The sequence below is a fragment of the Jilunia laotingensis genome, from assembly GCF_014385165.1.
GTDB classification, from domain to species: Bacteria; Bacteroidota; Bacteroidia; order Bacteroidales; family Bacteroidaceae; genus Bacteroides; species Bacteroides laotingensis.
In genome coordinates this window covers 3,114,257-3,229,599 of record NZ_JACRTF010000001.1, presented here as the reverse complement: position 1 = coordinate 3,229,599, position 115,343 = coordinate 3,114,257, and the positions used below count along the sequence as shown (strand labels likewise).

Sequence of the window (115,343 nt, the reverse complement as noted above, 5' to 3'; positions counted from 1 at the left end):
TGCATGATTCCAAAGGCTTTGAAGGACTGCTGGATGAAAAAGACGAAGGCAAGGACTTGTATTTGGACGCCGGTTATGTCGGACAAGAGGAGATTGTAAAACAGCATAAGATGAATCCGATAATTTGCGAAAAGGGCTACCGTAACCGTCCGCTTACCAAGGAGCAGAAATCAGACAATAGGAAAAAATCCAAGACACGTTGCCTTGTCGAGCATGTATTCGGGTTTGAGGAACAAACCATGCGTGGACTTGTGGTGCGTACAGTAGGGCTTATTCGTGCTAAAGCCAATGTAGCATTCACCAGTCTTGTGTATAACATCAGTCGTTACACGCAAATAATCAGGCTGAAACCTGAGTTGTTGGGGTGAATTATGCCTGCACATCCAATTTTTACAACAAACACAAGTTAATTATTGTAAAAATCGGGGGGGGGGGGTAGAAAATATTCGCTAAATTTGCAAGACTAAAGCTCACAAATTGGGCAGTTAAAGAGTTCTGCTGTCTGATACAAGAGGATAAATTGAATTGATAGAACTCACCTTATTAATTACGGTATATTACCAGAAAAGGAAATTGTCCCGGTCTTACCAAAATTTATTCCAAATCAATAATGAAATCGTAAGCTCTGAGAAATACAACAAAAACCTGCGGATTCAATATGAAGAGAAACTCCGTATGAAGGAATTTACCATTGAGCAATTGCTGAAAGAGAAAACTACATTCACTCCATCTTCCCACGAAACTGATCCAGACAAAAAAGGAGAAGTCGATACAGACCTCCTACTGTCTTTTCAAAACAAAAAAGGATATTCAAATGTGACAGAATCTCCGGACAAGAATCAGAAATACACCACCAGCAATCTGAATGAAGATCAGAAAGGAACTTTGCTGGAAGCCATTAACTCCATTATGGAAAATACACAGGAATATTGCGAATCAGACTTCTCATTAGAGAAACTGGCTATGCTGGTCAATTCGAATAAGAGCTATATATCCCAAATCATCAACGAAACCTACCATGTAAATTTCAACGGATTCGTCAATGAATACCGCATACGAGAAGCCCGCATACGCCTTACGGACATCGAACAATATGGCAATTATACCATCCAGACCATCTCGGAAAGCGTAGGCTATAAATCGTCCACCACTTTCATCAATGTATTCAAAAAAATCACCGGAATAACCCCTTCCATGTACCAGAAGATGGTGAAAGCGCAGAAGGATTTGTAAATTGATAAATTTGCAAATTTGCAATTAGCATTATATCCCAAACATTCTTAGTTTTGTGAAAACAAACCTCATTGTAATCATCAAACTAATAACTGTATTTATGAAGAAGAGACATTACTTTTTTTGTATCGTTGTAATGCTACAAAGCCTGTTCAACGGCATGTATGCTAAAGATGCGTATGGATATCTCATTGGAAGTTCTTCTGGACTCAGCACAGGTCTATACAAATTCGACACGGAAGATAAAGAGAAAATGGAATTGATTTCCAGGTTATATTACACACCTTTCGGAGGTGCATTTGCCAATGGGAAATATTATTGTTACGTATCAGACGACCCACAAGGTCTGATGCCGATAGGTTTATCCATAATAGATTTTACATCAGGAAATTTGTCAGATGCAATCAGTTCCCGGGCGTACGGATGCACAGACATGACCTATGACTATTCCACCTCTACTATGTACGGAGTAATGACCTCCAATTATGGAATGCCCACTTCTCCCACTCTGATTAAAATAAATCTGTCTGATGGAAATATAGAAGAAGTAGCGGTTTTGTCGGATAAAATAGCTGCTATTGCTTGTACATACGGTGGTGAAATGTATGGAATCGGTTCGCAAGCCAATCTTTATAAAATAAACAAAACAGACGGAACCTTACAGCTTATAGGCAATACGGGAGTTTCAATCAAAAACCAACAATCCCTGGAATTCGACCATACCGACGGGCAATTGTATTGGAGCGGCTTTGATAATAATGCCACCTCTTTCTTCATAAAATTAGATAAACAAACCGCCAAGGTAGAATCACGCCGTACTACCCAGGGGAATGCTCTGTTGTGCGCTCTGTATATTCCATTTAAACTGGCAGAAGACAATGCTCCGGCACAAGTAAACGATTTAAAGGCCGAAAACAAAAACTCTTCCGTTACATTGACCTGGAACAATCCCGATAAAACTTTTAGCGGAGCCAACCTGACTGAACTGACTGCAATAGATATTTACCGGAACGGAGAAAAGGTTCATACGATCGAAACTCCCGGAATCGGGAAAAGAGCCGAATGGACAGATGGAAACAATTCTTTAAACGGGATGATGAAGTACACCCTTGTTGCCTGCAATTCTGTAGGAAAAAGTATAGAAGCATCCGTCTCCATCTATGTTGGAAAAGACAGCCCGTCTACAATCGGAAATTTACAAATTACGAAAGAAAACAATAAAGCCATTCTTTCCTGGATCGCACCGACCACAGGGAAACACGGAGGCAATCTGGATGAAACGACACTTGAATATACAATCATCCGGATGCCGGGACAAAAAAAGTATACTGGTATCACTGACACCCATTTTACTGACGACCAGATAGAGAAAGCAAATAATTACTATTACCAGGTATCTTGTTATAATGAAATCGGTGAAAGCGAAGTGATAACTTCCGATACACTCTTGATAGGAGAAGCATTAAATTTACCTTATTATCCGAATTTCAATACCGAATTTGATGCCGCACAATGGAGCATATTCAACGTAAACGGTGATAACAAAACCTGGTTATTCAATGGTTCCGAATTTTCTTATACTTATTCAATGAGAATGGATGCTGACGAATGGATAATTTCAGTTCCCCTGAAATTTGATAAAAGCACGGAGTATCGCCTAAAATATGATATACTGGCACCTTCCGTTTTTAACTCGGTAGAAAACTTTGCTGTTACCATGGGAAAAGAATGCGATCCTTCAGGACAAAACATTGCGTTGGAAACTTTAGAATCTTTCAGTAATACCGAGTATGAAACACGTGCCATCTTGGTAAAGGTCGATGAATCGGGTGATTACTGCATAGGAATGCATGTATATTCACTGAAAGACCAGTTCGGACTAAAGATTAAGAACATACTTATTGAGCCTTACGGAGAAACTGATCTTGCCATCCGATCAGTCAACGGTGAGAACAATCTGACAGTGGGCAAAGAATATACCTACCAGATAGATGTATTCAATAATGGCAAAGCTGCACAAAAAGACTTTGAGATACAGTTGATCGATCAAAAACAAAATGTTTTAACCACGCAAACCATATCTGAAGAACTGCCGGTGGAAGTTACCAAGACCATTGAGTTAAAATGGACTCCGGAGACAATTACAGCAACCCATATTTCAGCCAGAGTAATTTGCAAGAATGATATTAACGTGCAAAACAACCTTTCTCTCCCTATGGAAATTTCCATTAAACTAACCGGAGAAGATTGGATAGAAATCGGTAATAAAGAAAACAAAAACAGTATACTGCCTTACGGATTCGATGGAAAGGCTTATAGTTATTCGGAAGTGATTTATCGTAGAGATGAAATCAATTTCTCCAGCGGACTAATAAAAGAAATCGCCTATATTTACCAAAATAATTCCAACCGCGTATTGACCGGCAAGCATGTACGGATATTCATGCTGAACACCAACCGGGAGGAAATCAGTGAAGGGTGGATACCAGAAGAAGAAATGGTTCTAGTCTACGAAGGTGATCTCACTTTTGAAAAAGGGGAAAATAAACTTAACATCGTACTGGATACTCCCTATTATTATACAGGCGAAAATTTATGTGTGCTTAATCAGAAAGTTCGAGACCCCTCTATAGAAAAAGTGACTTTCTATGCGCAAAACTTCCCGGACATTCCCCGGACAGCTGTAATCAATAATGATAACGGTATAATAAATGTCAATGAAATTCAGGTTTCATCCATGATCAATTATATGCAACTGCTAATCAAAACGAACGAAGGAGGTATATTGACCGGGAAAGTAACCTATGACGGAAAACCTGTGGAACAAGCCAAAGTAGAAATAAAAGATAGCCATGTCAGCACTTTTACAGATCAAAACGGAATATATGAATTCAGTTATCTACTGAAAGGAGATTATAAAATAGATGTCCGGCCAACAGTTATCGGCCTCGATAATGCTAGTGTGAATATAACAATAACCGAAGGAGAAAGTACCCGCCAAGACATCACACTATCAGCCATTCCGACCTATAAATTATCAGGAAAAGTGACAGGTATCAGCAACACGCCTGTCGGAAATGCTTTACTTTCGATCGATGGTTACACCCGGTATAAAACAGAAACGGATGAAAATGGGAACTTCGAAATTCCTTCGGTATACCGGTCGGAAAACTACCGATTAAGAATATTGGCAGCCGGGTATGAATTGTATACCGGAAATGTGTCCATCAACAATCAGGATGTTGCCCTATCTGATATTACCATGAATCCGATTATATGTCCTCCATCCGCCCTCACTTCAAAAGAAGAAGATAATGTGATGAATATAAGTTGGAACAAACCCCTGTATACTACAGAATTTAAATACGATAACGGCATACAAACTTCCGGACTTGAAATCCCCAATATCACTGGGAATACATTACTCGGAAGTGCATATCATATGCCTGCCGTTATCTATAGTGTAAGTTGGTATACTATTCCTTCTCTGGCATCTACCAATGATAATATAAATATTTATATTCTAGCTTTAAATGAAGAAGGAAAACCGACCAACGAAATATTAGTCTCTGAAGAAAACATTCAAAATATCGATAATCAATGGAATACATACCAGTTACCTACTCCGGTAAAAGCACCTTACGGCTATATTGTCGGTACTCGGTTCTCCGATCATGCCTATTTGGCAACAGATGACGGTAGCAATTTCTCTTCCGGTTGCCAGTATATTTTCGATTACGTTACTAAAGAATACTATACAGTGGAATCCCGAGGGTTCAAACAGAACTTTATGTTACGGGCAAATGCGATGATTTATAATCCGGAACAAGATATACCGGAACTACCTGCTGTGACCTATCTACTTTACCGGATGAAAACAGCTGACAAAGAAATACCGACTAAATGGATACTGCTTACAGAGCAACCCACAGAAGTACTTTCATATGCTGATAAGGATTGGACAAATCTTGAAAACAGCGAATATACTTATGCCGTAAAAGCCGTATTCATTGATGGAAAGGTATCACAACCTTTATACTCTGAAAATTTACGAAAAGCGACCATCGGTATTTCAGATGCTGAAAAAGATTTGATCCTAATCTATCCAAATCCCGCTTCCGAAACCATTTATATCAAAGGCCAGGTAACGGAAGTCTCATTATTTGATCTATCGGGTAAAGAATTGTATCATGCAAAAGAAACACATAAGATTAATATCGCTCATCTAAACGATGGACTTTATATCTTACGAATAAATACGGGAACAAATCTTATTATCCGGAAAATAGAAATCAGAAAATAATTGATTCAATTATCACATTTAACTTCAGCCTCAGAAAAGTTTTCGTTTTTCTGAGGCTGAAGTTTATCGATTTAAAATTTTATATTCACCCAACATTAAAGTAAACTTCAACCTAGTATTGCATCACGGCATTATCATCCCATTTCTTAAGTATAACTGATTAGCATTTTCATTTTCTAAATCATGATCTAGAGTAAATAAGAAAGATTTAAAAGCAAAGGAACTGATACTGATTCATATATTTGCAAAAATCATTATTTATCAATCCAATATGAAAAATCACATGATGTTCCGGTTTGCAACGTTGCTTTTGTTGGTTGTTCCTTTTGTCATCTCTTTATATGCCACTGAAGAATTTTCCGATTTTATCAGGTTAGGACATTCGGATGATATATTGGAAGGATATGACAGTTCACCCAACCCTGACCAAAGTAATAACTTAAAACGTGCCGTAGCCATTCATATTCCAGCATCACAAATGATTCCATGCAAAGGGAACTATATCTCCATTATTAAATTCGCCATTGCCCAAAATGTCTATTTCTCAGATAACGGACTGAAAGTCTTTATAACAAAAGACTTAAACAAGCCCTATGATTATGAACAAACCGTAACAAACATTGTCTCTATGTGGAATCACATCCCACTCACAACCCCATTCCATATGGATGGAGAGGATGTTTATATCGGTTATGAATATTATGCCTCGAATAAAAGCGGTATAAGCAGATTAACTCCTAATAATGATACCTCCATGGATTGGTGTTATCAAAATGGCAAATGGATACAAGCACAAAACAATTCGGCATTAGCCATTCAGGGTATTGTAAAAGGCGAACAATTACCCAAATATAATATCACATTAAATCAAACGGAACTCCTGACTTATGCAGAACTTGGCAAGAACATGACCCTTTCAGGGGAATTTACCAATATGGGAACAGCAACAATTAACAGTTTCAACGTAAATTATCGGCTAGACAACGGAAATTGGATGGCAGAGACTATTCATGATGTTAATATCCCCTATGAAAGCTCGTACCAATTTCAGACACAACATCTTTCATTTCCGAATGTGGGGGAATTTATTGTAGAAATATCCGTTGATGAGCTCAACGGTCAAAAAGATATATATCCGTCCGACAATGTTTCATCCGTTTATACAGTAGGATGCGTGGATTCATTTACTCCACGAAATGTATTACTGGAAATATTTTCAACCGAACGATGTCCCAATTGTCCGGAAGGCCATAACCATTTGGAATCCGTCATTAATGATAATCCGCAAATTGTAACCGTAGAGCATCATGCCGGATTCGGATCGGACAAATACAGCATCCAGGAAAGCCTCGACTATGAATGGTTCTACAACGGTACGACTTCTGCCCCTTCCATTATGCTCGACCGTCATAACCAATCTTCCTACAATAGCAGTTTATCAAGCAACTCTCCAGTCTTCAGTGCCACAAAGCTTACTACAGAATTAGTGGAGAATGCATTGGACATACCGGCTTTCGCAACAATTACCTTGTCCGTAGAATATGATGCGGTAAACCGAAACGCCACATTTCATGTACAAGGCAAACGACTTCTGCCATTAACCGGAAATAACAGTAAGCTATTCGTTTTCCTCACTGAAAATAACATTTATACCAATACCCAATCCGGCTCAGCAGGTAAAGCCTATTATCACCAGCACGTCCTTCGTGAAGTGCTGACCGATACATGGGGAGAGTCTGTCAATCTCAATAAAGGTTTTACAGCCGATTATCACACCACTATCAATGAATCCATGAATTGTGACGAAATGTATGCAATTGCTTTTGTGTCCAATTATAACCCTAATGATGTAAACAATTGCTCCATTTACAATACTGCACAAGCCAAATTAACGGGTAATTCATCAGCCATCCAGCAACATACAACTATACCGTTTTCAGTAATTAACTCCGGAAAAGCAATCAGCATCCAAGGAGACTATGATAGTTTCAAATTATTCAATTTATCCGGAACCTGCCTGAAGCAAAGTTCAAAACCAATACAACATATATCAACTGAAACTTTGCCCAAAGGAGTTTACCTCCTCCAAATACAAAAACAAAGAGAAAATAAAACTTATAAGATCATCTTAAACAACTAAAAAAGGTACAACTTACCGTTTCCTGGTTAGGAATATATCAATTTATGCTTCCGGTTGATTCTTACGTTTTTTGGCTATGGACTGATACATAGACGGTGTAATACCTGTCATCTTTTTGAATGTCACATTAAAATTGGCATTCGATTTAAAGCCCACACTTTCAGCTATATGAGCAATCGTATAACTACCATAATTATCTACGTCAATCAATTTCCGGCAAGCCTCTTTTATACGATACTCATTAATAAATATATTAAAATTTTTTCCATAACATTCATTAATCACTTGAGAAACATATTTGGTACGAGAGTTTACCAATGATGCCATTTTATCCAAATTGAAATCTACAGAACAATATTCCAATGTATTATCCATCACATTTTGTATAGCTTCTTGCAACTGTCTCTTTTCTTCGTCACTAATCACGCTGCCTTGATATTTCACTTTCTGAATGATTTCAGGAGAATCCTCCTCCCCTTCATTCTCATTACATGCCTGCCAACGCTTCTTTTTTTCTTCATCATCAAATTTCAGCATCTCTATATTTCTATTAAACAATTCGTTATTCGCCTTTTTTAGTTTTTTATTCTGTATGCTGAGTATCACAGAAAGCAATAAAATAATGACGAAAGCACATGCAACCGTCATTAAAACAAATTGTTGGAACTTGATCTGTTCATCTTTTAAAGATTGCATTTCATTCAAATAATAAACTCGCTTTTCAACCTTATCCATTTCATGAAAGAACTGCATATCCTTAATCCGACTGAATTTCTGCATATTCAATATCGAATCGGCTACATTGAGAAAACGTTTTTTATACTCCAAATACAGAGAAGCATTATTGGTATTCTTATAAATCTCCGCAAAATCATCATAACATTCAACTAACAGATTCAAATACTGATCATTAGAAGAGGCTATTTCCTCCGCTTTTTTTAAATAATAAATAGCTGAATCTGAACGTTGCATATATAAAAAAGTCTTTGATAAATTGGATAAAGACGCATATTTCATTCTTTTGGGTGTAGCGCAACTATCAGCGTAAAAAGAGGATGTATGAAAATCAACCAATGCTTCACTAAATTTTTGTTGTTTCAGGTTAATTGCACCATTACTTATACATTGATAATAATGAAAGGTATATATATCATTTGTTTGTAAGCGATTAAATAATTTCAAATGCTCCTGTACCTTTTCGTAATCTCCCAAAAAACAGTCAAGTCCGATTTGATTCTTCAATGCAATATTTTGCATCTCCTTATCGTGATTCTTCACTCCAAGTTCGTAAGCTTTTTCACAAAACTTACTGGATGTCTCATAATCCTTAAACAAATAGTATACATTAGCAATGTTATTATATATTTTAGAAGTATATTCCTGATCGTCTGTTTCCTCACAAATATCCAAAGAATTAAGAAACATTCTAAGACCTTTTGTATAGTTGTTATAACGCAAATATATTGAACCACATCGATTAAAACTATGGGCATATAAACGTTTCATTTCATCAGGCAACCCAGAGTTATACTTACTGCAAACAATAGAATAAAGAATCATCGCACTGTCTAAAGAATTTCGTTTATAATACGAATTTCCCATTTCAACCAATGCAACATCATGCAAATTCTCGAAATACTTATATAATCGACTATAACCAGTTCTGTAATTCACAAATACATACAAAATGATAATTCCCAATAATGCAACCAAACATAAGAGCAAATATTTACGCATAACAGAATGAATATTAAGTTTTCGATATTTCAGATTAGATACAAAAATATAACTTTTGATTTAAAACTACGATATTAAAATTATATTATTATCTCAAATATTGCTATTAGTTATAGTCAACAAGATATAATAAGATTATAACGAAACATCTTCTATATTTTACTTTCTATATCATGATTTAGTGCAAATTCAAGGCAACAAAAGTGTCTCTATTTTATGCCGATCCCTAACTTTGCGATTACCATTTCTAATAAAAAATAAATATAACGAGTATGAAAAAACAATTATTATTACTTTTCTCTTTGGCACTTCCGCTTGGTTTACTAGCACAACCGAAAGTGATTTATGATGAAATTTATGCTGGCTCTTGGTATAAAACAGTATCCAACAACGGCAGATTTGTCGTAGGTACTAATCCGGCATATACAAAAGCATATTTAGTCGACACAAAAACAGGAGAGACTAAAGTCATATCCGATTCACCATACAATGATGTAAAAGACGTGAGTGATAATGGAAAAATAATAGTGGGAAAATTCTATGATCCGGACGTTGAATGTATTGTACCCGGAGTCTATAAAGAAGGAAAATGGATGGCAGTAGAACGTCCTCTGGCTCTGAATGGAGATGGATGGGATGGTGGTATTAACGTTATATCCGGAGACGGAAAACTTATGGGTGGGACTATTCCCTTTTATGATGCACAAACCGGGACTGTTTCCATGACAAAGTATGAACCTGTTATCTGGGGAGAAGATGGGAAAATTATAAAAAAATTACCTATATATGATGCTAAACAGGGTGCCGGTTTAACATACATGTCCGATGATGGCAATGTAGCATGCGGTTGGTATGATGGTTCAATGTATGGAAAAAACATAATCTGGATGAATGAAGAAAAGATAGATACTTTGAATTTTAACGGTTCAGGAATGGTTGTATCCGCAAATGGAAAATTCATTGGGGGCAGTTGTGGGAAAGGCATGGTAAGTCCGGCATCTAAGCCCTACCTTTGGTCTGAAGAAGATGGTCTCATAATGGTAGATTGTCCGAAAGAGACTAAAATGGGCTATGTAACAGGTATCACTAATGATGGTAAAATAGCTGTCGGTTTTGTAGAACTTTCCGATCAAATGACAATAGATCGGCATCCTTTCATTATTTTTGACGGAGTCTATCATGACTTTGATACATGGATGAAAGAAACTTATAATATAGAAGCTCCTAATGACTCTTTCTGGAGTATCAGCTCGATCTCAGCAGATGGTAATGTCATTTGTGGAATAGGTTATTATGATGAAGCTCGCGAACCTTGGATTATCGTTTTGGATGAATCAAAACTTCCTGAGATTACATCAATTGCTACAGCTAAAGCAGACTTGGACATAAATGTAACATATGATGCCACTTCTCATCTCTTACATATTCAGGGTGAATATACTTCCGCAAGTCTGTATAACAACACCGGCAGTTGCATACTTACCGACAAACACGCGAAAGATTATATGGACACTTCTAATTTGTCAAACGGCATCTACTTTATTAAAATAATGAAAGGAAAAAATGTCCGTACTTTCAAAATAGCTATTACAAACTAAATATTTTATCAATCTAAAAAATACGCACATGAAAAAACATTATTTCATCCTTTTGAGCATTTTATTGAGTATTTTATTTTGTTCAAACGCATATGCCGAGAGATTAGCATATGGATTTGTTATTGATGACTCATACGGATCAGGCGACAAATTTCTTTGTTCTTTCAATATCAATCTAGCCGAAGACGGAGTTACGAAAATCCAAGATTTTCAAGGATTTAAACCTATGGCTGCGGCTTATGCCGAAGACACCTACTATTTGATAGCTCAAGATGCAGCACGTAAGACTTATCTTCAAAAAGTCAGCCTGCTTGGAGATAAAGAATATGAAAAGATAGGCGATCCACTCACCGTCACCAGTTTCGTTGATATGACTTATGATATCAAGACCCATACAATGTATGCAATATCACCGTCATTTTCTACAAGTGACCTTTATACAGTAGATTTGACAAGTGGAATTCTTACGAAAAAAGCAACCTTAAATAATAAATATCATTCAATGGCATGCTCACCTGACGGGCAATTGTATGGAATAACCTGGTTAGGAAAATTCATTAAAATCAATTTGGAAGGAGAAAATGCAACTGAAACTCCCATTAAAGATTCACTAACTTCATTAGAAGACGGGAGTTTAAATCAATCATTGGATTTCGACACAGAAACAAATACTCTATATTGGATATATACTGATGGGGGTTCATACGAGTCATTTCTTTATAAGCTCGATCCTGCAACAGGAGAAATAAGCGATAAGAAAACACTCCCTAATGGAGAAGAAATTATTGGTCTTTGTTTTGCAGAAGTAAACAGCGGAAAGCCTGATCCGAAACCAGATCCAGATCTCAATACAAGAGAAGCATTCGGATTTTCACTTACAGAAGAAGCTGATAAGCCGACTCCATTTTCCGCCAATAAGGCAGAATTCCGTTCATTCAACGCCAATGCCGTTCAAGACGGAACTAAATCAGTCCAGCAATATGCTTTACTGAATATCCCCCAAGCAGCCTCATATGTAAACGATAAAGACAGCATTTATTTTATTGGTCAGGATGCAGAAGGATTCTTCCTCTACAGAATGGATAAAAACGGAGGAAACTATTCTCGCGTAGGAACCGGTAACACGAAAATTTCAGATCTTACTTTTAAAGATATGGCTTATGACCCCATGAACAAGACCCTTTACGGAATAGCCGATTCTTCAAAAGAAGAAAATATAAATAAGGGAAGTTACTTATATTCTTTCAATCTCGAGACCGGGGTTGCTATCAATAAAATTAATTTCGATGATAAATATCTTGCAATGGCAATCCTTCCAAGCGGTCAAGCAATGGGTATAACAGAAGGCGGAGAATTCTGTATCATATATGTCAAAGGAGGTATGAAAGAAAAAATTTCATCAATTGATTCCAGCCTTTATAATGCCACCTCACCAATGGACATGGAATTCGACCTATCAACACTGACACTTTATTGGAGTTATACGGATAAAGACGGAAAAGGGCATATGGCAACTATCGATCCCGCTACCGGAAAAATATCAAACAACAATACTTTCAAAAACGGTGAACAGGTCATAGGTCTTTATTTTCCGACAATAGATGCCAAGCCCACCGCAACATGGTATGCATTCAGTATGTTCAGCAATACACATGATGAAGATAACGGATTCGTTACTTTTGATCCCGCCAATCTAGTATCAGTGACCCCAATCGGCAAATTCAATACAGAAAGCATCGCTGCTGCAACGGGAGCCAATGGTATCTATTATGCAGTCAAGACCACTCCTTATGGCTATGGAGCTAAAACTACCGATCTGGCTACAGTAAATTTGGAAAATGGCACAATGGCCAATATTAAAAGCATGGAGAATGAGCCACTATTATGGGACATTACTTATGATTATTCCACAGCCACCATGTATGCCATATCAATGGAAGGTGAGCCAGATCCACAATTTGTCGGTTCATTACTCAACACCTATTGCAAACTTTACTCCATGGATATGGAGTCGTATGAGTTGAAAGCCATAGCCAAATTAGATACGGAATATCGTGGTATTGCTTGCACGATGGACGGACAACTTTATGCCCTCACTCAACAAGGCGAATTACGGAAACTAAACAAATTGACAGGCGCATACGAAACCGTCATGGAAACCGGAATCATCGTCGAACCGACTTTCCCGGCATCCATGGAATTCGATCATGCAACAGAAGCTTTATATTGTACTTACTTCACGCAAGCAAACAAAGAAACACGAGAAGCTTCCAAAGCAGCCATGTCGCAATTTGATTATGCTTCAAAGAAAGTGACAGATACCAGAATCTTCCCAGGAAGAGATAAACTTTGCGGCTTATACATTCCATTTGAACATTCAGCTTCAATTCCGGCCAAAGTAACCGACTTCACTGTAACACCTGGTGATAATGGTGCATTAACAGCCCTGTTATCATGGACAAATCCGACAAAAAACAACGGCAATGAGGATTTGACTGCAATAACAAAAATTGAAATTTCACGTGACGGAGCTGTTATAGCCACATTAACGGAAGAACAAACTCCCGGTAAACAAAATACATATACGGATGAACCGACTATCGGCTTCCATAATTATGTTGTAAGGATTTACAACGGTGAAGAAGCAAGCGAACCTTCAGCCATTTTCAAATACATCGGTGAAGACGTTCCTGCTGCTCCAACCAATGTGACACTTACCGTTGACGGTGCCCATGCAGCCATCACTTGGGAAGCACCTACCATCGGTTTAAATACCGGTTGGTTCAATCCGGAAAACTTAAAATACAAGATAATAAGACAGCCGGATAACAAAACTATAAAGATCGATTATAAGGGAAACAGCATTACAGATGAAGTACCTATGATGAATTATTACACCTATGAAGTAACTGCATATTCCACAAAAGGTGAAGGTGGCGTAGGTATATCCAATTCAGCAACAGCAGGTAATCCTTTCACTCCCCCTTATTCTTGTGACTTTATGAATGATGCCGAAGCCGGACTTTGGACTTTAAACGGCTCATGGATTGTCGGTTATTTTGGAATGGGAGAAAATTATTGTGGATTAATTCACCAGTGGGAAAAAGAATGTAATAGTTGGGCTTATTCGCCATTGATCCAATTCAAAAACGATAAGTCTTATGTACTATCTTTCAAAGCACGCTCAGGACTCCTCGGTCCCAAAATTTTAGAACGTTTACAAATCACTGTCGGACAAGACAGAACTCCCGAATCACAAACTGTTCCGGTAGCAGTAATCGATAGTATCGGTGGAGGTAACAAGGAACTTGTCACTTATAGCGTGATATTCAATGTTCCCGCAAAAGACAATTATTATCTTGGATTCTATTGTAATTCTTTTGAAGAAATAAATGATGAAGGAGATATTGAACGAACCTATGGCGAATTACAGATAAGTAACATCACCCTACTTGAAATTCCTTTTGCGTCCGTTAAGTCTAATGAAATCATGAATGATGTTTTTGTATATGCCAACGAAAGTAAGATTTACATAAACGGTGAATACTCTTCCGTTACAATTTACAATCAGTTAGGAACAGTCTGCCCGCTAAATACAAATCTAACAACTGGTATATATTTTGTAAAAGTGATAAAAGAAAATGTAGCCAAAACATATAAGGTACTGGTTAAATAATAACACTAATCAAGAGTATTTGGAAACTCTTTCTAATCTAAAACTAGTGAAGAGTAAAATTGATTTCATCGTCAATTTTACTCTTCATTTGTTTATTAGCCCACTTATTTTATTTGAGAATTCTTAAGGTCAATAGAGTGATTACAAAAAATCCATACCACTCTCACCATTCAACGAACATCAATTTATAGGCACTGCTTGCCATTTCCCTTCATGTAATTCCATCACTGAATCAAAACCTGCACGTTTTAACGCAGCTAATGCTTCGGGACGCCCAGCATTAATCTTCTCTGGCATATGGGCATCACTATTTACCATAACCGGAATCCCAAGTTCCTTTAATAAGGGAAAATAACGTTCATTTGGAAAAAACGTTCCATACAGATGATAAGCCTTGGAGTTAATTTCCACCATATAACCACTTCGGGCTATCTTTGAAAAATAATCTATCATAAGATTTTCATACCAAGGTTCATCTAACAAACCGGGACGATAACACATCGAATTATAATGCATCTTGTCCGCATGTCCCAAGATATCAAAACCTCCTAATTCCAACATCCGGAACTGTTGGCTATAATAAAGACGAATGACCCGATCAAGATCTCTGCTAAACTGCTCATCGACAATTTTACGAAATACTTCCGGAGACACATCCACATCGACTATATTTCCCCATTCATTGCGCAACATATGCACCGAACCGATACGATAATCCAATGGCAATTCACGGAAACGGGAAATGGAAGGATTGCTGTTATCATCGAGATAATCAATCTCCAAACCGACATAGAATTCTATTTGATCGACATATTTTTCTTTAATACGGTGAAACTCGGAAAGATAGTCATCCATCCGATCCCACTCCATCGTCCATGGAGTAGGAAAAGGCAACGGAGCATGCGAAGATACGCCATAAGAAGTAAATCCGTTGCTGATTGCAAAACGAACGAAGGTTTCCATATCGGCACGTCCGTCACAGTACAAACAATGGCTATGATAATTTGTCAAATTCATGATTCTATTTCGCTTAATTCCAACCAACGCATAGTTTTGTCATCAATCAGGTCGTTCACTTCCGGCAAACGTTTGGATTTCTCTGTCAATTCCTCCACAGATAGCGTACCGCTGCAAAGTTGCTCCTCAATAAGTGCTTTCTCCGTTTCCAGTTCAGCTATTTCTTTTTCAAGCTGTTCGAATTCCCGTTTTTCTTTGAAACTCATTTTACGCTTCTCATTCAAACGAACACGAGCCGTCTTCTCCTCTTGTGGTTTGTCCGCCTCTTTTTCCTTTTGCTCTTTTGCTTCTTTCCAATCACGGTAATCACTGTAATTTCCGGGAAAATCACGAATATCCCCCTGACCATTGAACACCAGCAAATGATCGACAACCTTATCCATAAAGTAACGGTCATGAGACACGACAATGACGCAACCCTTAAAATTCTGGAGGTATTCCTCAAGCACATTCAGTGTGATAATATCGAGGTCATTGGTAGGTTCATCCAATACGAGGAAGTTCGGATTGCGCATCAATACCGTACAAAGATATAAACGGCGCCGTTCTCCCCCGCTCAACTTATACACATAGCTATGTTGCGTTTCCGGAGTAAACAGGAAATGTTGCAGGAATTGAGAAGCTGTCAACTTCTTACCATTACCGAGTTCTATCACTTCGGCAATCTCCTGCACCACATCGATCACCTTCATTTGCTCGTCAAACTGAAGACCATCCTGAGAATAGTAACCAAAACGAACCGTCTCACCGATCTCCAACGTACCGCTATCCGGCTGTACTTCTCCCATCAATATTTTGATAAAGGTAGACTTCCCCGTTCCATTATTACCCACTATTCCCATCTTTTCATAACGGGCAAAAATATAAGAGAAGTCATCTAGAATTTTTAAATCTCCGAAACTCTTTTGCAAATGATCCGCTTCAAAAATCTTACTACCGATATAGGAAGCTTTCATTTCCAACTTTACATTATCATTCCGTTGATGTTGTTTCGCAACCTTTTCCAGTTCATAAAAAGCCTCTTCACGATAACGTGCTTTGTGCCCACGTGCCTGAGGCATCCGGCGCATCCAGTCAAGCTCCGTACGATACAGGTTATTGGCACGTTCTATTTCTACTGTTTTAGCTTCGATACGTTCCTGACGTTTTTCCAGATAATAACTGTAATTTCCTTTGTACTGATAAACTTGCCGGTTATCGATTTCTATTATTTCCGAACAGACACGATCCAGAAAATAACGGTCGTGCGTCACCATCAGCAAACTCAGATTTGTACGACGGAGATAATCCTCCAGCCACTCCGTCATATCAAGATCCAAATGGTTGGTAGGTTCGTCCAAGATCAATAAATCGGGTTCGGTGATCAATGCATTTGCTAAAGCCACCCGCTTAAGTTGCCCTCCGGAAAGATGCTTGATTTGCTGGTCAAAATTACGTATTTTCAGTTGTGAAAGGATCTGCTTTGCTTTCTGTTCATATTCCCAGGCTTTTTCATGATCCATACGTACCAGCAAGTCTTCCAATCCGGGATGTCCTTCCGTCTCCATGCATCGTTCGTATTCTTTAATCAATTCCACAACACTGTTGCCATGATGAAAACAAGCTTCCAGCACAGTCAACTCTTCGGGGTATTTCGGATCTTGTTCCAGATAGGCCACTCGAAGATCACGCCTGAAAACAATGTTTCCAGTATCATACCCCTCTTTTCCCGAAATAATATTCAAAAGTGTAGTTTTCCCGGTTCCATTCTTTGCAATCAGACCGATACGTTGACCTTCAGCAATGCCAAAAGATATATTCTCGAATAAGACTAAATCTCCAAATGATTTAGTCAGATTATCAATTTGTAAATAGGAAGTAGACATTTATTCATTAATTTTATACGCTGCTTCTACATCGCAGTTCTCACCTGCTTTTATTTTGCTCCAAGTCAACTTCATTGGATCGATGATCATGCCGTCTTTATAATGCAATACGGGAGCTTCACGATTGCCGTCAACCAATGTTTTCCATTCGAAACCCTCTACTTCATTGTTCAAGATGGAACAAATAACAATACCTATAGCAATCCATTCTTCTTTCTTTTTTTTGTTGATCACACTGCTGTCAATCAACTGTTGGAGTTTAGGCAAGTCTTCTTCCGATCCTTGAAAATCCTGTTTCAAATGCTGCTTTACGGCATTTACCACCCATTCGTAGGCTTCATTAATAACATAAATTTCAGATAGACGTACCGGTATTATCTCCGCAGGATATTTTTGATCTTCTTTCCGAATTTCTAAAGAGGCGATAACCTCTTCCGCCTCCTTTACTTCTCCCCCTTTCGGCACGGTGAACGAGCATTCAAAAGCGACATTAGCTATTCCGGTAATCCATAAATGGGTCGTATAATATTCTCCTTCTTCCTGAAACATCTCCTTACTATAGGCACATTCCAAGTTACCTATTTTAACTCGCTTGGAAGATGGATTTTCCTTAAGCTCAATTTGTACCGCTTCTTTGCCATACTCCTTACCGTTTCTGGTTGTAGGATCATCTTTATAGGCGGATATACGGAAATTACCTGTCCATGTATTGGGATTATAAAAAAGGAAAGAGCCTTCGCCATCCTCAAACTCATTCCAATCGGACGGGTAAATAAGGGAAAACCAAGCTCCCGGAGAAATAAACTTTTTACCTTGTACCATATCTATTTTCGTTTTTATCTTTTATACCTAGCAGAATTCCGACAAAAATAGCATTCCCGAAGCGGATATGCAAAAAACAGGAAATAAATCTATCGTCCTATTGGTTGAATCTGTCTCCGGACATCTTTTGAAATCTCCAAAAACATATAATTTACTCGACCGGAATGAATTCCTTTCTCATTTTCTTTATATTTCTTATTCGCATACTGCTTCGATTTCTCAAAGGTAAGTAGTGACATCTGATTCTGTGATTTACCTACCATGGTAGAATCCAGCTGTTCATCGGGAAAAAAGTCATCCAAATCTACATCCCCGATCATCGTTGTCTCTAGAAAATTCATTTCTTTATGCGAATTATCTGTATAATAACCAACAAACATATGTCCCGGTGTCCGTACAAGAATCGGCTCTATATTGATGGCACGAAGCAAAGAAGCGAACAGAACACTGCCATCTACACAATTTATTTGAGACGATTCCAAGGCATCATCGAATGTACGTACTCTTTGGGAATACACAACGTTGCTCGACAAACTGGTATTCGACACAGAACTATATTTAAAATTACGTTTTTGCAACACATTCCACAAAGCATACACTTGTTTATCCACTGCTCCGGGTGTTTTACTCTGATATCCGAGAAAACGATTGACTATCCGGGTGTTCAGTGCCTCACGGAGTAATTTATCGATCATAGGGTTTTCTTCATTTACATATGCTGCAAAAAAGATACCGGTATCATGAAACTTGGTACCATTGGAGACGTATCCCAGCAAACATTCGTTAATACTACGTACCGAAAACGTACGGACCCGCTGTCCTAAATCATCCCCATTCATTTCCACACTCACTGCCACACTGATAGGCTCCGCCTGCGGATTGTTTTTTAATGCCTCATAGTTCCAAATAATTTCAGGATAAATGGTATATTCCTTCCGCGGTTTCTCCAATACAAATTCCGATACGGAACGAGAGAAAAAAGGAGTTTCGGCAACTTCTATACGTACTCGGCTGTATGCCGAACGAGATTTCACCTTTATAGCGATGCATGACTTAGGATTGCCAATATAATTGGAATCAATAGGTTGAATGACCTGAGCATCCGTAGTTGCCACAGACAATATTGCGGAGGGAAAAACATTTCCCCCAAGTTCATCTACTATTTCAAAACCGGACCGGAAAGTGGTATATTTATAAATAGACATACCGATTACAACGACAAGCAATATAGTGATAACACCAAGTAATTCCCTTTTACGTTGTTTCAAATCTATTTTTATCATTTTATAGTCATCAACTTGTTAAGACATAACAAAGATAAATCTTTTTTGTTGAAATATATAAAGTCGTAATAAAATTGTAACACGTGTTTCACTTTGTCGTAACAAAAAGTCCCCATCTTTGCAGCGAATAAAGAATAAAGATTATATTTGTGACACTATAATTAAAAAAGAGAATACAATGAACGATTACCGTATTTTAGTTGTCGATGATGAAGAGGACCTTTGCGAAATTCTGAAGTTCAATCTCGAAAACGAAGGTTACGAAGTAGATACAGCAAATTCAGCCGAAGAAGCCTTAAAAATGGATATCAGCAGTTACAACCTACTGTTATTAGATGTAATGATGGGCGAGATTTCCGGTTTTAAGATGGCCAACATGCTGAAAAAAGATAAGAAGACAGCTCAGGTTCCGATCATTTTTATCACGGCTAAAGACACTGAGAACGATACGGTAACCGGTTTCAACTTAGGAGCCGACGACTATATATCCAAACCATTCTCCCTGCGCGAAGTAATAGCCCGCGTAAAAGCAGTCTTACGACGTACGTCTACTATCGAAACAGAAAAAGTACCCGAGCAAATCACCTATGAGACGTTAGTGATTGACATCACAAAAAAGAAAGTTTGCATCGACGGAGAAGAAATCCCTCTGACTAAAAAAGAGTTTGAAATACTTTTCCTCTTATTGCAAAACAAAGGCCGTGTTTTCTCTCGTGAAGACATCCTTGCCCGTGTATGGAGTGACGAAGTATATGTACTCGATCGTACCATCGATGTAAACATCACCCGTTTGCGTAAAAAAATAGGTATTTATGGAAAAAGAATTGTAACCCGACTTGGCTATGGATATTGTTTTGAAACGGAATAAATAAAATGAATATACCTGTCAGTCATAAACACTTTCTTTCTTTCAGCCGGAAGTTATTTCTCTCGGTCATATCGCTGTTTCTCGTATTTGCCTGTTGTTTTATAGCTTACCAATATCAACGCGAGAAGGAATATAAAATAGATCTTCTGGATTCACAATTGCAAGATTACAATGCACGTCTGCATGAAGCCATCGATACTTTGCCGGTTACACAAAAAAAACTAATCGAATACATTACCGCCCATACCTTGAAAGACTTACGTGTCACTGTGATCGACTTGAAAGGAAATGTTATCTATGATAGTTGTCAAACTGACACTCATCATCTTGAAAATCACATCGACCGGCCTGAAATCGTGAAAGCGATACAGACAGGCAAAGGCTTTGATGTACGTCGGACATCGGAGACAACAGGAATACCCTATTTTTACTCGGCAACCTTATTCGACGAATATGTTGTCCGTTCTGCATTACCTTATAATGTCAGCCTGATAAATAATCTGAAAGCCGATTCACACTATATCTGGTTTACTGCTATCGTCACTTTATTATTGGTGATTATCTTTTATAAATTCACCAAAAGGCTAGGAACTTCCATCATCCAGTTAAGAGAATTCGCCATGCGTGCCGACCGGAACGAACCAATCGAGATGGCCATGCAATCGGCATTTCCTCATAACGAACTCGGAGAAATATCACAACATATCATACAGATTTACAAACGCCTGCATGAAACAAAAGAGGCACTTTATATCGAACGTGAGAAACTGATAACACACTTACAAATCTCCCACGAAGGACTGGGTGTATTCAATAAGGACAAGAAGGAAATCCTGGTAAACAACCTGTTCACCCAATACAGCAATCTCATTTCAGATTCTAATCTTGAGACAGCCGAGGAAGTCTTTACAATCAATGAATTGAAGCAAATCACCGATTTTATCAACAAAGCACCCAAACGCCCTGTCAGTAAAGAGGAGAAAAGAATGTCCATCACGATCAATAAAAACGGAAAAACATTTATTGTGGAATGTATCATTTTCCAGGACATGAGCTTCGAAATCAGTATCAATGACGTTACAATGGAAGAAGAACAAATTCAACTGAAACGCCAACTAACCCAGAATATAGCCCATGAGCTGAAAACTCCGGTAAGTAGCATTCAAGGGTATCTTGAAACCATCGTCAGCAACGATAATATTCCCCGGGAAAAGATAAACGTCTTTTTAGAACGTTGTTATGCCCAAAGCAATCGCCTCAGCCGTTTATTGCGGGACATATCCGTACTGACCCGCATGGACGAAGCTGCCAATATGATTGATATGGAAAAAGTAGACATTAGTGTACTCGTCAACAATATTGTCAACGAAGTTTCCCTTGAATTGGATGAAAAGCAGGTCACCGTTGTTAACTCTCTGAAAAAGGAGATCCAGATACGCGGTAACTATTCACTGCTATATTCCATTTTCCGCAATCTGATGGATAATGCCATTGCCTATGCGGGAAATAACTTCCAGATTAACATCAATTGTTTCCGCGAAGATGAAAGTTTTTACTATTTCAGCTTTGCCGATACCGGTGTAGGCGTTTCTCCCGAACATCTGAACCGGTTGTTCGAACGTTTTTATCGGGTAGATAAAGGACGTTCCCGTAAATTAGGTGGAACAGGACTGGGACTTGCCATTGTAAAAAATGCCGTAATCATTCATGGTGGAAATATCTCAGCCAAGAATAATCAAGGCGGAGGATTGGAATTTGTATTTACATTGGCAAAAGAAAGGTGATAGATGTATATTGTACTGACCTAACTGATAAACAGCAGCCAGTTATAGATCTTTTAGATGTCGAAGAGGGCAAACATAAATATTCTCTCCGTTCTATTTTTAAAGACACAACATCTCGCCATCATAATGAAGCGTGCGATTATATCAAAGTCCAGTACATAAGCCGACATGAAGCGTTGGATTCTACGCATGCAAGATAGGGCTTCGGAACCACTCTCAAAAGCAGTTGAGAGCTTATAGAAACTCACTGTTTGAACCTTGCATAACGCTAAAATCATAAGCGAGATAAACTTTATTCGAGCCAAATTCATACTTTCACCGAAAAATACATTCAACTTGTCTAATAAATCACTATGTTTGTAGGAAGCCTTAGGATTAGTCATCATAGAAAAAGCGGTCAAACTTTTCTTTAAAGATACTAATTTCTAAGGCTTTATACAAGCATATTGGATGATAATTATATGACTATCAGCTGATTATTTATTTTTGTCATGTACTGAAATCCTCGAAATACAATTCAATCGCAATAATACACTGTATATGTATATTATCGCGGTTGATATTTCAATTGTATTTATGTTTAAGAACATAAATACCAAACAAAAGTCGAATTATCCGCGATAATGCACAAAAAATGTATATCTTCGCAACCGAAATGTAATTTTCATGGAATGGAAAGAGAGCAAAAAATAAGAAACTGGATTTTAGATTTACCCAAGAAAGGAAAAATAACCTTTTCTTTGGATGAAGTCAATACTCAATTTCCTCGAACGACAGCCAATAATAAGCGGGTTTCTCTTTGGAGATTGGTGGAAGCCGGAAAAATACAATCTGTGTGGAAAGGTTTTTATGTGATTGTCCCTGTAGAGTATGAATTAAAAGGTTCTGTTCCCCCTACTGTCTATATAGACCAATTAATGACCTATCTTAATAGAGAATATTATATCGGGTTATTAAATGCAGCTGCCTTTTATGGAGCTTCTCACCAACAACCCCAAGAATTGACGATAATCACCGATAAAGGAAATTACAGGGATAAACATAAGAATGAAGTAAAAATAAACTTTGTCGGTAAAAAGTCGATTCCGTCGGATTACATACAGCAAAAAACAACTAAAACAGGTTATATAAAAATATCCGGCCCGGAATTGACGGCTATGGATTTAATTTTTTACCAATATGAAATTGGTGGGTTAAGTAGGGCTGGTACGGTTTTAAATGAGCTAGCCGAAGAATTGGATTTTAACAGGGTAGATAATGATTTTTTTACTTATTTCCCTTCCACTACAGTACAGCGTTTAGGATATATTTTAGATGAAGTGCTTGAATATAAGGAAATTGCGCAAGTACTGTGTGATAAAGCCATACAAGCTGGTGTATCCTTTAGAAAATCTTTGCTTAAACCTGAAAATGATACAGAGCAAGCTCCCTATAATAAACGATGGAGATTAGTAATTAACGAAGAAATAGAAATTGACGAATGATACCGGAAATAGCAATCACGCAATGGAGAAATATTGTACCTTGGACTGACGCCAAGCAAGTAGAGCAAGATTTAATTATATGCAGGGCTTTAGTCGCAATTTTCAGCGATGATTATCTGGCTGGACGTCTCGCTTTTCGTGGTGGAACAGCGCTCCATAAGTTGTACCTTTCCCCTCAACCCAGATACAGCGAAGATATCGACCTTGTCCAGATTAAAGCCGAACCTATAAAACCGACAATAGACAGGCTACGGGATGTGTTATCCTTTTTAGGGGAACCAAAAGTGAAGCAAAAAAAGAATAACAATACACTGATTTTTCGGACAGAATCTTCTATTCCTCCTGTTCTTCCGATTAAACTCAAGGTAGAAATAAATTGTCGTGAGCATTTTAATATGTTGGGGTTGGAAGAAGTAGATTTCGAAATGAACAACTTATGGTTCTCGGGAAGTTGCAGAATTAAGACCTATAAGCTGGACGAACTTGTCGGAACCAAAGTTAGGGCTTTGTATGAAAGGCGCAAAGGCAGAGACTTATACGATTTATATAAAGCTCTGCAAAATCCGGAACTTAACCCTGATAATGTAATATGCTGTTTCAAAGGATACATGGAAAAGGAAGAAAAGAAGCCTTCTTATAAATTATATATTTCAAACATGGAAGACAAAATGAAAAATGAAGAATTTTTAGGAGACACCAAAACTCTTTTGCGTCCGGATGAAATTTATGATGTGCAGCAGGCATATAAGATTGTGAAGGAGTTCATTATTGATAAGTTAGCTACGGAGAATGATATAGAATAACCTGAGATTTATGGAGCGAATTTTAAATTTTTTAGATAAATCGACGAACGGAAAGTGTTATAAATCATTCAAATATAGTTTGGATGACTTAGAAGTGCCATCGTTAATATACGATGATAAGCCGAAAATTGTGTTGTAGCCTAAAGCAGAGACTGATAAAAGAAAACAAAAATATATATCAGTCAAGGAGGAAGCTGAAAAATATAAAGGGAATTCTATATTCAAGTACTTCCTTGATGGGTCAAGAAAAACCTATTACAAATATCTGTGTCAGAGGGAAAGCTGACAGTTACGTGGCCATCCACTTTCACTGTTATAACACGGTCAAGGGTGGAGGGAAGAAAACCTGCTTCTTCAAAGATAATGTCTTCAAAAGGTACTTCCTGGTATTGTTGACGTTTATACCCTGTCGGTCTCGAGTATCCGGGCAAACCGACAACCTTTAGTTTATGGGATTTGAGATAGGCGTATGTTTGCTTACGGGTTACTCCTTGTTTGTCACAAAAACTTTGGAATGTTCCCGGTTGCTTTCCTTCAGCACACAGTTCTTTAAAATCCTCGTAAATTTTAGAGTAAAGGAGGCCTTTTCCGGTTATTCTTCTATATCCTGTAATAGTTTGTACCGGTTGGTATTCATCCTTGAGAACTATTGCCATTTGCCATTGAGACACCCCATGTTCTAGACAATATTCACTAAATGAACCTGGCTGCTTTCCTGAAGCACATAGTTCTTTAAAAGCAGAAAAAAACTGCCTGTAGAGTTCAACTTTATCCATAATTTTATTTTTATGGCAAGGTTAATAATTCTACAGGCAAGCTACAATACGCTATCGCGGATGGTTATACCATTCTTTGAAACTCCCGGGAGATTTTTTGTTCACCCTTAATCTTTGCTACATATTGGCTAAGCCATTATCGCTTGTCCTCCGAATACTCCGGCAAGAGCGCTTGCAATAGCTATCACAACTTTCAAAATCGTATTCCAAAGCGTTTTTTTCATCTTCATTTTCTATTTTTAATTATTCACTTTTTTAAACTGTCGGGTCTTCACCATGATCTCCCTCTTCAGCCCCTCCTTTCATTTTCAGCAAATCAGCATGAGCAAACTGCACCCCCTGTATCAATGCACGAGTCGTGCCAATGGCAGCGGGACGGGTATATTCAGGAGTAAATTGACATTTCAAGGCAGTAATCTGATTCGGATTCACCTTATCGGCGCTTTCAGCCCCCATCCCCCTCGTACGGGCTTTCATCGTGAATGTCCCCAAACCATCCAGGCGTACTGTGCGACTGTTCAATAATTGTTCACGCATTACTGTCATCAAGTTGCATACCACGTTTTGTACATCACCCGGGGTCAGTGATGATTTTTCCGCTATCGATTCCGCCAGTTGCCTGGTAGTAACTGTTGTTCCCACTTTCACCAGATTCAGGTGATATAATTTCTCTCCCGCTTTGTTTGCAATCGGTGCTTGCACCGCTCTGTAAAATAAAGGCATAATAACCTCCTCTTTTAATGTTACTAATCGTTTTTTTCGTTCACGTTTCGTTGATCAACACTGCAAAGGTGGAGATTTGCCCGTAGATGGCAAAAGAAAACGGGACTCAGAAGACAGTTTTTACCAGAAAAGTTGTAAGGTGTTATTAATCAAAAAGATTACAAACATAAACAATTCACCTATGCAAATATCAAGTACACTTTAAAAACTCTCTTTTAAAAAAAAGCCATTACCAAGCAACTAAATACTTTAGGTAACGGCTTTTTTTATTTGAACTAAATTCATTACTTTTTCCAGATATAGTATGGGATAAGTATAAACTTCATAATGCATATCAAACGTTTCATCAACGTACAATACTCCATATAGTTAAATATATGATCTTAAAATACTCCTTCACCGACCGATGCTCTATATACTTCATATTATAGCGTATCTTATCTGGCAGAATTTGCTCCACATATACTTTGTCTGCATCCTTTGCCCGTCCTAATATCGCATTCTCATCCACATATTCTATAGATGCATAATCAGTAATTCCAGGACGAACGGACAATACTTTTTTCTGCGCTTCAGTATATAGTTCTACATACTTCCGAACTTCAGGACGAGGTCCTACTAAACTCATATCTCCTTTCAGTACATTGAATAACTGCGGTAATTCATCCAATTTATATTTACGGATAAAATAGCCAACACGAGTAATCCGCGAATCACGCCCTCCCACAGTTATCAACCCCTGCTTGTCTGCCCCCATACGCATGGAACGAAACTTATATACATAAAAGTCCTTACCATTACGTCCTACACGTAGCTGGCTATAGAAACCTCCGCCCCTACTTTCCAGGCAAATACCAACATATAAACAAAGAAAAACGGGAGAGAGCAAAACAATCCCCAGAAAGGAAAATAAAATATCAAAAAAGCGAATCAATTTAAGAAAGGATTAGTGACTGAAAGAATATCGTTACTGTAGAATACCAATACCTTGTTGTGCAAGCTGCTAATTATAGCCAGAAGCAACTATATAGGCTGCTTTTACCGTTTCAATGATAAAATTTAGCTTTTCTCTATCCAACTGAGGATAGATCGGCAGAGATATTTCGCATTTAAAATTCTCATAAGCCTGTGGATAATTTTGAATATCATATCCCATTGACTTAAAGAAAGAAAGCATAGGCATCGGTATAAAGTGAACGTTTACTGCCACCTCACTCTTAGCAATTTCGTCAATCATTCTGTCACGCTGCTCTTCGGTGAATCCTTTGATACGAAGCGCATAGATATGATAAGAAGTTTCTCGTTCTCCCTGTACCGATGGTGGGGTAACAGCCCATTCACATTGTGAAAAAGCTTCCGAATAAGTATTAAATACTCGCTTGCGTTCTTGCAGTAATTTCGGATATTCCCTGATTTGTGCCAATCCAATAGCAGCATTTACATCCGCCATGTTAATCTTCATACCGAAACCAGTAATGTCATAACGCCACCCTCCTGCTTTCGATTTCGAGAAAGCGTCTTTTGTCTGACAATTTAAACTTGTCATCCGCAATTCATTGTATAGTTCTTCATTATCAAATGGTTCAGGCAAATTCAGGCAAATAGCTCCACCCTCTGCAGTGGTCACATTCTTTACTGCATGAAGTGAAAAAATTGCCACATCTGTTTCACAACCCGTTCTTTGGTTCTTGCTATAATAAGCCCCTAAGGAATGTGCAGCATCATTCATTACTAAGATACGCCCTAACTTTTCCTGTATAGTAGAAGTAGCCTGAAATGATCTTTGTATTTCCGGTTCTGTCACTAATGCCATGATACGATCATAATCACAAGGGAAACCGGCAATATCTACCGGGATAATCGCTTTTGTTCTTGGGGTAATCGCTTTTCGGATTGCTTCTACCGAAATATTAAAATCCGCTCCGGAATCCACCATTACAGGCTTTGCACCTGCATGAAGCACTGCCAATGCCGTAGCGCTATACGTATAGGCCGGAACAATCACTTCGTCCTCTGTAGTCACCCCCAGCCAACGAAGCATCATAATGGCTCCTGATGTCCAAGAATTAACGCAAAGCACTTCGTTTGCACCGGAAAAGGTCTTTATTTCTAGCTCCAATGCTTTCACTTTTGGACCGGAAGTAATCCAGCCTGAACGTAAAGAATCAACCACTTCATTGATGACTGTTTCATCAATGTAAGGCGGTGAAAAAGGAATTTTCATGAGTGAATTATATTATTACAAAATGAATTTATTTAATTTAGGGACTTTATTAAGCGAAACATTTCTCTATCCGGATAAGAAGTAAAATCATAAAATACCCGATAGCCCATAGAGCGATAAAAAACAAGCGCTTGTTCATTGTGATGAAAATCTGTTGTTAAGGAAAGTTTTTTCGCCCCTCTACGTTTTACTTCCTCCTCCAGTTCTATTAATAGTAGTTTACCTACCCCTCTCCCCTGACATGCCTTATCTACTCCGATAGAAAGTAGTTCTGCATATTTACCTTCATCCGTATTCATACTATCGCTTTTCGACAAATTCAGATACAGTCTTTTCAAAGCTTTTATATTAGTAAACAATAGAATAAAAGCTTCAATTGCAAAATCAAAAAAGTGAGATATGATGAGACGTTTATTAAATCCATTAGAGTTAATTGTTGCTGCACAAAAACCAATTAAACGATTTTCGTCATAGCATCCCAATAAAATACCCTCCGGATGTGATAATACAGAAGAGTAATAAACTCTTAGGAAGCGTTTTCCCAACTTTGTTAGAAAAAAATCAGCAAAAGCACTTGTATGAATTATAACCAAAGCATTTATTTCATTCTTGCTTATAGGACATATTCTTTGAGACATAGTTTCGTATTAAGTTCGTGATTAATGAAAGATTATGTTTGCGGGAAAAACGACTTATTGCATACTCAAAACCATTCTCTCCCTTTTGTTTCAACATTTGCACATTCCATCCAGCGACTTCTTGAAAAGCATTGATCAACATTTGCTCATTCTCCGGTTCTACCACTAAGCCACAGTTTGCTTTTATAATAGCTTTCGCAGTATCACTTTCCAAATCCAATGATCCAATAATTGTTTTTTGAGAAAACATATATGCCGGCAATTTAGATGGAATAGAACTCATTGCCGCTCCTTTCTTTACAGGTAATAACATTACATCCGCCTGATGTTGTATTTCAGGAACTTTTCCATCTGGAACATCCCAAAATTCAATACATGCTTCAGGATAATTTTGTGCCAACTCTTTACAAATCTCTTTCCTTGATCCGTTTCCTGCTATAACTAATCTGGAATTGGGCAAATAAGCTTTCGCAAAACAAGTGATAAGTAATTCAACTCCAGCTACTGGACCATTATTCCCCAAATACATAAAAGTCAATCTATCCTCTGCCCGTTCTCTATACCCTATAGCCTTGCGATATGCAATAAACTTCCTTTCATCTTGCCAATTTTCAACAGTCATTATCTTATCAGCATCGATTCCTCGAGTCTCTGCAAGATACAATTTCATATTAGCTGATATTGCTAATACATGAGTAGCATGGCTTAGAATATATCTATCAATGGGCAACAATACTTTATATAGTAAATGTTTTAAAGCACCTCTTTTTAACTTATTGGTAAAAGATTCTGGATAGATGTCTTGTACGTGTACAAAACAAGGAATAGCATATTTCTTTGCAGTTTTTACAATCAATAATTGAGAAAACAACGGCCATGAATTCATATAAATACAAGCAAGTTCAGTACGCTTTTTTTTTATATATTTCCGACACTCAACTCCAAATGCATAACTTTCACGAGATCGTCCTATAATCGTAGATTGGGGGCATACATAGGAAGGAAGTGTAATATTTTCAAAATTATTATTCAGTTCACAGACATTTCTAAAATCAAATCCCTCAGGACGTGTCGCTTCAGGATGAAGTACAACAACTTTCCAATCTTTTGATAATTCAGTTGCTATATCAAAAGATAGTTGGGATGAGACAACTGGTTCAGGAGGAAAAACGGCTGATATAATAAGTATCGTTTTCATGAATAAAAGCTTAATTACGAAACATAATCCAAATACTCTTTAAAGTTCCTGGAATTCTTGACAGAAAAAAAAAGAACTTAGAAGTCTCTCTATTTCTATACAATAGTTTAATGTATTCCCATTCTTCATGTACCAATAAATAGAGTAATTTCTTCAACTTTATCTTCTGTCTCGAAGCAGATCCTCTTCTTATTCTTACATAATAAATAGCATCTTCTTCAGTGAAATTAAAATCAGTTATACGCAGGCATAAAGTAGTTATAAAAAGACTATCTTCTCCATTTGACAAACGAGTATCATACTGTATATTTCCTATTAAATCTTTATGTATCAATTTAGCAACAGGAACAGAAAAATAACCGCGAAAATTATATAATTTTTTTTTCAAGAGGTTCCGTTTTCGATAATATTTAGATAAGAAAAAATCATCATTACTTTCTTCTATATATTTCACAAAACTTTTGACATTGGCCAATCCAACGCACGAAGAAGATGAAACTAATAACAATTTTTCTATATAGGTAGGGGATAATATGTCATCATCATCTAAAAAACAAATATATTCTCCCCGAGCTACATTCATTCCAATATTTCTTGCATTAGAAACTCCCGGTTCATCTATCTGTATTATTTGTATAAAAGGCTTCTTTTGTATGTCAGAGCAATAATTATCAATATTTGAATAATATGGTTCATCACAACCATTCAATACAATAATTAATTCAAATAAACTTATATCCAATGTTTGTTCACAAACTGATCTAATACAATCGTATATATAAAAATTAGGCTTGTAAGATGGTAGAATTATCGAGACTCGTTTCATCTTTCCTTATCAATCAATTAGGATAAAAACAAATTATTCATTAACATAAAGTGGATATTCCACTGAATAAAAAATAGTCTGGTAAGGTAAAGCAGACATTTTACATCCTGTTTTCATATGAGCAAATATATTTATATAAAATGAAGAACTAAAAAGCAAAATAAAAAATGTACAAAATAAAAAAGAAATCACTTGTCTGTACTTTCGTTTAAAAATATACAAATATGAAGGCAATAATAAAATTAAAAATAAAAGAAAAAAGGAAGATAGTCTAAGGCATAAAGTACCTTCAAAGCTGAACAAATTCCAAATAATCGCACCAAAATTAGTTATATTCAGCCATAATTTAGACTTTTCACTTCTACTTTCCAATTCTCTCCAAAAAAACAAATTAAAAATAGCTATCATATTAATAACTATTTTCATAGTATTCCCCGAACCAATATATCCATTATTTACATAATACTCAACACTTTCTAAAAAAGGAAATGTTGATGAAATATTAGACAAAAGAGCCATCAAAATTGATGATGAAAACAAAGAGAAGATATAAAACAACATATTCCATTTTTTTTGACACTGAAAAAGATATACCAATGGCAACAATAATCCTATGCACGCAGATATATGAAATCCTATTGCAATTACACTTATAATAGTATACAACAAATATCTATGCTGTAAGAAATAATAAAATGCCCAAAAGATAAATGTATACGCAACAGCATTTCTTATAATACTTAAACTCTCCAAAAAAAATATAGGAAAAAGCAAATATACTATCAAAGAAAGATTTACATTTTCAGAATATTTTTTTGAAACTAAATACAAAGGATATAAAGTTAAAAATGAAGTTATTACAAAAAAAAGTTGATAATGTGTCCAATAAGAAAATTCCATTAATAATTTCGCCAAAGGCTCTATTCTTTCTATTGAATAATCTGGAACATTTTTCAGAATTAGATTCATATAACCATAATAGTCATATCCTATGCCAACCCTTATCGCTGAAAATACGATTACTACAATACAGATTAATTTACCAGAATCTACATTTTTTAATTTATGAAATCCTATGTAGAAACAAATAATAACTAATAATAAATATGGAAATAAATCCAAGAATGAAAAAGAATAGTTCACGCCTTAATTATCTTAAAAAGAATCAACTATTTTCCTAAAGTAATAATAACTATCCTGAATCATAAAAAACAAAATATGATGTACACAATATTTTATCCGATAAAATAGACGAATAAATAAATTTCTTCGTAATTTATTTATTCTATCCTCAATTTTGTTATTTAGTTTATAAGTATAATTATAATCTGGAACAAAGCTCAAATATGACAATAAATTATTTTCATATAACTTATAAGCAAATTTCACAAAAGAATCATCTTTAATTTTATATTTTTCTATATAAAATATTTTTAACTCAGCACTTAACAGACTAAAATACAACTTATTTCTAAAATTTATTTGATTACTTGCAGAGCCTTTATGCCTTCTGTATACAGTTGTAACTTCATCTAAATAAAATATTTTTGATTCTTTTGCAAAAAAAACCCATATGGGGGTATCTCCCATTGGAAAATGCTCTCGTATATAGGTACATTCTTCCGATTTCAAATAATTATCAAATAGTTTCTTTCTAATTAAAACTGTAGGAGTTTTTATTAAATATTGACTATTCAACAATACCTCAATCGGAACATTCCCTGAAACATATTTATTATTAGATAAACGCTTAGATTTGTTGTAATTCCTCAAATAGTAATTAGATTCTTGATATAAAACATCAACATCTGTATTTACCATTCCTATGGATATATCATTCTCTAATAAATCCACTTGTTTTTGCAATTTTAGAGGATCAATCCAATAATCGTCTCCTTCACAAAAAGCTATATATTTCCCTTTTGCCCTAGGAATATTAAAACGAATTGAAATCCTTCCTCCTTTACTGTATTGATTTTCTTTTTGATATATAGGTTTTATTATTTCAGGATACTTCCTTTCGTACTCACGAATAATACCTTGAGTCCCATCAGTAGAAGCATCATCATGTATCAGTACCTCATACCTAAAATTCGTTTTTTGCATCATAAATCCGTCTATACATTGCCTTATATAAGCAGAATGATTATAGACTGTACAACAGATACTTACCAATATCTGTTCTTGATCATTATATTTAGTAACATTAACCATTTGAGACTTTTGTAAACGTCTTATTTTGACGTATTGTAAGCACTCAATTTAGGACATCCCCCTTTGAAAGGGTACATAACTGTGCCCTAAACCGAGTTTTGTTAATTAATTAGTTTTGAATTTAACATTGGCAGGTAGCCAAAATGATTTTGTCAGGAACCATATTAACATAATCCCTGCACCCGTTAAAGATATTTTTGAATAAAGTTCCGATGAAGTTCCAGATAGAACTTCCATGAAGCTTTACCGTTCCAATCACACTGTGATAAGTAGCAGCCATCTCAGCACCGGCATCACTTCCATAATGAAGTGAACTGTTACGTTGAGTCGTCAGCTTTCGGATGGTTCGCTCGGCTAGATTGTTGTCTATCGGAAGTTCCCGTCAAGACGATTGGATAAATCACGTGCTTTCCTGGATGACTCTTTTGCCTCTTGGGAACGGGCATGAGCAACTGAATCCGTGCGAAGCGTCTCATCGGTACCATCATAATCATCTTTCTCCTTTTTCCGGTCAGGGGCACTCTTTGGGGCTTTAGAGTTTATCTTTTGACGTCTGTCACCAAAACGTTCTTGATTTGCGTAATCAAGTTCTTCTTGAAGTGACTTCACCTTGCATTCCGCTGATTTGCGAAATTTATGTTTTGCAGAAAAACGTTCCTCTAATTCAGAGTGTTTCGATTCCATAGATGCCATCTGATCCTTCAGTTCCTGCATCTGGATCATGAAATCTTCCAGAACAAGTTTCATGGCATCACTTGTCAGCCTTAGTTCCTGATTCTGCTCGGCAAGGTATTGAATGTATCGGTCTATTTAATCGGCTGCCATACCTTCACTATAATTTATAGGGTTCAGTGAGTAGGTTTCCCTACTCAACAGCTCCCTTTTTGCTCTTATTATATCTTGCAGTTCGATCATGATTAAACCTTTGATTTACAGCATTAAAGGTAGTGAAATAATCATAAAACCGCAAGTAAACAAATGTATTAATCATCTGATTTTTAATGTTTTAACAACAGGGTTTTCAAGAATCAGAACCACATCTTTCCAATCAACCCGATAGACTGTATCCGCTCCATTCCGCTCTACTTTCATGAACTGATAGCCTGAAACAAACTTCTTCTCGAACAAACTGTACGAACGATTATCGAATGAAAACATACGAACTATTCTGCGATTTCGAGACATAACAAAGACATCTCCATCACTTGGCTCCCTGTGAAGTCTTTCACGAATGATAGACAACACACGGCTGTGCTTACAACGCATATCGGTAAAATCACGGACATAGTAAAATGATTTAGACCGGTAACACTCAGCATAACCTCTCCAGCTTCTCTACCATACGAACTAAATCCTGATAGCTTAAATTCTTTTGGGATAAATGTAGGCCATTGCTGATACGAATGTCAATCCATATACGAACAGAATTATCTGTTCGTCGCGCTGCCTGCTGAACCGGACCTTTTAATTTTAAGTCTTCCTCATCCGCATCAATAGGAACTCCATCGACTTTGACTTCTACGACTTTGTTACGAGTATCCTTATACCATTTCTGAAAAATGTTATAAGGAACTTTATTCTTAATACAAAATGATTGGAGAGATTCTCCATGAGTAAAGGCCTCGGTCTGGTACTGAAAGTAAAACCTTTCAAGATCTTCACTGCTATACATAATTCTAAAATTGGGTTGGCAGCGAAGATAGAACTTACAATCAATAGCCATTTTTTTGACTGCTTACCAATCTTTTCTCTCTTTCCTGTATATTGTTATTGGGACACTTTATTCTAATGATATTCTTATTCATAATCGATTTGGCTTCCCCATAATTTCTTAAATGACTCAGCCTCCATCTCTTTTTTATAATCAAGCAATAGGGCCTTGTAATCATATTCGGGCACATACCCAAGTTCATTTTTCGTTTTAGAAATATCATTTACATATTCCCGCGCATTTGGCTTTTCCGGTTTATATATGACTTGGGAAGGATGTTTGCTATCCGAAAAGACTTCTACAATGCCTAATATCTGCTCTTCCAACGTAACCGGAACACCTCTCCCAACATTGTAGACACCTCCATCCAATTCGGAATCAATACATCTTTGGACAATCTGTATGGCATCTTTTACATACACTATTTCCTTTGCACGTTGAGGGTCACCCCAGATCTCAATGGTCTTCCCTTTGATGGCTTGATCAATCAAATACCTATAAGCTTTCCATTTGCGTATTCCATTAACATAAAAGTAGGGATTGGGATGGTATGCGTATATTGTTGGGAATCTCAATATGAACCTTTTCAGGTTATATTGATGGTAATAGTGTTCTATTAAATCCACTGCCGCGTTTTTACAAATAGAATAAACCGAATGATCGCCTGTCAGTGGGAATTTTTTTACAATATCCGAAGGAATAGGTCCTTGGTCCATAAGATAATTTGAGTCTGCACGTGATTGGGAAAAAATTATCTTTTCAGCTTTAACAGAAAGGCAATAATTTAAAACATTTAATGTCCCGCTCATTATTGTATCAATATAAGCTTGAGGATCATAACCTTTCATTGCAGCAGGCAAAATGCCAGCAAAGTGAACAACGCAATAAATGTCATCCATAGGAAGCACTGAAAATGTGTCTGGCCGTGTTATATCAACTGGATAATAATCGATACCTTTTACTTTGAAAAAACCGTTATCAGATGTTCTACGTCCTACTGCTACAATGTCATATCCTTGCTTTTTCAATTCAATCGCAGTATATGTCCCAACAGTTCCCGTAGCACCAAATAGTACAATTCGCTTCATTTTTATATTAATTTTGGTTAGTAACCCCTGTTAATAAATTCACTTTACAATACTGTTTTTTTCTATTATTTCATTCATCTCTTTAAAAGAAGAAAAAGTGTCAGTAATGCTGCCATTGCTGAATATCCCCTTTAAAAGAACATACTTTCATACCTAGATATATATAATCATCACGCACAATGATTAACTCTTCAATTTTTTGATCCAAACTGATACTCTTAAGCTACCACTTTGCCCAGAATGGACTATCAAATAAGCAAAGTAATCATACGCATGGTTAACTCACCTGCAATCTCCAGTCCTTCATTAATGGAATAAAAGGAATGAGGCACCTTTAATCTTGTTATAGGTTCCATTATGGCATCGCAGGTGAAATAGGGAATCCACAACCTTGATATGCGGGGAAGGGACGACAATATATATTCCAGGGCATTCCCCCCCGTATTCAGACAATTCCCATCGCAATGCAAAAATGAGCCACGGCTGGAAAGTTCCAGATTAAAATAGCCCCCGATCTCCATCACTGGTATTATTCACTCTACGATTATTGAAACAAACTCCTCCGGATGTTGGAAAAAAAGGTCCATGTCAGACCTGAGTTCAAATTCCAACAATAAAATCCCGATAGTCTGATTGGACCCCATGAATGCACCGACATTGTCACCGTCTTTCAAAAAGACATACTCGCCATTTAATATTCCCGGGAAAGTGTCTCGAAGAACATAATCTCTATATATACCGTCCTTTCGGCTGTGCAATGCATAGTATGCATAAAAATGGGAGTTGTCCCGGGGCGACAATGAAAATGGATGTCCCAAAGAAGCCTCCACGGCCAATGCCGGGAGATTGACTCCCGTATAATTATAAATAACCTCAGGAATGCAATTCCCACCGTTTCGAGGACCTATTTCCATCAAGAAAACATCTCCCCTCTCATCCAGCATCACCTCCAAGTTGAATGATAGATTTTTCAAACCGGACAAACGTATGGCCCGCTCTATTTCATCGCTGATCTTTTTCTGAATTGACTCTGGAATAATTGAAGGGAACTTCATGCCGCACGGAACATATGGGTTGATGCCTTCATCAACAACCTGATCGCCAAAACAAACAAAATCCAAACGGTCCGTTCCGAAAAAGCCATCCCCCCCTATTTGAGGACCGGCTCTTTCAATATATTCCTCAACAATGACATGCCTGCTACGGGAATATGACAAAGCATGGCTAAACGCATCCGCCAACGCTTCCCTGCCCGACACTTTAGTGACACCTTTGCTGCCGGAAGAGTCAACGGGCTTCACCATTACAGGATAACACCACTCGTCAGACATTAATTCATCCAATGAATAATAATCCTTGGACACGGGAGTCTTAAAGCCGTTTTCCTTGAGAAAGTTACGCCATTTATGTTTCTCGCTGAATAAATTCACATCATTGAACGAATTGCCAGGAAGCCCTAGCTTCTCCGCGACATAGGCGGCCGTGGGAGCGGCAGGATCAGAAGCAAAGGCAAGGACACCGTCAACCTTCAGGCCTCGGGCCAAATCCAAGACGGCTTCCTTGTCGGTCGTACTCACGTTGTAATATTCGTCGGAAAGCAAATGTCCCGGGTTATCGGGTAGATAGTCACACGTTATCACACGATAACCCTGCTCCTTGGAGTATTGGATGACCGGAACTTGAAAATGAGTCCCTCCCAAAATTAAGATTTTCTCCATTCTAAGTATCTTTAAAGGGCTATATTAATCAGTACCTTTTCGATTTCCCCTTCAGTCAGACTATGGTACATCGGCAGACATACCACACTATCCGCGACCCGCGTCGCCACGGGAAGGTTTTCCATCCTTGCGGAATCCAGCCCGCGATAAGTGGAAAACTCACTTATCAACGGATAGAAGTAACGACGGCCCAGAACATTCTCGCCTTTGAGCTTAAAATAAAGCTCATCACGGGTCATCCCGTATTTTTCCGCATCGACAAACACGGGAAAGTACGAATAATTATGGCGGACTCCCGGCATGTCCTCCATGACCCGGATGCCGGGAACATTCCTTAAGGCCTCACGATACCTCATGGCGACCCGCCGGCGGGCGGCAATCGCCCCGTCGACCCGCTTCAAATTTAACAGTCCGTAGGCGGAACGTATTTCGTCCATCTTGCCATTGATGCCGGGAGCGACGATGGTCGTCTCCCCGGCAAAGCCGAAATTCTTCAGATAATCGATTCGCCGCTTGACCTTCTCATCATGGCAGACCAGGGCCCCCCCCTCTATCGTGTTATAAACTTTAGTGGCATGGAAGCTTAAGGTGGACATGTCGCCGGCTTCCAATATGGACCTGCCATCGACCTCCACGCCAAAGGCGTGGGCGGCGTCATATATCACCTTCAAGCCATACTTGTCGGCTATCTCCTGGATACGTTCCGTATCGCAAGGCTTGCCGTAGACATGGACCGGCATGATGGCCGTCGTCCTAGGAGTGATAGCGGCCTCTACCTTAGCGGGATCAATGTTACAGGTGTCGGGGTCGATATCCACGAACACCGGCTTGATGCCATTCCACCACAAGGAATGGGTGGTTGCAACAAAGCTGAAAGGGGTGGTGATCACCTCACCCGTGATCCTTAGCGCCTGCAAGGCGCACATCAGGGGAAGGGTGCCGTTCGTAAACAAGCTGATGTAAGGCACCTTCAAATACTCGCACAGGGCCTTCTCCAGCTCCTGATGGTAGTGACCGTTATTGGTCAGCCACTTACGATCCCAGATGTCCTGCAAGTAAGGTAAGAAGTCGTCCAGGGAGGGAAGAAGGGGAGAAGTAACTGTTATTAGTTTTTCGTCCATATTTGTTTATTATCCAATTTATTTTTCCGATGAAGTAATGAACACACCAGTTGCCGCACTTCAAGATATTCAGGAAGACGAAGCTTCTCATAAATAATAAATGCCAACAGAATTCCTAGAGACAACTGCATGGGTAAAAGAATATATACCGATATGTCAAACAGGGAGACACACCACATAAAAAAAGCCACGATGGAAGAAATGGCAAACGTTGGCAGGATGTCTTTCATTTGATCCATTGTTGGATAATCGATCAGCCTTGCCGAATAGTGGCTGTTCAAAAAATAAGCTATAAAAGAAGTGAAGACACTTCCCCAAAGCATATATTCAATGCCGCAGAACACACCTACGGTTATAGGAACCACCGCAATAATCTTCTTTATCACTTCCAGCTTCAAGAATAAATCCGAGCGTCCCTTCACCTGCAAAATATTCAAGTTGATGGCATGGAGAGGGTACAGCATCCCGGAAAAACAGATTATTTGCAGAAAATACACGGAAGGGAGCCACTTTTCTCCGATCAGAATGACAATCAGCGGCTTGGACACGGCGGCCAACCCCAGCATACAAGCAAACGTGATCAACATTGTAGTTTTTATGACTTTCCGATAAGCCTCACGCAGGCGCTTCGGGTCCTCCTGAATGGAACTTAGGACGGGATAGCTGACGCGCTGGACAACGGATGTCAAATTGCTGGAGAAGATCGTGTTGAACTGTTGCGCACGGGTATATTGCCCCAGCAAGGAGGAGCTATAAAAACGACCTATTACGATGTAGTAGACGTTCTGATAGACTGTGTTCAACAGCCCTGACAGCAACAGTTTGGAGCCGAACCCGAAAAGCTCCCTGAAACTCTCGATTGAAAACTCCAAGGAGGGCTTCCACTTGCAATAGACCCACAAGAACAGCGAGTTCAACGACTGCCGGGACAGCTGCTGCCCCACCAGACTCCATACCCCCATGCCCGAAAGGGCCATCACTATGCCCACCGCCCCACTGCTGACAGAGGAAATCAAGGCCACCTTCGTCTGCGTCTTGAAATTGACGTCCCTGACAAAGACGGTGCGCGGAATGATGGCCAATGCGTTGATAACAAGAACAGACCCTATCACCCTTGTCACCTTCACCAGTTCCGGCTCCTTAAAGAAAACGCTGATGGAAGGGGAAGCGAGGAAGAGCAGGAAGTAAAGGAGGACGCTGACGGCAAGATTAAAATAAAAGACAGTATTGTAATCAACGCGCTCTACACGCACCTTCCGGATCAGCGCATTGGAGAAGCCGCTGTCGACAATCGAATTCGAGACCGCAATAAATATGGCTATCATTGCCATGATGCCGTATTCCGCGGGTGTCAACAGGCGGGCCAGCACGAGGCCCACCAGAAAGGTGACGCCCGAACTTGCAATATTGTCAACGAAACTCCATCCGACACCACGGACGGTTTTATTTCTCAGGGATTCTGACAAAGCAAAAATAGACTGTTATGTGTGATAACGATAAGCCCTTTCTGAAAACATGCGTTATGCAGAAAGCTCATTATTTATTCTTCCACCTCCACCCAAGGGTACGGATTCTCCTCGATCCCCCGCAACAGTTCAATCATTTCCCTCTCCTCGGGGGCCAATGAGTCCTTGCGCCATCCATCCATGATCGCATGCGCCTCCTCCGCCAAGCCGTCGTCATATACCTCCGCGTAGCAGTAAGTGAGCAGGCGGACTTTCAGTAACGAGGACGGGAGCCGTTCCAAAACGTGCCAGCAGCGGTCCAATACCTCCTGGATTCGCGCCTGTTTGTCACCGTCATCATAGATGGTGGCGTTATAGCCCATCAGGAGGGAGAGGCAAACATCCGCCTCCTCCTCGGGGGTAATAGAACCGGCAGCGCGCCAAAGGGAATACAATTCATTGCTCAGCGAAAGGACGGCACCGTTCTGCCGGGTAAAAACGTCCGAATACATGGGGGCATCGTCCTCGAGGAAGAGGAGGTGGTGCGCCTGGCGCTGGAGTTCCAGCGATTTTGCTACAATTGATTCCATCAGAATGATGTGTTATTTAGATTGTTTAACCGATAATTTTCAAGTAACTCCTGGGGAGCTTGACGCTGGCGGTCAAGACACCGCGAATGCGGATGACCACGTAGGTCCTGTTGGAAACGGTGCCGACCTCTCCTTCGACGCCCGATAGTTCGCCCTTGACGACCTTCACCCTGCTGCCCATCGTGAGGGACGCGTTGTCGAAGCTGACCCCGTCGGGGGAAAGGTCCATCATGAAGCGGAAATCGTCCATCTGCTTGTCGGGTACGACCAACATGCCATGGGTGGAAAGATCCTTCATGTAAAAAAGGGCGACCCCCTCCTTGTTGGGGAGGTCCACGGCGACCTGCCGGGTGGCCCTGACGAATATCAGGTTCCTGATGACGGGGACCTCCACCCGTTTCCTCCGGTATTTCAACTGCCGGAAGACCGTCCTTGTGGGAAGGTAATATTCCAGGTCGACACCATGTTCCACCCGCAGCCTTTGCAGCCTTTCTCGGATGGCGAACTCCTGCTTGTCACGGGTGCGGGCGGCAAACCACTGCTTCTGTATATCAACCATTTGGGATGTCTGTTTGAGGGTCCGAACCTTCCCTTTCGGGCGCGCTTCGCGGTTTGAACGGGACATCTCCCCCCGCTCAAACCGTGACTGTTCTGATGATATTTCCAACGTTAAACGAAGCGGTAAAAACAGATGAAAGTGTTTCAATAGACGTTCGTTTAATGGAACGCAAAGATATGGGGTATTTTCATAATAGCAAAATGTTTAATAAAAAAAATGTTTTCAGTTCTGCTTTTTTTCAGCTAAACACTTGTTTATTAATCAACTATGTAATAAATAAGATTGAGAATTTATCTGTCTGCTTTTATGAATATTGTATCGAAAAATCATTGTAAAAAAAGCGTTCCATTAAACGAACGTCTATTGAAACACTTTTCTCCAATCGCATCATCATGCAGTGTGTCAATTAATTATTATCTAAAACATCCATATTTACAGATATAATTTTACCATTCTCTTTCCGATACTGAAATAAATTCGGCACCTTTGTCTTTTTCGTACAATTTAACATTGAGTTTATCAACCGCTATTTCATAGTATAAAAAAGAATACAAATGACGACAAGGGATGTATCAAAAAAAGAGAAGTAAAAAAGTTTTAACTGCTAAAAAACAATTTGTTAACGGAAACAAGGCCCCTAACCGGAAAGAAGAAATCCAAGGAATTCTTTTTAACCATGAGGATGTGATACGGTATTTCATTTCAATCTATCAGAAAGGGTATATGGGAGAAAAAATAAAGACATACAAGTCCCACCTGGCCCGTTTCCTGGCTGAAAAAGGATTACTTGTCTACATTGAGAACGGGGAATGCAAATCATTAAGCGAAAGGTCGATAGCAACCTACATCTCAACCATCTCCAGGGAAGACAGGAAGCCAAGGAATTATCAGGACAAAAAGCCGGAATAACAGATCCGGAATTTTCTCAATCCGTCCCAAGGAACAATCGCCTTATCTTTGCCGCAGGTTAAAGCTGGTAATGAAAAAGTATGCTGTCTCGACGTCAGGCACCATTCTTCGTTCATAAGGCGAACAGACCAGAAATGAATTGTTCAATCTAAAATTTAAGAATGATGAAAAAACAAAAACGGGGGGAATCACAAAGTGAAACCATGAGGAAAAGATGGAAAAGGCGTATCGTTGCCGAAAAGGCATACGATGGGAACACCGCGGAATGGATGGCGCTGAGACTGGAAGCATTGCTGGACCACATGCTATACGGACATGCACTGATCGCCTATCATAAACAGAATGGGGAGTTCAGGCTCGTAAAAGCGACGCTGGTCCATTACCGGGGGGACTTCCACAAGGAATTCGATCCCGGCAAAATCGATGGTGCCGTTGTCCACTGGGATGTCGAACAACAGAACTGGAGAACTTTCCAGGTGGAGAATTTCCTTGAATGGAGACCTGTAATCTGATAAAAAAGAAGATTTAAAAATGATTAGCGATTGGCAAACCGCGACAACACGAGACACACCGGTCGCTAATCATTAAACTATAATCACCAATTTAACCATGGCAACAGAATATAATGGAATCAATTACTTCCCCTTGCTTACCGGGTTCTTCCACAGTGACATCATGGAGCTGACCACCGCTATGTTTGGCATCAAAGGGCCTCATGCGGTCATCATGCTGTTATGCAAGATCTATACGGAAGGGTACTATATACAATGGGGGAAAGAGCAGTGCATGATTTTCGCCAGAAAGCTGGGATCGGAATATACGGCTGAAACGGTAGGGGAGATTGTAAACTTGCTTGTTGAAAAGGGTTTCTTTGCTAGGGAAAGCTATGAGAAACACCGAATCCTGACCTCCATCGACATACAAACGGTTTGGATGGAAGCTACGAGCCGTAGAAAAAGGGATTTAAGCAAATTGCCCCACCTGTTAATAGAAATCACCAACGAGAAAAACAAAAGCAGGAAATCTGAAAATGTAAACATCCCGCTGACAAAAATGGAAGTGAACCCCGAAAATGAGGACATTTCCGGACAAAGTAAAGTAAAGCAAAGTATAGTAGAGCAGAGTAAAGAACTTCCCCCTTCCACTCCCCCCAGGGGGAGGATGGACGGAGATGAAGACCATCAGGCTTCCCTTCCCGAACCACCGGCTTATGCCCTCAATACGAAAACGCATAATTATTATGGACTATTGGAAAGCCTGAGGCTACACAAAATAACCGAAATGAATGAAATCAAGGCCATATTGAGCCTGTCCAACTATGGCGAAAAAGGGACACCCGTGTGGAAACTGCTCGCGAAAAACAATTGGAGCAAGATTGAGGCACCGGGAAAATACATCATTAAAGTACTGAGGAGTTCTTAGGTGTATAGGAAGGTCATTGATTTGTCAATATGAAGAATTAGTATTTTAACGATCTCTTAAAATACTAATTAATTCATCTTTAAGTACGTATTCTTGGATAGCAAGAGTACGTACTTTTATTTTCGTAGTGCGTACGGAAAACGATTTGCATTTATATGAAAGACATTAGGTTATGGAATTAAGGAGATATTGTTAATCAGCCACTCTTCAATAGCTTGAGCCGATGCGTCTTTTAAGATAACCGTTTTATCCGAATCCAATAAATAAAGGGTAGGGATGGCTTTTAAATCATATAAATTTTCAGTTTTGAGTGTAAGCGATTTATCATATGCGGTAATCCATTCGGATGGGAATTCAGAACGATGCTTTCTCCAATCGTCAACTTCTTCGTCCGGATAAAGTGAAAGTATGATCATTCTTTTTTTCTTTATTAGCTCTTCGATCATGGGAATATTTTTTATGGCATTGATCGTTTCGGTACAGGCATGACATCCCGGATTATTGATAAACAAAAGTGTATAGTCTGATTTTATTTGATAAAGTGTACTTTGTCTACCTGATGCTACCGTGTAGGTAAAGTCGAGAGCCTTTGTGCCGACACGGTTCTTTTGCGCCAGTTCCAATCTTGCTTTTGGGCGGATTTTTTCAGTTTCATTTAGAATAGGGGAGGTTATCATTGCTTCAAGCACGGGGATATAATATTCCTCATTGCGCATAGGGGAATTGGGGTCGTACAGGTACTTATCTGCCAGATCGGTCATGTAATTGAAAACTTTTCTTTCCGCTCCTGCTTTGTTGATGGCGGCTTTAATGGCTTCTTGGGCTGTAGTCAATGTTACATGGTTCAAAAGGTCACAATAATCCGCCCATGCTTGTTCTATAATTTCGGGATGATGAATATAATTGGTATCGGCAAAATTCGTATTGTCCCAATAATGTTTGACTATAAAGTCCGCCCGTTGCTCTGGTGTTGTTAGCATTACGGGGATGGTGGGCAAGGTAAATGTTGTAATTGTATCTTGTTGTGTATTGTCTGCAGGAACGGAAGCATTTCCGCTTTTGCATGAACACAAACATAGCACCAAAATTGTTCTCAAGAGGTATTCTATATGCTTCATCATTCTAATCAATGTGTTTTCTATATCCTACAAAAATACATGATTATTTTCTTAAAGCAATAGAATTGATTTCTAAAATACGCATTTATTTTATACTTTTTAATTTGTCCAAATGAAACTAATTAGTCACATTTGTGTCTGAATTAAAAGAATAGTTGTTATGCCTGAAATTTGTAGATTCTTTGGCATCATAATAAGCCTTTATTGGAAAGACCATAACCCGCCACATATTCATTTTACTTATGGCGATTATGAATATTCTATTAGTGTGTTAGATAGAATAGTAGACGGGCAAGTACCTGCAAAAGTAATAGCTAAAGTAAATGAATGATTGATTTACATGAACCTGAGATTCTTACTTTATGGGAAAAAGCCCAACGCAGTGAGAAAATAGATAACAGGCATTGGGCATTAAATTGAAAACCGAATATTGATGCCACCATAGACCATGCTTGAATATTGATTCTCTTTATTGATAAAATATCTACTATCATTGACCATTATCTAAATATTCTTTCTATCTTTGCCTTCGCATTGGTTCGCAAACTCCTTTCACAGAGAATGCGATTAAAAGGGAATCAGGTGCGAATCCTGAACAGTCCCGCTGCTGTAAGTTCTATCTATGTTATGGACAACTAACTCAATTTGCCACTGGGAAAACCGGGAAGGCAGTTCGTAACAGGAACAAGTCAGAAGACCTACCATGCAAATCCAATTTCATTGCTTTCGTGGAAAAAGCGTTGAGTCTAATGAGCCGGATAATTCTATCCATCATTTCATTCACCACTCTGATTCAGAGAAAGTATGATTAAAATAAACTCTGCCAAGTTTATTATCGTGTCCGGTCGAAGTGATTTCGCCCGGACATTTTAATGCAAAACGAATTGAATGAACAGATTGAAACTGAATTTTAAATATAGACTCTTGGGAGTCATCTTATACTGTTACTATTGTACTCCCACACTTTTTGCACAACAGCAAAAAGTGGATACCACACATATTTACACCATTCCGGAAGTGATAGTCGCTGACCGCTACCAGACACAAGAGGTACGTTCGGCAGCCCCCATACAGATTTTCTCTAAAGATGAATTGAAAAACCTGAATGTCTTGCAAGTATCCGATGCAGTGAAACACTTTGCCGGTGTGACGGTAAAAGATTATGGGGGTATAGGCGGATTGAAAACAGTATCACTTCGAAGCCTAGGGGCTGAGCATACCGCTGTCGGCTATGATGGTATCACACTGACTGATTGCCAAACCGGTCAGATTGATATCGGACGCTTTTCATTAGACAATGTGGACAGGCTTTCTTTAAGTAACGGACAGAGTGATAACATATTCCAACCAGCAAGATTCTTCGCATCGGCAGGTTTGCTGAATATACAAACTTTGACACCCCGCTTTAAGAATACTAAAAAGACCAATATTCATGCCTCGTTCAAAACAGGCTCTTGGGGATTGGTGAACCCATCGTTACTGATAGAACAACAACTGAACAGCAAATGGGCATTGTCCGCCAACGGAGAATGGATGTCGGCAGATGGACATTACCCTTTCACACTGCATTACGGTGATAAAGGTGATCTCACCTCCCGTGAAAAAAGAAAGAATACCCAGGTAGAAAACTTACGCGCTGAAATCGGACTGTTCGGAAACTTCTCCGACAAAGAACAATGGAGGGTAAAGGCATATTATTACCAATCTTCGCGAGGATTGCCCAACGCAACGACCTTTTATTATGATTTTGCCGCCCAGCATTTATGGGATAAAAACACCTTTATCCAGAGCCAATATAAAAAGGAATTCAACCGTAAGTGGGCATTCCAGACTTCAGCAAAATGGAACTGGAACTATCAACGATACCTCGATCCGTCTTACAAGAACTCTGAAAAGAAACAGGACAATAGTTACTATCAGCAAGAATATTATTTGTCAGCTTCCGTTCTGTATCGTTTTCTGGACAATCTCTCCTTCTCCCTATCCACGGACGGAAGTATCAATACCCTTAATGCGAACTTACCCGACTTTGCCTACCCCACCCGTTATTCATGGCTAACCGTACTGGCCGGTAAATATGTAAACGAATGGGTGACCCTATCCGCTTCTGCATTGGCAACAATGATAAATGAAAAAACAAAAGAAGGAGAAAGCGGGAAGAATCATCATAAACTAAGTCCTTATGTCAGTGCCTCTTTTAAACCGTTCAACGAAGAAGAATTCAGAATACGTTTTTTCTACAAAAGCATTTTCCGCCTTCCGAATTTCAACGATTTATACTACGGAAAGATAGGAACAGTAACCCTTCGCCCCGAAAATACGAGGCAATACAACCTGGGACTTACTTATAGTAAAGCGATCAATGAATTTTTACCCTATTTATCTGCTACGGTAGATGCTTATTATAATAAGGTAACAGATAAGATCATTGCCACTCCGACAAAAGATATTTTCGTATGGACAATGACAAACCTCGGCAAAGCGGAAATCAAAGGAATCGACGTGACCGGAACTATTACAATGCAGCCTCTGGAGAAGCTACGGATCAATCTCTCCGGAAATTATACCTACCAGCATGCATTGGACAAGACCGATCCCAACAATGAACCGGAGAAAGCAACTTACGGTCACCAGATAGCCTATACGCCTCGTGTGTCCGGTTCGGGACAAGCGGGTATCGAAACACCTTGGATTAACCTCTCCTATTCATTCCTTTTTTCCGGAAAACGGTATACGCAAGGAGAAAATATCAGCCAGAATCGACTGAGCGGATACAGCGATCACAGTATTTCGGCAAGCCGGGAGTTCAAAATAAGGAATATACATACATCACTCCATGTGGAAGTCCTCAACTTATTGAACAAGAATTATGAAATTATCAAATTCTTCCCCATGCCGGGACGTTCGGTACGAGCCACTTTAAAAGTAACTTATTAAAACCCAATCATTATGATGAACTATAAATATCTGATAGGATTATTATTCGCCCTACTCTTTTTTGCCTGTGATGACTTGACAGACAAAGAGAATAATAGAGAAGAAGGCGGAGGGGGTAACGGAACAGTTACCGAAACAGGAACAGCCGGGATCTATGTGCTGAGTGAAGGATTATTCAACCTGAACAACAGTACACTGGCCTATCATTCATTCAAAAGCGGGAAAACGAACATTGACTATTTCCGCAGTCTCAATCGACGCGGACTGGGTGATACTGCCAACGACATGGCTATCTATGGCAATAAGCTCTACATCGTTGTAAATGTATCGAGCCAGATAGAAGTAATCGACCTTACATCGGGACTGTCATTGAAGCGTATCCCTATGTTGGGTGAAGACGGCAGTTCACGCCAACCACGCTATATTGCGTTTCACAAAGACAAAGCTTATGTCTGTTCCTATGACGGAACGGTAGCGAGGATAGATACCGCTTCACTAGCTATCGAGACTTATGCACAAGTGGGGCGTAACCCGGATGGCATCTGTGTACAAAACGACAAGCTATATGTATCCAACTCCGGTGGATTGGACTGGGATGGTATCGGTGTGGACAATACCGTGTCTGTTGTGAGTATTGACCCGTTCAAAGAAATAAAAAAGATAGAAGTAGGTCCCAATCCCGGCAAGATAGCGGCAGATGAATACGGAAATGTCTATGTAGCGACCCACGGGAAGGATATCAGTGCAGGAGACTATAATTTTGTAAAAATTGATGCTGCCAGTGATGAAGTCGCAAAGATATACAATGAGAAAGTTATGAGCTTCGCCATCAGCGACCAAGTGGCTTATTTATATAACTTCAGTTTTGAAAACCAAGCTTCCCAGATCAAAGTTTTCAATCTACAGAACGGAACTACGATCCGTGAAAACTTTATCACCGATGGTACTGAAATACATACTCCTTACGGAATTTTCGTAAATCCATATAGCGGCAATGTGTATATAACAGACGCTTACAAATACCAGACACGCGGAGACGTGCTTTGTTTCACCCCACAGGGAAAACTGCAATTCAGTATCCGCAAGATCGGACAGAACCCGAACACGGTAGTTTTTACCGATAAATACACAGAAAATGAAGAAGAAGAACCATCGGACGATCCTCAAATTTCCGCTTTCGCAAATAAAGTTTTAGAATACAATCCAGCCCCGTCACAATACATGAACACTACCCGAACAGCTTATAAAACAGGGTTTTCTTATCAGCAAGTACTGGAATACGCGACCGAGTTGCTACAAGACCGAAATATCTGCCTCCTTACATTAGGCGCATTTGGCGGTAATATCACAGTAGGCTTCGATCATACCGTACCGAACGTACCGGGTGAATATGATTTAAAGATATACGGCAATGCCTATTACGACATGTATGGTACTTTCCTTGATAAACCGGGTGGGAATTCAGAACCGGGCATTGTACTGGTTTCTAAGGATACGAACGGAAACGGACTCCCAGACGATGAATGGTACGAACTTGCCGGAAGTGAATATAACTCTCTTGCAACGACCCGTGATTATGAAATAACCTATTACCGTCCGGAGCAACCCGGAAATGACATTCGTTGGTCGGACAATCAGGGAAGCGAAGGATATGTAAAACGCAATGAATTCAATACACAAGAATCCTACTATCCGGAATGGATTACGAAAAGTGAAATGACATTCAAAGGAAGTCGTCTGGCAGACAATGCTGTAAATGAACCGCGTCCGGACATGCCCGAACATTGGGTGGGTTATTGCTATCCTTACGGATATGCGGACAACCATCCGAACGATACGGAATACTCACAGTTCAAGATCGATTGGGCGGTAGATAAAAACGGCAATCCCGTACATCTGGACGGAATAGATTTCGTGAAGATCTATACTGCCGTCAATCAGGATTGCGGATGGTTAGGGGAAGCCTCAACGGAACTACAGGCTATTGAAGATTTACATTACAATAAATAATGAATCAATTATCAATAATCAAAATTACAAGTAAATTAAGAAAAATGAAAAGACTAAGTTTATTATTCGGAAAATTGTGCTTAATTGCATTAATGGCATTGCCGGTATTCACTTCATGTAGCGATGATGAAGATAATGGCAAAGAACCTACCATAATCCATAAATATGAGAATGGATTTTATGTGATCAATGAAGGGAAAATGGGCAGTAAAGGTTCTATCTGCTACTATAAAAATAAACAATGGTTTAATAACATTTACCGGACAAATAATTCGGGAAAAACCTTAGGGAATACAAGCACTACTGCAACAATTTATAATAATAAAATGTACGTAGTATCTAAAGAATCTCCATACTTAACAGAAATAAATCTAGAAGATTTCAGTCATGTTGCCGCTATCGAAGGGGAAGAATTATTAGGAACAAATGGACAAAGCAATGATTTTTGTATCATCAATGACAACACTGCTATCTTAACCTCTACAAACGGTGCATTTAAAGTAAATTTGAATCCACTTGCTTTAGGTGAAACCATCGAAGGCACAGGAAGGACAAAAGACGTATATAAATCAGGAAACCACGTACTGATAATCTCTGACGATAAGATTTTATCTTATAATGCAATTGACCTATCTTTTGAAAAAGAATTAACAGATGCCGTTACAGGATTCACTCAATCCAAAGATGGTAACATATGGGCGGCCAATATGGATAAACTAATAAAAATAGATCCGAATACATTAACCGTTTCAGAAATTGCCCTTCCGGAAGGTTTCAGTGTAAACTATAACAGCATGGCGTATACTCCTACTTGCCTTTGCTCTTCAATTTCGGAAAATGCTATCTATTTTGTAAAAAAAGATGGCTGGAACTCTAAAGAAGCTTATAAGTATGATATCGCATCCGGTGATTTAACCAAAATAGTAACCGCACCGGATAACTACTCTTTTTATGGTGCCGGATTGTCCGTTGACCCGAAAAAAGGAAATGTTTATGCCACATTTACTGAAGACGGTTGGGGCGATCATTACATGAATAATCAAATACTGGTTGTAAATGGCAAACAAGAAACTCCTATACAAACCATTGATTACTCTGGTGAATTCTGGTTCCCCTCTAAAATAATTTTTTAATTAAAATCCAAGGTAGTTCTCTACATGAACAACATAGATGTTCCAAAATAAAGTTCTCTAAAGTGGAAAGAACTATTAATTTTTCTCATTTAATAAGAGCCTGCGCAATGCCAGGCTCTTACTTTTTAATTATAAACTGAAAATGTAAAGTCAATATACTTATATCCGTTTTTCAATCCCCCGACGATACTTGTAATAGACTATCCCTATGAGATCTGCAAAAAACCAGCCGATAGGAATTGACCACCAAATGCCGTTGACACCGATGGACGGGATGCTGGCAAGCCAATAGGAAAGCACTACACGAATACCTAATGACACTACCGTGAGAATCACTGACATACCCGGCATCCGGATAGCCCGGTAATATCCATATAACAGGAATAAAATACCGATGCCGCAATAAAAAGAACCTTCAATACGCAGATAGTCGATCCCGACACTCAATATATCAGTTTCATACGAACGGACAAAAATCAACATGAGTGGCTTTGCGAATAAAAATACCAAAACAGAAATGATGAGGGAAAAAATAACTACCGTAATAAAAGCACTACGTACTCCCTTACGAATGCGGTCATATCGTTTTGCCCCATAATTCTGGGCAATAAAAGTTGAAAAGGCATTTCCAAATTCCTGTACCGGCATATAGGCGAAGGAGTCTATTTTAATGGCAGCAGCAAAAGCAGCCATGACTACCGTCCCGAAACTATTCACCAATCCTTGCACCATCAGAATCCCGAAATTCATGACAGACTGCTGAACACAAGTCAAAGTGGAAAAGGAGGTGATCTCTTTCAAACATTTACGGTCAAAACGTAAATCCTCCCTATGCAACCTAAGTTCAGGGCATCTTATATAAGTATATCCCATAATCCCTAAAGCAGATACACCTTGGGCAACGACCGTTGCAATGGCAGCCCCTTCTATCCCCCACCCCAATCGCAGAATGAAAAACAAATCCAAACCGATATTCAATACGACAGAAACCGCCAGAAACCAAAGTGGCGTCACCGCATCACCAACAGCACGCAACAGAGCCGCATAAAAATTATAAATAAAAGTAAAGGGTATACCGTAGAATATAATCCATAAATAATTATACATCATGGCATAAATATCCTGCGGCACTTGCAGAAGTCGGAGGATAGGATCCAACCAAAGGAAAGCAGCCAAGTTTAACAAGAATGTAACCGCACCGATAAGCAGAGAAGATACATAGATACTACGGTGCAAGGCTCCCATCTGCCCGGCACCATATTGAAGGGAGAAAACAGTGCCACTACCCATCGACAAGCCTAGCATTATGGATATAAGAAATACCATCAGCGTATAGGCTGACCCTACGGCAGCCAATGCACCTGCACCAATGAATTGCCCTACAATTAACGTATCTGCTATATTATAGCACTGTTGCAGGAACGAGCCTGCTATCATCGGTAAGGTAAAACGTAACAAGGTTCCGGTTATTCCTCCTTGTGTCAGATTTCCTTTTTGCAGCATTACTTTTTTACGACTTTTACTTTTTCTAAACCTTAAGTGTTTATCCGCTTCTTATCTCTGAACAGAGGAAGTGTCTCGGCAAAAGTAATACATAATCCGTGGAAATATAGCATATATCTTTTCTTATTTTCTTTCAGAAGATACTACCTACCAAAAGAGTGTGCCAAAACGTTGACACACTCTTCCAAACCTATATTCTGAAAACGATCACCTGCCTCATTTCTCAATCATAATCTTTTCTGTCTGTACCTTGTCACCGCTTTCGATTTTCAGGAAATAAACCCCGGCAGGGAAAGAAGATACCGGTATTACGTTTTCTGAAGTGGCGGTTACAACCTGACCATTGATATTCAGCAAAGTTGCCTTGACAAATTCGCCCGTAATGTTGATACGGTCTGTCACCGGATTAGGATAAATCCTTATGCCGTTATTCAAATCAAGATTACGGATAGAAGAAAGCTTGCCAATCGTAAAACGATCCGAAACATCGGAAACCGAGCCATCAAAATAATACGCGACCACTTCATAGTAACAATCGTCCATCGCTTCCGTATCGGTGAATCTCGATTGGCGTTTGTCTAACAATTGGTTACTGATTTTCTCACCATTTCTAAATACATTGTAAGCCAACATGTTATTATCCGGATTCATATCGGTTGTACTCGAAATAGATTCATCGGTAATATTAGCTGTAATGTCCCAACTGCAATATCCGCTCTGCTCCTGTCCTTCTATGGCTGCATAGTAATCAGACAGTTTCTGCCATGTCTTCCCTCCATCTTCGGAGTAAAGGTCGCTCTTTCCGGGTAAGAATTTCGATGTGGTCTGATAGGCAATCGGAATCTGCCGTTCATCGTAATCGAATATCTTCAACCCTACTTTCAGTTCTTTTTGTCCATCCACCGGAATAGGCTCATCCAATAGTACGGTATTATAATCATTGTATTTAATATCTTCCATTTGTTGCTCTCGGATCAGTTTTCCGTCTTCGAAAATAACAATAGAAGCATGGGTATCTTTTGAATCTTCTATATAGCTATGATTAATGAAGGCACTGACGGAGGTTATGTATTTTCCTTTATAAACAGCTAAATCTGTCGTATCGAATGAATTGGCCGCAATAAATTCCTTGCCTTCGTTTCCCACAGCCAATCCCATTGAATAATATTCGTTGATATGATTCAACTGGTATGCTCCAAACGAATTTTTCCAAATAAGGTTCACCTGTCTTGCATCGGTAATCTGTCCCGTCAAGCCTTCCGGAGCATCCTTTTCAGGAGTGGTTCCCACTTTAAACAGGTCGATGCTGTAATAATACTGGGCTACGCCTTGTCCATGCTTACGAAGTCTTACCTGGAATAACTTTCCTGCAACCCACTTCGACAAGTCCACAGTCTGCATGCTCCAATTGCTTTGAGGAAGGTCTTTGAACGACATTCCCTTGACTTCTTCCCAGTTCACGCCTTTATCTGACGAAACATCAATGCTCAAAGAATCTTTGTCCATTTGTTGGTTGTCGGAATTGATCAAACCATAAATGATAGCAAAAGAAAGAGTGACATGTTTCTCATTCTTCGCATCCATTGGCCGCGAAATTAACCCGGAAGAATAGGGAGCTTGAGTGGTGGGAGATGAATACAGACCATAATCATAGATTCCGTAGTAAGGAATAACTCCCCATGTATTGTCGATCATATCACCATAATATGGTTCTTTCGTCCAATAATTAGTTTCTAAAGACTGGGAATCGAAATCGTCAAAGAAAGGCAATTCATAAGTGTCGGGAACAGCCACTGCCACCGGATTGGATTTGGGCGATTCAACCTTAGAAGCATCGGCAGCTTGGAACACGCTAGCAATGGAGTATTCCGGAAATCCGGGAGTTGCATTTCGATGTCTATAAGTGAGTTCGAGGACATCTGCCGCAACGTTGTCAATCTTTTCTCCTCCACAGTAGACGTTATAAGACTCTAATTCCAATCCGTCATAAACCTGCTCGTCCTTGTTCCAAGTAAGAGTTACTTCTTTAAATTCCTGTGATTTTGCCTGCAATCCTTCTGGAGTAGCCGGGATTTTGACCGTACGGTACTCTGTTTGCAACATCCAGCATTCGGGCACTCCCCCCATGGCGACTACAACGTCGTTATTTCCCATAATAAAGGTCCCATCAGCTGAAATAGCACAAGGTGTTACTTTCGTTTTCTCTTCATATGCAAATGTAAAAGAGGGCTTGACTCCCTGGGCAAAAAGACTCATGAAATAGTCAAAACCGAGAATGCGATCCTCTTCATAAGAATACCAGAACGGTCGTTCATAGATTTCACCGGTAAAAAATGATCCATAACCAAACGAGCTAACAGCATTCCCATTATCGGCAACGGCAAGATCATCCGGAGAATGATAGGGTTCGAAGGGAATAATTTTCTTATATGATTTCTGCAGTACATCATAAACGCCTGGTTCGCTATTGCCAAAAATAAATCCAACAAATCTGCCATTCGGACTGACGGCACACGCCTTATTTTGTCCAGTCCCGTTGTATTGCACATCCTCTCCGACTCCTTCTATCAGATGGCATTCCCCATTTTGCCAATAAGCAGCAGCCTCATACATCGGAAACCAGATGACACCGGTAATGATACTTCCATCTGTAGACACATCGACGGCTTTACCTCCTACCGCATCCTGCGGGAGATTTAATTGGCTAAACGTCCACGCACCTGAGTCCGCTTGCTCCCACTTACATGGAAACATGTAGGTGGAATTCCCGATTCCTATATTTCCAACCACGGTCTTTCCGTCTCCCGATATTGCATTGGCAAAGCTCCCATCTTCAAAATAATTGAATTGTGAAAGTTCGTAACTGCCGAAACCCAAGGATGTACGGATGCCATCTTTCCAGACGGCAGCGACATTGATAGGAAAAGTGCGATCTCCGTCGAAATCGCTTACAGTAATAGTATATTCAGGATCTTTAAACGTACCTGATATTACTCCATCATTCGAGACATCCGCAAAAGATCCGCTTTTACCATAATCAGTCTCGTCATAATCCGTAATCCATTCCATGCTTCCGGTTTCGACATTGTACAAATAACTTTTCATATATATATTATATGCAAAGTACTGGCTACTTACCCCTACAACATATTTCCCGTTAGGTGACATACCCGTGCCTAATGAATTGGCACCTGTCGCGGTGAACGTCTTTTCTGCATGTACATTTGCTACACAAGCAAAGATACCCATAATTAAATAAAGTAATGTTTTTCTCATAATCTACACATTTTAGTTTATTGATTACCAAAGACAAATCTATGGTTTTATAAAGGAAAAAACAAACCGAACTCTCGCTGATTCACGAATTCGATACTATTTTTCGATTACAATTCTTTCTATCGTTTCAAATGCTACACTGTTTAGAAACTAAAAAATAAGCAAACATTAAAGCGACTATTGAAATATCCGATTTTTTAATACTTTTCCGATGCAGGAAAATATATAATCTTAGCTTTTTTCTTCTTCCCTATCCCATCTTATTATAAATTCTATTATCTTTGCCACGAATTGGTTTCAGATGCACAATTCTGTGATTTGAATTAAAAGGGAATCGGGTGTAAATCCCGAACAGTCCACGCTGCTGTGAAACTCTGCTAATATCTTGTAAAACACCTTTGCCACTGATGTGACATTTATACATTGGGAAGGCATCAAGATTAGGAGTCAGTCAGAAGACCTGCCATTCATTAAAGGCTGCTTTGGCTCGTGGGATTAGAAAAACAGTACGAAAAAATAAGTTAACTAAGTAATTAACATGAGGTATGCCTATAAAAAAGGTATGTCCGCGTTGCGGTGCGACATTTGATTGTTCGCATAATGATATTTCATCCTGTCATTGTGCTACTATAAATCTTGGTAAAAGTCCATGTACTTATATACAGAAGCACTATTCAGACTGTCTTTGTCATGACTGTTTGATTGAAATAAAAGCGAACTTCGACCATAGTGAATCCAACCTTTATTGCATAAAAAAGAAAGATGATGTTTAGCTGATAAAAATGCGGTAATATGCCGCTATAAAGGTTCGATGTGTGTGTATCCCTGTAGAAGTGATTTCTCCAGGGATACTTTTAGCAAACCGAAATTTATATGGATTTACATGGAAATATCATTAAATGATATTATGAACAAGCCATAAACAAAGATTTATAACTAATAAAACAAATCATAACTTTCAATAAAATGGAACTTTTAAGAAACCTTTTCGAAGGATTCCCCAATCTTTGGGGTGGTGGAGTAGCTCACTCCGTACTAATTTTGTCATTAGTGATTGCTTGCGGTATCATATTAGGCAAAATAAAAGTTGCAGGTATTTCATTAGGTGTTACCTGGATACTTTTCGTCGGTATAGTTTTCGGGCATTTTAATCTAAATTTAGATGAACATTTACTTCATTTTCTAAAAGAATTCGGATTGATTTTATTTGTATATTCCATTGGTTTACAAGTAGGTCCCGGCTTCTTTTCTGCTTTTAAAAAAGGGGGATTCACCTTAAACATGCTGGCTATAACAACCATTTTTCTGAGTATTGTCATTACCATAATTCTACATTTTACAACAGGTACTCCCATTACGACAATGGTCGGTATTTTATCAGGTGCTGTTACCAATACCCCGGGATTGGGAGCAGCTCAACAAGCGAATAGCGATATGAATGGCATAGATGCACCGGAAATAGCCATGGGGTATGCAGTTGCATATCCTTTAGGGGTAGTAGGTGCCATTTTTTCTTTATTGATACTAAAATATATACTGAATATCAATACTTCAAAAGAAGAAGCAGAAGCTGAAAAGGGTTTGGGACATTTACAAGAACTAACTGTGCGCCCCGTTTCAATTGAAATAAAAAATGAAGCTGTTGACGGAAAAAAAATTAAAGATATCCGTCCATTGGTAAACCGTAACTTTGTCATCTCACGTATCCGCTATCACGAAGGAAAGCAAGAGACCGAATTGGTAAATTCAGAAACAGCCCTGCACATTCATGATAAAATTCTGATTATCTCGAACCCGATAGATATTGAAGCCATTTCAGTATTCTTCGGCAAACAAATTGAGATGGAATGGGAACAACTGAATAAGAACCTGATTTCACGTCGTATCCTAATAACAAAACCAGAACTAAATGGGAAAATGCTTTCACAACTTAAAATACGCAACAATTTCGGAGCAAGTATTACTCGCATAAATCGTTCGGGTGTTGACCTTGTAGCGACACCCAATCTACAATTACAAATGGGGGATCGCGTTACCGTAGTAGGGAGCGAATTAGCAGTAAGCCACGCAGAAAAAGTGTTGGGTAATTCCATGAAACGATTGAACCAGCCTAACCTTATACCTATATTTATAGGTATTGCATTAGGATGTATCCTGGGAAGTATTCCATTCATGTTTCCCGGTATCCCTCAACCGGTAAAATTAGGTTTGGCAGGAGGTCCACTTATCGTATCTATACTAATCAGTCGTTTTGGTCCTCAATATAAAATGATTACTTATACAACCATGAGTGCAAATTTAATGGTAAGAGAGATAGGAATTTCATTATTCCTTGCCTGTGTAGGCTTAGGAGCTGGCAAAGAATTTATTGAGACAATAATAAATGAAGGAGGATATATATGGATTGCCTATGGTGTACTCATTACTGTAATTCCACTATTGTTGACAGGAATTATCGGGCGCTATGTATGTAAATTAAATTATTACACGCTTATAGGTGTATTATCCGGTGCAAATACCAACCCACCCGCCTTAGCCTATTCTAATGATCTTACATCCTGTGATGCACCGGCAGTCGGATATGCTACTGTATACCCTTTGGCCATGTTCTTACGTGTACTTACGGCACAACTACTTATTTTATGTTTAGGTTGAATTTCAATTTTTTGAACCATATCCCAACTGGAAACAATATCAAAATAGGAAAGGCGCATCAAGCATATTTTTTTATTTGAGTGCATTAAGTTGGGAAACGTATGATAATCATTTGTCACTATCCATATTATGGGGTTGCTTCACTATGCGCTTCTACTGCATTAATTTTCGACACGACATCAGAAATAGCACTTGCAACAAGTGTTCTTTATCTCGTACCGGGGGTACCTTTAATAAATGGTGTCATTGACATTGTCGAAGGTTATATTCTAACAGGATTTGCACGTTTAGTACAAGCTTCCTTACTGATAGTATGTATTGCTATCGGACTTTCATTCACTTTATTATTAGTCAAGGATAGTTTATTATGATAATTATAGATATTCTTTCAGACGGACTATTTGCAGCTGTAGCAGGTATTGGTTTTGGAGCTATTTCAGATCCCCCTTTGAGGGTTGTTAGAATTATCGGTTTACTAGCTGCAGTAGGCCATGCCTGTCGTTATTGCTTAATGTCGATCACTGAAATGGATATTGCAACCGGATCTTTAGCAGGAGCCTTAATCATTGGATTTGGTAGTATATGGCTCGGAAAAAAGGTTCGCAGTCCAATGATAGTTCTCTACATTCCTGCACTATTACCTATGATTCCCGGAAAGTTTGCTTATAACATGGTATTTTCTCAGATTATGTTTCTACAAAATGTAAATTCACCGATAGAAAGAACTAAATATATGGAAATGTTTTTTTCAAATACAATGGTAACATGTACCGTAGTATTTCTATTAGCTGTCGGAGCAACATTACCTATGTTTCTTTTTCCCCGACGTGCTTCATCTTTAACTAGAAATAAAACAATAAAATAAATGAATATATTTTGGAAAACGATTGGCTTATATAATTCAGCGACTTGGATTTATCAAATCATCATTGTATTATTTGGAATTTTATTGACTATAATGCTTTTACGCCGACCATATCCCTGGCTGAAAATTGGAATGAAATTATATTTGATAGCAATTTACCTATGGATTTCTATCGTTTATTATCATATTTATTGTGCTGAAAGAAGTTACAATAATGTGATGTCTGCCTTTTGGATAATTCTCGCTGTAGCATGGATATGGGACCTAGTCACAGGTTATACACAGTTTGACCGTAATCAAAAATACTCAAAATTAGCTTTTCTATTGCTATTAATGCCTTTTCTTTATCCTTTATCCTCTTGGTTAAGAGGATTGACTTTTCCTGAAATAACATCACCGGTCATGCCCTGTTCTGTGGTAATTTTTACAATCGGATTATTATTGTTATTCACTCGAAAAGTCAACCTATTTATTATTTTACTGTTATGTCATTGGTCTATGATCGGCTTATCAAAAACTTACTTTTTTAAAATTCCAGAAGATTTTCTATTAGCAAGTGCTTCTGTCCCCGCTTTATATCTATTTTTTAAAGAATATTATTTATGTAATCTAAATGATGAGACTAAGCCTAAAAATAAGTATATTAATTATCTGCTCATAACCCTTTGTATTGGGATTGCCATTGTGCTGATGGGAAGTATGTTCTTCCAACTAAGTCGTGATATCTGATTCTTTATATCCTAACTAGTTCGCAAACACAAAGTTTTCCTTTTTTTATTACCAAAATAACAAAAAGTCACTTTTTTATTGCACAAACCAAAGAAATACGTTAATTTCGTCGGATAAAATTAAATATCTAAGAACATGGAATTACCTTTTGCTGAATCATGGAAAATTAAAATGGTAGAGCCCATCCGCAAAAGCACCCGCCAAGAACGCGAGCAATGGATAAAGGAGGCACACTACAATGTATTTCAACTCAAAGCCGAGCAAGTTTATATCGACCTTATCACCGACTCAGGCACAGGTGCAATGAGCGATCGCCAATGGGCAGGAATGATGTTGGGTGATGAAAGTTATGCCGGTGCATCTTCTTTCTTCAAACTGAAAGACATGATCACCAAACTAACTGGTTTCGAATATGTCATCCCAACCCATCAGGGACGTGCTGCCGAAAATGTACTCTTCTCATATCTGGTACATGAAGGCGACATCGTACCGGGAAACTCTCATTTCGACACGACCAAAGGTCACATCGAAGGACGTAAAGCGATTGCTTTGGACTGCACCATCGATGAAGCCAAACAAACTCAACTCGAAATCCCCTTCAAGGGAAACGTAGACCCGAAAAAGCTGGAAAAAGCTCTGCAGGAACATGGCGACCGGATTCCTTTCATCATAGTTACCATTACTAACAACACAGCAGGCGGCCAGCCCGTCTCCATGCAAAACTTACGTGAAGTACGTGCCATTGCCGACAAATACCACAAACCGGTAGTATTCGACTCAGCACGCTTTGCAGAAAATGCATACTTCATCAAGACACGTGAAGAAGGTTATGCAGACAAATCTATCAAAGAAATCACTCGTGAAATGTTCAATCTGGCTGACGCAATGACAATGAGTGCCAAAAAAGACGGTATCGTCAACATGGGCGGCTTCATCGCAACACGTCTGAAAGAATGGTATGAGGGTGCTAAAGGTTTCTGCGTGCAATTCGAAGGCTATCTTACTTATGGTGGCATGAACGGCCGTGACATGAACGCACTAGCAATCGGATTGGATGAAAACACCGAATTCGATAATCTGGAAACCCGCATTCACCAAGTGCAATATCTTGCTAAGAAACTTGATGAATATGGCATACCTTACCAACGTCCTGCCGGTGGACACGCCATCTTCGTAGACGCACCGAAAGTTTTGACTTGTGTACCGAAAGAAGAATTCCCCGCACAGACACTAACCGTTGAACTTTACCTTGAAGCCGGTATCCGCGGATGTGAAATCGGTTATTTATTGGCAGACCGTGATCCGGTAACCCGCGAAAATCGTTTCGGTGGTCTTGACCTTTTACGCCTTGCTATTCCACGACGCGTATATACGGATAATCATATGGACGTGATTGCTGTTGCACTGAAAAACGTATATGAACGCAGGGAAAGCATCACCCGCGGTGTACGTATCGCTTGGGAAGCACCTCTGATGAGACACTTCACCGTACAATTAGAAAGATTATAATATAGATCATTCAATGAAGATGAGGTTGTGGCGCGGTGTCACAACCTCATTTTCAGTTTTTAGTAATTACATTATCTATCTGCCAAGTTAACACAAAATCGGGATGAAGTAAGTAATGTATCTCAAAATATCTTTTCAGCTCCGTTCTATATTCATATGCCAGAAATACTCCTCGCTCTTGGGGAATAAAAGGCTCTATTCGCAGATGCTCACGGAAATCCACTTCGGAAGCATCCATGCATTTAAACATGACCTCTTTAGCAGACCAATGGAGCAACAGACTCCAAGTATCATCTCCACGATAGGAATTAACAGGCTCGTCTTCGCGCATATATTTATGAGCCACCTTATGTACGCGTTTCGAATATTGTTCGATATCTATGCCTACCCCGGCAACTTCACTTAAAATTACAGCAACATATCCCTTCGTATGAGAAATACTAATGAACCGGGAACGATCCGCCAAATATGGCTTGCCGTTCGATTCATAACAAACTTCTTTGTGACTGCCCAATAAATGAAATAAAAGACAGCGAACCGATAGCCATTCTAATTTACGATGAGGCGCATTAAAACGTTGCAATTCCTTTTCATAATAGGCTCGCTCGGGAAGAATACTCAGTAAATCCTCAATGGTTTCTTCCATTTTCCAAATTCCCCATTTCAAGGATTTTCCAGAATGTTCTAAATAGACCGACATAATTATTATTCTTCCGATTCCGGCTCGTTGATAGTAAACTTAACCTTCAAAATACGGCGATTATCCATTTCAAGTACTTCAAACTCATAATTCATGTAAGAGACTTTCTCATGTAAAACAGGAAATTCCCCTTTTATCTCCAACAAAAGTCCTGCAAGTGTATCCGCATCACCGACAATCCGTTCAAAATCATCTTCATCCAGCTTTGTGATTTTAAAGAAGTCCGTCAACAAGGTCTTGGCTTCGAATACCCATGTATGATCATTCAATACGGCATAAGTACGTTCCTCATCATCATATTCATCATGAATCTCGCCTACAATTTCTTCAATAATATCTTCCATAGTGACAATGCCGGAAGTTCCCCCGAACTCATCGACTACGATAGCAATGTGAATCTTGTTTGCCTGAAAATCACGCAAAAGATCATCTATCATTTTTGTTTCGGGAACAAAATAAGCCGGACGGATCAACGATTGCCAACGGAAATTATCCCCTTTATTGACATGAGGCAATAAGTCTTTAATATAAAGTACTCCTTTTATGTTATCACGCGAACCTGCATACACCGGAATACGTGAATATGCATTATCGACAATGCATTTCATCACATCTTTAAAAGGGGTACGTATATCCAGATCTACGACATCCAGCCTGGAAGTCATAACTTCTTTGGCAGTTTCACCTCCAAAACGGATAATGCCTTCGAGGATATTGTTTTCATCCGAAAGTTCCGCTTTATCCGTCAACTCCAAAGCCTGTGAAAGTTCATCAACGGAAATGTTATGACTTTTACGAGTAAAACGTTTATTCAAGAAGGCAGTGGAATGCACCAATATGGTAGAAACAGGACGAAATATTTTACGCAAAACATATATAACGGGAGCTGCAAAACGACAGAAAGCCAAAGTCTTTTGCGCAGAGTATATCTTCGGCATGATCTCACCAAACAATAACAAAAGAAAGGTAAGAATAACCGTCATTATCAAGAATTCCGCAATAACCGAGGTAAATTTAAAAACCTGCATAAAGAAGAAATTGCAGAGCATGATAATTGTTACATTCACAAAATTATTAGTGATCAGTATAGTTGCCAAAAGGGTTTCGGAATTCCCTAAAAGGCTGCTGATTTTATAATCCGAAGGATGATTACGCTCTTCAATATCATTGAGATCGGAAGGTGATAACGAGAAAAAAGCTATTTCTGATGCAGAAGCGAAACCGGAAGCAAGCAAAAGCATACCGGCCAGAACAATGGCAACAATTGCCGAAAATGAAGGTGGAGTTATGGTAATACCATTAAAAACATCTGCCAATTGGCATAAATAAGCGTCTGGGTCCAAAATCTTGGTTTTTAGTTAAACAATAAATAAGGTCGGTAACCGGTAATTGACAATTGGCCTCCGTTAACAGTCAATCATCAATCGTCGATTTACCAACTTAAAACGGCAAATCATCTGCCGGATTATTCTGTATCGGGGTCACTGGAGATTGTTGAGGTTGTGCCGGAGTGACCGGTTGCTGAACAGACGAAACGCCCGATGATGCACTCTTCGGAGTAAGCATTTCCATATTATCTACGAAAATTTCAGTGATATATCGTTTGGCTCCTGTCTGGTCATCATAAGAGCGGGTTCTGATCTTTCCTTCAATATAGAGTTTATCTCCTTTATGAACATATTTCTCAGCCGTCTCTGCCAGCCCACGCCACAAAACCAAATTATGCCATTCGGTTCTCTCAGGCACTTGTGTCCCGTTAGCCAAAGTATATGCCCGGTCGGTAGTAGCCAAGGGGAAAGTAGCAACAGCAATCCCCGTATCCAGATATCTGACTTCCGGGTCTTTTCCGACATTTCCTAACAATATTACTTTATTTACTGACATATATTTCTATATTTAGATTATTCTGTGCCAAAATTAAACAGAAATACAACACAAAACAAATTTTTATACATATTTCTCCAGAAAGGCATGTATCAACCGGGGAACTGCATACTGCCCTAATTCCTCTGTCCGTACCTTTTGGAAAGAGGAAAAAGAAAGTGTATCCTCCGGCAAATTAACTTCGTAGAAATTAGCATAAAGTACCCGATGTGAAAGCACGTGTTTGACATCCCGGCAAACAGAATGAACCACCGGAGTCTCACCGCTTGCAAATAATTTAGTAAAATCAGGAAGAGCCAAAAACTCTTCTTCCGTAACCGATTCTACCGTTTCGATCAATGGCAGCTCAAACAGATTTTTCCATATATCATCCCCCGTCCTCTTATTGATAAAGGTATAGGTATTTGTATGCGCATATACATAATTTAAGTAGCGGTTGGTTGTTTTTGTTTTGTGCTGCTTCACCGGAAGCTTCATGACCAGTCCCTTTGACAATGCGATACAACTATCCGCCAACGGGCAAAACAGGCAGACCGGAGTCTGTGGAGTACACTGTAATGCTCCGAAATCCATAATAGCTTGATTATAAACAGCAGGACGAGATTTATCCATCATTTCACCGGCTAATACGGAAAAAAGTTTTTTCCCTTCTGTAGAATCGATAGGTGTCTCTATTCCCAAATACCTGGAAAGCACCCGGTAAACATTTCCATCAACAACTGCATAGGGCATATCATAAGCAAAGGAACAAATAGCTGCAGCCGTATACTCCCCTACTCCCTTCAAAGCCAATACTTCCGGATAAGTTTTCGGAAAGGCTCCATTCATGCTACGGGCAGCCGTATGCAGATTGCGCGCCCTGGAATAATATCCTAATCCCTGCCAGTATTTCATCACTTCATCTTCCTCAGCTTCAGCCAATGTTTTTACATCCGGAAACCGATTGATGAAACGCATAAAATAATCATATCCCTGTACTACGCGAGTTTGTTGAAGTATAATCTCCGATATCCATATTATATAAGGATCGGTAGATTCCCGCCAAGGCAGTTCCCGTTTATGTTCACTATACCAATCAATTAATATTTTGCTGAAATTATTCATTCTAAATTATTTAGGAACTGTTTTTGTTCTTATTATATACACTTATTTTATGGGCACAAAAATAGTTCTTTTTCAAGCTAACAAAACCTAAGGAGAGACTTTTTTATAAAAATGTTCAGAATATATTTTTTTGAGAGCTTAAAAAGCTATATATTTGCAGTCCAAAAAATTAGAAAGAACATAGTAATAATATTTTTTTTAAGGAAAAATGACTAAAGCAGATATTGTAAACGAAATTGCAAAGAACACCGGAATTGACAAAGTTGCAGTATTAACAACTGTAGAAGCCTTCATGGAGGCAGTAAAAGATTCTTTGGCGAAAGATGAGAATGTTTATCTTCGTGGGTTTGGTAGCTTCATAGTAAAGAAAAGGGCTCAGAAGACAGCTCGTAACATTTCTAAAAATACTACGATTATTATCCCTGAACATAATATTCCGGCATTCAAACCAGCCAAAACATTTACAATTTCAGTAAAGAAATAATAAACAAGAGTATTAACCATAAAATTTTGAAGCTATGCCAAGCGGAAAGAAGAAAAAAAGACATAAAATGTCTACGCACAAGCGTAAAAAAAGACTAAGAAAGAACAGACACAAAAGCAAAAAGTAATTTTTAGTCTGACTCTGGACAGAAATAAGGAACAAACTTGTGAAGCAAACGTCTTTCGAGTTTGTTCTTTGTTTAAATGCCCAGTTCATACGAACAATAATTAAACTCATTTGTTCATTTTTAAAAACAAATAATTAGGAAACAATTGTGACAAGCGAACTGGTAGTAGACGTACAGCCCAAAGAGGTTTCCATCGCTCTTCTTGAGGACAAGAGCTTGGTGGAACTTCAAAGTGAAGGAAGAAACATTTCCTTTTCAGTGGGCAATATGTATTTGGGCCGTGTCAAGAAATTGATGCCGGGACTAAATGCCTGCTTTGTGGACGTTGGTTACGAGAAAGACGCTTTCCTTCATTATTTAGACCTGGGTCCTCAATTCAATTCTCTCGAGAAGTTCGTAAAGCAAACTTTAAGTGACAAGAAAAAATTAAATCCTATTTCAAAAGCAACCCTGCTTCCCGACCTTGACAAAGACGGCACAATTGCCAACACATTAAAGGTAGGACAAGAAGTAGTGGTGCAAATCGTAAAGGAACCGATCTCTACCAAAGGGCCGAGACTGACATCCGAGCTTTCATTTGCCGGAAGATATCTCGTGTTGATTCCTTTCAACGATAAAGTTTCAGTTTCACAAAAAATTAAGTCAAGCGAAGAACGTGCCCGCCTCAAACAACTGCTGATGAGCATTAAACCGAAAAATTTCGGAGTTATTGTTCGTACCGTAGCCGAAGGAAAACGCGTTGCCGAACTTGATGGAGAACTTAAAGTTTTGCTTAAGCACTGGGAAGAAGCTATCACCAAAGTACAGAAAGCCACCAAATTTCCGACGTTGATTTATGAAGAAACAAGCCGTGCAGTAGGTCTATTGCGCGACCTCTTCAACCCTTCTTTTGAAAATATTTACGTCAACAACGAGGCGGTGTACAATGAAATCAAAGACTATGTCAGTCTCATCGCTCCGGAACGGGCCGAGATTGTAAAACTGTACAAAGGTCAGCTTCCTATTTACGACAATTTCGGTATCACCAAACAAATTAAATCATCGTTTGGTAAAACAGTATCCTACAAGAGTGGTGCCTACCTGATTATTGAGCACACTGAGGCGCTTCACGTAGTTGACGTGAACAGCGGTAACCGCACCAAGAATGCCAACGGGCAGGAAGGAAACGCACTCGAAGTAAATCTGGGAGCTGCAGACGAGCTGGCACGCCAGTTGAGGCTAAGAGATATGGGTGGTATCATTGTTGTAGACTTCATTGACATGAATGAAGCCGAAAACCGTCAGAAGCTTTACGAACGTATGTGCGCCAATATGCAGAAAGACAGAGCGCGCCATAATATTTTGCCGCTCAGCAAGTTTGGGTTGATGCAAATTACTAGGCAACGTGTACGTCCGGCTATGGACATTAACACAACCGAAACCTGTCCCACTTGCTTCGGCAAAGGAACCATCAAGTCGTCCATACTTTTTACGGATACGCTGGAGAGCAAAATTGATTATCTGGTCAATAAATTGAAGTTAAAGAAATTCTCGTTACACATCCACCCGTATATCGCCGCTTACATCAATCAGGGTATATTATCCTTGAAACGAAAGTGGCAAATGAAATACGGTTTTGGAATTAAGATTATTCCGAGTCAGAAACTCGCCTTCCTGGAATATGTATTCTACGATTCACATGGAGAAGAGATTGACATGAAGGAAGAAATCGAGATTAAGTAAAAAGAGAGAGGGTGCGCTGCCAAAACAGACGCACCCTCTACTTTTCTAAAACAACTTCTTACCTATAATAATTATATAAATCTTTAGTAAAATTGTAAAAGTTCAGCCAAGCCCATTATATTAAATTCTCTTTATCTTACTTCACTATAACCTTCTCAGTAATAGTTTGGTTTGAGGTAGTTATATTGACAAGATAAATTCCTTTTTTCAATCTGATAATTTCATTGTTCAATTCTCCCGTTCTAGCATATACATTAACGCCATCTATAGAATATACATTCACAGTACCGTCAATCATTTGAGTTGTTGAAATACGAATCACTTCTTTATCACCGAACACTTTGACAGTAGTAGCACTTGATTCCGTAATACCTGTTGAATTATAATTGACAAATTTGCCGGCAGCCTTGGCATTATCAATCGCCTGTACACCCCATGTATATTCTCCGGTTAAACCTGAAACTTTGTACAACACTCTTTTAGAAATCAAACCTGAAACTTCAGATACCTTCAAACGTCCGGTGGTCAGATCCGCAGGAACAGTCATTCTGACAACATCCCCTTGCTTTATATATAAATTGTATTTTAAAGCGGCCGAGGGAGTCGTGTCATCTTCCGGTGCATCCCAGGAGAACATTACGATACCATTGGAACCCGGGGAAACCTTTAGGTTAGTAGGAAGCCCTGGAGCCTGATTAGCTGTAATTCCATTCCCAAGTTCATTCTTCATCAAACGGGCATGCGAACCTTGGGCATCGGCATAACCTACAAGGAAAGCATCCAAGTTACCATCATTATCAAAATCAACAAAATTAGCCGTACCACCTCTTTGGGCGGCCTGATCTCCATATGCAAGCGGAGAAGCGGTAAACATAGGTGCTTCTGTACCACCACCATTATTCAAGTATATAGCATCGGCAGCATCCGTAGCATTCAAATAAAGTATATCACTGAAACCATCATTATTAGCATCACCGGCATCTAGAGAAACGGATTGTTTATTACCCGGTAAACCGGTCACAGCAGATGCATACGATGTGAATCCTTGGGCACCATTTACATACAGATCACCACGCCAGTTCCAACTGGCATCTTCATCCCATCTTACTCCGGCAACAGCAAAATCCAATTTGCCATTATTATCATAATCTAACCAAACAGCATTTCCTTCTTCTGTACCTTTGAATTCTATAGGTTCTGCAAAAGTGCCATCACCGTTATTCTTATAAACAGCCCCATTGTAGCTGCCATGATAACCATAATCAGCATCATATTTATCTGCATCTATACCTTCACCCGAAACTAAAAGGTCAACGAAACCATCACCGTCATAATCCGCCCATGCGGCACCTCCACCAGACAATTGAATGAATGGTTTGGCATCACCCGTACTCATTTTATTTTTGACAGGTTTGTCAATACGTTCGAAGCTCTCACCGTTTACATTGCGAAATAAGTATGCAATGCCTTTATTCTTATCTCCTCCTTCAGTACGTCCCTGTACATACAAATCTGTCCAACCATCACCATCATAGTCAGCTGCAATCACATAACGGTTAGATTTATTTCCATCACCATTATTAATCTGAGGGAAAGTTCCCATAAACACTTCTTCAAAACCAGCATCATTTCCTTTATTTTTCCAAAGTCCGGAATATAAAGAACCATCTTCTTTTTTACCTGCAAGAAACAAATCCAAATTGCCATCGTTGTTATAATCAAACCACGTTGCATTAGACGATCTCAAACCAGGAAAAGTCGTGGCTATTTTTGTAAAACTATTCCCCCCATTATTTTTAAAAAGTAAGGTTTGTACTCCTTCTGCCCCTACTCCCGACAGAAGTAGATCAAGATAACCGTCATTATCATAATCTCCCCATGCCGCAGCAGCTTCATAAAGCATTGGAAAATCAGAATTTTGTCCATCGATAACCACCGGAGTTTTCAACTCTGTAAATAACGGACTTTGTACTTGCGCTGAAAGTTGCGTAAGTCCTGCAAATGCAAACGCAAAAAAGTAATACTTTTTCATAATACGAAAATTTAATAATTAATTCATTCGTGATCTAATATCCTAAAAACAATCCTAATTACCTTTCACTTTTCCTACAGGAGCGTATAACTTCTTCTACAAATGGATAAAAGTAGTAGACTTTTGAGTAGTTTCTGTTTTCACAGAAACTACATAAAATCCTTTATTCATATTTGCAAGATCAATTTGCTCCGAAAAAGAAGCATTGCCAAAATTCTTTGTAAGCATCAATTGACCCGAAATGTCATTGATCCGTACGGATTCAATAACCTTATCCGATTCAATATGAAGTGTATCAGATGCTTTATCGACATACACCAACAACGGTTTCTGCCCGGTTGCTTCAGTTATTCCGGATGATCCCGTATTTTTCAGACGAATAGCAAAACCTCCTCCTTTGGCCATGTCAATGGTTAGTTTAGTGGTATTGGTCACATTTTGTGTTTCACAAACATATTCCTTAGGCTGTTCACCGGAATTGGAAGCATCTTTGAAGATCGTAGCCTGATAAGTTGTACCCGGGTCAAGAAAACTGAAATCGACTTCCGTAGCCCTCGGAGACCAATTCGTCATTCCTCCTACGTACCAATCTTTCCCTTTTTGTTTAGCTATCACAATGTATTCACCCAGTTTGGCATCCAATGGAACCGTACGATCCCAAACGGAAGGAACATCTGATAAAAAACTAAGTATATCCGGGAACTTGTTGTATTCGGTCGGTGAATCACATAAATATCCCACCCACTGGTCATAAATCATATACATGGATAACTCGTGAGCGCGTGTCCCCATACTCATAGGAGGTGTATTATCCTTATCAATAGGTTTGAATGCTTCTTTTGTCACATTCCTCATTGAACCCGGAGTATAATCCTCGGCACCGGCTAATGAACGGATAAATGGAAATAGGGTATGATGTTCGGGAGTCAAAGTGCTTTCCCAAAAGTTACATTCGGCACCGCGTACAGCTTCAAAATTCAGGATATTCGGATAAGTGCGGTTGATGCCTGTTGGTACCGGGCACCCATGAAACAAGGCAACCATTTGGTTCTCAGCCAAGCGTTGAGCAAAATCCCATCCCCAACGCATAGCGATCTGATCGTTACGCTCAAAGAAGTCAATTTTCGCTCCGGCAACACCGTAGTTCTTCATTTTCTTAATCCAGTCCTCGGGATTTTCACGGACACAACTAGCCCAGGTCCATACCAATATCTTTACATTCTTTTGTTTGGCATAAAGGCATAACGTCTTAATATAAGTTTCAGACCATCCGGCATCCAATGTCATATATTCAATGCCATGTTCCGAAGCCCAATCCACATAATACTTATATAGCTGGAATGAAAGATTCGTATTTCCGTTCGGAAAGTCTACACCTTCAAGTACTGCTTTGTGCCACCATTCCCATGCGCTCTTACCCGGTTGTATCCAGGAAGTATCACTCAGTCGGCAAGGATCTGCCAACATGTATACCAGTTCATTATTCAATAAAGATTTGTCGTCTTCAGAAACAATCATTACACGCCAAGGGAAAGTACGACTTCCTTCAGTCTTTGCAATATAATTTTCTCTCGAAATGACCAAATGGTTGGAATACCAATAATTTGAATTGGAAGGATCGGAATCCATCACCTCTTTGGGGTATTGAGCCCATTTTCCACGCATGGAGTTATCACCATTGGACTCCATATAAAGTCCCGGATAATCATAAGTATTTGCTTCGGTCACCACCACTTTATAAGACGTACCCGGATAGGAATACAATACCGGAGAGACGGAAAAACGTCCACCGGGAATCTCTGTCGGAGCATCGTACTGCTTATAAAGCCGTTCAAAATTCCGGTATCCCTGATGGATCTGGTATGTCTTCCCCGATTGATCTTTCTCTGTTGCATAATTGCTATCACATTCCGGGAAGTAAACTTTTGGGGTAGAGGTGAAATTGAAGACAGCATCTTCCGTATTGATAATGATTTCTCCTCCCAAACGAGTTACAAAACGATAGGCTAGTCCCTCATCATAAGCTCTGACTACGAGATCGTAATCCTCATTAAACGTAAGTATAAGTTCATTATAAGCCTCTCTCAACGTCTTATTCTTACCGATCAGAACGTCAATCGTCTGATCTACACTGTTTCTTTGAACGGACTTAACTGTTCCATTACCTACTATCCTACCATCGGCAAGGTTCAATCCGATGGAAGAAGGTGAAATTAGTTGCTTATCACCACTCCATACTTCATACTTCGTACCCTTATCGACCTGCAATTTTATTTTCAGTTTACCATCGGGAGAGATGGCTTCATAATCTTCGGCATGTACGTTGAAAGCGCACAAGCAAAAGACAGCTACCGACAAAATAGATTTTCGATTCATATAATATATGTAATTTAGTTATTATTTATATCCGGGATTCTGGTCTTCTTCAGGAATATCAGAATTATTCTTTATTTCAGTATCAGGTATCGGAAAACGCATGTGGAAATCCTTGATGGTTCCCGATTGTTTAGCCCAAGGGTTGCGTTCTTTGATCAATTCGACAAATTTACCGGTACGGATCAAATCCATTCGCCTCCATCCTTCAAAGCAAAGTTCACGGATACGTTCGTCCAGAATCTGTACACGGAATTCTTCCTGACTATAGTTCCAAGCATATTGATTAGGCAAGGTACCTCCCCATGCACGTGTACGCACCTGATTGACTATCGTATTGGCCTGTCCTGTTTCCCCCAATTCATTAAGGCATTCAGCATAACATAGCAATACATCGGCATAACGCAGGAAAATAAAGTTCTTACCGGAATACCACATATTGGCGAGCGAACCATTGAACTGGTCGGTACGTTCATCCTCATATTTCTTGATATGCGGATCAAGCTCGTCTGCTCCCCATGAAACTTCCGTAAGAGTAACACCTAAATAAGTAAAATCATAACGGATGCTTTCATCTTTACGCAAGTCACCATCTTCCCAAATGCCACCTTCGGCTTTTGTCTTGTATGCATATGCAGTAGGTAGAGCAACATCATAACCGGTAAAGTAACAACCATTACCAAAGTTGGCATCCACCGTTCGTGACCCCATATCAAACTGCCAGTGATTCATATTGACAAGGTTATTATAATCTAATTCGAAGATAGATTCAGGTGTATTGAATTCTAAGTTCTCATCAAAAAGTTTTGCGAAATCAGGTTCCAATGAGTAACGATCCATCATCTCCTCAAAACTCTTCCTGGCCAAATCGAAATCCCTGTAACCACTTTCTACGGGAGCGGACATATAAGCTTTGCCCAACATTGCCCAAGCCGCTCCTGAAGTGGCACGCATCTGCCCGGTTGTTCCATATTCATTTTTCAATGTTTTAGCTGCAAATGTAAAATCATCGATAATCTGTCCCCAAACTTCATTTAACGGGTGACGGGCGGAATCTATCATTTTGGCAATATCTATGACAGGTATTTCTCCCCAGTACATGGTCAGTTCCATCATTACCAATGCACGGATGAAGCAAGATTCTGCTCGTAATTGTTGTATCCGGGCTTTTACATCATCGTTTTCTGCCTTTTTATCTAATGCATCCAATGCATCAATGGCAGTTGCTGCGGCAATGACCATAGGCCACCTTTTCGACCACATTTTATCAACTTGTGTAGACATCGGATTTAACTGACCATTATAAAGATCCAATCCTGCCTGACCGGCATCATCCATCTGAACAATACCTTGTTTGCTTTCATCCAATCCTAATAACGAGAAAGTCAATCCTTCACGTCCGGATTTGGAATCGCGAAACGCAGAATACAACCCATCGACAGTAGGACCTATATTCTCCAAAGTAAGAGCCTCTTCTTTTGTTATGGCAGATTTAGGTTCTTGATCTAAAAAATCGGAACAGGAAGTCATTCCCATGGCGCCTGTCAATAAACAGGCTATTGCTAACTTATGTATTTTAATTACGTTTTTCATAATTAACTGAATTGAAATTACTATTTAAAATGAAATATTTAATCCAAGCACAAACATTCTTGTAGGAGGATACCAGTCACCCGTTTCCGGATCATATCCCTTATAAGGAGTCCAGCAGAAAAGATTAGAGGCCGTGGTATACACTCTCAAACTTCCAAGTTTCATCTTTTCCACCATACGGCTCGGGAAGGTATAAGCCAAACTTAAAGAAGACAAACGCAAATATGAAGCATCTTGTACTGCAAAGTCCATCTGACCGGCAGAGAATGCATTATAAGCATTCGTCTCTCCGTCCTGCGGATCATTGTAGATAGGACGAGGGAATCGGGCATTCGGATTCTCCGGGCTCCAACGATCCACTAAATCGACCGAGGCTATGCTCTTACCGGTACTTGAGATCAAGGACTCGTAATACGGACTCAGTTTCTTCGCTCCATAAGAATAATTAAACACTGCATTCAGTGTAATACCTTTGTATGTGAAATCTGTAGAAAAACCACCATAGAACTTCGGATCTGTCGAACCTATGACAACCATATCATATTGATTCACTTCACCATCACCAGTTACATCCTCGGGATAAAGATCACCCGGATTGACTGTACGCGGGAAATTAATCTCTTTCAAGCGATCCATATCATAAACTTGTGCAATTCCCCCTGTACGCCAACAGTAAATATTATTACGAGATTCTCCAATAAAAAGGTTTCCCTCTTTCCCCACATTTCGATCATCGTCGATATTGTAAATAGCTTTAGTGTCGACAAACAGCTGCGTAACTTCATTTCTGTCAGCAGAAATATTGGCGGACAAATTCCACTGGAAATCCTTATTCTGAATCAGTTTGGCATTCATCGAAAATTCGACTCCTTTATTATTGATAGCACCGATGTTATCGTAAGCCGTACTAAATCCGGAAGTCAACGGTAGCGAACGCACCATAAGCAAGTTCTTGTTTTTAATAAGGAAACCGTCAATAGAAGCTGTTATTCGTCCATTCAGGAACCCCATATCCAATCCGACATTTATTTGTCTTTGAGACTCCCAGGTAATATCTTCCGTACCTCTTCGTCCACGGGGTTTATAAGAAGCCTTTCCATCCTCCAATCCAACATCGTACAGGGTATAGAATGAATAGTCATCAATAGCTTGATTACCTACCATACCGTAACCTACTCGTAATTTCAACTGACTAAAAATATTTTGTTCCTTCATGAAATCTTCTTGAGTTACATTCCAAGCAGCCGAGAAGGAAGGGAATGCCCCCCAACGGTTTCCTTTGGCAAATTTTGAAGAACCATCAAAACGTGCAGTCGCAGTCAACAGATATTTATCGGCATAATTATAATTTGCACGAAGTACATATGACATTAAAGTAGAAGTTGTAAAGTCTGATCCAATGGAACGTTCTGCTGTCTTATAATTCATACCAATATTATAGTAATTATATCTATCGGCACCATATCCTTTACCGGTTGCATAAGTATAGTCGCGGTCTATCCGGGAGGTACTCGTACTAAACAACGCATTAATTTTGTGATTGCCGAACGCTTTATCATAAGAGATTGAATTATCCCACTGCCACATCATACGATAATCACGGGTATGTTCAGCTTGTCCGTCTTGAGAATAACGGATGGATTCCTGAATATCTTTCGGTGTATATTTGAAACGATCTTCCTGCAAATAATCAAAAGAGAAAGTAGTACGGATATTTAAGCCCTTAATCGGATTGATGTTCAGAAAATTTGCAGAGGAAATACGGTTACGACGACGGTTATTATCGATCTTTAGAGTCCGTAACGGGTTGAAATAATTCTGATCGTACTTTCCCCCATAATTCAACGTATAAATATCTTCACTGATCGGTAACATGGGATTGGCTCCACGCGCTTTATCATAGACACCATCATCAGAAAATATCTCGGACTCGGTACGAACAAACGAAGTATTGGTACCTACCTTCAACCAAGATTTAACCAAATAATCCGCATTGATACGCCCGTTGTATTTACGGTCGCTCAGTTTTTCCACCATGCCTTTTTTATCAGCAAATCCCAAGCTTAAATAATAAGATCCCTTATCAGATGCTCCACTAAAGCTCAAGGCATGATTTTGTTCGAATCCGGTGCGGGTCACTTCATCCAGCCAATTGTAATTATCATTATTAACATATGCATCCAATTCGTATTGGGCAAACACATATCCACCGGATCCGTCATTTTGCTGGTAAGGTGTCATCACCCGATTGTTCAGAAACTGATTTCTTTCCGCGTCCGTAGCATTCGGATAACGGGCGTCGAATGAATTCATGGCAGCATCTTTTCTAAGTTCAAACAGTTGCTTTGTATCCATTGTCTCAGGAAGTTTAGCATTGGTTTGGAAACCGACCCAACCATCATAAGTCACACTTCCTTTGCCGACCTTACCCTTTTTAGTAGTAATCAAGATCACACCGTTCGATGCACGCGAACCGTACAAAGCCGTAGCAGAAGCATCTTTCAATACCTCGATGGAAGCCACATCATTCAAGTTGACAGAATTGAAGCCGCCTCCCCAATTATCCATTACCAGACCATCGACTACATAGATAGGATCTGTTGTCGAATTAATAGTGTTCACACCACGAATCCTGATACTCGCATCATCACCCGGCTTAGCCGCATTGGAGACAAACACACCGGCAACACGTCCTTGCAAGGCTTCGTTAATATTAGTAACCGGCTTCTCTTCAAGCACTTTTGCACTAACACTTGTCACAGCACCTGTCAAATCACTTTTCTTTAAAGAAGTACCTACAACAATCACTTCTTCTATATCCTGCGCACTTGACTGTAATGAAACATTTAACACAGCTTGATTCTTAACCGGTATTTCTTTCGTGGCATATCCCAAGTAACTGAAAACCAACACTGCATCGGATGGTACGGATATTGAATACTTTCCATCAATGTCTGTTATTGTGCCCTGTGAGGTACCCTTAACTGATACGCTTGCTCCAATTAACACCTCGGCTTCCGGATAACCCGTAACCGTACCTTTCACTATTTTATTTTGCGCCATCATCAATGTACAGCAAAACATGAATAAGAAAGAAAAATAAATTCGTCTGTTTCTTTTCATAATATAATAAGATAAATTAATTAAATAAATTCTACTTTTTAAGCACAACACTTCCCTTGACAGCCCGGTATACGGGTTGCCATAAAAGCAAATTCAGTATAAAAACAATTATTTACCGCTATTCAAGCCTGACAAGTAACGCTTTGTTTTTCTTAAAAATGAGGACATGTTTTTCTTTGTTTTCCATAATACATAAACTATTTATTGATAAGGGCAAAGTTAGAGGATGCGTGAATAAAAAAGATGTATTTTTATTTTGAAAACATGTATAATATTACTATAATTGTCCGGGGAATACATGTAGCAACTACAAATATCATTAAAAATACTGATATGGAAACAATAGCTGATGGTTTTAAAGGAGAAAAGTCGATCGTCACACCTTATAATATTAGGGAACTACAATCGAAAAATAAGATTACAAGACAATTGTATGTAACTCATATTGGCTATTATCCTAAAGCCAAGCATCATTACAGGCAACGTACAGAAGGTACAAATGAAAACATATTAATATATTGTGAAAAAGGAAACGGATGGATTGAATACAATGGAGAGACACATCATCTATCAAGTAATCAAGTCTTTATCATCCCACAAAACAGCCCGCACACGTATGGTGCCAATCAGCAGGATCCGTGGAGCATTTACTGGCTTCATTTCAAGGGAGAGAATGTACCCATGTTTGAATCTATCTTGGGGAAAAAGCTTGCCATAAAAGATTCCGCAGATAGTAGGCTTCAAGATCGGTTCATGCTCTTTGAAGATATGTTTCGCAATCTCGAGATGGGATATAACATCGAAAACCTCGAATACATAAGCTTTTGTTTGATGTATTTTCTCGCTTCCATCAAATACATTTTCCAATACAGAAAAATCAAAAATGTAAAAGTCGATGATCCGATACAAAAAAGCATCCTGTTTATGAAGGACAATCTGGAGGCTAAAATTACGCTGGAAGACATTGCAAATGCTGTTGGATATTCGTCTTCACACCTGATCACTTTGTTCACCCAAAGAACATCTTATCCACCGATGGCTTATTATAATCAGTTGCGTATACAAAAAGCATGTTCTTATCTGCAATTCTCAGACTTGAAAATAAAAGAAATATCATTCCGGCTTGGTTTCTTCGATCCTTTCCACTTCTCCAAGACATTTCTTAAAGAAATGAATAAACTCCCAAGGAATACAGAAAGAAATATCAGGAAAAGCCGCAAGAGGATTAGCAGTCACTTTAATATTGATTTCATATGTATAGAGTTAGTGCCTATGAATTGACAGGGTTTTGCCAATTCATAGGCACTAATTTAGTATTATTGATAGAACTACCTTAAAAAAGTAAATCAATAGAAGCTGAAGACAAACTACTTTTGAAGATATATTTGAAAAACCCTAAAAAGAGTATGAATAGAGACATTAACTGTCCAAAAGTTGAAGTAATTCCTCTAAAGAAGTAATGCAGTTGACCTCTTCGGAAAGGTCGCCAATCGAAGGACAACCTTTTATCACTTGGCATCCTAATGATAATGCAGGTAAAATATCATTCTTCATAGAATCCCCTATTACGATCACTTCTTCAGGTATGAAACCGGCACGTTCGATAGCCAGTTTCCATAAAGTTGCATCCGGCTTACGGACACCCTCCAAAGTTGAATCGGTAAAAGAGGAAAAATAGGTTGCTATCCCCAAATCCGTTGCAACCTTCTTCAGATTGCCATAATAATTGGAAACCAAGAGCAATGTATACCGTTGAGACAGTGCCTTTAATGTCTTCTGCGAACGGATGACATAAGCTGACGAATAATCTGTCACCAAACGGGCAGCCTCTTCAGGAATACATTCCTTATTATCCTTCGTATCCGGCAAGATACCCCGATCTAACAAGTTATCAAATTGCAAACGAGTCTTAAACATCTGGGTTTCCAACAATGAATGAGTGGGTTTCACCAATTGAAGACGTTCCATCATCTGCTCGGCAAAGACATAAGAATCTCTGAAGTTTTCCACCGTAAGCGGCAAATTCAACTTGGTAGTGTAAAGCTGCAAATAAATCTGCATCCAATGCATAAACGGTGAATCAAGTGTTCCACCGAAATCGAAAGCCAATGCTTTTACTTTTTCCTTATTTATCATTTCTTCTTATTTCCAATTTTCATTAATAAAAGACCGATCACGATCCAAAACAACTCACGCACCCGGGTTATCAAGGCAGTGTAAACACCAAAGGCACCCGATAGAGACAAACCTCCGACAGCCAGAGCAAATCCTCCCTCACGTCCACCCAACTGCATGGGCAGAAAGAACAAAAGGTTGGCCATCAACGAAGAGAAAGCCAAAATCAAGAAGCAACTTATGAAACTTACGTTAGTTGTCAATATATTCAAAATAAGCCACACCTCTAAGCAACTAACGATCCTCGCCAGATACTCCATGAACAACGAGCCATAAAATGTACTTTTCCGTTGCTGATGGAACAAAGCAATCTGCTTGTCGATATTTTCCAGCTTTTCCTTATTCTTCTCCGAGAAACGGATGGCGTATTTCTTTAAAAAAGGAATATGACTTCCCACTTTTACACAAGCTATGGCCATCCCATGCTTATATCCCTTTGCGAGCAACGTACCCAGAAACAGGCAAAAGACTGTGATTAATCCCAAAACAATGCCCATCTCCCAATTTACATGATAAAAACAGGCATATACCACTACCGCACTCATCCAAAAGAGGAAATGGGAAAATATATGCATCATGACATAAAGAACTACCGATGATGTGGCACGTTCCACACCCACATAGGGAGTGACCTCCATTACACGATAAGGTTCTCCTCCCATCAATCCGACCGGAGTCACGTAGTTCATGGCAAAACCCGACACCGTAAATTTGAATAACTTTGCGAAGGTCAACGAAGATATGCTTCCTCCACTACGAATAATTATATACCAAGAAGCCGTATTGATAAGATAAATAAATACCCAAAGCAGCAATACCAAAGGAAGATAAATTCCGGCACGTCTTAAGTTGGCGAGCAATTCCTCATAAGATATATCAAACGTAAACAGCATCACGACAACTGCCACGATACCAAACACAAGAAATATATTACGCAACCGACTGTTCATCCTTTTTCTTATTTACGAGCTTGTACAATTTATTACTCCATACTTCATGTTTGTATACCATATAGATCAACAACCCATTCAATACAGTCAACTCGAATACGAAATATATCCAGGGACGATTGACCAAAAGAGAAATGAACAACACAATGACCCGCGTATTGAATGATAATATATTCGTGTATTTCATCAATGGAAGACTACCGATCCGGAACTCATCTCCGATCTCCTTCGGAATGGTTTCACCGTATTGTTGTTTCAACAGGGAGAAAAAACGTTGAAATGCAGGTGACAGGGATTCCTGCGAATGTGTATAATTGACATAAAACCATAAATACAATTTTCTGAAGCCCTCCTTCTTCCAAGATAATGATTTGAAAATCGCTCTTTGCTGCACCGAGTTATCAAGCTCGCTCCCTGACTTGCCTTTCAAAAAGAAAAGATGGATATTTCGGTAATAATCCGCCATAGCCGCCTGTTTACTATGGCAAGCTCCTGCCGCAGCAGCCAGAATCCATATCCAGTAAGACCACTCCGGAGTCAAACGCAAGCAGAGCGCCACATAGATGGAAATAAACCAGATGTCTCCCGAGAGTCCGTCCAAAATCCGACCTAATTCAGATTTCTGCCCCGTCATACGAGCCAACTGTCCATCGGCACTATCGTACATATTCGCCCAAACGAGCAAACACATTCCGATTATATTTAATAAAAGATCATTATAATAAAATAAAATTCCCGCTGCTACACCTAAAAAGATAGAGGCAATCGTTATCGCATTGGGGGTAACTCCTAACTTACGAAAAAAAAGCGCCCATTGGTAACCTACGGGACGATAGAACAGCAAATCGATCCACTCTTCCGTATCTGCTGATTTCAAAGAGGCTTCCAAGCCTGTATTCTTTTGTTCACTGGTCATAGATCTACACTTTTAGTTTTTTGCAGAATGGCCTGCCCTATTGCTTTTGCAGCTTCTTTACGGCAAGGAGCGAAACTGGGCCAATCATTGAAGTCAATAATCCGGATACTCCCGTCGGAAGAAACGATACAATCGCCTCCATAAATATCAACATTCAATACTCTTGCGGCATCATTACAGATGCAACGCAACCCTTCTTCCGAAAAAGGAATTCCCGAAGGTGCCCCGTTTATTTCTTCCAGTCCGAATTTACTATGGTTTCCTTCATGAGGATAAAACCAAAAGAAGAAGTCAGTGCCGTACACTCCATAAAACTTGATCAAGTCTCCGGGAAGGTGTTTATTTATCACTACACGCTCTATCCCCCGCAAGGCATATTCCGCCATTACTTCCCGCAGTTCACAGTAAGTTCTCACATAGGTTACGTCTTCTTTGTGAATAGCATGAAAATCGGCACGTTTCACCCAGCAAGGCTCGAATTCCGATTCAATAAGACTGGCAGGCAATGCTTCCATTACACTCCAAACGAGACTTTGGGGATGAGGAATCTGATTCTTTATCAGCAAGGAGGTCATTTGTTCCCGCGTACAGTTTTCAATGCCGAAAGCCGAGTTAACCGCCACGACTCCTTGTTTCTCCATCTTTTGCAAATTGCGTACGGCAGCCTTGCTACGCATCATTGTAAAAATGAACCTTTCATTGAAAGGATGTGTAAGAAACTCCTGTTCGGTATACATGTTTACCTCATGACCGTTTTCTTCAAGATATTGACCAACGGCAGAGAATATGGAAGCGTCATTGCCGACATGATTGGGAGAGAAAAGGGAATATCGCTGTATTCCCGCAAATGTATACGATTTCATTTAAATATTCAGTTCTTTTAAAAAGCATTCGGCCTTCTCGACATCCGCTGCATGATCGATATCGATTACTTTCGAGAAGGGGTGTGCCTGTACCTGTAATCCACTATCAACCAGATATTGCTGGAATCCGCGCATACGGGAGATTCCTTTCCTCATGGCATCCGGCAATAAAGAAAGTGCATTTTGGTTCATGCAATAGATTCCCCCGGAAATATAACGGGCTCCCGGATAAGATTCACTTGCATATCCTGTGATCCGGAGGTCATCGGGATCAGTCCGTACATACAGCGGACGTTCATCGTCAATATAATCGGTCACAGCCATCAATGCGTCATCTTTATCGTCCGCCTGAAAAGTTGCAATATAATTCGCAAACTCGGCTTCGCGGAAAATAGGGTCGACCGTTGTCAAACAAAATTTCCCATCGCCCGCCTTTAGATAAGGAGCCAATTCGTAAAAACTATGGAATGAATCGGGAGTGGATTTTACAACAACCTGAAGAGGAACAGGCAACTGTTGTTGTTCAAGATATTCACGGACTTCAGACATTTCTTCATTAATAATAATGCAGACCGAGTCTGCATTATTATTAAGAAAAATGCGAAGCAAACGCCCGAGCAAAGGTTCTCCGCCTACCTTAACCAAAGGTTTGGGAACTTGTATTCCGTCCGATATCAGACGTGAGCCTTGCCCGGCTGCAATCAGTGCATACTTCATTCTTTAAAAGATCAATCCAGATAACTCGGTGATTTTTCACCGATCATATTACGTAATGTTTCTTTTACCATTCTCCATTGAGTGAACAGATCGTGAACCGGCTGATGTTCGAAATCATGCATCGGGCTCTTGCAGAAGAATGACAACCAAGTCTGAATGCCACTCATTCCGGCACGTATGGCCAAATCACTGAACAGCACAAGGTCGAGTGCGATAGGGGCTGCCAAAATAGAGTCGCGGCAGAGGAAGTTTACTTTTATTTCCATCGGATAGCCCATCCATCCGAAGATGTCGATGTTATCCCATGCTTCTTTATTGTCCTTACGGGGAGGATAATAGTTGATGCGTACCTTATGGTATACGTCACCATACAGATCGGGGAATTTATCCGGTTCAAAGATATTGTCGATCACAGACAGTTTGCTGACCTCTTTTGTCTTGAAGTTTTCAGGCTGGTCGAGTACTTCACCGTCACGGTTACCCAGAATGTTGGTTGAGAACCAACCGCTGACACCCAGCATACGGGTCTTGAACATCGGGGCCAATACGGTTTTCATCAAAGTCTGACCGCTCTTGAAGTCTTTACCGGAAATAGGCACATTCATCTTTTTAGAGAATTCCCACATGGCCGGAGTGTCCACGCACAAGTTAGGAGCCCCCATGATGAACGGAGCGCCTTCTGCAATAGCAGCATATGCATAACACATACTCGGTGACACGACTTCCGTATTGTTCTCCTTCATAGCTTTCTCCAAAGCAGCCTGAGACATGTGTTCGTCTGCCAGAGGAACATAAATCTCCGTACTTGCAGCCCACAACACTACAATACGGTCGCAATTATTAGCAGCCTTGAAGTTGCGGATATCTTCACGCAACTGCTCTACCATGTCCCAACGGGTAGCTGCATTCTTAATATGTGTGCCGTTCAGGCGTTTTGCGAAATTATGATCAAAAGCGGCAGGCATCGGTTTGATGGCCTCCAGTTCGTCTTTTACTAAATTCAGGTCTTTTTCCTTTAAAACTTCAGCATACATGGCAGCTTCATAAGCATTGTCCGGAAAAATGTCCCAACCGCCGAAAACGATGTCGTTCAAGTCTGCCAATGGCACCACGTCTTTGATACGTTTTTCTTCATTGTTTTCCATACGCATAGTGGCCAATTGCGTAATAGAACCTATTGGTTTGGCCAATCCTTTGCGAGAAGCCAATGTTCCTGTAATCATCGTGGTAGCAACCGCACCACCAACACCTACTACCAGAACACCAAGGCGTCCTGATGCCGGTTTAATTTCCTGTTCCATTTCTGTTGTTTTAGATTATTTAAAATTGCCTACAAAGTTAGGTTGTACTTTATACCCAAAGAAGTTCTAATAGTCGGATTAATTGTTCTATTTAAGATATTGCCCTCCTAACAAAGTATAAACAACCTTCATTTGATTAAATGGTCTTTTTTTAAGTTTTAAATTAGAGTGTGCAAAGATACGAGTTTGCTTTTCGATAAAAAAGGTCTGTTCAGAGGAAGAAATGTCCCAAAAGACAAGAAACGATATGGAGGTTTAACATACCGAAACAGGCATTTAACAAAACACTTTCCTGTGAATGCTGTTCTATAAAGCATTAATGAACCCAATATATTAAATCTAAACAACTTAATTATGGAATGGATTATCAATCAACTCAGGGTACACCCCGAACTGGCCATCTTCCTGACTATATTCGCCGGTTTCTGGATCGGGCGGTTGAAGATAGGAAAGTTTTCCCTCGGAACAGTCACAAGTGTCCTTTTGGTCGGAGTGCTGGTGGGGCAACTCAATATCACAGTCGATGGGCCGATGAAAGCTGTCTTCTTCCTTCTTTTCCTTTTTGCAGTAGGTTATAAAGTCGGCCCTCAATTCTTTCGCGGACTGAAAAAGGACGGATTACCGCAAGTAGGCTTTGCCGTGCTGATGTGCATCGTCAGTCTTTTATCCGCTTGGGCATTGGCTAAAATCATGGGCTACAATGTGGGCGAAGCTGCCGGACTACTTGCCGGATCACAAACAATCTCCGCTGTGATCGGGGTAGCCGAAGACACTATCAACGGGCTAGGCATAACCGATGCACAAAAAGCATCGTACATCAATGCCATTCCCGTGGCTTATGCCGTGACCTATATCTTCGGTACGGCGGGTTCCGCTTGGATACTGGCATCCTTAGGCCCGAAACTCCTGGGAGGGTTGGATAAAGTAAAAGCCGATTGTAAAGAACTGGAAGCGAAAATGGGAAGTTCGGAAGCAGACGAACCGGGCTTCGCCCCTGCCCTGCGCCCTGTCGTCTTCCGTGCATATAAAATCAACAATGAATGGTTCGGAAAGGGGAAGCGGGTCACCGATCTTGAAAGCTACCTGAACGGACAAGGGAAACGCCTCTTTGTAGAACGGGTACGCCAACGGGGCATCGTAAAGGAGGTAAAGCCTAACCTTATATTAAAGGATAATGACGAAGTCGTACTGAGCGGACGCCGTGAATTCGTCATCGGTGAAGAAGACTGGATAGGCCCGGAAGTATTGGATGCCCAACTTCTCGACTTCCCTGCCGAGACATTGCCGGTGATGGTGACCCGGAAAACCTTCGCCGGAGAGACGATAGCCACCATTCGTAAACAAAAGTTCATGCACGGTGTAAGCATCCGTACCATCAAACGTGCAGGCATTAATGTTCCCGTGTTGGCACAAACGGTTGTCGATGCGGGTGATATGCTTGAAGTGACCGGCATGAAGCATGAAGTAGAAGCAGCCGCCAAACAAATGGGATACATCGACCGTCCAACGAATCAAACGGATATGATATTTGTAGGTCTCGGCATCGTCATCGGAGGATTGGTGGGCGCACTCTCCCTCCACCTGGGCGGCATCCCGATCAGCCTGTCCACCAGTGGCGGAGCTTTGATTGCCGGACTTGTCTTCGGGTGGCTGAGAAGCAAGCATCCCACCTTTGGAGGAATACCGGAACCGTCCTTATGGGTATTAAATAATGTAGGACTTAATATGTTCATCGCTGTTGTCGGTCTTGCAGCCGGCCCGAGTTTCGTCACAGGATTCAAAGAGGTAGGTGCCAGCCTGTTTCTTGTCGGTGCATTGGTTACGGCCATCCCTCTTATCAGCGGACTGCTGATGGGTAGATATCTGTTCAAGTTCCATCCGGCACTGACTCTAGGCTGTACGGCAGGAGCGCGGACGACAACTGCTGCATTAGGGGCAGTACAGGATGCGGTGGAGAGTGAGACTCCTGCATTGGGCTATACGGTAACGTATGCTGTAGGTAATACATTACTTATCATCTGGGGAGTGATCATCGTACTGATGATATAACGGGATAAGTAAGGATGTCGGTGGGACGCAATGTCAAACATGGGGGTGTTTAACAGTGAAACATGCCCATGTCTGACAGTGAAACATGGGGATGTAAAGCTGCGAAACATGGGGATGTAAAACATCACATCATCCGACCTTATGCCATGTTCCTCTCCGACAAGAGATAGGAAGAGTATAATGAAAACAATGTAAATGAAGCAATAAACCACTTAATTATGGAAAAGAAACCAACCGGTGCAGCTATAAGTAAAAGCTTTGCCAAGAAAATGGAGGCAATCAGCCCCTTTGAATTAAAAAACCGTCTGATCGACATGGCGGACGAGAGTGTGAAAAAAATGGCTCACACCATGCTGAACGCTGGGCGCGGTAATCCGAACTGGATAGCCACGGAACCGCGCGAAGCCTTTTTCCTGTTAGGGAAATTCGGCATTTCAGAATGTACACGTGTCATGTCGCTACCCGAAGGCATAGCGGGTATCCCTCAGAAATCCGGCATCGCTGCCCGTTTCGAAGCTTTCCTGAAAGAGAATGCCAAGGAACCCGGAGCAAAATTGCTGAAAGGCAGTTATAATTATATGCTGATGGAACATGCCGCTGATCCGGACACTTTAATCCATGAGTGGGCGGAATCCGTTATAGGCGACCAATATCCTGTGCCCGACCGTATCCTGCACTTTACCGAATTAATTGTCCGCGACTATCTGGCACAGGAATTGTTTGACAACCGACCTCCCAAGGGGGCATTCGACCTCTTTGCAACCGAAGGCGGTACGGCAGCCATGTGTTACGTATTCGATTCTTTACAGCAAAACTTCCTTTTGAATCATGGAGACAGCATAGCTTTGATGGTGCCGGTATTCACTCCGTATATCGAAATACCGGAATTACGCCGTTATCAGTTCGACGTAACCGAAATATCAGCCGACCAGATGACCAAAGACGGGCTGCATACCTGGCAATATAAAGATGAAGACATCGATAGATTGAAAGACCCGAAAATAAAAGCACTCTTCATCACCAACCCCAGCAACCCGCCCAGTTACGCATTGAGTCCAGAGACAACCGCGCGCATTGTCGACATCGTAAAGAATCACAATCCGAATCTGATGATCATCACGGACGATGTTTATGCCACATTCATTCCTCATTTCCGTTCGCTCACAGCAGAAATCCCGGACAATACATTGTGCGTATATTCCTTCTCCAAGTACTTCGGAGCTACCGGATGGAGGTTGGCAGTCGTCGCCCTGCACGAAAACAATCTCTATGACAAGATGATCGCCCGACTACCGGAAGAGAAAAAGGAGATATTGAACAAACGTTACTCAAGCCTCACCCTTCATCCCGAAAAGTTGAAATTCATCGACCGCATGGTTGCCGACAGCCGGCAGGTCGCACTGAACCATACGGCAGGATTGTCCCTGCCTCAACAGATGCAAATGAGCCTCTTCGCCACATTCTCCCTGCTCGACAAAGGTGATTACTACAAAACGAAGATGCAGAACATCATCCGGCGCCGTCTGAATGCATTGTGGGAAAACACAGGATTCTCCTTAGTGGAAGATCCGTTAAGAGCCGGCTATTATTCGGAAATAGACATGCTTGTATGGGCAAAGAAATTCTATGGGGACGAATTCGTAGCTTATCTGGAAAAAACGTACAATCCGCTCGACACGGTATTCCGCCTCGCCAACGACACATCGATGGTTCTTTTGAACGGTGGTGGTTTTGCCGGGCCGAAATGGAGTGTCCGCGTGTCCCTCGCCAACCTGAATGAAGCCGATTATGTAAAGATCGGCCAAAGCATCAAGAGGGTGCTGGAAGAATATGCGGCCGATTGGAAGAGCAAAAAATAAAAACCAAGAAGTGGAGAAGTGCCGATACGTTACTTTTGCTTACATGGCACTTCTCCACTCTCCGATTAGGTTAATGCTTTATGGTAACGATCCTGCGGATCACAGCATTGCTACCTACCACGACGTTCAGATAATACGTACCATCAGGCAGATTAGAAACATTCATACTGATCTCAGCAGAATCGGAAGTAGCGTCAGTGGCACGCACGATTCCATAATCATTATAAAGTAACAGCTTGACAGGCATCAAGTTTGCCTGCTGTCCTTCATTCAAATATCGAGTATATTAGAGGAGTTCTATAAATTAAAATATTGTAGTACAGTTGTTTATATGGTTCCAAGAGCGTAAATTTGCAGAAAATAAGAATTTTATAATGAACAAGTTATCCCGATACCGTAAGCTTCGTTATAATCAACTATTTGAGTCAGAGAATCGTGAATTGCGTTTGAATGAAATGGGCAATCCTCTTGAAGTGTTGTCTCAGTATGTTGATTTTGAGATCTTTCGTCCTACTCTTGAATCAGCCCTTTTTACCGGAGAGCGCAAAAGTAATGCCGGTCGTCCGCCGATAGACTGTGTGCTGATGTTCAAGGTCTTGTTTCTTCAGCGTTATTATGGTTTGAGTGACCATCAGATAGAGTATCAGATAGTTGACCGTACGAGTTTCCGCAAGTTTCTTGGTATTGAATGTGTTGACGATGTTCCTGACGAGAAGACGGTGTGGAAGTATCGCGAACTCCTGACAAATACAGGCGTTTATGACAAGCTTTTTTCGGAATTTCATAGTTTCATGGAAAGTAAGGGTCTGCAATTCAATGAGGGTCGCATCATTGATGCCAGTTTTGTTATTGCCCCTCGCCAACGTAACACCCGTGATGAAAATGAGCAGATAAAACAGGGAGCGGGTGATAAGTTGTGGAATGACAATCCCCACAAGAAGTGCCACAAGGATGTAGATGCCCGCTGGACAAAGAAGCGTGATGAGACTTTTTACGGCTACAAGCAGCATACTAAAGTTGAGAAACGCAATAAGATCATACTTTCTTATGATACCACGTCGGCAGAAGTGCATGATTCCAAAGGCTTTGAAGGACTGCTGGATGAAAAAGACGAAGGCAAGGACTTGTATTTGGACGCCGGTTATGTCGGACAAGAGGAGATTGTAAAACAGCATAAGATGAATCCGATAATTTGCGAAAAGGGCTACCGTAACCGTCCGCTTACCAAGGAGCAGAAATCAGACAATAGGAAAAAATCCAAGACACGTTGCCTTGTCGAGCATGTATTCGGGTTTGAGGAACAAACCATGCGTGGACTTGTGGTGCGTACAGTAGGGCTTATTCGTGCTAAAGCCAATGTAGCATTCACCAGTCTTGTGTATAACATCAGTCGTTACACGCAAATAATCAGGCTGAAACCTGAGTTGTTGGGGTGAATTATGCCTGCACATCCAATTTTTACAACAAACACAAGTTAATTATTGTAAAAATCGGGGGGGGGGGTAGAAAATATTCGCTAAATTTGCAAGACTAAAGCTCACAAATTGGGCAGTTAAAGAGTTCTGCTGTCTGATACAAGAGGATAAATTGAATTGATAGAACTCACCATTATTTATTCTCACCAAGGAATAGGAAGAATTACTACTACTCAAAGAACTATTATATTTCTGCAAAACTTTGCTTCTTTGAGTAACGGCAGTTTGAGTTTTAAACTTCACATGATTCAAAGTATCGACTCTTTCTAAAAAGATAGTCCTACCATCTTACAGCTTATAAGATGATTGTCTTTGTGCGAACACCGCCATATGTAAAGACAAAAAGAAGCATATCATATAAATCTGGTTCTTCATGGGATTACAATTTTTAATGATTCTATTTCCAAACAACAAGAAGATTCACCATACTCTGGTCTAAATTTATCTAAAGTTGAACCAACATCCTCTTTACCATAAAAGTAATACACAGAATTATCATAAGAGTTCCAATATCCAGTTATTAACACTGTTGTTCCATCTACCAAAAATGTGGATTGCCATGGTGAAGGGAATGGCAAATTCCGCATGAAAGAAAGGAAGCATCGATTTTCATGGACAAAAAACAAAGAAGAATCATAAGACCATGATCTTTCTCCATAATAATAATAAAGACAATTTCCTTTCTTTGTGATCTCCCCTTCATCTTCGCCTCTGTAAAGGGTAGTCACGTAATTCTCCACCCGTTTGCCTTCAGCCGGTTGTTCGAGTTCTGTAGTATAATTAATCTCAGACAACTTGACGAATTCCATAGTATAAACAGAGGAATTGTCATCATCGTCACTACAACTGCATAGTCCTGTCACCAACAGAAATACACATAATAAAAACTTAATCTTTTCCATAAGTACTAGTTTAAATGTTTCAATCCCGCAATATACAATTAAATATTAAGACAAACAATTAAACTATCGTTTTTTCTACCAATGAGACAGTTAACTGAATAAAGTTAGTTTTTTATCACTACAGAATAGTCAATTAAATAATATTCTAAATCTAGTCAAACCGTCTGCATAAGTACGAAGTGAAAAAGAACATCCGTGTCGCATCAGTACCTCACGGATAAATATCAGACCGATTCCCTGCCCATTCGGTTTAGTAGAAAAGAAAGGGCTGAAGAGTTTAGCTTCAGTCTCCTTTGTTATGCCCGGCCCATTATCTACCACTTCGATGCGAGCAGGTGAAGAGGTACGAATCGTTATTGTTCCCCCCGTACCAATACTTTCAGCAGCGTTCTTAATAATGTTGACCAATACTTGCTCAAATAGAGCAGAATCCAATAAAACTTCTTCAAGACTTTCATCAATCTCCATGGTAAGCGTTATGTCACGATCTTTACACATCCCTTCCATGAAACGTTTACAAGAGAAAACGAGGTCATTAAGACTTACCGGATACATGCTAGGTTCCGGTATCTTCACCACATCGGCAAAGCGGGTAATGAAACGACTCATCGAAAAGCAACGATCGGTACATACGCGCATCACTTCACAAATGTCTTCCATTCCTTCCGAATCGGAAAGTGCTTGTTCCACCGTATCCAATGTCGAAGTAATACCGGCTGTCGTGTTATTCACTTCATGGGCAATCATCCGTATTACCTTTTCATACGCCTTCTTTTCTGCCTTCATTACTTCGTCTGTCAAACTCTCGATAAGATAAAACGGATGATGGAAACCACGGTCGATGAACGACGAATGGGTACATTTGTAGATATTTGAGTCATTCAACCGGATAGTAACAGTTTCTCCCTTCGGCACTGTAGCCAATCCGATAGCTAAAGGAGAATCTATAGCCCCCAGTTTCTGACCATATGCTTCTTCAAAACGTATACCCAGCATCTTCACGGCCATCGGATTAAGTTCCGACACTACATCATCAAGTGTAGTGATTATCACTCCCATCGGGGAAGCTTTGATCAGCAAATCAAGAAAATGATTCTGCTCGCGTAACCGGAGTCGTTCATTTTTCAACTGTTCCATCATACGGTTGAAGACATTAACCATTCGATCTGCTTCATATTGACCGACAAGACTCAAACGGCTACTGAAATCCTGTTCCCTCAACAATTCCATTCCACTCGCTATCGTGTTCAATGGCTTTATGATCTTCCGATAAAACATAATAAGATAGACAAGCAGCAGAACAACCAAAATTTCGGCTGCATATAGCCATGATTGAACCACCCACCCTCCAAAGTAGAGCAATACTCCAGAAAGGGCAAGCAAAAACAAAGCAAGTATTATAAAATAACTTTTAAGACGCACAGCGATATTAATTCTTCACTCTTCTATGTTGTGTTTATCCAACCTGCGATACAACGCTGCACGGCTAATGCCCAGAGCTGTAGCAACCTGACTGAGATTCCCTTTATAGCGTTCCAAAGCCTGAAGAATGGTCTGACGTTCTATTTCATCAAGCGTCATACCGGTCAGTGAAGCATTGGAGGCTATGTGGTACGGTTCATCCGAACGAAGATATTGCATATCAAAATCAGAAGCATCGAGTACTGTTTTGCCACTGACAAGTATCGTTCGTTCCACCAGATTCTTCAACTCACGGATATTACCAGGGAAAGGTAAACGACTGAGGAATTGGAGGGCATCTGAAGAAAATTCAGAACGGGGCAATCTGTTTATTTCTGCCTGCTTGTCGGCAAAATGACGCGCCAAGAGTGGAATATCTTCTCTACGTTCACGCAAAGGAGGCAACTTTACCGTTATCAGATTGATGCGATAGAACAGATCTTCGCGAAAGGTGCGTTCGCTGACCATCTTTGGCAAGTCGGCATTCGTGGCAGAAACCACACGGATATCCGTTTTACGTGGCCGGCTGTCGCCCAATACTTCAAACGTCTGATCCTGTAAGACGCGAAGTAGCTTTACCTGACAGGACGGATCGAGGTCACCGATCTCATCCAAAAAGATCGTACCTTTATTTGCCATCTCGAAACGCCCGGTACGATCGGAAGTAGCATCAGTAAACGCTCCCTTTTTATGCCCGAACATTTCACTCTCGAAGAGGCTTTGGGAAATCCCCCCAAGATTGACCTTTACAAAAGGCTGTTTAGCACGCTGACTATTGATATGAATGGCTTCGGCAATCAACTCTTTACCTGTCCCACTCTCTCCGGTGATAAGTACGGAAGCATTGGTACGGGCGATACGGGCAACCGTATTCAGTACTTCCGTCAATGCCTGACTCTTACCGATGATATGTCTACGGTTCAATGTACTGCTTTGCTCCTCCGGAATTTCTGCCGGTGCCGATGTCAGGTCGATAGCCGTCTCGATGCGTTGCAGTAATGCAGCGTTATTCCAAGGTTTTGTTATAAAATCGAAGGCACCTGCTTGCATCCCCTGCACTGCCAGTTGAATACTCCCCCATGCCGTCATTAAGATGACTGGGACTTCAGGACGGAATATCTTTACTTGTTTGAGTAACGTCAACCCTTCTTCACCCGTGGTGGAAAGAGTGAAATTCATGTCCATCAGTATAAGGGCAGGAGCTACAGAGCGGACTATATCCACCGCCTCCCGAGGTCCGGAAACAGCTTCGGTCTGATACCCCGCACGCTTCAGCATGAAAGTAAGGGAAGAACGAACTGCGCTGTCATCATCGATGATTAATATCATAGGTATACTTGTTTAGGATGCAAAAATAACAATTATAACGGTGAACCAAAAGCCTTCATGCCTCATTCTTGAAAACTCTTTGCCGATTACTCTTAGTTCTAGCGGATTACATCTTCAAAATCTACTTCCAACTCTGCATTCCTCTCAAAGTCCCATAACGTCAAACTACGTATCTGATAATAATAGGACCAATAATTATATAATTCTGAAATATGTTTCTGTCGGGCTTCATCCTTAGAGTTTTGGGCATCATTCAAGTCAAGGGTATTGATCTTACCGATAAGGAATGTTTCGATACTGGTCTTATACCGCTGCTGTGCGATGATATCCGCTTCTTTGGCAATCCCGAGTTGCTGGGATTGATTATTGAAATGTTCTACCAACAAAAAGATGTCCTGGTTAAAATTCATTTGTTCCTGACGAATTTTAGAAAGTACGACATCACGGTTGCTCTTTGCCACACGTACTTTACCACGACGCTTTCCCCAATCAAGAATAGGAATCTTCACTCCCACCTTCACAATCTGATTGTCGAGCAAATGATTGTAAGCTGATGAAAACTCACGATCCTCGCCCGTATATCCTACACTGGCAAACAGATCCACACTTCGTAGATTCCCCCGGGCAATCGCCACATCGTAATCGGCTTCAAGCTGCCTGCGACGTATGTTTTGGGCAAAAGAATTCCTTTCCAATGCTTTATCCAATACTTTATTATATTCTATCTGAATATCCGGAACCGACTCAGGAAGAACCGGCTCAAGTTTTTCATTCTCACTCAGCCCCAAAAACGCACGAAGCTGGAACATCTTTGCATTTAAGTCGCTAATGGACTCAGTCACGGCAGCCTTTGCATTAAGGGAAGATAGCTTCAACTGCAATAGTTCATTTTCCGAAATCTGCCCCATCTCCCTTTTAGCTTGTGCCACTTTATACAAATGTTCCGCATTCAATTGGTTTTGCCGGGCAGTCCCCAAAACTTCTTTTGCCAACAACAACTGGAAAAAGTACGTGATGGTAGTTCTTGTCACATCTTCCGTTGCAGAAATGAACGATGCTTTAGCCTCTTCATAACGCACAGGTTCGATGCGTCGATTCCATTTCAAGTTGTTCACTCCAAAAATGGGCTGGGTCAGTTGGAGACTAACCGGCACGGACATGAAATGCTTTCCTCCGCCGGCACCTAACTGACGCAGATAATCCAAAGAAGAAGTAAGAGACAGTTTACCTCCGGTAAACCAAAGATTCTGATCAATGGAAAGTTCTCCCGACAGACCAAGCGTATTATTGCGAACGAATGAATACGAACCATCCGAATTCTGATATGAACTATACGATTTATTGTAATTAGGCAACGTACCGTTAAAATTCACTTCGGGCAACAAATCTGCACGAAAAGTGCGGTACTCCCAATAAGCAGTTTTCAATTCATTCAATGCCACGGCAGCATCTACCGATTGGGTACGAGCCAAAGCAATGGCCTCATTAAGTGTTATTTCACGTTCATTCTGTGCAGACAAAACAAGTGGACATGTAAAAGCCACTAAAACAAGCAATATACTCTTCTTTCTCATAAAACTTTATTATTTCCTATGAAAGAAGAGTCAAACGGTGTGCCAAAAAGGTAAGTTATTTATTTTCGGTCTATTACATTATAATAAAGGTGTCCGATAATGAACACTTTGTACGCAAGTGAACGTCAGCCTCGAATTCACTCACATGTATCCGGTATACGCACTGTGAAACGAGTCCCCTTCCCCACCTCGGAAGTTACAGAAATGTTTCCACGCAGTCGTCCCACAATAGTCTGGCAAATACTCAACCCTAAACCGGCTCCCTGAGTAAAGCTGTCAACCTTATAGAAACGTTCGAAAATATGTCTCAGCCCCTCTTCTGAAATACCTTTACCGGTGTCTTCCACAAACAAAGATACATACCCCGGCTCATCCTCTGTATAGCCAAAAGTAATAGAACCGCCCGACGTAAACTTAGCCGCATTATTGATCAGATTGTTAACAACCTGCTGCAAACGGACATTATCGGTAACAAGGTACTTCTTACTACCTTCAGGAATATCCAACAGCAGTTCTACCCCTTGTGGCATATTCAAACGCTGTGAATCGTGTACATTCTTCAACAACAACGGTAAACTATGCTTGGCAAACTGAAAATCCATCGTACCCGATTCAATGCGGGAAAGATCAAGAATATCGTTAATCAAAGCCAATAGCAGACTACAGTTCTTATTAATTGTCGCAATAAACTGCGCAACTTCTTCTTCGGTAAAATTGCTGGTATCGCTCAATAGATCGGAAAAGCCGACAATAGCATTCAACGGGGTTCTGATCTCATGACTCATATTTGCAAGGAAAGCGGACTTCAACTTGTCAGCCTGAAGAGCCTTATCGCGGGCAGTTGTCAATTCTTCCTCCGTAGACTTATAACGTTGTATACTTTGACAAATACCCAATATGCTATAAGGCACATCCGTTGTCAAACCGTTAAGCACAGAAGTACGATATTCCCACCATTCATATTTACCGTCTGCATTATATTGCCGAAAACTCATTCGTGCATTTTGTTTTTTTCCAGCCAATGCTTCATCAAACATGATTCTGATATCTTCAACCTCTTCCGGATGCATCTTGTCTTCAATCTCCGATCTGGAAACGGTTGTTAACGACTCTTCAAATCCAAAACGCTTAAGGAAACCTTGAGGAAAAGTAAACAAACCGGTCCTTATATTATATTGCCAAGGATAAATTGAACTTTCCTCCACAGCCAAATCAAAAAAACGTTTCTGCATCTCTTCATCAGATATATTGTGGGCAGAAACAGCTACTCCAGTAATGTTTCCGTGTGAGTGAATAGGAACCAGTTCTCCCGAAACCGGAAAATAACTACCGCTATGCACCTCTTGCATAAACGAATTAGCCGGAATTTCCACACTCTTTCCTTTAGTAATGACTTCCTTCAACATTTCACGTAAAACTTCCCGCCCATTAGTGTATATTTTAAAAATAGAACCGGCAGGCAATCCCTCATAAGGACGTACTGAAACGTCCAAAGGCAAATGAAGCATCTCCAAAAGGGCACGGTTGGTAAAATGGATCCGATAGTCCGTATCGTATGTGATTACTCCGTCACGGATAGAGTGGAAGATATTATCAAATTCATCCCGTTGAGCCACTAAACGGCTTTGTACAAGCAAGCGTGTTTGTGCATGCATTCTACGTCGTGCTTCCCGTCGATTCGCACGTATCAGCCAAACTACCACCAATACAAGTAAAGCCAAAATAGAAGCATATAGTAATATAAATAGAAACCGATATTTTTCCCAATAAGGCTGATTAAGTATCACCCCCGGAGTAGCCCGTTCTTTCTCTACATGGAAAAAGTCAAGTTGCTTAAAGTCATAATGGAAATCAACCGGAGTTTCCGTCATACCGAATTCCTCGGGAGGCGTACCTTTTAAAACTTTAGCAGCTCTTACACCCGCCATTCTGGAAGAAGTATAGGGATCGGCATCATAAGCACAAAAGACACCGTTAGTCAACGCTATACTTTGACAGGAAAAGAAAGGTGCCTTAGAGTTTTTACCAATAAAAGCCATAAAAGGAGACCACTTCGGCACAATGACAATACGTCCGTAACTATTACGAGGATAACAGATAGATGAAATAATATTACTCGTTGTTTCGGTTTGCACATTATATGTCAGCAGCTTATACTCCGGATGGCTTCGCAGGAACTTTCCATATTCATTCATAAAATCTTCCTTACCTTTTAGGCTCAGAAAGCTATTGTCATTGACACACACTACTTCTGTCCTGTTTGGAAATATTTTATTTGCTTGTTCCAGCAAAAGAGAGAAGTCGGGATTAGAAGTAAAACCGCAAACATTCGGTAATGTTGAAATTAATGCCTCATCCGGATATTTCATACCGTAATATACGACAGGAATTTGACGCGGTAACGAATCTCCACAATTAAAGAGAGTGTGGAAAGCCTCATCACTTACCGTTACAATTATATCTGTTCCACGATTACGGGCACGCTCACAAAAACGTTTCATAATGACCTTTTCAGAAGGATATGCCCAATAATCCGCGTCAAGATACTCCGTAACAATATTAACTTTCACTTTTTCTTCGCCAAATCCATCACATAACCCACGAATCAATTCAGAATGCCAAGGAGTCTGATTAGTATAAGACTGTATAAAAAGAATATTATAGGCACGCTCTGTAGCAGCTATTTGCGAAAAGACCGTAAATAACAGAAAACAGAATATATAGTAACGTCGTCGGTTCATTTTAAATAAGTATACTGCGTTGTTTCACAATTATGAACGCAAATATACGCTATAATACTGAGAAACAACGCAGAAATATAATTATTATTTTCTATTCTTCACGCAGAGCTTCGGCTGGCTGAATCTTCATAGCCTTGCGTGCCGGAATGCCAATCCCGATAATAATCATCAACAGGATAAGAATAAAGGACGTAACAGACGTTATTATGAAACGTCCTATCTCAAGGGTAGTATTGTTCATCCTGACATTAAACTCGGCATATGCCAGATTCCAGTCAATAATGACCGCTGGTATAGTAGCCAAAACAAGTAGCAAAACTCCTTCGGTCAGCAAACGGTAAAAAACAGTTTTGTTCGTACCTCCCAATGCCTTGTACAAAGCAATCTCACCACGGCGTTGCTGTGTACGGAACCAGAAAGTGCCCAATAATCCTAAAAAAATATTCAGTAAAAGAAAAGCCATACCGAATATATAATTACGGAGGTTATTTCGCGACTCTTGTTCAAAATTACGACGGATATCGGCAAATGAACGAATATCAGCAATAAAGACATTCCCCACCCGCAACTGTTTCTCACTATCCGCTTTCAATCGGTTAATAAAATCGACATCTTGATCCTCTTTTACACGAACGCATAACTCCAGATGGATATCATACGAATCATGTGAAAGATTGTGCAACACGCAATAAGAATCAAAAGCCTGTTCATGATCCGAATAACGAACCGGTTGTAATGAAGCAGCCAAACGGAAAGTGTTTGTCGTATCCCCATACAGGCAAAATTGTTTTCCCACCAGTGATGTCAGATCGATTCCATATTTCTCCTTAAACAGATTATTCGATACCAAAATATTCCTATCATCTTTCAGCATCTCAGCCAATTGTTCAGGAGTCTCACCACGGGCTCCCTGATAGCGGAATACCCGAATAAAATCAGGGGTAACATAACGACGAACCACATAATTATAAGAGTGCAAAGTATCATACCGCACATCAATCCCACTATTGCTACGATTATAAGGATGAGAACTCTGCGACAAACTCGCAGCCTCTATTTCCGGTCTGTGAGCGATTCGGTTGAATAGCTCATTGATCTCTTCAGCCATTAACGAATCATTAGGTATAAAATCAGGACTTTTATCAGTAAGTTCCCCCATGTTTATCAGGTAACAATGAGAAATATCGAATCCATGCGGTTCTGTATATACTCTGTATTGTACATAAATATAATCCACAACGTACCACATCACCACACTTACTAATAACAACTCAATGGATATCCATAGATTAGAGTGCCATTCGTTTTTTATCTGTGTAAATAGTTTCTTATTCATTGTATATTCAGTTTAGTGGGTCTTACCTCCCAAAGCGTTTACGATACTTGTACGAGATGCTCTCCAAGCGGGGATACCACTACTTAACAGGTTAAGTATAAAGCAGAAAAGCAATGCATACATAAAGGTTGAAGGGTGCAACAAAATGGAAGTACTGACTTCCGGTGTATTAAGTGTAAGACTATATGCCTGAGCAAAAAGTAAACTATTCCCTATATAAGCAAACAGTACACTGAACAATAATCCTATCATCCCCGCTAACACTGTTACTATCAGATTTTCCATGATTATCTGCCCCATCATCTCCATACGGGTACTTCCAAAAGCGCGACGTACCCCTATTTCAGATACACGTTGTCGCAATCGACTTTGTGTCATACTGCTGAGATTGATAGCCGGCACTAATAAAAGAATTACAAAAATAATAATCCGTTGTCTACGTTCAGCCTTGACATCCGGTTCTAAGTTAGCTGCAAAGTCAATGGCCTGCTTTTCCTGGTCGTAAGGCCGATTCCGGTATATTAGCTCATAACCATTATCATTCAAAATCTTATTATATTGCTGTCGAGCCTTTTCACATTCGTCATGAATAGCAGTGAAATCACTGTTATTACGAGCCAGAATTGTAACACTCATCATACCCATGTGATTATCACTCCAAGTGTCTGTAGCCATATTTGTAGAGGTATAAGGTATCCACACTTGTCCATAAGCAGATGAAGCTAATGTAGAAACATCTTTCACAACACCTGCCACCGTGTAAGGAGCGTGATTAAGTAAAAATGAACGTCCCGAAACTTCAGTACTGCCAAACAAGGCCCTAGCAACACTCTCCGTAATTACAGCAACCGGAAGTCCTGAATTAAATGTAGCCTCATCATAAGGTTTACCATTCACAAAAATAAAATCAAATACCGTCCAAAAAGTGTCATCGGTCTGCCGTAAATCTATACTTACCGCAGGAGCATTGGGAATTGATGCCGGTGTAGTAATTGCCGCAATGCTATAGATGGTAACTGCTTCAGGCAAAGTAAGAGATTTGAAACAGGCTTTGGCTGTTTGGACACTCATAGGACCGTTACTGGTACCATCTCCCCAGCTTTTGTTGGCAATGCTCATGAACCGCACATGTAAAAAACGGTCACGATTACTTTCCGGTGAGAAAGGAGCCACTTTCACCTGTTGTATCATTACCACCAGCATTATAAGGAATATAGCAAGAGCTGTCCCCAACACGCTGACGAAACTAATAACGGGTTGTTGACGTAATTGCGCTAATGCTTGTTTAAAATATTGCTTGATCATGTTAATATACTTATTATTACTCATTCCACCTGACGACCGTCAAAAAAACGCACAGTACGGGATGTTTGTCTGGCTTGTTCTTCATTATGTGTCACCATCACTATTGTACGACCATCTTCTTTATTCAGCCGGTGTAAAAGTTCCATTACTTCAGTCCCCATTTTAGAATCCAGATTACCAGTAGGTTCATCGGCAAGTATTATTTCAGGATTGCCAACAATAGCTCTTGCAATGGCTACGCGCTGACACTGACCACCCGAAAGCTGTGTCGGCATATGACGCATACGGTGACTCAATCCTACTTTCTGCAAAACCTCCTCAGCCAAACGACGACGTTCTTTGGCTGACACCTTTCTATATAATAAAGGCAATTCAACATTATCTAATACGTTTAATGAATTAATCAGATGGAAAGACTGGAAAACAAAACCCAACTTTTGATTACGGAAGGCCGCAAGTTCTTTGTCTTTCATTCCTTCCGTACGAGTACCGTCTATTTCAATAGTACCACTGGTAGGTGCGTCAAGTAATCCGATAATATTCAATAACGTGGATTTACCGCAACCTGACGGTCCCATAATACTTAGGAATTCTCCCCTATTTACCTCAAGGTTTACGTTTTCAAGCGCAACCGTCTCGATCTCATTTGTCCGATAAATCTTGTCAATAGCAGTTAACTTAATCATAATCAGTTTTTATTTAAATTTATTTTATTATCTCTTATTCATCTCGCAATGCTTCGGTTGGTAATATCCGGCTGATTTTCCGAGCCGGAATATATACTCCCAACAAAACTACTGCCACGATGACAATATAAACAATCACAGAAACAGCCACAAAATGATAAGTAAAATCATTTATCCAGTAATTCCCAAAAGGTTCTCCCATCGTATATAATCCTTCTGAAAGTCCGTATTGCAAATAAATGAAACAACCGATAACTACAGCTATAGTAGCCAATACAGCCCCTTCCCCTAATAACATGCGTATAATATGCGATGGATTAGCACCATAAGACAACATTACTCCTACTTCTTCACAACGGCTTCTGGTCTGTAACCAAAATGTTCCGGTGACACCAAGTACCAAGTTAATGAGGAAAAATAAGCAAAGTACCGTATTCATCCGATAAGTATTGGTCACTCCATAGCCATATTCCATGTCTTTAATATGATCGTCATACGAAACGACACTTCGTACAAACAGATTGCCAAATTTTAAATGTGTAGTCATATAAGACCGGAATTCATGGAGAAAACGACTCTCTGAAATACCCTCTTGCAAACGAAACACGATCTTAGAATCAGCAGGATCGTTATCATCATCGTCAGCATCCATAACTTTAAAGAATACAGGAAGAGGTTGTTCAAAAGAACGATACCGTATATTATCTACCACTCCTACTACTCGATAAGGAATAGTATCACTAATGTAACTTGAATATAATTTCTTTCCAGTAAGTTCCATACCCGGGAAAAATTGGTCCGACATATTCTGCGTACAAATTATATCATTTTGTTCATAATCCCTTTCATCCAGTTGCCGTGCTGTATGGCCTCCTAACCCCTTAATTCCATAAGTCTCAAAAAAACAGGTATGCGGTAGAAAAAACATTCCTCGTACCCCAACCGATAATGAATCATATTTAAGTGTGTTTCCATATGTACCTGGAGAATTAGGATAAGAAAAGCTAACAACCGGAGTGGCACTTTGAACTCCTTCATAACGACGTACGTCATCTAAAATGCGAAAAAGATTATTCATCCTATGTATGGAATCGTCTTCCTCTTCATCATCATCCGCAGACTGTAATGGGATAGTTCCAAGATTAAGCATATACAATCCATTAGTATCGTATCCTAAAGGTAGATTTCGATTATATGTCATCACAACCATCGGATCTACCATAATCCAAGTCAGTATACTTACCAGAATAAGTTCACCAAATAACCAAATATTACGGCGGCGGCGCGCCCAAAGATTCTTTAAAATCAATCGTATCATATGTCTCTCCTCCTATCTTTTTTCATTTAATGAATACACTATATTCTTACGCAACGAACGGATGGCCGGTATCAACGCTGACAATAGATTCATAGCGATACAAAAAAGCAGAGCAACAACAAATACCATTGGAGCAAACAACATATCTACACCATACGATACTTTTATTCCTTCCGGAAGAGGATCGGGAAAAGTATCCAACATACTAAAAACTGCACCACCCGAAAAATAGAGGGATAACCAGGCCAAAACCAACCCCAGCAAACCACCCAAAAGAGATAATAACAGATTTTCCCACATCACTTGTCCCAATAGGCCCCGACGATTGGCCCCAAATGCTTTACGAACCCCCATCTCGGGTAATCGGCACTCCATACGATGAGAAATCATACCACTCAAATTAAGCGCAGGAACAAAAAGTAAAACCATGAATATGAGTACAAAATAAGTCATTACAGTAGTCCAATCCACACCTACATTACTCCATACATGAAAAGTACTTTGCCAATACATTTCCGGTTGATCCTGAATATCTAAATGACCGTCACTGTTTTTTCCAGAAGTGTTATATTTACGTACTAACTCATGTACCTGCTCTTTTACCAATGCTATATTAGCACGATCTTTGACTTTGATATAAGCTTCGTAATAACCTAAAGGCCATGACCAACTTTTTTCATAGCCATCCACAGTAGTATATGGTAAATATAATTGTGCATAAGAAACAGGGGTGAGGAAACTTGCTCCCTTTACTACTCCTACAATCTGAACATCTGTAAAGTTCAACGAAATATGTTTCCCAACCACATTTTCGGCAGAACCAAATAATTGCCTAGCAAAGTCATCTGATATAACCGCTTTCTGTAGACCACTTAGACGATCGGCTTTCGAAAAAGGAGATCCATCCAGAAAAGTAAATGTAAATACGCGAAAGAAATTCTCATCCGTATATCTCACAAAAGCAGGAATTTCTTCCCCTCCATCAGCCGGTTGAACAAAATCGTCCTCATCCGAAGGCTCTCCAAACGTACCGGTAACTGCTTCCACTCCTTTAAGGGGATAAAGCCATTCATTGAGAATGTTGTAACTGATCGCTGAAGAACTTTGCCCACTTTCCGATACAAGACTTCCTGACTTAACAACTAATGTAAGATTACGTCCCGTCTCCGGGTAAACCGGAGCTAAACGTATGTAATACATAATAGAAATAATCATCGTCATGGTAATAGCAAGCGCTGTTCCTACCACATAAAGCACGCTAAAAAGTTTCTCCTCCTTCAGCATATGCCAAGCCTGTTTGATATAAAGTTTTATCATACAAAAAATGTTTCTATTAGGTGAGGTTTGTATATTGCAACCGTTCCTTTCCTTAAAAAGGAACGGTTGCGTTGAGAAAAATATAATGAGAGAGAAAGGATTATTTTACCTTCAGTTTAGTCTTATTCCGATACTGGCTCATATCGCTGACCACGATTCTATCTCCCGGTTGAAGACCACTGATGACCTCCACGAATTCAAAGTTGGAATCGCCAAGCTGTACTTTTCGTTTTACTATTTCATCGTCAGAAGTCATCACAAACAGTTCGTATTCGCCACGTCCCACATAGTAAGATGCATTGGCAATACGCATCACATCTTCTTTTACCGCATTCATCACATATACATCCGTCTTCAAGCCTGAACGTAAACGCTTATTATTATCATCAACCAATTGCACGGAAAAAGAGATAACTCCATTCTTAGATAACGGTGTCACACTACTGATCACACCTTCCAATTTCTCACTCCCAACTTTGACTATAGCTTTGCCACCGGCAGCAACCCGATCCCCATAGGTGTCGGCAATTTCGCCTTCCACCTTGAAATGACTCAGATCGGAAATAATGGCAACCTGTCCGCCTTGGGGAACCTGGGCACCCACTTGGTTATTAATATAAGTAAGAATGGCCTTACGCGGTGAACGTATCTGCGCATCGTCCAATGTACGTTTCATCTCCGCAAGACTTTTCCGGAAGATGTTGAAATCGAGTTCCTGCACTTGTAGTTCAGCAGCAGCAACCTCTTTTTCATTATTATATTGTTGTTTGAGTTGCTCATATTCCAATTGTGCCACGTTATAACTAAGTTCAGCTTGCCGTACTTTATCAGTCGTACCGGCACCAAGGCTATCCAGATAATGTTCATTCCGTAATTCAACCTTCATACGGTTCAATTTCATGGCAGATATTTTTATCTGCATAGCCATATCCGAAAGTTTAGTCTGGTTGTTAACGCGAAGCTGGTCTAATTTATATCGCCTCATCTGTTCCTCGTCCAATAACTTCTTGTATTCTGTTTCCGTACTTTGCAAGTCAAGTTTTAAGATCGGAGTACCAACTTCCACACTATCACCACCACGGCGATACACTTCTACAATACGGCTATTGATCGGAGAATTGATAATCTCTTCAAAAGCCGGTGCTACTTTGCCGGAAGCGCTGACGCTAACTTCAATCGTACCTTGGTCTACGGTAGACAATACTAAATCTTTCTTTTGTACCCCAGTCCTCATCAATGAAATAAGCACACTGATCATTACGATACTGATGACACCGATAGCCGAAAAACGGATAACCTTTTTATTACGCTCCTTGTTGCGTGTCTCTTTTGGAATTTCTCTGTCCATGATGTATTATTACGAATTATAAACTATAATCAGAGATACCAATACCATGCCAAAGTCTTAATTCATTGAAAACAAGGAGTAAGAAGAAAAAGCAGGGTGTTCGTTTCCGAACACCCTGTACGAATTTAGATTGTCGATAAACTATCGCCATGAAGTATTTTACTTCAAACCTCATGCTATCTCAACCTGAGCCTGTCTCCCACTTCGGGGATATAATCACCGTCCTTCCGGTTCATCTTATATAGATTCTTTAATCGGATACCATACTTCTGAGAAATTGTATGCATAGAATCCCCGTCCTTCACGATATATACATTATACTGTTTCGGTGCTTTCTTCTTCTTAGCTTTCAGATAAATAATATCTCCCTGGGTCAATTCATAATCACGGTGAAGGTCATTGTATTTCACCAGCTTCTTCCAACTGATGTGGAATTCATCTCCCAATTCCTGGAAAGTATCTCCGTCACGAGCCACCACGTAGGCAATTTCATTGGCAATGTAAACCGGATGCGGATTTAGCAACCAAGGATGCTTGCGCAACTTACGTTTCGAATATACACCTTTCGCATCATACTTGTATAAATCATAATCTTCGATAATCGTTATCAAACGATTGGCATACGAAGGGTCGGTAGCATATCCTGCCTTTTTCAGTCCGCGAGCCCAACCTTTATAGTCCCGGATTTCCAATTTGAAAAGGAATGCATAGCGTGCCCCCTTGGTCAGAAACTGCGAGTGGTCATCATAAGAATCCTTGGGACTTTTATAAGCCCGGAAACATTCATTGCGGGCATCATCGTCATGACGTACCGTACGTCCCCTCCAGTTTCCTCCGCATTTTATACCGAAGTGATTGTTACTTTTACGCGCCAGTTCACTCATCCCCGCACCACTTTCAAGCAAACCTTGCGCCAATGTGATACTAGCCGGAATTTTATGTACCTTCATCTGTTCGATAGCAAGGTCTTTATACTTATTTATATAGTCTACATAACGTGAATTCCGGCGCTGCGCTTGCGCACTCACAGAGGATATCAGCACAACGGTAAGCGCGATCAGTTTGAATAGTCTATTATCCATTATATAATCGGTAATATGAGTTAATTGGCACAAAAATCATAAAAATAATTGGGATTATCAATCTCTTTCCTAACTTTGTAACATTAATTGTAAAACATAAGCCCTTGATAGAGTTATGAAAGACTTAATCCTGACCTCCATTATCAAAGTATATCAGTTCGACGAGCTTAGTCCTACCGACCAAAACTTGATGAAAACCGCCATGGATGCTACAGTACGTAGTTATGCCCCGTATTCCCGCTTTTCCGTAGGCGCTGCGGCTCTGCTTGCCAATGGCATCGTAATAACCGGAACGAATCAGGAGAATGCCGCTTATCCATCAGGGCTATGTGCCGAACGTATCACATTGTTTTATGCCAACTCCCAGTATCCCGACCAACCGGTAATGACTCTCGCCATCGCCGCCCGTACCGAAAAGGATTTCATCGATTTGCCTATTCCCCCTTGCGGTGCCTGTCGTCAAGTGATTCTGGAAACTGAAAAACGCTATAAGCAACCCATCCGTATCTTACTCTACGGAAAAAAAGAGATATACGAAGTAAAGAGCATCTGCGACTTACTACCACTTTCATTTGATGCTTCGGCAATGGAATAAAAAATAGGATGAAACACGAATATACTACTAAGCTAAAGGGTAGGCTCGTGCTAACCGATGCCTACCATGCAGACGAAAGCCTGCAAACAGAAAAGAGCCTTTACAGATTTATCTGGGTAAGGGAAGGGAACATTACACTAGAAATCGACCATCAGGAGGTGCCTTTGGCTAAAAACGAAGTGATCTCCCTGACAAATCTTCAACATCTGGAGTTTAAATCGATCGACGGTGAATACTTGACGCTATTGTTTAATGGAAACTTCTATTGCATCTATGGCAATGACCATGAAGTTTCCTGTAGCGGATTTCTTTTCAATGGTTCTTCAAATGTCATCCGCTTCATATTGGATGAAGAAGAACAAAAGATTTTGAATGAAATCGTTGAAGCACTGAAAAGGGAATTTACCGTATCGGACAGTCTGCAAGAAGAGATGCTGAGGATTCAGCTCAAACGTTTCATTATCCAGGCTACCCGTATAGCTCGTCGTCGACTCAACATCACACAAGAGAAAGAATACACTTTCGAAGTAATCCGCCAATTCTATATCTTGGTCGATACCCACTTCCGGGAAAAAAAGCAGGTACAGGACTATGCCGACCTTTTGCATAAATCTCCTAAAACACTATCGAATATATTCTCTACCTGCAAACTACCCTCTCCCTTGCGGGTCATTCATGAACGGGTGGAAGCAGAAGCTAAACGCCTGTTGCTCTATAGCACTAAAAGTTCGAAAGAGATTGCCGATCTACTGGGATTTGAAGACCAATCATCTTTCAGCCGATTCTTTAAAAACATGACGGGACAAAGTACTGTCCAGTTCCGAAACGAGGCCGAAGGGAAGAATTGATAACTGATCCGGTCAAATTGCTATTTCCGGTGAATGGAAAAACGATGATCTTTGCATCAGAAAGTTAAATCCATAAAAAGTTATAGCAATGAAAGAAAAATTAATCACAATTCTCACCTTTACATCAGGTCTCAAAGGTTTCGGTATTAAGTTTATCCGTGTAGCAATCCTCGTAGTATTCGTCTGGATCGGTGGACTGAAATACTGGCACTACGAAGCTGATGGCATCGTACCTTTCGTTGCCAACAGTCCGTTCATGAGTTTCTTCTACGCCAAAGGCGCACCTGAATATAAAGAACACAAAAATCCGGAAGGAGCATATGTTCCCGAAAACCGGGAATGGCACGAGGCTAACAACACATACGCTTTCTCGTATGGTCTAGGAGCGCTCATCATGAGTATCGGTATCCTCGTGTTCCTAGGGATTTTCTTCCCGAAAGTGGGACTTGCCGGTGATACACTCGCCATTATAATGACGTTAGGAACTTTATCTTTCCTTATCACCACTCCCGAAGTATGGGTACCTAATCTGGGAGGTGATGAATTCGGTTTCCCACTATTGTCAGGTGCTGGCCGGTTGGTAATTAAAGATATCGTGATATTGGCAAGCGCAGTCGTTTTACTTTCCGATTCTTCACAAAAGGTATTAAAATCGATGACCTCCCGAAAATAGCAAGGAACAAATCCCTCTATGCCAATGTTATTCTCCTTATTAGAAACCTAACCTTTTAAAAAAACAAAGCATATGAAACAATATGATGCAATTATAATCGGGTTCGGCAAAGGTGGAAAAACATTGGCAGCCGAACTATCCAACCGCAACTGGAAAGTTGCCCTTATCGAACGTTCCGAAAAGATGTACGGAGGTGCGTGCATTAACGTAGCTTGTATACCAACTAAAGCATTGATACACGAAGCGGAGATGTCGACTTTAATGTATCAGGGAGATTTCAAGAAACAAAGCAACTTCTACAAATTAGCAATTGGCCGAAAGGACAGGCTAACATCTTATCTTAGAGATACGAATTACGATGAGCTTGCCAACCAATCTAACGTGACCATTTACACGGGAACAGCTTCGTTTACATCGCCCAATACAGTAAAAGTCAAACTTCCCGATGAAGAAATCGAGTTACAAGGCAAGGAGATTTTTATCAATACCGGCTCTACAAGTATCATTCCTGCCATTGACGGTCTTCGTGATAGCAAGAACGTTTATACCAGTTCTACGATACTCGATCTGGATATGCTTCCGAAACACCTGATCATCATCGGGGGAGGATATATCGGACTGGAATTTGCATCCATGTATGCTGGCTTCGGAAGTAAAGTCACAATATTGGAAGGAGGAAGGCTTTTCATGCCGGAAATGGATCGTGACATAGCCGATAGTGTACTCAAAGTATTCGAAACGAAAGGCATCGAAACTCGTTTCAATGTACGGGCACAATCGGTACATGATACTCCGGATGGTGTAACCGTTGCATATACCGATGCTTCGGACGGCACTCCATACTTTGTCGAAGGAGATGCGATCCTGATTGCAACCGGCAGAAAACCTATGATCGAAGGGCTGAACCTGCAAGTAGCAGATGTAAAGGTAGATGCACACGGAGCAATTATAACCGATGTACATCTGCATACCACCAACCCGCATATCTGGGCGATGGGGGATGTTAAAGGCGGTCCGCAGTTTACCTATGTCTCTTTAGATGATTACCGAATCATCCGTAACAAACTATTCGGTGATAAAGAACGTACTACAGACGATCGTAATCCGATAGCCTATGCTGTGTTTATCGACCCTCCTCTGGCTCATGTAGGACTGACGGAAAGCGAAGCCCTTAAGAGAGGATATTCCTTCAAAGTATCTCGTTTACCAGCCACGGCAGTTGCCCGTTCACGCACTTTGCAACAGACGGACGGTTTACTGAAAGCCATCATTGATTCGCATACTGGAAAAATCATGGGATGCACGCTGTTTTGTGCCGATGCTTCCGAGATTATCAATATCGTCAATGTTGCCATGAAGACCGGTCAGCACTATACTTTCCTACGCGACTTTATCTTTACCCATCCGAGTATGAGTGAAGTATTAAATCGCCTCTTCACATTCGATTAACGGCTGATTGCAGAATTCACGCGGAATCTGTATCTTTGCCTGCAAATTATGAAATCATGAGTACTACTTTCGAGTTCAGACCAGCCAAAGATACAGATACCGCAAGAATTTGGGAAATTATATTGCAAGCCAAAGCGCAAATGCTCCGCCAGAATAAACAACAGTGGGACGAAACCTATCCCGCACCCCAAAACATCACCAACGACATCGATCAAGGATATGCTTATGTGTTGTGTCATAAGAATATCCCAATAGCTTACGGGGCCGTTGTTTTCGATGGAGAACCAGCGTATGAATGTATAGAAGGCGAATGGCTGAGTGTACAATCCTATGTAGTTGTCCATCGCCTTGCCGTTGCCGATGAAATGAAACAACAAGGTATCGCCACCCTCTTCATGCAAAAAGTAGAACTACTCGCTTTAGAAAAGGGCGTGCATAGCTTCAAAGTAGATACCAACTTCGACAATTTTTACATGCACAAGATGCTCGACAGACTAGGATTCACGCATTGTGGAGAAGTTATCTACAAAAGAGGCTCACGCATGGCTTATGAAAAGCTATTATAACCGGCTGTAATTTCTACATACTGCAAAACAAAGAGACAAAGAACGGAACACTCATATCAATCAGAATTCCGTGGAAGATAGCAACCGGGATCATCTCCTTCCCCGAACACAGCGTTATGGAAGGTAATAGAACATCCATCGAGTTGACTCCTGCGGCAGAGATCGGTGCTAATTTTCCGAAGTATTTACGGATATACGGTAGCCCGAGCAAAGCAATCATTTCGCGGAATATGTTCGCGAGTAAGGCAATCGTTCCCAATTCTGTAGCCAATTGTAAACCTATTGATGCCTCCTTGAACTGTGTGATCAGTATGGAAGAGAGGGAATAATAAGCAAAACCGCTTCCTACTGCCATACAATCGAAAACACTCCACTGGCTCAACACCAAACTGGCTAAAGCCGAAAAGGTTAATGTCCCGACAATAGTAGCCAAAGGCACCAGCAACATACTGAAACGTAAGTTTTTTATCAAACCTTTCAGATTCTTGTTACTCCCGATACCAATGCCTACCTGCAACATCAACGCATAAAGTATGTACATGGACAGATCATGCATGTTAAACTGGAAGTCATTAAAGATTCCGACCAAACACCCCACGCAGAAGAATGCGACAACAATCAAACTACCCTTCATGACTATCCCCTCCTTTCTTAAAGAACAAACGGAACACAACCAGCGAAGCCAACATGCTGCCGAAGATACTCAATGAGGCCAAAATAATAGCCTGACTACCGAACTTACCCAAATTATTAATGATTAAACTATTGGAGCCGATCGAGACCCCCAATACAAAAAGTAAAAGAAAAATAGTAACGGACGTGGTCTTTTCGACCTTTTGCAAGAACTTCAAATTGCGCAATACGTATCCGATGCCAATACCGGCAAACATGACAGATATTATAGAAAACATAACTATAAACGATTATAAGTTGGATAATAGGTTAATTAATGGACTGTCGGTGTAGAAACCATCCATTTGCACCTCTCACAGTTTTCATCCGATTAAAATGAAAAAAAGAAGAGCTAAAGCAGGAAAAGAAAGGAAGAAAATTCAAACAAAACCACTGAACCAATGTACATGTACAATGAAGTGACCGCACAAGGTCAAACGTCCCCATGCAACATTGCACACACTATATGTCGGAGTAAACAATCGGTTCATATCATTCTTTAATTTGCGCTGCAAAGATAGCACTATTGCGCATATTTTCCAAATAAATATTCATATATTAAAGAATTACTCCCACGTCCATTAGTTTTGCTTTGCTAATTCCGATTATTGTTCTACCTTTGCCGTTGAAATCAAATAGACCATTCCGATGAGAATATTCCAATAAGACAATACATTTCGGTAAACATCACTTTTAATATGCTATCTTCTTATCATCGCTGAGCATCACAAACGTGAATGTTTAGCCACTATTGTGTTTGTCCTTCACCTCAATTTGTGTTTTATATCCCCCAAGTTTTCAACTTTCAAACCAATAGTTAGCATGACTATATCCATCCAGCAAATCGAATACATACACCCGGATAAAGAAGTCCTGTTCAAAAACCTTAACCTGTACATAAACAAAGGACAGAAGATTGCACTAACAGGTAATAACGGTTCGGGAAAATCAACCCTGATGCAAATCATCGCAGGGCAACTATCTCCATCCGCAGGTACGGTAGTAGCTACGGGCCCATTGTATTATATTCCGCAACATCTCGGACAATATGACGGTCAAAGCATTGCACAAGCTTTACGTGTAGATCATAAAATTAAAGCACTTCACGCCATCCTAAACGGAGACGCATCAATTGAGAATTTCAATATTCTGAACGACGATTGGAATATTGAAGAGCGCATAAAGACCGCACTTGCCTCGTGGGGGTTGGGGGAAAAATGTCCCTCCCAACCCATGGATGAATTAAGCAGCGGAGAAAAGACACGGGTGTTTCTTGCAGGAATGGACATCATCGCTCCTTCTAACATCCTCTTGGATGAACCGACCAATCATCTGGATACATCCGGCAGAAACCGGCTCTATGATTTCATCCAACGAACCGGTGCGACCTTGCTCATCATCAGTCATGACCGGACACTGCTCAATCTGTTGAACACCACTTGCGAACTTACGCCTAATGGCATCAATACGTATGGTGGAAATTATGAGTTTTATAAAGAGCAGAAAACTATTCTCCAAAAAGCACTTCTACAACAATTGGAAGAGAAAGAAAAAGAACTACGTGTTACCAAAAAGTTAGCGCGGGAAGTAGCCGAGCGAAAAGAGAAACAAAATGTTCGAGCAGAAAAAGGTATCAACAAAAAGGGGCTCCCCCGCATAGTAATCAACAACCTGAAAAATAAAGCCGAAAACAGTACGGCAAAGCTGAAAGATATCCATATGGAAAAGTCAGAAAAACTTGCCGATGACATGACACGAATCCGCAGCAATCTTTCATCTACAGCGGTGCTTAAGACAAATTTCAATGCTTCGGGATTGCACACCGGAAAAATCCTGATTACGGCAACTGCTATTAATTTCGGTTATGAGAATAAAGATGAATTATGGAAAGTACCCGTCAGTTTTCAACTGAAAAGTGGTGAACGCCTCCAGATAGAAGGATCTAATGGTTGCGGTAAAACCACTTTACTGAAACTAATCACAGGTGAAATTATGCCTTCACAAGGAGTATTATCACGTGCAGAGTTCAAATACATCTATCTCAATCAGGAATATTCCATCATACACAACGGACTTACTATTCTGGAACAAGCAGAAACGTTCAACAACAGGAATCTACCGGAGCATGAAATAAAGACTATCCTCAACCGCTACCTATTCCCGGCTCCAACATGGAATAAATCGTGCCGGGCACTCAGCGGCGGAGAGAAAATGAGACTCGCTTTCTGTTGTCTGATGATCAGTGACAATACTCCTGACTTATTCATTTTGGATGAACCGACTAACAACCTGGATATTCAAAGCATAGAAATAATCACTGCAACTATCAGAGATTATACAGGTACGGTAATAGTGGTTTCACACGATAGATATTTCGTGAATGAAATAAGGATTGAAAGAAGCATCAAGCTCTAAAGAAATAAGCTCCGACCGCTGTTATGAATCCGGAATATTATTCTCATAGTTACAGTGCTTATCAAATTCCAAAAGGCAGGGGCACTTGCCTGAAACAGGCTGTGGACACTATACATTAATGCCCATAGCTTTCTTATGATATCGGTTCCGTTTAATTAAACCCTAGCCACCATTAGACTACGGGAAACCGACCTTTACTTCAAAAGGAACCATGTCAGACATGGGGATGTAAAGCAGTGAAACACCCCCATGTAAAGCAGTCAAACATGGGGGTGTTTCACTGCTTTACATCCCCATGTTTAACATAGCAGGTTCAAACCGAACGATGCGTTTGTTTATAACATTCTATACGAAGAGTTATGGGAAACACCTTATATATTTGTACCTTTGCAGCACATTAATGCTATAATAAAGAAGAAACCTAACGAAACAAAATATCGCATATAAAGATGAACGAACCCTCAAAGAACTGGTGGATCATATTCCACAAAGACCAGATATTACTTCAGAAACAGAATGACAAATTCTCACTCCCCTGCAACGAACAGTCTCCTATCCGTATTCCCAAAGGCAGCACAGTACACGAGATCTGCATTTTGGAGACTCTGCCTTGTAAAGCGTTTGCTATCGAACAATCGATAGAAGAATCGAAAGATTACGTTCTGACAGGCCTAAGAGCATCTTACGATCTGATTCCATTAGTACAATATCAGGCAGCCGGAAAAGCAGCCGAAATACTGCATTGGGATCGTAATAGTCGCTTCTGCCCCGTATGCGGAACAAAGATGATACAAAAAGAGACCATCATGAAAAAATGTCCGGCATGTGGAAATGAAATGTATCCAGCCATATCCGTTGCCATACTGGTACTGATTCGCAAAGAAGATAGCCTCCTCTTGGTACATGCACGAAACTTCAAGGGTACTTTCAACAGCTTGGTAGCCGGATTCCTGGAAACCGGAGAAACGCTGGAAGAGTGTGTAGCCCGGGAAGTGAAAGAAGAAACGGGACTGGACATCCGTAACATTACTTATTTTGCCAACCAGCCGTGGCCCTATCCGAGCGGGCTGATGGTAGGATTTATAGCCGACTATGCGGGAGGAGAATTACAGCTTCAGGATGAAGAACTTAGTTCCGGAGCATTCTACACCAGAGACAATCTGCCCGAACTACCGCGCAAACTAAGTCTTGCCCGCAAAATGATAGATTGGTGGTTAGAGAACGGTAAATAACAAAATACAGGCCACGAGAAGCACGCACAAACTACAAACGAACAACTTATGAGTGGAATGAAACCGAATTCATCCTACAGAAAGTATCAATAAACCCTGCGCCCTCGTGACCTGCTTTTTCAAATAACCTCCGGGATTACTCCTCGAAAGTGAGTTCTTCCAAACCTAATTTTTTCTCCCACTCAGTAAGAGGCATTTTATAAAGTGCTGCCGCGTCCATTCCCTGTGGTACTGCATTTTGAGCCAGATAGACGGCAGGTATGGTGGTCATCGCACAACCTACCTGATCGGGTTCTACAAATACATATTTATATCCGGCATAAATACACTCGTATTCTATGCCTTGATCTTCCGCACAAAGTGCAATACTTTCAGTTACCCTGCGAAGAGTACCTTCCAAATACCCGATCATCTCACTTTCGGTAGTCGAATCATCGCCATAAACATTCGCATCTTCTACAAACAGACAGGCAGCTTGATCACGATTCTTCGGAACAGCTACCCCTACACAGCCCCATACCCATTGCGGTCCGTGAGCCATGACATCCTGTCCGGCACAAACAATATATGAGCCAGGCATAGGCGGGAATCGACGTTGTTTCTCTTTTCCGAAAAGGCGTTCGGTAGCATCCAACAAAGGACGTGCATTATAAACAGGAATCTCCTTGCCACCTTCCATAGGTTGCTTGTACATAGGAGCTATTTTACCGGATAGGATATCTTCGTGTACACCGAGGTCGAGTCCCCAGATGGCACCATTCAATCCGCAAAAAGCAGAGGAAGTGTTCTGCATGTTTACTTGTCCGCAATAGGCATCACTCTTTCCGCAACGTTCATAAGCCAGAATACTTTCAGTGACTTCATCCAGTCCTTTCACATCGACAGTACCGACAGAAAGTTTCAGCGTAGAAATATATCCTTGACCGTCATGAGCGCCCGGATTCATATAGCCCATGCAAAATTCCTTACTTGGCCCAACGGCCTGACTAATTACTTTCGAGGCATCATACTTGATGCCGGCTATCAGATCTTTCATATATCAATTGGTTTAGATGTTGCACTTAGAACAACGTCCGCGGCAGAATGATTAAGACCAATAGTCTAAAGAAACAAAAAGAATGTTTAACGACGACGGTCTCGCGTAATCCAACCCTCTATAGAAGAATCGAAAAGAATGCGCCACACTAACTCCACTAAAAAGGAAAAGAGGCCGTTGACCGAATTTATTTCGGCTAACGACCTCTCCTATCATCGTTTGGTGTAACTCCTCCCGCGGAAACGGATCAGATGCCCAAAGATTTCATTATGGCCTTGATCTTTTCATCGGCTTCGGCATCGGCACTGGCAAAGCAATTGCGGCAGCCCATTTCACCTTTTACTTCGATGTAGAATTTGATTTTCGGCTCTGTTCCCGACGGACGAATGGAAACCTTGCTACCGTCTTCGGTGAAATACTGAAGAACGTTAGATTTATCAGGCATATCTATCTCCGTCACACGTCCGGTAGCATCCATCTGTTTCAAAGTCTGGAAGTCTT

The 115,343-nt window shown here is 40.2% G+C and carries 91 protein-coding genes, 4 pseudogenes and 2 riboswitches (2 of these 97 running past the window's edge); of the genes and pseudogenes, 36 read left to right on the top strand and 59 right to left on the bottom strand.

The window, feature by feature from the left end; translation table 11 throughout:
• The 4 genes from H8744_RS12310 to H8744_RS12295 all read left to right on the top strand — a co-directional run.
• A protein-coding gene (locus tag H8744_RS12310; protein ID WP_008777670.1) for an IS5-like element IS1169 family transposase crosses the window boundary here: on the top strand, nt 1–368 show its final stretch. Its footprint begins 694 nt before the window's first position; only the last 368 of its 1,062 coding nucleotides appear in the window; its start codon lies off the left edge, out of view; it ends in the stop codon at nt 366–368.
• Nucleotides 369–675: 307 nt separating this feature from the next.
• On the top strand, nt 676–1,233 hold the full coding sequence (locus H8744_RS12305) for a helix-turn-helix domain-containing protein (RefSeq protein WP_262435112.1): 558 nt from the start codon (nt 676–678) through the stop codon (nt 1,231–1,233).
• A gap of 100 nt (nt 1,234–1,333) precedes the next feature.
• Nucleotides 1,334–5,536 carry a carboxypeptidase regulatory-like domain-containing protein gene (locus H8744_RS12300; RefSeq protein WP_262435111.1) on the top strand — a complete coding sequence of 1,401 codons (4,203 nt, stop codon included), beginning with the start codon at nt 1,334–1,336 and terminating at the stop codon, nt 5,534–5,536.
• Between the two features lie 271 nt (nt 5,537–5,807).
• Nucleotides 5,808–7,676 carry an Omp28-related outer membrane protein gene (locus H8744_RS12295; RefSeq protein ID WP_262435110.1) on the top strand — a complete coding sequence of 623 codons (1,869 nt, stop codon included), beginning with the start codon at nt 5,808–5,810 and terminating at the stop codon, nt 7,674–7,676.
• A 42-nt stretch (nt 7,677–7,718) separates the two neighbouring features.
• Here H8744_RS12295 and H8744_RS12290 read toward each other — a convergent pair whose 3' ends face one another.
• Nucleotides 7,719–9,182, bottom strand: a complete 1,464-nt coding sequence (locus H8744_RS12290) for an AraC family transcriptional regulator (RefSeq protein WP_262436270.1) — start codon at nt 9,180–9,182, stop codon at nt 7,719–7,721.
• Nucleotides 9,183–9,685: 503 nt separating this feature from the next.
• Between H8744_RS12290 and H8744_RS12285 the strand changes: the two genes are divergently transcribed.
• Both H8744_RS12285 and H8744_RS12280 read left to right on the top strand, forming a co-directional pair.
• Nucleotides 9,686–11,011, top strand: a complete 1,326-nt coding sequence (locus tag H8744_RS12285) for a T9SS type A sorting domain-containing protein (RefSeq protein ID WP_262435109.1) — start codon at nt 9,686–9,688, stop codon at nt 11,009–11,011.
• Between the two features lie 28 nt (nt 11,012–11,039).
• Nucleotides 11,040–14,687 (top strand): hypothetical protein, encoded by a 3,648-nt coding sequence (locus tag H8744_RS12280; protein WP_262435108.1) that lies wholly within the window; start codon nt 11,040–11,042, stop codon nt 14,685–14,687.
• A gap of 180 nt (nt 14,688–14,867) precedes the next feature.
• Here H8744_RS12280 and H8744_RS12275 read toward each other — a convergent pair whose 3' ends face one another.
• From H8744_RS12275 to H8744_RS12260, 4 genes are all read right to left on the bottom strand, one after another.
• The gene (locus tag H8744_RS12275; protein ID WP_262435107.1) at nt 14,868–15,704 is read right to left on the bottom strand and encodes a histidinol-phosphatase; all 837 of its coding nucleotides are present in this window, start codon (nt 15,702–15,704) and stop codon (nt 14,868–14,870) included.
• Entirely contained in the window at nt 15,701–17,569 is a 1,869-nt protein-coding gene (locus H8744_RS12270) for an ABC-F family ATP-binding cassette domain-containing protein (RefSeq protein WP_262435106.1), read from the bottom strand. The genes H8744_RS12275 and H8744_RS12270 overlap by 4 nt, the downstream gene beginning before the upstream one ends.
• Nucleotides 17,570–18,391 (bottom strand): DUF3805 domain-containing protein, encoded by an 822-nt coding sequence (locus tag H8744_RS12265; protein ID WP_262435105.1) that lies wholly within the window; start codon nt 18,389–18,391, stop codon nt 17,570–17,572.
• Nucleotides 18,392–18,480: 89 nt separating this feature from the next.
• On the bottom strand, nt 18,481–19,674 hold the full coding sequence (locus H8744_RS12260; RefSeq protein WP_262435104.1) for a hypothetical protein: 1,194 nt from the start codon (nt 19,672–19,674) through the stop codon (nt 18,481–18,483).
• Nucleotides 19,675–19,852: 178 nt separating this feature from the next.
• Between H8744_RS12260 and phoB the strand changes: the two genes are divergently transcribed.
• From phoB to H8744_RS12240, 4 genes are all read left to right on the top strand, one after another.
• Nucleotides 19,853–20,542 (top strand): two-component system response regulator PhoB, encoded by a 690-nt coding sequence (gene phoB / locus H8744_RS12255; protein ID WP_262435103.1) that lies wholly within the window; start codon nt 19,853–19,855, stop codon nt 20,540–20,542.
• A 5-nt stretch (nt 20,543–20,547) separates the two neighbouring features.
• Complete coding sequence (gene phoR / locus H8744_RS12250; protein ID WP_262435102.1) at nt 20,548–22,326, top strand: two-component system sensor histidine kinase PhoR; 1,779 nt, start codon at nt 20,548–20,550, stop codon at nt 22,324–22,326.
• A gap of 671 nt (nt 22,327–22,997) precedes the next feature.
• Nucleotides 22,998–23,810 (top strand): type IV toxin-antitoxin system AbiEi family antitoxin domain-containing protein, encoded by an 813-nt coding sequence (locus tag H8744_RS12245; protein WP_262435101.1) that lies wholly within the window; start codon nt 22,998–23,000, stop codon nt 23,808–23,810.
• Complete coding sequence (locus H8744_RS12240; protein ID WP_262435100.1) at nt 23,807–24,613, top strand: nucleotidyl transferase AbiEii/AbiGii toxin family protein; 807 nt, start codon at nt 23,807–23,809, stop codon at nt 24,611–24,613. Before H8744_RS12245 ends, H8744_RS12240 begins: the two co-directional genes overlap by 4 nt.
• A gap of 221 nt (nt 24,614–24,834) precedes the next feature.
• Here the strand turns inward: H8744_RS12240 and H8744_RS12235 are convergent, their stop codons facing one another.
• The 20 genes and pseudogenes from H8744_RS12235 to H8744_RS12135 form a co-directional block, all read right to left on the bottom strand.
• Nucleotides 24,835–25,389: a hypothetical protein gene (locus H8744_RS12235; protein ID WP_262435099.1), complete on the bottom strand. Its 555-nt coding sequence runs from the start codon at nt 25,387–25,389 to the stop codon at nt 24,835–24,837.
• 128 nt (nt 25,390–25,517) lie between these two features.
• Nucleotides 25,518–25,613 (bottom strand): smalltalk protein, encoded by a 96-nt coding sequence (locus H8744_RS12230; protein WP_305067497.1) that lies wholly within the window; start codon nt 25,611–25,613, stop codon nt 25,518–25,520.
• A gap of 31 nt (nt 25,614–25,644) precedes the next feature.
• Nucleotides 25,645–26,112 carry an HU family DNA-binding protein gene (locus H8744_RS12225; protein WP_262435097.1) on the bottom strand — a complete coding sequence of 156 codons (468 nt, stop codon included), beginning with the start codon at nt 26,110–26,112 and terminating at the stop codon, nt 25,645–25,647.
• Between the two features lie 346 nt (nt 26,113–26,458).
• Nucleotides 26,459–27,046 carry a sugar transferase gene (locus H8744_RS12220; protein ID WP_262435096.1) on the bottom strand — a complete coding sequence of 196 codons (588 nt, stop codon included), beginning with the start codon at nt 27,044–27,046 and terminating at the stop codon, nt 26,459–26,461.
• Nucleotides 27,047–27,115: 69 nt separating this feature from the next.
• Nucleotides 27,116–28,336: a DegT/DnrJ/EryC1/StrS family aminotransferase gene (locus H8744_RS12215; protein WP_262435095.1), complete on the bottom strand. Its 1,221-nt coding sequence runs from the start codon at nt 28,334–28,336 to the stop codon at nt 27,116–27,118.
• Nucleotides 28,337–28,368: 32 nt separating this feature from the next.
• Entirely contained in the window at nt 28,369–28,974 is a 606-nt protein-coding gene (locus H8744_RS12210) for a GNAT family N-acetyltransferase (protein ID WP_262435094.1), read from the bottom strand.
• A complete protein-coding gene (locus H8744_RS12205; protein ID WP_262435093.1) occupies nt 28,940–30,172 on the bottom strand; it encodes a glycosyltransferase family 4 protein in 1,233 nt (410 codons plus the stop codon). The genes H8744_RS12210 and H8744_RS12205 overlap by 35 nt, the downstream gene beginning before the upstream one ends.
• Before the next feature lie 10 nt (nt 30,173–30,182).
• Nucleotides 30,183–30,998 carry a glycosyltransferase family 2 protein gene (locus tag H8744_RS12200; protein ID WP_262435092.1) on the bottom strand — a complete coding sequence of 272 codons (816 nt, stop codon included), beginning with the start codon at nt 30,996–30,998 and terminating at the stop codon, nt 30,183–30,185.
• A gap of 33 nt (nt 30,999–31,031) precedes the next feature.
• A complete protein-coding gene (locus tag H8744_RS12195) occupies nt 31,032–32,141 on the bottom strand; it encodes an EpsG family protein (protein WP_262435091.1) in 1,110 nt (369 codons plus the stop codon).
• A 12-nt stretch (nt 32,142–32,153) separates the two neighbouring features.
• Complete coding sequence (locus H8744_RS12190; RefSeq protein ID WP_439649358.1) at nt 32,154–33,107, bottom strand: glycosyltransferase; 954 nt, start codon at nt 33,105–33,107, stop codon at nt 32,154–32,156.
• Nucleotides 33,108–33,333: 226 nt separating this feature from the next.
• Nucleotides 33,334–34,022, bottom strand: a pseudogene (locus tag H8744_RS18905) (IS66 family transposase).
• A gap of 177 nt (nt 34,023–34,199) precedes the next feature.
• Nucleotides 34,200–34,493 (bottom strand): annotated as a pseudogene (gene tnpB, locus H8744_RS12175) (IS66 family insertion sequence element accessory protein TnpB); the annotation flags it as partial.
• A 31-nt stretch (nt 34,494–34,524) separates the two neighbouring features.
• Nucleotides 34,525–34,884, bottom strand: coding sequence for a hypothetical protein (locus tag H8744_RS12170; RefSeq protein WP_305067495.1), 360 nt, complete (start codon nt 34,882–34,884; stop codon nt 34,525–34,527).
• A 125-nt stretch (nt 34,885–35,009) separates the two neighbouring features.
• A complete protein-coding gene (locus H8744_RS12165; protein WP_262435087.1) occupies nt 35,010–36,011 on the bottom strand; it encodes an NAD-dependent epimerase/dehydratase family protein in 1,002 nt (333 codons plus the stop codon).
• A gap of 248 nt (nt 36,012–36,259) precedes the next feature.
• Nucleotides 36,260–36,535, bottom strand: a complete 276-nt coding sequence (locus H8744_RS12160) for a hypothetical protein (RefSeq protein ID WP_262435086.1) — start codon at nt 36,533–36,535, stop codon at nt 36,260–36,262.
• Nucleotides 36,536–36,544: 9 nt separating this feature from the next.
• Nucleotides 36,545–37,729, bottom strand: a complete 1,185-nt coding sequence (locus H8744_RS12155; RefSeq protein WP_262435085.1) for an ATP-grasp domain-containing protein — start codon at nt 37,727–37,729, stop codon at nt 36,545–36,547.
• An 11-nt stretch (nt 37,730–37,740) separates the two neighbouring features.
• Nucleotides 37,741–38,850 (bottom strand): DegT/DnrJ/EryC1/StrS family aminotransferase, encoded by a 1,110-nt coding sequence (locus H8744_RS12150; protein WP_262435084.1) that lies wholly within the window; start codon nt 38,848–38,850, stop codon nt 37,741–37,743.
• Nucleotides 38,835–40,316: a lipopolysaccharide biosynthesis protein gene (locus H8744_RS12145; RefSeq protein ID WP_262435083.1), complete on the bottom strand. Its 1,482-nt coding sequence runs from the start codon at nt 40,314–40,316 to the stop codon at nt 38,835–38,837. Before H8744_RS12145 ends, H8744_RS12150 begins: the two co-directional genes overlap by 16 nt.
• A gap of 74 nt (nt 40,317–40,390) precedes the next feature.
• Entirely contained in the window at nt 40,391–40,885 is a 495-nt protein-coding gene (locus H8744_RS12140) for a UpxZ family transcription anti-terminator antagonist (protein ID WP_262435082.1), read from the bottom strand.
• A gap of 25 nt (nt 40,886–40,910) precedes the next feature.
• On the bottom strand, nt 40,911–41,444 hold the full coding sequence (locus H8744_RS12135; RefSeq protein WP_262435081.1) for a UpxY family transcription antiterminator: 534 nt from the start codon (nt 41,442–41,444) through the stop codon (nt 40,911–40,913).
• Between the two features lie 567 nt (nt 41,445–42,011).
• Here H8744_RS12135 and H8744_RS12130 point away from each other — a divergent pair.
• The 3 genes from H8744_RS12130 (at nt 42,012) to H8744_RS12120 (ending at nt 43,775) form a co-directional block, all read left to right on the top strand.
• A complete protein-coding gene (locus tag H8744_RS12130) occupies nt 42,012–42,353 on the top strand; it encodes a hypothetical protein (protein ID WP_262435080.1) in 342 nt (113 codons plus the stop codon).
• Nucleotides 42,354–42,517: 164 nt separating this feature from the next.
• Nucleotides 42,518–42,865, top strand: coding sequence for an SH3 beta-barrel fold-containing protein (locus H8744_RS12125; RefSeq protein ID WP_305067494.1), 348 nt, complete (start codon nt 42,518–42,520; stop codon nt 42,863–42,865).
• Between the two features lie 97 nt (nt 42,866–42,962).
• Nucleotides 42,963–43,775 (top strand): DUF4373 domain-containing protein, encoded by an 813-nt coding sequence (locus H8744_RS12120; RefSeq protein ID WP_262435078.1) that lies wholly within the window; start codon nt 42,963–42,965, stop codon nt 43,773–43,775.
• Between the two features lie 170 nt (nt 43,776–43,945).
• Here the strand turns inward: H8744_RS12120 and H8744_RS12115 are convergent, their stop codons facing one another.
• Nucleotides 43,946–44,896 (bottom strand): DUF5106 domain-containing protein, encoded by a 951-nt coding sequence (locus H8744_RS12115; protein WP_262435077.1) that lies wholly within the window; start codon nt 44,894–44,896, stop codon nt 43,946–43,948.
• Nucleotides 44,897–45,053: 157 nt separating this feature from the next.
• On the opposite strand from H8744_RS12115, the pseudogene H8744_RS18900 reads away from it, so the two are divergent.
• The 4 genes and pseudogenes from H8744_RS18900 (at nt 45,054) to H8744_RS12100 (ending at nt 50,973) form a co-directional block, all read left to right on the top strand.
• Nucleotides 45,054–45,313: pseudogene (locus tag H8744_RS18900) on the top strand (DUF4160 domain-containing protein).
• Nucleotides 45,314–45,411: 98 nt separating this feature from the next.
• Nucleotides 45,412–45,612: riboswitch (cobalamin riboswitch) on the top strand.
• Between the two features lie 169 nt (nt 45,613–45,781).
• Complete coding sequence (locus tag H8744_RS12110) at nt 45,782–47,830, top strand: TonB-dependent receptor plug domain-containing protein (RefSeq protein WP_262435076.1); 2,049 nt, start codon at nt 45,782–45,784, stop codon at nt 47,828–47,830.
• A 15-nt stretch (nt 47,831–47,845) separates the two neighbouring features.
• The gene (locus H8744_RS12105; protein ID WP_305067492.1) at nt 47,846–49,840 is read left to right on the top strand and encodes a YncE family protein; all 1,995 of its coding nucleotides are present in this window, start codon (nt 47,846–47,848) and stop codon (nt 49,838–49,840) included.
• Between the two features lie 44 nt (nt 49,841–49,884).
• Entirely contained in the window at nt 49,885–50,973 is a 1,089-nt protein-coding gene (locus H8744_RS12100) for a DUF5074 domain-containing protein (RefSeq protein WP_262435074.1), read from the top strand.
• A 159-nt stretch (nt 50,974–51,132) separates the two neighbouring features.
• Here H8744_RS12100 and H8744_RS12095 read toward each other — a convergent pair whose 3' ends face one another.
• Both H8744_RS12095 and H8744_RS12090 read right to left on the bottom strand, forming a co-directional pair.
• Nucleotides 51,133–52,476, bottom strand: coding sequence for an MATE family efflux transporter (locus tag H8744_RS12095; RefSeq protein ID WP_262435073.1), 1,344 nt, complete (start codon nt 52,474–52,476; stop codon nt 51,133–51,135).
• 216 nt (nt 52,477–52,692) lie between these two features.
• Complete coding sequence (locus tag H8744_RS12090) at nt 52,693–55,752, bottom strand: T9SS type A sorting domain-containing protein (protein WP_262435072.1); 3,060 nt, start codon at nt 55,750–55,752, stop codon at nt 52,693–52,695.
• A 275-nt stretch (nt 55,753–56,027) separates the two neighbouring features.
• Nucleotides 56,028–56,234, top strand: a riboswitch (cobalamin riboswitch).
• 63 nt (nt 56,235–56,297) lie between these two features.
• On the opposite strand from H8744_RS12090, the gene H8744_RS18895 reads away from it, so the two are divergent.
• The 6 genes and pseudogenes from H8744_RS18895 (at nt 56,298) to tnaA (ending at nt 61,510) form a co-directional block, all read left to right on the top strand.
• Nucleotides 56,298–56,525: a cysteine-rich CWC family protein gene (locus H8744_RS18895; protein WP_305067369.1), complete on the top strand. Its 228-nt coding sequence runs from the start codon at nt 56,298–56,300 to the stop codon at nt 56,523–56,525.
• A 193-nt stretch (nt 56,526–56,718) separates the two neighbouring features.
• On the top strand, nt 56,719–58,407 hold the full coding sequence (locus H8744_RS12085) for a putative transporter (RefSeq protein ID WP_262435071.1): 1,689 nt from the start codon (nt 56,719–56,721) through the stop codon (nt 58,405–58,407).
• Nucleotides 58,408–58,541: 134 nt separating this feature from the next.
• A pseudogene (locus H8744_RS12080) lies at nt 58,542–58,778 on the top strand (threonine/serine exporter family protein); the annotation flags it as partial.
• Nucleotides 58,775–59,272 carry a threonine/serine exporter family protein gene (locus H8744_RS12075; protein WP_262435069.1) on the top strand — a complete coding sequence of 166 codons (498 nt, stop codon included), beginning with the start codon at nt 58,775–58,777 and terminating at the stop codon, nt 59,270–59,272. The pseudogene H8744_RS12080 and the gene H8744_RS12075, both read left to right, overlap by 4 nt.
• Nucleotides 59,273–60,001, top strand: a complete 729-nt coding sequence (locus tag H8744_RS12070) for a DUF6064 family protein (protein WP_262435068.1) — start codon at nt 59,273–59,275, stop codon at nt 59,999–60,001.
• Between the two features lie 135 nt (nt 60,002–60,136).
• Nucleotides 60,137–61,510 (top strand): tryptophanase TnaA, encoded by a 1,374-nt coding sequence (gene tnaA, locus H8744_RS12065; RefSeq protein ID WP_262435067.1) that lies wholly within the window; start codon nt 60,137–60,139, stop codon nt 61,508–61,510.
• A 52-nt stretch (nt 61,511–61,562) separates the two neighbouring features.
• Here the strand turns inward: tnaA and H8744_RS12060 are convergent, their stop codons facing one another.
• The 4 genes from H8744_RS12060 to mutY all read right to left on the bottom strand — a co-directional run bounded on the left by H8744_RS12060 (nt 61,563) and on the right by mutY (nt 65,198).
• Nucleotides 61,563–62,210 carry a 4'-phosphopantetheinyl transferase family protein gene (locus tag H8744_RS12060; protein WP_262435066.1) on the bottom strand — a complete coding sequence of 216 codons (648 nt, stop codon included), beginning with the start codon at nt 62,208–62,210 and terminating at the stop codon, nt 61,563–61,565.
• 5 nt (nt 62,211–62,215) lie between these two features.
• Nucleotides 62,216–63,553, bottom strand: coding sequence for a gliding motility-associated protein GldE (locus H8744_RS12055; RefSeq protein WP_262435065.1), 1,338 nt, complete (start codon nt 63,551–63,553; stop codon nt 62,216–62,218).
• A 97-nt stretch (nt 63,554–63,650) separates the two neighbouring features.
• Nucleotides 63,651–64,094, bottom strand: coding sequence for a single-stranded DNA-binding protein (locus H8744_RS12050; protein WP_262435064.1), 444 nt, complete (start codon nt 64,092–64,094; stop codon nt 63,651–63,653).
• Nucleotides 64,095–64,157: 63 nt separating this feature from the next.
• On the bottom strand, nt 64,158–65,198 hold the full coding sequence (gene mutY, locus H8744_RS12045; RefSeq protein ID WP_262435063.1) for an A/G-specific adenine glycosylase: 1,041 nt from the start codon (nt 65,196–65,198) through the stop codon (nt 64,158–64,160).
• A 208-nt stretch (nt 65,199–65,406) separates the two neighbouring features.
• On the opposite strand from mutY, the gene H8744_RS12040 reads away from it, so the two are divergent.
• Complete coding sequence (locus H8744_RS12040; RefSeq protein WP_262435062.1) at nt 65,407–65,682, top strand: HU family DNA-binding protein; 276 nt, start codon at nt 65,407–65,409, stop codon at nt 65,680–65,682.
• Nucleotides 65,683–65,956: 274 nt separating this feature from the next.
• The gene (locus H8744_RS12030) at nt 65,957–67,531 is read left to right on the top strand and encodes an Rne/Rng family ribonuclease (RefSeq protein WP_262435061.1); all 1,575 of its coding nucleotides are present in this window, start codon (nt 65,957–65,959) and stop codon (nt 67,529–67,531) included.
• A 136-nt stretch (nt 67,532–67,667) separates the two neighbouring features.
• On the opposite strand, the gene H8744_RS12025 is transcribed toward H8744_RS12030, so the two are convergent.
• The 4 genes from H8744_RS12025 to H8744_RS12010 form a co-directional block, all read right to left on the bottom strand.
• Nucleotides 67,668–69,563 (bottom strand): FG-GAP-like repeat-containing protein, encoded by a 1,896-nt coding sequence (locus H8744_RS12025; protein ID WP_262435060.1) that lies wholly within the window; start codon nt 69,561–69,563, stop codon nt 67,668–67,670.
• Between the two features lie 96 nt (nt 69,564–69,659).
• On the bottom strand, nt 69,660–71,939 hold the full coding sequence (locus tag H8744_RS12020; RefSeq protein ID WP_262435059.1) for a glycoside hydrolase family 97 protein: 2,280 nt from the start codon (nt 71,937–71,939) through the stop codon (nt 69,660–69,662).
• Nucleotides 71,940–71,960: 21 nt separating this feature from the next.
• Nucleotides 71,961–73,529 carry a RagB/SusD family nutrient uptake outer membrane protein gene (locus H8744_RS12015; RefSeq protein ID WP_262435058.1) on the bottom strand — a complete coding sequence of 523 codons (1,569 nt, stop codon included), beginning with the start codon at nt 73,527–73,529 and terminating at the stop codon, nt 71,961–71,963.
• 24 nt (nt 73,530–73,553) lie between these two features.
• Nucleotides 73,554–76,652: a SusC/RagA family TonB-linked outer membrane protein gene (locus tag H8744_RS12010; RefSeq protein WP_262435057.1), complete on the bottom strand. Its 3,099-nt coding sequence runs from the start codon at nt 76,650–76,652 to the stop codon at nt 73,554–73,556.
• Between the two features lie 333 nt (nt 76,653–76,985).
• Here H8744_RS12010 and H8744_RS12005 point away from each other — a divergent pair, with 333 nt between their 5' ends.
• Complete coding sequence (locus H8744_RS12005) at nt 76,986–77,933, top strand: AraC family transcriptional regulator (protein WP_262435056.1); 948 nt, start codon at nt 76,986–76,988, stop codon at nt 77,931–77,933.
• Nucleotides 77,934–78,071: 138 nt separating this feature from the next.
• On the opposite strand, the gene H8744_RS12000 is transcribed toward H8744_RS12005, so the two are convergent.
• The 6 genes from H8744_RS12000 to H8744_RS11975 are packed head-to-tail and all read right to left on the bottom strand — an operon-like array spanning nt 78,072 to nt 83,574.
• Nucleotides 78,072–78,788 carry an HAD family hydrolase gene (locus H8744_RS12000; protein ID WP_262435055.1) on the bottom strand — a complete coding sequence of 239 codons (717 nt, stop codon included), beginning with the start codon at nt 78,786–78,788 and terminating at the stop codon, nt 78,072–78,074.
• The gene (locus H8744_RS11995) at nt 78,785–79,777 is read right to left on the bottom strand and encodes a lysylphosphatidylglycerol synthase transmembrane domain-containing protein (RefSeq protein ID WP_262435054.1); all 993 of its coding nucleotides are present in this window, start codon (nt 79,775–79,777) and stop codon (nt 78,785–78,787) included. Before H8744_RS11995 ends, H8744_RS12000 begins: the two co-directional genes overlap by 4 nt.
• Nucleotides 79,758–80,693: a CDP-alcohol phosphatidyltransferase family protein gene (locus H8744_RS11990; RefSeq protein ID WP_262435053.1), complete on the bottom strand. Its 936-nt coding sequence runs from the start codon at nt 80,691–80,693 to the stop codon at nt 79,758–79,760. The genes H8744_RS11995 and H8744_RS11990 overlap by 20 nt, the downstream gene beginning before the upstream one ends.
• Nucleotides 80,690–81,556: a hypothetical protein gene (locus H8744_RS11985; RefSeq protein WP_262435052.1), complete on the bottom strand. Its 867-nt coding sequence runs from the start codon at nt 81,554–81,556 to the stop codon at nt 80,690–80,692. The genes H8744_RS11990 and H8744_RS11985 overlap by 4 nt, the downstream gene beginning before the upstream one ends.
• Entirely contained in the window at nt 81,557–82,273 is a 717-nt protein-coding gene (locus tag H8744_RS11980) for a nucleotidyltransferase family protein (protein WP_262435051.1), read from the bottom strand.
• An 11-nt stretch (nt 82,274–82,284) separates the two neighbouring features.
• Entirely contained in the window at nt 82,285–83,574 is a 1,290-nt protein-coding gene (locus tag H8744_RS11975) for an inositol-3-phosphate synthase (RefSeq protein ID WP_262435050.1), read from the bottom strand.
• A gap of 354 nt (nt 83,575–83,928) precedes the next feature.
• Between H8744_RS11975 and aspT the strand changes: the two genes are divergently transcribed.
• The gene (gene aspT / locus H8744_RS11970) at nt 83,929–85,623 is read left to right on the top strand and encodes an aspartate-alanine antiporter (protein ID WP_262435049.1); all 1,695 of its coding nucleotides are present in this window, start codon (nt 83,929–83,931) and stop codon (nt 85,621–85,623) included.
• A gap of 218 nt (nt 85,624–85,841) precedes the next feature.
• Nucleotides 85,842–87,482 (top strand): aspartate 4-decarboxylase, encoded by a 1,641-nt coding sequence (gene aspD / locus H8744_RS11965; RefSeq protein ID WP_262435048.1) that lies wholly within the window; start codon nt 85,842–85,844, stop codon nt 87,480–87,482.
• A 70-nt stretch (nt 87,483–87,552) separates the two neighbouring features.
• On the opposite strand, the gene H8744_RS11960 is transcribed toward aspD, so the two are convergent.
• A complete protein-coding gene (locus H8744_RS11960; protein WP_262435047.1) occupies nt 87,553–87,756 on the bottom strand; it encodes a T9SS type A sorting domain-containing protein in 204 nt (67 codons plus the stop codon).
• A 100-nt stretch (nt 87,757–87,856) separates the two neighbouring features.
• On the opposite strand from H8744_RS11960, the gene H8744_RS11955 reads away from it, so the two are divergent.
• Complete coding sequence (locus H8744_RS11955; RefSeq protein ID WP_008777670.1) at nt 87,857–88,918, top strand: IS5-like element IS1169 family transposase; 1,062 nt, start codon at nt 87,857–87,859, stop codon at nt 88,916–88,918.
• Between the two features lie 410 nt (nt 88,919–89,328).
• On the opposite strand, the gene H8744_RS11950 is transcribed toward H8744_RS11955, so the two are convergent.
• The 12 genes from H8744_RS11950 to H8744_RS11895 all read right to left on the bottom strand — a co-directional run bounded on the left by H8744_RS11950 (nt 89,329) and on the right by H8744_RS11895 (nt 105,356).
• Entirely contained in the window at nt 89,329–89,859 is a 531-nt protein-coding gene (locus H8744_RS11950) for a hypothetical protein (protein WP_262435046.1), read from the bottom strand.
• Between the two features lie 129 nt (nt 89,860–89,988).
• Entirely contained in the window at nt 89,989–91,281 is a 1,293-nt protein-coding gene (locus tag H8744_RS11945; protein ID WP_262435045.1) for a sensor histidine kinase, read from the bottom strand.
• Nucleotides 91,282–91,296: 15 nt separating this feature from the next.
• Nucleotides 91,297–92,649, bottom strand: coding sequence for a sigma-54-dependent transcriptional regulator (locus H8744_RS11940; protein ID WP_262435044.1), 1,353 nt, complete (start codon nt 92,647–92,649; stop codon nt 91,297–91,299).
• A 98-nt stretch (nt 92,650–92,747) separates the two neighbouring features.
• Nucleotides 92,748–94,223, bottom strand: coding sequence for a TolC family protein (locus H8744_RS11935; RefSeq protein WP_262435043.1), 1,476 nt, complete (start codon nt 94,221–94,223; stop codon nt 92,748–92,750).
• A 137-nt stretch (nt 94,224–94,360) separates the two neighbouring features.
• Nucleotides 94,361–96,964 carry a sensor histidine kinase gene (locus tag H8744_RS11930; protein WP_262435042.1) on the bottom strand — a complete coding sequence of 868 codons (2,604 nt, stop codon included), beginning with the start codon at nt 96,962–96,964 and terminating at the stop codon, nt 94,361–94,363.
• Between the two features lie 91 nt (nt 96,965–97,055).
• Nucleotides 97,056–98,300 carry an ABC transporter permease gene (locus tag H8744_RS11925; protein ID WP_262435041.1) on the bottom strand — a complete coding sequence of 415 codons (1,245 nt, stop codon included), beginning with the start codon at nt 98,298–98,300 and terminating at the stop codon, nt 97,056–97,058.
• A gap of 12 nt (nt 98,301–98,312) precedes the next feature.
• Nucleotides 98,313–99,605: an ABC transporter permease gene (locus H8744_RS11920; protein ID WP_262435040.1), complete on the bottom strand. Its 1,293-nt coding sequence runs from the start codon at nt 99,603–99,605 to the stop codon at nt 98,313–98,315.
• Nucleotides 99,606–99,625: 20 nt separating this feature from the next.
• The gene (locus tag H8744_RS11915) at nt 99,626–100,291 is read right to left on the bottom strand and encodes an ABC transporter ATP-binding protein (protein ID WP_262435039.1); all 666 of its coding nucleotides are present in this window, start codon (nt 100,289–100,291) and stop codon (nt 99,626–99,628) included.
• A 34-nt stretch (nt 100,292–100,325) separates the two neighbouring features.
• A complete protein-coding gene (locus tag H8744_RS11910; RefSeq protein ID WP_262435038.1) occupies nt 100,326–101,609 on the bottom strand; it encodes an ABC transporter permease in 1,284 nt (427 codons plus the stop codon).
• 12 nt (nt 101,610–101,621) lie between these two features.
• Entirely contained in the window at nt 101,622–102,926 is a 1,305-nt protein-coding gene (locus tag H8744_RS11905) for an ABC transporter permease (protein ID WP_262435037.1), read from the bottom strand.
• A gap of 100 nt (nt 102,927–103,026) precedes the next feature.
• Nucleotides 103,027–104,274: an efflux RND transporter periplasmic adaptor subunit gene (locus H8744_RS11900; protein ID WP_262435036.1), complete on the bottom strand. Its 1,248-nt coding sequence runs from the start codon at nt 104,272–104,274 to the stop codon at nt 103,027–103,029.
• 176 nt (nt 104,275–104,450) lie between these two features.
• On the bottom strand, nt 104,451–105,356 hold the full coding sequence (locus H8744_RS11895; protein ID WP_262435035.1) for a glucosaminidase domain-containing protein: 906 nt from the start codon (nt 105,354–105,356) through the stop codon (nt 104,451–104,453).
• 115 nt (nt 105,357–105,471) lie between these two features.
• Here H8744_RS11895 and H8744_RS11890 point away from each other — a divergent pair, with 115 nt between their 5' ends.
• From H8744_RS11890 to H8744_RS11870, 5 genes are all read left to right on the top strand, one after another.
• Nucleotides 105,472–105,951 carry a cytidine deaminase gene (locus tag H8744_RS11890; protein ID WP_262435034.1) on the top strand — a complete coding sequence of 160 codons (480 nt, stop codon included), beginning with the start codon at nt 105,472–105,474 and terminating at the stop codon, nt 105,949–105,951.
• Between the two features lie 8 nt (nt 105,952–105,959).
• On the top strand, nt 105,960–106,799 hold the full coding sequence (locus H8744_RS11885; RefSeq protein ID WP_262435033.1) for an AraC family transcriptional regulator: 840 nt from the start codon (nt 105,960–105,962) through the stop codon (nt 106,797–106,799).
• Between the two features lie 88 nt (nt 106,800–106,887).
• Nucleotides 106,888–107,472, top strand: coding sequence for a DUF417 family protein (locus H8744_RS11880; RefSeq protein ID WP_262435032.1), 585 nt, complete (start codon nt 106,888–106,890; stop codon nt 107,470–107,472).
• A 72-nt stretch (nt 107,473–107,544) separates the two neighbouring features.
• On the top strand, nt 107,545–108,921 hold the full coding sequence (locus H8744_RS11875) for an FAD-dependent oxidoreductase (protein ID WP_262435031.1): 1,377 nt from the start codon (nt 107,545–107,547) through the stop codon (nt 108,919–108,921).
• A 56-nt stretch (nt 108,922–108,977) separates the two neighbouring features.
• Nucleotides 108,978–109,487 (top strand): GNAT family N-acetyltransferase, encoded by a 510-nt coding sequence (locus tag H8744_RS11870; RefSeq protein WP_262435030.1) that lies wholly within the window; start codon nt 108,978–108,980, stop codon nt 109,485–109,487.
• 13 nt (nt 109,488–109,500) lie between these two features.
• Here H8744_RS11870 and H8744_RS11865 read toward each other — a convergent pair whose 3' ends face one another.
• Together H8744_RS11865 and H8744_RS11860 are read right to left on the bottom strand one after the other, a co-directional pair.
• A complete protein-coding gene (locus tag H8744_RS11865) occupies nt 109,501–110,121 on the bottom strand; it encodes a LysO family transporter (RefSeq protein WP_262435029.1) in 621 nt (206 codons plus the stop codon).
• The gene (locus H8744_RS11860) at nt 110,111–110,398 is read right to left on the bottom strand and encodes a LysO family transporter (RefSeq protein ID WP_262435028.1); all 288 of its coding nucleotides are present in this window, start codon (nt 110,396–110,398) and stop codon (nt 110,111–110,113) included. Before H8744_RS11860 ends, H8744_RS11865 begins: the two co-directional genes overlap by 11 nt.
• A 583-nt stretch (nt 110,399–110,981) precedes the next feature.
• Here H8744_RS11860 and H8744_RS11855 point away from each other — a divergent pair.
• On the top strand, nt 110,982–112,574 hold the full coding sequence (locus H8744_RS11855; RefSeq protein ID WP_262435027.1) for an ABC-F family ATP-binding cassette domain-containing protein: 1,593 nt from the start codon (nt 110,982–110,984) through the stop codon (nt 112,572–112,574).
• Between the two features lie 449 nt (nt 112,575–113,023).
• Nucleotides 113,024–113,806, top strand: coding sequence for an NAD(+) diphosphatase (gene nudC, locus H8744_RS11850; protein WP_262435026.1), 783 nt, complete (start codon nt 113,024–113,026; stop codon nt 113,804–113,806).
• A gap of 136 nt (nt 113,807–113,942) precedes the next feature.
• Here the strand turns inward: nudC and H8744_RS11845 are convergent, their stop codons facing one another.
• Nucleotides 113,943–114,842, bottom strand: a complete 900-nt coding sequence (locus H8744_RS11845; RefSeq protein ID WP_262435025.1) for a histidine decarboxylase, pyruvoyl type — start codon at nt 114,840–114,842, stop codon at nt 113,943–113,945.
• Nucleotides 114,843–115,089: 247 nt separating this feature from the next.
• Nucleotides 115,090–115,343, bottom strand: partial view of a phospho-sugar mutase gene (locus H8744_RS11840; RefSeq protein ID WP_262435024.1) — the 3' portion only. 1,492 nt of this gene lie beyond the right edge of the window; 254 of the gene's 1,746 nt are visible here — the last part of the coding sequence; its start codon lies beyond the right edge, outside the window; the stop codon is at nt 115,090–115,092.

Excerpts from the sequence above, each read along its gene's own strand:
- H8744_RS12050 (WP_262435064.1), bottom strand. The coding sequence starts at position 64,094 with ATGTCAGTAAATAAAGTAATATTGTTAGGAAATGTCGGAAAAGACCCG.
- H8744_RS11860 (WP_262435028.1), bottom strand. The coding sequence starts at position 110,398 with ATGTTTTCTATAATATCTGTCATGTTTGCCGGTATTGGCATCGGATAC.
- H8744_RS12210 (WP_262435094.1), bottom strand. The coding sequence starts at position 28,974 with ATGTCTCAAAGAATATGTCCTATAAGCAAGAATGAAATAAATGCTTTG.
- H8744_RS11880 (WP_262435032.1), top strand. The coding sequence starts at position 106,888 with ATGAAAGAAAAATTAATCACAATTCTCACCTTTACATCAGGTCTCAAA.
- H8744_RS12100 (WP_262435074.1), top strand. The coding sequence starts at position 49,885 with ATGAAAAGACTAAGTTTATTATTCGGAAAATTGTGCTTAATTGCATTA.
- H8744_RS11905 (WP_262435037.1), bottom strand. The coding sequence starts at position 102,926 with ATGATAAAACTTTATATCAAACAGGCTTGGCATATGCTGAAGGAGGAG.
- H8744_RS12280 (WP_262435108.1), top strand. The coding sequence starts at position 11,040 with ATGAAAAAACATTATTTCATCCTTTTGAGCATTTTATTGAGTATTTTA.
- H8744_RS12140 (WP_262435082.1), bottom strand. The coding sequence starts at position 40,885 with ATGGAATCAATTGTAGCAAAATCGCTGGAACTCCAGCGCCAGGCGCAC.
- H8744_RS12110 (WP_262435076.1), top strand. The coding sequence starts at position 45,782 with ATGAACAGATTGAAACTGAATTTTAAATATAGACTCTTGGGAGTCATC.
- H8744_RS12125 (WP_305067494.1), top strand. The coding sequence starts at position 42,518 with ATGAAAAAACAAAAACGGGGGGAATCACAAAGTGAAACCATGAGGAAA.
- H8744_RS11885 (WP_262435033.1), top strand. The coding sequence starts at position 105,960 with ATGAAACACGAATATACTACTAAGCTAAAGGGTAGGCTCGTGCTAACC.
- H8744_RS12295 (WP_262435110.1), top strand. The coding sequence starts at position 5,808 with ATGAAAAATCACATGATGTTCCGGTTTGCAACGTTGCTTTTGTTGGTT.
- H8744_RS11925 (WP_262435041.1), bottom strand. The coding sequence starts at position 98,300 with ATGAATAAGAAACTATTTACACAGATAAAAAACGAATGGCACTCTAAT.
- H8744_RS12225 (WP_262435097.1), bottom strand. The coding sequence starts at position 26,112 with ATGCCTTTATTTTACAGAGCGGTGCAAGCACCGATTGCAAACAAAGCG.
- H8744_RS12070 (WP_262435068.1), top strand. The coding sequence starts at position 59,273 with ATGAATATATTTTGGAAAACGATTGGCTTATATAATTCAGCGACTTGG.
- H8744_RS11980 (WP_262435051.1), bottom strand. The coding sequence starts at position 82,273 with ATGAAGTATGCACTGATTGCAGCCGGGCAAGGCTCACGTCTGATATCG.
- H8744_RS12005 (WP_262435056.1), top strand. The coding sequence starts at position 76,986 with ATGGAAACAATAGCTGATGGTTTTAAAGGAGAAAAGTCGATCGTCACA.
- H8744_RS12085 (WP_262435071.1), top strand. The coding sequence starts at position 56,719 with ATGGAACTTTTAAGAAACCTTTTCGAAGGATTCCCCAATCTTTGGGGT.
- H8744_RS12075 (WP_262435069.1), top strand. The coding sequence starts at position 58,775 with ATGATAATTATAGATATTCTTTCAGACGGACTATTTGCAGCTGTAGCA.
- phoB (WP_262435103.1), top strand. The coding sequence starts at position 19,853 with ATGAACGATTACCGTATTTTAGTTGTCGATGATGAAGAGGACCTTTGC.
- H8744_RS11940 (WP_262435044.1), bottom strand. The coding sequence starts at position 92,649 with ATGATATTAATCATCGATGATGACAGCGCAGTTCGTTCTTCCCTTACT.
- H8744_RS12130 (WP_262435080.1), top strand. The coding sequence starts at position 42,012 with ATGTATCAAAAAAAGAGAAGTAAAAAAGTTTTAACTGCTAAAAAACAA.
- H8744_RS12060 (WP_262435066.1), bottom strand. The coding sequence starts at position 62,210 with ATGTCGGTCTATTTAGAACATTCTGGAAAATCCTTGAAATGGGGAATT.
- H8744_RS12215 (WP_262435095.1), bottom strand. The coding sequence starts at position 28,336 with ATGAAAATTCCTTTTTCACCGCCTTACATTGATGAAACAGTCATCAAT.
- H8744_RS12095 (WP_262435073.1), bottom strand. The coding sequence starts at position 52,476 with ATGCTGCAAAAAGGAAATCTGACACAAGGAGGAATAACCGGAACCTTG.
- H8744_RS12275 (WP_262435107.1), bottom strand. The coding sequence starts at position 15,704 with ATGAATTTGACAAATTATCATAGCCATTGTTTGTACTGTGACGGACGT.
- H8744_RS18895 (WP_305067369.1), top strand. The coding sequence starts at position 56,298 with ATGCCTATAAAAAAGGTATGTCCGCGTTGCGGTGCGACATTTGATTGT.
- H8744_RS12260 (WP_262435104.1), bottom strand. The coding sequence starts at position 19,674 with ATGATAAAAATAGATTTGAAACAACGTAAAAGGGAATTACTTGGTGTT.
- H8744_RS11875 (WP_262435031.1), top strand. The coding sequence starts at position 107,545 with ATGAAACAATATGATGCAATTATAATCGGGTTCGGCAAAGGTGGAAAA.
- H8744_RS11895 (WP_262435035.1), bottom strand. The coding sequence starts at position 105,356 with ATGGATAATAGACTATTCAAACTGATCGCGCTTACCGTTGTGCTGATA.
- H8744_RS12170 (WP_305067495.1), bottom strand. The coding sequence starts at position 34,884 with ATGTATAGCAGTGAAGATCTTGAAAGGTTTTACTTTCAGTACCAGACC.
- H8744_RS12200 (WP_262435092.1), bottom strand. The coding sequence starts at position 30,998 with ATGAAACGAGTCTCGATAATTCTACCATCTTACAAGCCTAATTTTTAT.
- H8744_RS12265 (WP_262435105.1), bottom strand. The coding sequence starts at position 18,391 with ATGGTACAAGGTAAAAAGTTTATTTCTCCGGGAGCTTGGTTTTCCCTT.
- aspT (WP_262435049.1), top strand. The coding sequence starts at position 83,929 with ATGGAATGGATTATCAATCAACTCAGGGTACACCCCGAACTGGCCATC.
- H8744_RS12230 (WP_305067497.1), bottom strand. The coding sequence starts at position 25,613 with ATGAAAAAAACGCTTTGGAATACGATTTTGAAAGTTGTGATAGCTATT.
- H8744_RS12015 (WP_262435058.1), bottom strand. The coding sequence starts at position 73,529 with ATGAAAAACGTAATTAAAATACATAAGTTAGCAATAGCCTGTTTATTG.
- H8744_RS11985 (WP_262435052.1), bottom strand. The coding sequence starts at position 81,556 with ATGAAATCGTATACATTTGCGGGAATACAGCGATATTCCCTTTTCTCT.
- H8744_RS12155 (WP_262435085.1), bottom strand. The coding sequence starts at position 37,729 with ATGGAGAAAATCTTAATTTTGGGAGGGACTCATTTTCAAGTTCCGGTC.
- H8744_RS12115 (WP_262435077.1), bottom strand. The coding sequence starts at position 44,896 with ATGATGAAGCATATAGAATACCTCTTGAGAACAATTTTGGTGCTATGT.
- H8744_RS12010 (WP_262435057.1), bottom strand. The coding sequence starts at position 76,652 with ATGAAAAGAAACAGACGAATTTATTTTTCTTTCTTATTCATGTTTTGC.
- H8744_RS12305 (WP_262435112.1), top strand. The coding sequence starts at position 676 with ATGAAGGAATTTACCATTGAGCAATTGCTGAAAGAGAAAACTACATTC.
- H8744_RS12240 (WP_262435100.1), top strand. The coding sequence starts at position 23,807 with ATGATACCGGAAATAGCAATCACGCAATGGAGAAATATTGTACCTTGG.
- mutY (WP_262435063.1), bottom strand. The coding sequence starts at position 65,198 with ATGAATAATTTCAGCAAAATATTAATTGATTGGTATAGTGAACATAAA.
- H8744_RS11870 (WP_262435030.1), top strand. The coding sequence starts at position 108,978 with ATGAGTACTACTTTCGAGTTCAGACCAGCCAAAGATACAGATACCGCA.
- H8744_RS11915 (WP_262435039.1), bottom strand. The coding sequence starts at position 100,291 with ATGATTAAGTTAACTGCTATTGACAAGATTTATCGGACAAATGAGATC.
- H8744_RS11975 (WP_262435050.1), bottom strand. The coding sequence starts at position 83,574 with ATGGAACAGGAAATTAAACCGGCATCAGGACGCCTTGGTGTTCTGGTA.
- H8744_RS11990 (WP_262435053.1), bottom strand. The coding sequence starts at position 80,693 with ATGACCAGTGAACAAAAGAATACAGGCTTGGAAGCCTCTTTGAAATCA.
- H8744_RS12270 (WP_262435106.1), bottom strand. The coding sequence starts at position 17,569 with ATGTCTACTTCCTATTTACAAATTGATAATCTGACTAAATCATTTGGA.
- H8744_RS11955 (WP_008777670.1), top strand. The coding sequence starts at position 87,857 with ATGAACAAGTTATCCCGATACCGTAAGCTTCGTTATAATCAACTATTT.
- H8744_RS12235 (WP_262435099.1), bottom strand. The coding sequence starts at position 25,389 with ATGGATAAAGTTGAACTCTACAGGCAGTTTTTTTCTGCTTTTAAAGAA.
- H8744_RS12165 (WP_262435087.1), bottom strand. The coding sequence starts at position 36,011 with ATGAAGCGAATTGTACTATTTGGTGCTACGGGAACTGTTGGGACATAT.
- H8744_RS12190 (WP_439649358.1), bottom strand. The coding sequence starts at position 33,107 with ATGATGCAAAAAACGAATTTTAGGTATGAGGTACTGATACATGATGAT.
- H8744_RS11930 (WP_262435042.1), bottom strand. The coding sequence starts at position 96,964 with ATGAACCGACGACGTTACTATATATTCTGTTTTCTGTTATTTACGGTC.
- H8744_RS11995 (WP_262435054.1), bottom strand. The coding sequence starts at position 79,777 with ATGAACAGTCGGTTGCGTAATATATTTCTTGTGTTTGGTATCGTGGCA.
- H8744_RS11855 (WP_262435027.1), top strand. The coding sequence starts at position 110,982 with ATGACTATATCCATCCAGCAAATCGAATACATACACCCGGATAAAGAA.
- H8744_RS11935 (WP_262435043.1), bottom strand. The coding sequence starts at position 94,223 with ATGAGAAAGAAGAGTATATTGCTTGTTTTAGTGGCTTTTACATGTCCA.
- H8744_RS11865 (WP_262435029.1), bottom strand. The coding sequence starts at position 110,121 with ATGAAGGGTAGTTTGATTGTTGTCGCATTCTTCTGCGTGGGGTGTTTG.
- H8744_RS12135 (WP_262435081.1), bottom strand. The coding sequence starts at position 41,444 with ATGGTTGATATACAGAAGCAGTGGTTTGCCGCCCGCACCCGTGACAAG.
- H8744_RS12000 (WP_262435055.1), bottom strand. The coding sequence starts at position 78,788 with ATGATAAATAAGGAAAAAGTAAAAGCATTGGCTTTCGATTTCGGTGGA.
- H8744_RS12205 (WP_262435093.1), bottom strand. The coding sequence starts at position 30,172 with ATGAAAACGATACTTATTATATCAGCCGTTTTTCCTCCTGAACCAGTT.
- phoR (WP_262435102.1), top strand. The coding sequence starts at position 20,548 with ATGAATATACCTGTCAGTCATAAACACTTTCTTTCTTTCAGCCGGAAG.
- aspD (WP_262435048.1), top strand. The coding sequence starts at position 85,842 with ATGGAAAAGAAACCAACCGGTGCAGCTATAAGTAAAAGCTTTGCCAAG.
- H8744_RS12120 (WP_262435078.1), top strand. The coding sequence starts at position 42,963 with ATGGCAACAGAATATAATGGAATCAATTACTTCCCCTTGCTTACCGGG.
- H8744_RS11920 (WP_262435040.1), bottom strand. The coding sequence starts at position 99,605 with ATGATCAAGCAATATTTTAAACAAGCATTAGCGCAATTACGTCAACAA.
- H8744_RS12285 (WP_262435109.1), top strand. The coding sequence starts at position 9,686 with ATGAAAAAACAATTATTATTACTTTTCTCTTTGGCACTTCCGCTTGGT.
- H8744_RS12300 (WP_262435111.1), top strand. The coding sequence starts at position 1,334 with ATGAAGAAGAGACATTACTTTTTTTGTATCGTTGTAATGCTACAAAGC.
- H8744_RS11910 (WP_262435038.1), bottom strand. The coding sequence starts at position 101,609 with ATGATACGATTGATTTTAAAGAATCTTTGGGCGCGCCGCCGCCGTAAT.
- H8744_RS12290 (WP_262436270.1), bottom strand. The coding sequence starts at position 9,182 with ATGAAACGTTTATATGCCCATAGTTTTAATCGATGTGGTTCAATATAT.
- H8744_RS12150 (WP_262435084.1), bottom strand. The coding sequence starts at position 38,850 with ATGGACGAAAAACTAATAACAGTTACTTCTCCCCTTCTTCCCTCCCTG.
- tnaA (WP_262435067.1), top strand. The coding sequence starts at position 60,137 with ATGGAATTACCTTTTGCTGAATCATGGAAAATTAAAATGGTAGAGCCC.
- H8744_RS12245 (WP_262435101.1), top strand. The coding sequence starts at position 22,998 with ATGGAAAGAGAGCAAAAAATAAGAAACTGGATTTTAGATTTACCCAAG.
- H8744_RS12040 (WP_262435062.1), top strand. The coding sequence starts at position 65,407 with ATGACTAAAGCAGATATTGTAAACGAAATTGCAAAGAACACCGGAATT.
- H8744_RS12105 (WP_305067492.1), top strand. The coding sequence starts at position 47,846 with ATGAACTATAAATATCTGATAGGATTATTATTCGCCCTACTCTTTTTT.
- H8744_RS11845 (WP_262435025.1), bottom strand. The coding sequence starts at position 114,842 with ATGAAAGATCTGATAGCCGGCATCAAGTATGATGCCTCGAAAGTAATT.
- H8744_RS12025 (WP_262435060.1), bottom strand. The coding sequence starts at position 69,563 with ATGAAAAAGTATTACTTTTTTGCGTTTGCATTTGCAGGACTTACGCAA.
- H8744_RS11900 (WP_262435036.1), bottom strand. The coding sequence starts at position 104,274 with ATGGACAGAGAAATTCCAAAAGAGACACGCAACAAGGAGCGTAATAAA.
- H8744_RS12090 (WP_262435072.1), bottom strand. The coding sequence starts at position 55,752 with ATGAGAAAAACATTACTTTATTTAATTATGGGTATCTTTGCTTGTGTA.
- H8744_RS11950 (WP_262435046.1), bottom strand. The coding sequence starts at position 89,859 with ATGGAAAAGATTAAGTTTTTATTATGTGTATTTCTGTTGGTGACAGGA.
- nudC (WP_262435026.1), top strand. The coding sequence starts at position 113,024 with ATGAACGAACCCTCAAAGAACTGGTGGATCATATTCCACAAAGACCAG.
- H8744_RS11890 (WP_262435034.1), top strand. The coding sequence starts at position 105,472 with ATGAAAGACTTAATCCTGACCTCCATTATCAAAGTATATCAGTTCGAC.
- H8744_RS12020 (WP_262435059.1), bottom strand. The coding sequence starts at position 71,939 with ATGAATCGAAAATCTATTTTGTCGGTAGCTGTCTTTTGCTTGTGCGCT.